At 65.3% G+C, this 110772-nt stretch carries 115 protein-coding genes, 1 tRNA gene and 1 riboswitch (1 of these 117 running past the window's edge); of the genes, 34 read left to right on the top strand and 82 right to left on the bottom strand.

Annotated features, from left to right (window positions below; translation table 11 throughout):
- Positions 1–12: 12 nt before the first annotated feature.
- From DRB17_RS01075 to DRB17_RS01045, 7 genes are all read right to left on the bottom strand, one after another.
- Positions 13–492, bottom strand: a complete 480-nt coding sequence (locus DRB17_RS01075) for a MerR family transcriptional regulator (protein WP_114580309.1) — start codon at positions 490–492, stop codon at positions 13–15.
- 38 nt (positions 493–530) lie between these two features.
- The gene (locus DRB17_RS01070; RefSeq protein ID WP_114580308.1) at positions 531–848 is read right to left on the bottom strand and encodes an integration host factor subunit alpha; all 318 of its coding nucleotides are present in this window, start codon (positions 846–848) and stop codon (positions 531–533) included.
- Positions 849–1001: 153 nt separating this feature from the next.
- The gene (locus tag DRB17_RS01065) at positions 1002–1976 is read right to left on the bottom strand and encodes a beta-ketoacyl-ACP synthase III (protein ID WP_114580463.1); all 975 of its coding nucleotides are present in this window, start codon (positions 1974–1976) and stop codon (positions 1002–1004) included.
- A complete protein-coding gene (plsX, locus tag DRB17_RS01060) occupies positions 1976–3022 on the bottom strand; it encodes a phosphate acyltransferase PlsX (protein ID WP_114580307.1) in 1047 nt (348 codons plus the stop codon). Before plsX ends, DRB17_RS01065 begins: the two co-directional genes overlap by 1 nt.
- A 189-nt stretch (positions 3023–3211) precedes the next feature.
- Complete coding sequence (rpmF, locus tag DRB17_RS01055) at positions 3212–3397, bottom strand: 50S ribosomal protein L32 (protein ID WP_114580306.1); 186 nt, start codon at positions 3395–3397, stop codon at positions 3212–3214.
- 136 nt (positions 3398–3533) lie between these two features.
- A complete protein-coding gene (locus tag DRB17_RS01050; RefSeq protein ID WP_114580305.1) occupies positions 3534–4100 on the bottom strand; it encodes a YceD family protein in 567 nt (188 codons plus the stop codon).
- A gap of 71 nt (positions 4101–4171) precedes the next feature.
- Complete coding sequence (locus DRB17_RS01045) at positions 4172–4660, bottom strand: ubiquinol-cytochrome C chaperone family protein (RefSeq protein WP_241503702.1); 489 nt, start codon at positions 4658–4660, stop codon at positions 4172–4174.
- Positions 4661–4857: 197 nt separating this feature from the next.
- Here DRB17_RS01045 and DRB17_RS01040 point away from each other — a divergent pair, with 197 nt between their 5' ends.
- Positions 4858–5364, top strand: a complete 507-nt coding sequence (locus tag DRB17_RS01040) for an outer membrane protein assembly factor BamE (RefSeq protein ID WP_161958658.1) — start codon at positions 4858–4860, stop codon at positions 5362–5364.
- A 112-nt stretch (positions 5365–5476) separates the two neighbouring features.
- Here DRB17_RS01040 and DRB17_RS01035 read toward each other — a convergent pair whose 3' ends face one another.
- The 12 genes from DRB17_RS01035 to rpiB all read right to left on the bottom strand — a co-directional run bounded on the left by DRB17_RS01035 (position 5477) and on the right by rpiB (position 16713).
- Positions 5477–7579, bottom strand: a complete 2103-nt coding sequence (locus tag DRB17_RS01035; RefSeq protein WP_114580302.1) for a sodium-translocating pyrophosphatase — start codon at positions 7577–7579, stop codon at positions 5477–5479.
- Positions 7580–7730: 151 nt separating this feature from the next.
- Positions 7731–8915: an MFS transporter gene (locus DRB17_RS01030; protein ID WP_241503701.1), complete on the bottom strand. Its 1185-nt coding sequence runs from the start codon at positions 8913–8915 to the stop codon at positions 7731–7733.
- Between the two features lie 86 nt (positions 8916–9001).
- A complete protein-coding gene (locus DRB17_RS01025) occupies positions 9002–9472 on the bottom strand; it encodes a flagellar basal body-associated FliL family protein (RefSeq protein WP_114580300.1) in 471 nt (156 codons plus the stop codon).
- 87 nt (positions 9473–9559) lie between these two features.
- Complete coding sequence (gene thiL / locus DRB17_RS01020) at positions 9560–10540, bottom strand: thiamine-phosphate kinase (RefSeq protein WP_114580299.1); 981 nt, start codon at positions 10538–10540, stop codon at positions 9560–9562.
- A 23-nt stretch (positions 10541–10563) separates the two neighbouring features.
- On the bottom strand, positions 10564–11070 hold the full coding sequence (gene nusB, locus DRB17_RS01015) for a transcription antitermination factor NusB (RefSeq protein WP_114580298.1): 507 nt from the start codon (positions 11068–11070) through the stop codon (positions 10564–10566).
- Positions 11071–11085: 15 nt separating this feature from the next.
- Complete coding sequence (locus tag DRB17_RS01010) at positions 11086–11559, bottom strand: 6,7-dimethyl-8-ribityllumazine synthase (protein WP_114580297.1); 474 nt, start codon at positions 11557–11559, stop codon at positions 11086–11088.
- Positions 11560–11563: 4 nt separating this feature from the next.
- Positions 11564–12718: a 3,4-dihydroxy-2-butanone-4-phosphate synthase gene (gene ribB, locus DRB17_RS01005; RefSeq protein WP_241503700.1), complete on the bottom strand. Its 1155-nt coding sequence runs from the start codon at positions 12716–12718 to the stop codon at positions 11564–11566.
- Positions 12697–13314, bottom strand: coding sequence for a riboflavin synthase (locus tag DRB17_RS01000; protein ID WP_114580295.1), 618 nt, complete (start codon positions 13312–13314; stop codon positions 12697–12699). Before DRB17_RS01000 ends, ribB begins: the two co-directional genes overlap by 22 nt.
- Positions 13315–13327: 13 nt before the next feature.
- On the bottom strand, positions 13328–14407 hold the full coding sequence (gene ribD / locus DRB17_RS00995; protein ID WP_114580462.1) for a bifunctional diaminohydroxyphosphoribosylaminopyrimidine deaminase/5-amino-6-(5-phosphoribosylamino)uracil reductase RibD: 1080 nt from the start codon (positions 14405–14407) through the stop codon (positions 13328–13330).
- 19 nt (positions 14408–14426) lie between these two features.
- Positions 14427–14885 (bottom strand): transcriptional regulator NrdR, encoded by a 459-nt coding sequence (gene nrdR, locus DRB17_RS00990; RefSeq protein WP_114580294.1) that lies wholly within the window; start codon positions 14883–14885, stop codon positions 14427–14429.
- A gap of 42 nt (positions 14886–14927) precedes the next feature.
- Positions 14928–16238, bottom strand: coding sequence for a serine hydroxymethyltransferase (gene glyA, locus DRB17_RS00985; protein WP_114580293.1), 1311 nt, complete (start codon positions 16236–16238; stop codon positions 14928–14930).
- Positions 16239–16278: 40 nt separating this feature from the next.
- On the bottom strand, positions 16279–16713 hold the full coding sequence (rpiB, locus tag DRB17_RS00980; protein ID WP_114580292.1) for a ribose 5-phosphate isomerase B: 435 nt from the start codon (positions 16711–16713) through the stop codon (positions 16279–16281).
- A gap of 293 nt (positions 16714–17006) precedes the next feature.
- Between rpiB and DRB17_RS00975 the strand changes: the two genes are divergently transcribed.
- Together DRB17_RS00975 and DRB17_RS00970 are read left to right on the top strand one after the other, a co-directional pair.
- The gene (locus DRB17_RS00975; protein ID WP_114580291.1) at positions 17007–17429 is read left to right on the top strand and encodes a Ros/MucR family transcriptional regulator; all 423 of its coding nucleotides are present in this window, start codon (positions 17007–17009) and stop codon (positions 17427–17429) included.
- A 201-nt stretch (positions 17430–17630) separates the two neighbouring features.
- Positions 17631–18851: an ABC transporter substrate-binding protein gene (locus tag DRB17_RS00970; protein ID WP_114580290.1), complete on the top strand. Its 1221-nt coding sequence runs from the start codon at positions 17631–17633 to the stop codon at positions 18849–18851.
- Positions 18852–19150: 299 nt separating this feature from the next.
- Here the strand turns inward: DRB17_RS00970 and DRB17_RS00965 are convergent, their stop codons facing one another.
- From DRB17_RS00965 to DRB17_RS00945, 5 genes are all read right to left on the bottom strand, one after another.
- Positions 19151–20158: a branched-chain amino acid ABC transporter permease gene (locus DRB17_RS00965; RefSeq protein WP_193725713.1), complete on the bottom strand. Its 1008-nt coding sequence runs from the start codon at positions 20156–20158 to the stop codon at positions 19151–19153.
- Between the two features lies 1 nt (position 20159).
- Positions 20160–21023, bottom strand: a complete 864-nt coding sequence (locus DRB17_RS00960) for a branched-chain amino acid ABC transporter permease (RefSeq protein ID WP_114580289.1) — start codon at positions 21021–21023, stop codon at positions 20160–20162.
- Between the two features lie 22 nt (positions 21024–21045).
- Entirely contained in the window at positions 21046–21750 is a 705-nt protein-coding gene (locus tag DRB17_RS00955) for an ABC transporter ATP-binding protein (RefSeq protein ID WP_114580288.1), read from the bottom strand.
- A 117-nt stretch (positions 21751–21867) separates the two neighbouring features.
- The gene (locus tag DRB17_RS00950; RefSeq protein WP_114580287.1) at positions 21868–22650 is read right to left on the bottom strand and encodes an ABC transporter ATP-binding protein; all 783 of its coding nucleotides are present in this window, start codon (positions 22648–22650) and stop codon (positions 21868–21870) included.
- A gap of 124 nt (positions 22651–22774) precedes the next feature.
- Positions 22775–23098, bottom strand: coding sequence for a DUF6898 family protein (locus DRB17_RS00945; protein ID WP_241503699.1), 324 nt, complete (start codon positions 23096–23098; stop codon positions 22775–22777).
- Between the two features lie 34 nt (positions 23099–23132).
- Here DRB17_RS00945 and DRB17_RS00940 point away from each other — a divergent pair, with 34 nt between their 5' ends.
- Both DRB17_RS00940 and DRB17_RS00935 read left to right on the top strand, forming a co-directional pair.
- Positions 23133–24365 carry an acyl-CoA dehydrogenase gene (locus DRB17_RS00940; RefSeq protein ID WP_114580286.1) on the top strand — a complete coding sequence of 411 codons (1233 nt, stop codon included), beginning with the start codon at positions 23133–23135 and terminating at the stop codon, positions 24363–24365.
- Positions 24295–24864: a thermonuclease family protein gene (locus DRB17_RS00935; RefSeq protein ID WP_147274770.1), complete on the top strand. Its 570-nt coding sequence runs from the start codon at positions 24295–24297 to the stop codon at positions 24862–24864. The genes DRB17_RS00940 and DRB17_RS00935 overlap by 71 nt, the downstream gene beginning before the upstream one ends.
- 3 nt (positions 24865–24867) lie before the next feature.
- Here the strand turns inward: DRB17_RS00935 and DRB17_RS00930 are convergent, their stop codons facing one another.
- Entirely contained in the window at positions 24868–26079 is a 1212-nt protein-coding gene (locus DRB17_RS00930) for an iron-containing alcohol dehydrogenase (protein WP_114580284.1), read from the bottom strand.
- A 131-nt stretch (positions 26080–26210) separates the two neighbouring features.
- On the opposite strand from DRB17_RS00930, the gene DRB17_RS00925 reads away from it, so the two are divergent.
- From DRB17_RS00925 to DRB17_RS00915, 3 genes are read left to right on the top strand one after another with little or no spacing between them, the layout of a single operon-like run.
- A complete protein-coding gene (locus tag DRB17_RS00925; RefSeq protein WP_114580283.1) occupies positions 26211–27323 on the top strand; it encodes a mandelate racemase/muconate lactonizing enzyme family protein in 1113 nt (370 codons plus the stop codon).
- Entirely contained in the window at positions 27320–27697 is a 378-nt protein-coding gene (locus tag DRB17_RS00920) for a CidA/LrgA family protein (protein ID WP_114580282.1), read from the top strand. Before DRB17_RS00925 ends, DRB17_RS00920 begins: the two co-directional genes overlap by 4 nt.
- Positions 27698–27711: 14 nt before the next feature.
- Complete coding sequence (locus DRB17_RS00915) at positions 27712–28431, top strand: LrgB family protein (RefSeq protein ID WP_114580281.1); 720 nt, start codon at positions 27712–27714, stop codon at positions 28429–28431.
- On the opposite strand, the gene DRB17_RS00910 is transcribed toward DRB17_RS00915, so the two are convergent.
- The 8 genes from DRB17_RS00910 to DRB17_RS00875 form a co-directional block, all read right to left on the bottom strand.
- Positions 28415–28888: a MarR family winged helix-turn-helix transcriptional regulator gene (locus DRB17_RS00910; protein ID WP_114580280.1), complete on the bottom strand. Its 474-nt coding sequence runs from the start codon at positions 28886–28888 to the stop codon at positions 28415–28417. The genes DRB17_RS00915 and DRB17_RS00910 overlap by 17 nt on opposite strands.
- 146 nt (positions 28889–29034) lie before the next feature.
- Entirely contained in the window at positions 29035–29928 is an 894-nt protein-coding gene (gene mmsB / locus DRB17_RS00905) for a 3-hydroxyisobutyrate dehydrogenase (protein ID WP_114580279.1), read from the bottom strand.
- Between the two features lie 39 nt (positions 29929–29967).
- Positions 29968–31068 (bottom strand): enoyl-CoA hydratase/isomerase family protein, encoded by a 1101-nt coding sequence (locus tag DRB17_RS00900; RefSeq protein ID WP_241503698.1) that lies wholly within the window; start codon positions 31066–31068, stop codon positions 29968–29970.
- 147 nt (positions 31069–31215) lie between these two features.
- Entirely contained in the window at positions 31216–31686 is a 471-nt protein-coding gene (gene msrA / locus DRB17_RS00895; protein ID WP_114580278.1) for a peptide-methionine (S)-S-oxide reductase MsrA, read from the bottom strand.
- Between the two features lie 108 nt (positions 31687–31794).
- On the bottom strand, positions 31795–32070 hold the full coding sequence (locus DRB17_RS00890; RefSeq protein WP_114580277.1) for an acylphosphatase: 276 nt from the start codon (positions 32068–32070) through the stop codon (positions 31795–31797).
- Positions 32067–32501, bottom strand: a complete 435-nt coding sequence (locus DRB17_RS00885) for a hypothetical protein (RefSeq protein WP_114580276.1) — start codon at positions 32499–32501, stop codon at positions 32067–32069. The genes DRB17_RS00890 and DRB17_RS00885 overlap by 4 nt, the downstream gene beginning before the upstream one ends.
- A gap of 52 nt (positions 32502–32553) precedes the next feature.
- On the bottom strand, positions 32554–33321 hold the full coding sequence (locus DRB17_RS00880; protein WP_161958657.1) for a metal-dependent hydrolase: 768 nt from the start codon (positions 33319–33321) through the stop codon (positions 32554–32556).
- A 28-nt stretch (positions 33322–33349) separates the two neighbouring features.
- Positions 33350–33673 (bottom strand): hypothetical protein, encoded by a 324-nt coding sequence (locus DRB17_RS00875; RefSeq protein WP_147274769.1) that lies wholly within the window; start codon positions 33671–33673, stop codon positions 33350–33352.
- Positions 33674–33902: 229 nt separating this feature from the next.
- Between DRB17_RS00875 and moaA the strand changes: the two genes are divergently transcribed.
- The 3 genes from moaA (at position 33903) to DRB17_RS00860 (ending at position 37079) form a co-directional block, all read left to right on the top strand.
- Positions 33903–34901 (top strand): GTP 3',8-cyclase MoaA, encoded by a 999-nt coding sequence (moaA, locus tag DRB17_RS00870; protein WP_114580458.1) that lies wholly within the window; start codon positions 33903–33905, stop codon positions 34899–34901.
- Between the two features lie 178 nt (positions 34902–35079).
- On the top strand, positions 35080–35520 hold the full coding sequence (locus tag DRB17_RS00865) for a hemerythrin domain-containing protein (protein ID WP_114580273.1): 441 nt from the start codon (positions 35080–35082) through the stop codon (positions 35518–35520).
- A 128-nt stretch (positions 35521–35648) separates the two neighbouring features.
- On the top strand, positions 35649–37079 hold the full coding sequence (locus DRB17_RS00860; protein WP_114580272.1) for an amidase: 1431 nt from the start codon (positions 35649–35651) through the stop codon (positions 37077–37079).
- A 98-nt stretch (positions 37080–37177) separates the two neighbouring features.
- Here DRB17_RS00860 and DRB17_RS00855 read toward each other — a convergent pair whose 3' ends face one another.
- The gene (locus tag DRB17_RS00855; RefSeq protein ID WP_161958656.1) at positions 37178–37975 is read right to left on the bottom strand and encodes an SDR family NAD(P)-dependent oxidoreductase; all 798 of its coding nucleotides are present in this window, start codon (positions 37973–37975) and stop codon (positions 37178–37180) included.
- Positions 37976–38130: 155 nt separating this feature from the next.
- On the opposite strand from DRB17_RS00855, the gene DRB17_RS00850 reads away from it, so the two are divergent.
- Positions 38131–38904: an NAD kinase gene (locus DRB17_RS00850; protein ID WP_114580270.1), complete on the top strand. Its 774-nt coding sequence runs from the start codon at positions 38131–38133 to the stop codon at positions 38902–38904.
- A 115-nt stretch (positions 38905–39019) separates the two neighbouring features.
- Here DRB17_RS00850 and DRB17_RS00845 read toward each other — a convergent pair whose 3' ends face one another.
- Complete coding sequence (locus tag DRB17_RS00845) at positions 39020–39250, bottom strand: DUF1127 domain-containing protein (protein ID WP_114580269.1); 231 nt, start codon at positions 39248–39250, stop codon at positions 39020–39022.
- A 144-nt stretch (positions 39251–39394) separates the two neighbouring features.
- On the opposite strand from DRB17_RS00845, the gene DRB17_RS00840 reads away from it, so the two are divergent.
- From DRB17_RS00840 to DRB17_RS00830, 3 genes are all read left to right on the top strand, one after another.
- Entirely contained in the window at positions 39395–40345 is a 951-nt protein-coding gene (locus DRB17_RS00840) for a transcriptional regulator GcvA (RefSeq protein WP_114580268.1), read from the top strand.
- Positions 40346–40439: 94 nt separating this feature from the next.
- Positions 40440–41609 carry an acetylornithine deacetylase gene (gene argE, locus DRB17_RS00835; protein ID WP_241503697.1) on the top strand — a complete coding sequence of 390 codons (1170 nt, stop codon included), beginning with the start codon at positions 40440–40442 and terminating at the stop codon, positions 41607–41609.
- A gap of 11 nt (positions 41610–41620) precedes the next feature.
- On the top strand, positions 41621–42691 hold the full coding sequence (locus DRB17_RS00830; RefSeq protein WP_241503696.1) for an AbrB family transcriptional regulator: 1071 nt from the start codon (positions 41621–41623) through the stop codon (positions 42689–42691).
- Between the two features lie 382 nt (positions 42692–43073).
- Here DRB17_RS00830 and DRB17_RS00825 read toward each other — a convergent pair whose 3' ends face one another.
- Complete coding sequence (locus tag DRB17_RS00825; protein WP_114580266.1) at positions 43074–43874, bottom strand: SDR family NAD(P)-dependent oxidoreductase; 801 nt, start codon at positions 43872–43874, stop codon at positions 43074–43076.
- A gap of 504 nt (positions 43875–44378) precedes the next feature.
- Here DRB17_RS00825 and DRB17_RS20795 point away from each other — a divergent pair.
- Positions 44379–44504, top strand: a complete 126-nt coding sequence (locus tag DRB17_RS20795; RefSeq protein WP_277738556.1) for a hypothetical protein — start codon at positions 44379–44381, stop codon at positions 44502–44504.
- 37 nt (positions 44505–44541) lie between these two features.
- Here DRB17_RS20795 and DRB17_RS00820 read toward each other — a convergent pair whose 3' ends face one another.
- Positions 44542–45507, bottom strand: a complete 966-nt coding sequence (locus tag DRB17_RS00820) for a calcium/sodium antiporter (protein ID WP_114580265.1) — start codon at positions 45505–45507, stop codon at positions 44542–44544.
- 39 nt (positions 45508–45546) lie between these two features.
- Positions 45547–45990 carry a DUF2267 domain-containing protein gene (locus DRB17_RS00815; RefSeq protein WP_114580264.1) on the bottom strand — a complete coding sequence of 148 codons (444 nt, stop codon included), beginning with the start codon at positions 45988–45990 and terminating at the stop codon, positions 45547–45549.
- Between the two features lie 200 nt (positions 45991–46190).
- On the opposite strand from DRB17_RS00815, the gene ftsH reads away from it, so the two are divergent.
- The 3 genes from ftsH to DRB17_RS00800 all read left to right on the top strand — a co-directional run bounded on the left by ftsH (position 46191) and on the right by DRB17_RS00800 (position 49273).
- Positions 46191–48131 (top strand): ATP-dependent zinc metalloprotease FtsH, encoded by a 1941-nt coding sequence (ftsH, locus tag DRB17_RS00810; protein ID WP_114580263.1) that lies wholly within the window; start codon positions 46191–46193, stop codon positions 48129–48131.
- A gap of 107 nt (positions 48132–48238) precedes the next feature.
- Positions 48239–48323 (top strand) — tRNA-Leu (locus DRB17_RS00805).
- Between the two features lie 155 nt (positions 48324–48478).
- The gene (locus DRB17_RS00800; protein WP_114580262.1) at positions 48479–49273 is read left to right on the top strand and encodes a DUF2189 domain-containing protein; all 795 of its coding nucleotides are present in this window, start codon (positions 48479–48481) and stop codon (positions 49271–49273) included.
- Here DRB17_RS00800 and DRB17_RS00795 read toward each other — a convergent pair.
- The 11 genes from DRB17_RS00795 to folK all read right to left on the bottom strand — a co-directional run bounded on the left by DRB17_RS00795 (position 49270) and on the right by folK (position 58955).
- Positions 49270–50580: an NAD(P)/FAD-dependent oxidoreductase gene (locus tag DRB17_RS00795; protein WP_114580261.1), complete on the bottom strand. Its 1311-nt coding sequence runs from the start codon at positions 50578–50580 to the stop codon at positions 49270–49272. The two genes, DRB17_RS00800 and DRB17_RS00795, sit on opposite strands and share 4 nt — an antisense overlap.
- Positions 50581–50590: 10 nt before the next feature.
- Positions 50591–51382, bottom strand: coding sequence for a DNA repair protein RecO (gene recO, locus DRB17_RS00790; protein WP_206607741.1), 792 nt, complete (start codon positions 51380–51382; stop codon positions 50591–50593).
- 49 nt (positions 51383–51431) lie between these two features.
- Positions 51432–52376: a GTPase Era gene (gene era, locus DRB17_RS00785; protein ID WP_206607740.1), complete on the bottom strand. Its 945-nt coding sequence runs from the start codon at positions 52374–52376 to the stop codon at positions 51432–51434.
- Positions 52373–53080, bottom strand: a complete 708-nt coding sequence (gene rnc / locus DRB17_RS00780) for a ribonuclease III (RefSeq protein WP_114580260.1) — start codon at positions 53078–53080, stop codon at positions 52373–52375. The genes era and rnc overlap by 4 nt, the downstream gene beginning before the upstream one ends.
- Positions 53070–53801, bottom strand: a complete 732-nt coding sequence (lepB, locus tag DRB17_RS00775; protein ID WP_114580259.1) for a signal peptidase I — start codon at positions 53799–53801, stop codon at positions 53070–53072. The genes rnc and lepB overlap by 11 nt, the downstream gene beginning before the upstream one ends.
- Before the next feature lie 27 nt (positions 53802–53828).
- The gene (acpS, locus tag DRB17_RS00770; RefSeq protein ID WP_114580258.1) at positions 53829–54236 is read right to left on the bottom strand and encodes a holo-ACP synthase; all 408 of its coding nucleotides are present in this window, start codon (positions 54234–54236) and stop codon (positions 53829–53831) included.
- A gap of 4 nt (positions 54237–54240) precedes the next feature.
- Positions 54241–54999, bottom strand: coding sequence for a pyridoxine 5'-phosphate synthase (locus DRB17_RS00765; protein WP_114580257.1), 759 nt, complete (start codon positions 54997–54999; stop codon positions 54241–54243).
- Positions 54999–55589, bottom strand: a complete 591-nt coding sequence (locus tag DRB17_RS00760; RefSeq protein WP_114580256.1) for a DUF2062 domain-containing protein — start codon at positions 55587–55589, stop codon at positions 54999–55001. Before DRB17_RS00760 ends, DRB17_RS00765 begins: the two co-directional genes overlap by 1 nt.
- Positions 55590–55625: 36 nt before the next feature.
- On the bottom strand, positions 55626–57770 hold the full coding sequence (locus tag DRB17_RS00755; RefSeq protein ID WP_114580255.1) for a RelA/SpoT family protein: 2145 nt from the start codon (positions 57768–57770) through the stop codon (positions 55626–55628).
- A gap of 136 nt (positions 57771–57906) precedes the next feature.
- A complete protein-coding gene (gene rpoZ / locus DRB17_RS00750; protein WP_114580254.1) occupies positions 57907–58368 on the bottom strand; it encodes a DNA-directed RNA polymerase subunit omega in 462 nt (153 codons plus the stop codon).
- 62 nt (positions 58369–58430) lie between these two features.
- Entirely contained in the window at positions 58431–58955 is a 525-nt protein-coding gene (gene folK, locus DRB17_RS00745) for a 2-amino-4-hydroxy-6-hydroxymethyldihydropteridine diphosphokinase (RefSeq protein ID WP_114580253.1), read from the bottom strand.
- Between the two features lie 161 nt (positions 58956–59116).
- Here folK and DRB17_RS00740 point away from each other — a divergent pair, with 161 nt between their 5' ends.
- Both DRB17_RS00740 and DRB17_RS00735 read left to right on the top strand, forming a co-directional pair.
- A complete protein-coding gene (locus DRB17_RS00740; RefSeq protein ID WP_114580252.1) occupies positions 59117–59758 on the top strand; it encodes a LabA-like NYN domain-containing protein in 642 nt (213 codons plus the stop codon).
- A gap of 14 nt (positions 59759–59772) precedes the next feature.
- Positions 59773–60438: a uracil-DNA glycosylase gene (locus DRB17_RS00735; protein WP_421778216.1), complete on the top strand. Its 666-nt coding sequence runs from the start codon at positions 59773–59775 to the stop codon at positions 60436–60438.
- Positions 60439–60457: 19 nt separating this feature from the next.
- Here the strand turns inward: DRB17_RS00735 and smpB are convergent, their stop codons facing one another.
- Entirely contained in the window at positions 60458–60937 is a 480-nt protein-coding gene (smpB, locus tag DRB17_RS00730; RefSeq protein ID WP_114580251.1) for an SsrA-binding protein SmpB, read from the bottom strand.
- 55 nt (positions 60938–60992) lie between these two features.
- On the bottom strand, positions 60993–61880 hold the full coding sequence (gene dapA / locus DRB17_RS00725; protein ID WP_114580250.1) for a 4-hydroxy-tetrahydrodipicolinate synthase: 888 nt from the start codon (positions 61878–61880) through the stop codon (positions 60993–60995).
- 201 nt (positions 61881–62081) lie between these two features.
- On the opposite strand from dapA, the gene DRB17_RS00720 reads away from it, so the two are divergent.
- Positions 62082–64127 carry a lytic transglycosylase domain-containing protein gene (locus tag DRB17_RS00720; protein ID WP_147274768.1) on the top strand — a complete coding sequence of 682 codons (2046 nt, stop codon included), beginning with the start codon at positions 62082–62084 and terminating at the stop codon, positions 64125–64127.
- A gap of 64 nt (positions 64128–64191) precedes the next feature.
- A complete protein-coding gene (locus tag DRB17_RS00715; protein ID WP_114580248.1) occupies positions 64192–64878 on the top strand; it encodes a haloacid dehalogenase type II in 687 nt (228 codons plus the stop codon).
- Here the strand turns inward: DRB17_RS00715 and DRB17_RS00710 are convergent.
- Positions 64875–65387 carry an RT0821/Lpp0805 family surface protein gene (locus DRB17_RS00710; protein ID WP_114580247.1) on the bottom strand — a complete coding sequence of 171 codons (513 nt, stop codon included), beginning with the start codon at positions 65385–65387 and terminating at the stop codon, positions 64875–64877. The two genes, DRB17_RS00715 and DRB17_RS00710, sit on opposite strands and share 4 nt — an antisense overlap.
- 77 nt (positions 65388–65464) lie before the next feature.
- On the opposite strand from DRB17_RS00710, the gene DRB17_RS00705 reads away from it, so the two are divergent.
- Positions 65465–66340: an alpha/beta fold hydrolase gene (locus DRB17_RS00705; protein WP_114580246.1), complete on the top strand. Its 876-nt coding sequence runs from the start codon at positions 65465–65467 to the stop codon at positions 66338–66340.
- On the top strand, positions 66288–67301 hold the full coding sequence (locus DRB17_RS00700; RefSeq protein WP_114580245.1) for a threonine ammonia-lyase: 1014 nt from the start codon (positions 66288–66290) through the stop codon (positions 67299–67301). Before DRB17_RS00705 ends, DRB17_RS00700 begins: the two co-directional genes overlap by 53 nt.
- Before the next feature lie 36 nt (positions 67302–67337).
- On the opposite strand, the gene DRB17_RS00695 is transcribed toward DRB17_RS00700, so the two are convergent.
- The 11 genes from DRB17_RS00695 to DRB17_RS00645 all read right to left on the bottom strand — a co-directional run bounded on the left by DRB17_RS00695 (position 67338) and on the right by DRB17_RS00645 (position 80466).
- Complete coding sequence (locus DRB17_RS00695) at positions 67338–67877, bottom strand: bactofilin family protein (protein ID WP_114580244.1); 540 nt, start codon at positions 67875–67877, stop codon at positions 67338–67340.
- Positions 67861–69603 (bottom strand): peptidoglycan DD-metalloendopeptidase family protein, encoded by a 1743-nt coding sequence (locus DRB17_RS20620; protein WP_114580243.1) that lies wholly within the window; start codon positions 69601–69603, stop codon positions 67861–67863. Before DRB17_RS20620 ends, DRB17_RS00695 begins: the two co-directional genes overlap by 17 nt.
- 349 nt (positions 69604–69952) lie before the next feature.
- Positions 69953–70570, bottom strand: a complete 618-nt coding sequence (gene thiE / locus DRB17_RS00685; protein WP_114580242.1) for a thiamine phosphate synthase — start codon at positions 70568–70570, stop codon at positions 69953–69955.
- Positions 70567–71364, bottom strand: coding sequence for a thiazole synthase (thiG, locus tag DRB17_RS00680; protein WP_114580241.1), 798 nt, complete (start codon positions 71362–71364; stop codon positions 70567–70569). The genes thiE and thiG overlap by 4 nt, the downstream gene beginning before the upstream one ends.
- Before the next feature lie 8 nt (positions 71365–71372).
- Positions 71373–71579 carry a sulfur carrier protein ThiS gene (thiS, locus tag DRB17_RS00675; protein ID WP_114580240.1) on the bottom strand — a complete coding sequence of 69 codons (207 nt, stop codon included), beginning with the start codon at positions 71577–71579 and terminating at the stop codon, positions 71373–71375.
- Entirely contained in the window at positions 71576–72766 is a 1191-nt protein-coding gene (gene thiO, locus DRB17_RS00670) for a glycine oxidase ThiO (RefSeq protein WP_241503695.1), read from the bottom strand. The genes thiS and thiO overlap by 4 nt, the downstream gene beginning before the upstream one ends.
- A riboswitch (TPP riboswitch) is annotated at positions 72760–72861 on the bottom strand. It overlaps the preceding gene by 7 nt.
- 168 nt (positions 72862–73029) lie before the next feature.
- Entirely contained in the window at positions 73030–73446 is a 417-nt protein-coding gene (locus DRB17_RS00665; protein WP_114580239.1) for a hypothetical protein, read from the bottom strand.
- 330 nt (positions 73447–73776) lie between these two features.
- On the bottom strand, positions 73777–74436 hold the full coding sequence (locus DRB17_RS00660) for a phosphorylase family protein (protein WP_161958655.1): 660 nt from the start codon (positions 74434–74436) through the stop codon (positions 73777–73779).
- On the bottom strand, positions 74433–76418 hold the full coding sequence (gene shc / locus DRB17_RS00655) for a squalene--hopene cyclase (protein ID WP_114580238.1): 1986 nt from the start codon (positions 76416–76418) through the stop codon (positions 74433–74435). The genes DRB17_RS00660 and shc overlap by 4 nt, the downstream gene beginning before the upstream one ends.
- 160 nt (positions 76419–76578) lie before the next feature.
- Complete coding sequence (locus DRB17_RS00650; protein WP_114580237.1) at positions 76579–77778, bottom strand: glycosyltransferase; 1200 nt, start codon at positions 77776–77778, stop codon at positions 76579–76581.
- A 138-nt stretch (positions 77779–77916) separates the two neighbouring features.
- Entirely contained in the window at positions 77917–80466 is a 2550-nt protein-coding gene (locus DRB17_RS00645; RefSeq protein WP_161958654.1) for an MMPL family transporter, read from the bottom strand.
- A 156-nt stretch (positions 80467–80622) separates the two neighbouring features.
- Between DRB17_RS00645 and DRB17_RS00640 the strand changes: the two genes are divergently transcribed.
- The gene (locus DRB17_RS00640) at positions 80623–81267 is read left to right on the top strand and encodes an ABC transporter substrate-binding protein (protein WP_114580235.1); all 645 of its coding nucleotides are present in this window, start codon (positions 80623–80625) and stop codon (positions 81265–81267) included.
- Between the two features lie 19 nt (positions 81268–81286).
- Here DRB17_RS00640 and dxs read toward each other — a convergent pair whose 3' ends face one another.
- From dxs to ispH, 3 genes are read right to left on the bottom strand one after another with little or no spacing between them, the layout of a single operon-like run.
- Positions 81287–83212, bottom strand: coding sequence for a 1-deoxy-D-xylulose-5-phosphate synthase (gene dxs / locus DRB17_RS00635; protein ID WP_114580234.1), 1926 nt, complete (start codon positions 83210–83212; stop codon positions 81287–81289).
- A gap of 28 nt (positions 83213–83240) precedes the next feature.
- Complete coding sequence (hpnH, locus tag DRB17_RS00630) at positions 83241–84422, bottom strand: adenosyl-hopene transferase HpnH (protein ID WP_114580233.1); 1182 nt, start codon at positions 84420–84422, stop codon at positions 83241–83243.
- A gap of 52 nt (positions 84423–84474) precedes the next feature.
- Complete coding sequence (gene ispH, locus DRB17_RS00625; RefSeq protein ID WP_114580232.1) at positions 84475–85449, bottom strand: 4-hydroxy-3-methylbut-2-enyl diphosphate reductase; 975 nt, start codon at positions 85447–85449, stop codon at positions 84475–84477.
- A gap of 188 nt (positions 85450–85637) precedes the next feature.
- Here ispH and DRB17_RS00620 point away from each other — a divergent pair, with 188 nt between their 5' ends.
- From DRB17_RS00620 to DRB17_RS00610, 3 genes are all read left to right on the top strand, one after another.
- Complete coding sequence (locus DRB17_RS00620; RefSeq protein ID WP_114580231.1) at positions 85638–86759, top strand: sulfotransferase family protein; 1122 nt, start codon at positions 85638–85640, stop codon at positions 86757–86759.
- Positions 86756–87751 (top strand): NAD-dependent epimerase/dehydratase family protein, encoded by a 996-nt coding sequence (locus DRB17_RS00615; RefSeq protein ID WP_161958653.1) that lies wholly within the window; start codon positions 86756–86758, stop codon positions 87749–87751. The genes DRB17_RS00620 and DRB17_RS00615 overlap by 4 nt, the downstream gene beginning before the upstream one ends.
- A 207-nt stretch (positions 87752–87958) precedes the next feature.
- Complete coding sequence (locus DRB17_RS00610) at positions 87959–89182, top strand: alpha/beta hydrolase family protein (RefSeq protein WP_114580230.1); 1224 nt, start codon at positions 87959–87961, stop codon at positions 89180–89182.
- Positions 89183–89209: 27 nt separating this feature from the next.
- On the opposite strand, the gene otnI is transcribed toward DRB17_RS00610, so the two are convergent.
- A complete protein-coding gene (gene otnI, locus DRB17_RS00605) occupies positions 89210–89992 on the bottom strand; it encodes a 2-oxo-tetronate isomerase (protein ID WP_114580450.1) in 783 nt (260 codons plus the stop codon).
- 263 nt (positions 89993–90255) lie between these two features.
- Here otnI and DRB17_RS00600 point away from each other — a divergent pair, with 263 nt between their 5' ends.
- Positions 90256–90708 (top strand): YaiI/YqxD family protein, encoded by a 453-nt coding sequence (locus DRB17_RS00600; protein ID WP_114580229.1) that lies wholly within the window; start codon positions 90256–90258, stop codon positions 90706–90708.
- Positions 90709–90820: 112 nt separating this feature from the next.
- Here the strand turns inward: DRB17_RS00600 and DRB17_RS00595 are convergent, their stop codons facing one another.
- From DRB17_RS00595 to DRB17_RS20105, 5 genes are all read right to left on the bottom strand, one after another.
- Entirely contained in the window at positions 90821–92359 is a 1539-nt protein-coding gene (locus tag DRB17_RS00595) for a SpoVR family protein (protein ID WP_114580228.1), read from the bottom strand.
- 2 nt (positions 92360–92361) lie between these two features.
- On the bottom strand, positions 92362–93672 hold the full coding sequence (locus DRB17_RS00590) for a YeaH/YhbH family protein (protein ID WP_114580227.1): 1311 nt from the start codon (positions 93670–93672) through the stop codon (positions 92362–92364).
- Between the two features lie 36 nt (positions 93673–93708).
- Positions 93709–95652: a PrkA family serine protein kinase gene (locus DRB17_RS00585; protein ID WP_114580226.1), complete on the bottom strand. Its 1944-nt coding sequence runs from the start codon at positions 95650–95652 to the stop codon at positions 93709–93711.
- A gap of 371 nt (positions 95653–96023) precedes the next feature.
- A complete protein-coding gene (locus tag DRB17_RS00580; protein ID WP_114580225.1) occupies positions 96024–98345 on the bottom strand; it encodes a choice-of-anchor F family protein in 2322 nt (773 codons plus the stop codon).
- Positions 98346–98729: 384 nt separating this feature from the next.
- The gene (locus DRB17_RS20105; protein ID WP_153242350.1) at positions 98730–98891 is read right to left on the bottom strand and encodes a hypothetical protein; all 162 of its coding nucleotides are present in this window, start codon (positions 98889–98891) and stop codon (positions 98730–98732) included.
- A gap of 387 nt (positions 98892–99278) precedes the next feature.
- On the opposite strand from DRB17_RS20105, the gene DRB17_RS00575 reads away from it, so the two are divergent.
- Entirely contained in the window at positions 99279–99488 is a 210-nt protein-coding gene (locus DRB17_RS00575; RefSeq protein ID WP_114580224.1) for a cold-shock protein, read from the top strand.
- A gap of 102 nt (positions 99489–99590) precedes the next feature.
- Here DRB17_RS00575 and DRB17_RS00570 read toward each other — a convergent pair whose 3' ends face one another.
- The 3 genes from DRB17_RS00570 to DRB17_RS00560 form a co-directional block, all read right to left on the bottom strand.
- Positions 99591–99941, bottom strand: coding sequence for a hypothetical protein (locus DRB17_RS00570; RefSeq protein ID WP_206607739.1), 351 nt, complete (start codon positions 99939–99941; stop codon positions 99591–99593).
- Positions 99942–100043: 102 nt separating this feature from the next.
- Entirely contained in the window at positions 100044–100871 is an 828-nt protein-coding gene (locus DRB17_RS00565) for a phosphate/phosphite/phosphonate ABC transporter substrate-binding protein (RefSeq protein WP_114580222.1), read from the bottom strand.
- A gap of 1 nt (position 100872) precedes the next feature.
- Positions 100873–101727, bottom strand: coding sequence for a helix-turn-helix domain-containing protein (locus DRB17_RS00560; protein WP_114580221.1), 855 nt, complete (start codon positions 101725–101727; stop codon positions 100873–100875).
- A gap of 193 nt (positions 101728–101920) precedes the next feature.
- Here DRB17_RS00560 and DRB17_RS00555 point away from each other — a divergent pair, with 193 nt between their 5' ends.
- Entirely contained in the window at positions 101921–102910 is a 990-nt protein-coding gene (locus DRB17_RS00555; RefSeq protein ID WP_114580220.1) for a fatty acid desaturase, read from the top strand.
- Positions 102911–102993: 83 nt separating this feature from the next.
- On the opposite strand, the gene DRB17_RS00550 is transcribed toward DRB17_RS00555, so the two are convergent.
- The 3 genes from DRB17_RS00550 to ectA all read right to left on the bottom strand — a co-directional run bounded on the left by DRB17_RS00550 (position 102994) and on the right by ectA (position 105580).
- Positions 102994–103413, bottom strand: a complete 420-nt coding sequence (locus DRB17_RS00550; RefSeq protein ID WP_114580219.1) for an ectoine synthase — start codon at positions 103411–103413, stop codon at positions 102994–102996.
- A gap of 163 nt (positions 103414–103576) precedes the next feature.
- The gene (gene ectB, locus DRB17_RS00545) at positions 103577–104857 is read right to left on the bottom strand and encodes a diaminobutyrate--2-oxoglutarate transaminase (protein ID WP_114580218.1); all 1281 of its coding nucleotides are present in this window, start codon (positions 104855–104857) and stop codon (positions 103577–103579) included.
- 111 nt (positions 104858–104968) lie between these two features.
- Positions 104969–105580 (bottom strand): diaminobutyrate acetyltransferase, encoded by a 612-nt coding sequence (gene ectA / locus DRB17_RS00540; protein WP_114580217.1) that lies wholly within the window; start codon positions 105578–105580, stop codon positions 104969–104971.
- Positions 105581–106109: 529 nt separating this feature from the next.
- Here ectA and DRB17_RS00535 point away from each other — a divergent pair.
- Complete coding sequence (locus DRB17_RS00535; RefSeq protein WP_114580216.1) at positions 106110–106373, top strand: type II toxin-antitoxin system HicB family antitoxin; 264 nt, start codon at positions 106110–106112, stop codon at positions 106371–106373.
- Between the two features lie 92 nt (positions 106374–106465).
- Here the strand turns inward: DRB17_RS00535 and DRB17_RS00530 are convergent, their stop codons facing one another.
- Positions 106466–107902 carry a trimethylamine methyltransferase family protein gene (locus DRB17_RS00530; RefSeq protein WP_161958652.1) on the bottom strand — a complete coding sequence of 479 codons (1437 nt, stop codon included), beginning with the start codon at positions 107900–107902 and terminating at the stop codon, positions 106466–106468.
- A 197-nt stretch (positions 107903–108099) separates the two neighbouring features.
- Here DRB17_RS00530 and DRB17_RS00525 point away from each other — a divergent pair, with 197 nt between their 5' ends.
- The gene (locus DRB17_RS00525) at positions 108100–108651 is read left to right on the top strand and encodes a flavodoxin domain-containing protein (RefSeq protein WP_114580214.1); all 552 of its coding nucleotides are present in this window, start codon (positions 108100–108102) and stop codon (positions 108649–108651) included.
- Here the strand turns inward: DRB17_RS00525 and DRB17_RS00520 are convergent.
- The 3 genes from DRB17_RS00520 to DRB17_RS00510 all read right to left on the bottom strand — a co-directional run.
- Complete coding sequence (locus DRB17_RS00520; RefSeq protein WP_114580213.1) at positions 108573–109571, bottom strand: DMT family transporter; 999 nt, start codon at positions 109569–109571, stop codon at positions 108573–108575. The genes DRB17_RS00525 and DRB17_RS00520 overlap by 79 nt on opposite strands.
- A gap of 11 nt (positions 109572–109582) precedes the next feature.
- Positions 109583–109792 (bottom strand): hypothetical protein, encoded by a 210-nt coding sequence (locus DRB17_RS00515; RefSeq protein ID WP_114580212.1) that lies wholly within the window; start codon positions 109790–109792, stop codon positions 109583–109585.
- Between the two features lie 123 nt (positions 109793–109915).
- Positions 109916–110772 carry the 3' portion of a LysR family transcriptional regulator gene (locus DRB17_RS00510; protein ID WP_114580211.1) on the bottom strand. It continues 16 nt past the right edge of the window, so only the last 857 of its 873 coding nucleotides appear in the window; its start codon lies off the right edge, out of view; its stop codon occupies positions 109916–109918.

The raw sequence follows: 110772 nt of genomic DNA, 5'->3' as shown, positions 1-110772 counted from the left end.
CGAATGATTTTCTCAACCTTGCCCGCCGCGCAGGGTGTCGCGAAGCGCCGACAGCTCGTTCAGCACCTCTTCGAGCGCGCGGCGGTCGCCGTTGGATAGCCCCTGCCCCGCTGCCGCCGCCTGGGATGACTGTGCCGTCCCCGCCTGCGCCGACGCCGGCTGCGCCTCGCCCGACACCGAGCCGGCAGGGGCGGATTTAGCCGTCGGGCCGCCGTTTGTCGCCGTCGTTTGCACCTGCCCCTCACGCAGGAGCTTCTGCACGCCCTTAATCGTGTAGCCGTCCGTATAGAGAAGGTCGCGAATCCGCCGCAGCAGCTCGATATCTTCCGGCCGGTAATAGCGGCGGCCGCCGCCGCGCTTCATCGGGCGGACTTGGCTGAACTTGGTTTCCCAGAATCGCAGAACGTGCTGCGGCACTTGAAGGTCGTCCGATACCTCGCTGATCGTGCGAAATGCTGCGGCTGACTTTTCGCCGGATCGGTTGCTTGCCATGGCAGCCCGGAGGTGGTGAACGCGTCTGGCGGCCGTGCCTAGCTAGCCTGACGTGCCGCCTTGAAAGCCTTGTTGATCCGATTCTTCAACACGTGCGATGCACGGAAAACCAGTACCTTGCGCGGCAAAATGGGCACTTCCTCGCCGGTCTTCGGGTTGCGCCCGACTCGCTGTCCCTTCTGGCGAACGGCGAAACTTCCGAACGAAGAGATCTTCACCGGCTCTCCCCGGACCAAGGCGTCGGAGATTTCGTCAAGAACCGATTCCACCAGGGTTGCCGATTCGTTACGGCTCAATCCCACTTCCTGATAGACGGCTTCCGACAGGTCGGCCCGGGTCACCGTGTCGTTCGACATAAGCCTCGCTCCTTCCCGCGCACAGGGTCAGCGAACGTTACCCCCTGCACGGGATGGCGTCAAACGTCCCGGGCCCGAGAGCCGCCAAGAATTTTCCTGCAAACAGAAGTATATGGCCGAAAACATTGACGCGCAGCATAAGGCGCATCGCCGCTACCAGCGGACGACGGCGGAGCCCCAGGTGAATCCGCCGCCCATCCCCTCCAGCACGACCAGATCGCCTTCCGTGATGCGTCCGTCCTCCACCGCCTCATAGAGGGCCAGCGGGATCGAGGCCGCCGAGGTATTGGCGTGCCGGTCCAGAGTAACGACCACGCGTTCCTGCGGCATGTTGAGGCGCCGGCCGATGGCGTCGATGATGCGCATGTTGGCCTGATGCGGGACCAGCCAGTCGATATCGCCCGGTGTCAGGTCGTTCGCGTCAAGCGCATCGTCGATGGCCTCGGACATACGCGTCACGGCATGGCGGAATACTTCCCGCCCCTGCATGCGAAGGTGGCCGACCGTCTGTGTGCTGGAAGGACCGCCGTCGACATAAAGGGCATCGTGGTGGCGACCATCGGAATAGAGGTGCGTGGACAACACACCGCGCGCGTCGGCCGCGCCGTTGACGTCCTTGGCCTCCAGCGCGACAGCGCCGGCGCCGTCGCCGAATAGCACACAGGTGGAGCGATCGTTCCAATCCAGGATACGCGAGAACGTCTCGGCACCGATCACGAGAACCCGGTTCGCCTGCCCGGCCTTGATGAAGTTGTCGGCAACCGCCAGCGCATAGACGAAGCCGCTGCAAACGGCCTGCACGTCGAAAGCCGCGCCCCGCGTCATTCCCAGGCGCGCCTGGATCATAGTGGCAGTGGCGGGAAAGGTCTCGTCAGGCGTGGCTGTCGCGCAGATCAACAGGTCAAGGTCATTCGCCGACAAACCCGCTTTCGCCAGCGCAACCTCCGCCGCATGCTGCCCCAAATCGGCCGTGGTTTCGCCCTCCGCGGCGATCCGCCGCTCGCGGATGCCCGTGCGCTGGACGATCCACTCGTCAGACGTATCGACCGTCCGGGCCAGTTCGGCATTCGTCATAACGCGTGCCGGCAAGTAACCGCCGCAGCCCGCGACTTGCGATCGCTTCATAATCACACCGCCGCTGCCCGCGCTTTTGGAGGATGGCGATTGATGCGTTCGAGATCGGTGCGGATCCGATCCAGGAAACCGTGGCGCGCCATGTCGACGGCCACGCCGATGGCATTGGCGAAACCGACCGCATCCGTTCCGCCGTGACTCTTCACGGTAATTCCGTTGAGACCCAGGAAAATGGCCCCGTTGTAGCGCCGCGGATCGGTCCGCTTGCGCATCTTCTCGATCGCCCGGCGAGCCAGCAGATAGCCGAGTTGCGCAAAGATGGAACTCTTGAATGTGCGCCGAAGATAAGTGCTGACCAGCTTCGCTGTGCCTTCCGCTGTCTTCAACGCCACGTTGCCGGTGAATCCGTCGGTGACGATGACGTCGACCGTGCCGTTGGCGATGTCGTCGCCCTCGATGAAGCCGTGGAAACGTCCAGGCATCTCAACCTCGTTGAGCTGCGCCCGTGCATTCCATAGCGCCTCGTGCCCCTTGCGCTCCTCCGAACCGACATTCAGCAGGCCCGTCGTCGGCTCCAGCGTCCCCAGCACGGTGCGCGAGAAGGCGTTGCCCATGACCGCGAAGTCCACCAGGTTCTGCGCATCGCAATGCACGTTGGCGCCAAGGTCCAGCATCACGGATTCGCCGCGCAGCGTCGGAAAGAAAGATGCGATCGCCGGTCGGTCGATGCCCGGCAGCGTTTTCAGCAGCATCTTGGCCATCGCCATCAGGGCGCCGGTGTTCCCGGCCGAGACGCAGCCGTTCGCGCGCCCGTCGCGCACCGCCTCGATCGCGCGGCGCATCGAGGAGTCGCGCGCGCTGCGCAGGGCGACGGACGGCTTTTCGGCGTCGCTGACCACGTCCTCGCAATGCACCAGCGTGGTCACCTGCTTCAGGCGCTTCATCCGGTCGAGCATCGGCCCGACCTCGCTCTCGCGGCCGAACAGCACGAAGTCGACGTTCGGGAACCGCTTACGCGCCATGTTGGCGCCGCGCAGGACCATGCGTGGAGCCTGATCCCCGCCCATCGCATCCAGAGCAATTGTCAGACGACCGCTCACGAAGGTCCTGCTCCGCTTCTCAAATCCGCATTACCTTCGGTCTGGCACCACGAGTCACTGCCGGCACGACCTTCCCTGGTCAAGCCGGTCATGGACTTGGATGCGACCGAAACGGCCATGCTCGTGCTGCAACGGTATGCGCGCCGGAAGCCACAAGCAATCCAACGCACCACCGCCACGATGCCCGCGTTAGCCCTCGTCCTTGGGCTCAATGACCTCGCGCCCCCGGTACATGCCGGTCTTGAGGTCGATGTGATGCGGCCGGCGGTATTCGCCGCTGTCCTGGTCGACGACATAGGCCGGCGCGTTGAGCGCGTCGTGCGCCCGCCGCTGGTCGCGCCGCGACTTCGATACTTTTTTCTTCGGAACGGCCATGACTGGCTCCTCTTTCGTCCATCCACGCTCTACGCTGGGGCCGCTTCATAAAGGAAATAACCGCCAGCGACAAGGCCGCCCGCACGCGGAACTGCCCTGCGATTTGCAGCCCCGTGCACCATTGGCCGTAAACCCATTATCCATTCTTGAGATGCTTCAGCGCCGCAAAGGGCGTATCCCCCTCCTCGTCGCCGCCGACACCTTCCCCGGCGTCCTTCGTGCCCGGACCGAACGATGCCCCTTCGAAGCTAACACCCGGTTTACGCGGATAGGGATCCAGCGCCAGGGCCAGCTGCTCCGCTACGATCTCGCCAAGGTCGAGGAAATCGGCATCCAGCGGTTCGGGCGTGTCCTCATCCTCGGGCGAGACGAAGACCTCGCCCTCCTCGCGATCCGGCTCCAGCGTATAGAGCTGGACGAAATCGTCCTCCACATGCGCCGCGAAGGGCTCCAGGGAAACCACGCAGGTCTGCCGCACATCGGCAGTAACGTGCCCCTCCACGCGGATCAACGGCCCACCCGCCGGTCGGCGCACACGCAGATGACCGCTCAGCGCCTCGATTCCCAGCAACCCGAAACGCTCCGCCAGCGCCGCGTTCTCGGCTTGCGTGGCGGTCAGATCCGCTTCGACATCGCCGGCGGCCAGCCTGTCCAGGCGAAGCTTCCGGGAAAACTCGACGGTGCCGCCCGGTATTGCGGTCATGACGAGCCCTCATTCCGTGCGCGTGGAAAGTCGCGGAATATAAGTAAACGGCTATATCCGGTCAACGTCTCTCACGACTCGGATGCACTTTGCGTCGCCGGCTCCGCAAAACGCACCTGGCCAGCGGCAATATGCCGAAGGTCCTGTCCGCGAAGGATATCGGCCTGGCGGCGCATATAGCCGCTCATCGCGGCAACGGCGGCCGAGCCCGGATCGTCCACCGTTCCGTAGAGATTGCGCCGGACCGCCTCCTCCAGACGGCCGTTTTCCGCCGCGAGACCGGCGTCGTAGGCGGCAATCCGGCCGTAAAACGCCTGCGCCATCTTCTTGACGCGAGGGCCGACACCAAGGTCTCCCGCCCCCATCTCGCGAAGCGAACGATCCATGTCTGCGAACATGGTATCGAAAAGCGCCTGCGCAAGCTCATCCGTCTGCTCGCGCTGATCCTTGAGGCGGTGAAGGATCAGAAAAACATGCAGCGAGATCAGCTCAAACCGGCCGTCCAATGTATCGGGAATGTGGAATCCGCGGTAGAAAACAGGCTCTCGCGCCTGCCGCACCGCCGCCTCGTAGAGTCGGCTTGCGGCTTCTGGATGCGGGTTTCGGCGACCAAACAAACGTTGCAGCATTCAGGTGACAGGCCGGATTTCGTTGGAACGGAAGGCGGCCGTTTCGGCCAACGCTCTTGAAATGGGCAGCTTTTGAAGGTTAATCAAGACGACATCCTAGGCAAGTCGGTGCGGGAATGGACGCAGCCATGAATATACGGTGCTCGCGGTTTCGCAAAAGCGCTCGTGCGCTCCTCTTCGCCGGGGCCGCCAGCGTCGCCCTGGCCGGCTGCGACACGCCGGTCCAAGTGCGCGGTCATATGCCGGACGAAGACACGGTATCCCAGGTGAAGACGGGCCAGCACAGCCGTAGCGACGTCGCCGGCATGCTGGGCTCTCCCTCGGCCGTCTCCACGTTCGAGGACGATACCTGGTACTACGTCGGAAGCAAGACCAAGAAGTTCGCTTTCTTCGAGCCCGAGGTGCTTGAACGCAAGGTACTGGTCGTATCCTTCGGCGACGGCGACGTGGTTCAGGAAACCCGGCGCTATACGCTGAAGGACGGACGCGCCATCGATCCGGTAAACCGCGTTACGCCAACCGAGGGTAAGGACCTTACCTTTCTGCAGCAACTTCTCGGTAACCTCGGCCGATTCAACGCTGACTCGGCGGGCCCGGGAACCGTTGGGGGCAGCGCACCGGTCCCAGGCGGATAACTGGGCCGCCCTTCAAGGTTTGGCGGCTTTGGCCGCGCGCAGGCAAAGAAAAGCGCCCCGGAGACAATCTCCGGGGCGCAGTGGTTTGCAGCTATTGCTGTTCCAAAAGGCGCTAGGCAGCCAGCGTCGCCAGAAGCAGCAGGGCCACGATGTTGGTGATCTTGATCATCGGGTTGACGGCCGGACCCGCGGTATCCTTGTAGGGATCGCCCACGGTATCGCCGGTCACCGCGGCCTTGTGCGCCTCGGAGCCCTTGCCGCCAAAATTGCCGTCCTCGATGTACTTCTTGGCGTTGTCCCAGGCACCGCCGCCCGCGGTCATCGAGATCGCCACGAACAGGCCGGTGACGATCACGCCCAGAAGCATCGCGCCGACCGCCGAAAGGGCGGACCCCATGCCGGCGATCGCCCAGATCACCAGAAACAGTGCGATCGGCGAGAGCACCGGCAGCATTGACGGGATCACCATCTCCTTGATGGCCGCCTTGGTGAGTAGGTCGACACAACGGCTGTAGTCGGGCCGGCCGGTGCCGTCCATGATGCCCTTGATCTCCTTGAATTGGCGGCGCACTTCGCGCACCACCGCCCCGGAGGCCCGGCCAACGGCCGTCATGCCCATGGAACCGAAGAGATACGGCAGCAGTCCGCCAATCAGCAGGCCTACAACCACGTAGGGGTTCGACAGGGAGAAGTTAACCGAACCCTCGGCCACGCTGATCGTCCCCTGCGCCATGAAGTGCTCGAGGTCGGCCGTATAGGCCGTGAAAAGCACGAGCGCGCCCAAGCCGGCGGAGCCGATGGCATAGCCCTTGGTCACCGCCTTCGTGGTATTGCCGACGGCGTCGAGGGCATCGGTCGTCTTGCGGACGTTCTCGTCCAGTTCCGCCATCTCCGCGATGCCGCCGGCGTTATCGGTGACCGGGCCATAAGCATCGAGCGCCACGACCAGGCCCGCCAGCGCCAGCATGGTGGTGACGGCGATAGCGATACCGAACAGACCCGCCAGCAGATAGGTGATTATGATCCCCGCCGAGATGATCAGCGCCGGTACGGCCGTCGACTCGAGCGAGATCGCGAGGCCCTGAATGATATTGGTGGCGTGCCCGGTTTCCGAGGCCTTTGCAATGGAGCGCACGGGGCGATACTCGGTGCCGGTGTAGTACTCCGTCACCCAGATGATGGCGCCGGTGATGGCAAGGCCGACCACGCCGCAGAGATAGAGGTCGAAGCCAGTGAAGCTGTCACCCGCCACCGTCCAGGTCGAGTCGAGGCCGATGATCCATTCCGTCACCGGAACCAGCAGGATGAGCGAGAGCACCGCGCAGGCGATGAAGCCCTTGTAGAGCGCACCCATGATGTTCTGGCTCTTGCCCAGACGCACGAAGAAGGTGCCGATTACCGAGGTGATAATGCAGGTGCCGCCGATAGCCAGCGGATACAGCAGCATCGCGCCCGCGTTGCCCATGGCGCCGAAGTAGATCGAAGCCAGAACCATGGTCGCGACAACGGTGACGGCATAGGTCTCGAACAGGTCGGCGGCCATGCCGGCACAGTCGCCCACATTGTCGCCTACGTTGTCGGCGATGGTTGCCGGGTTGCGCGGATCGTCCTCGGGAATGCCGGCCTCGATCTTGCCGACGAGGTCGGCGCCGACATCCGCGCCCTTGGTGAAGATGCCACCGCCAAGACGGGCGAAGATCGAGATCAACGATGCGCCGAAGCCCAGCGCGACCAGCGGATCGACGATGCCGCGGCCGCTGGCGCCGATGCCCAGCAGCACCGCGTAGTAACCGGCCACCGCCAGCAGCGCCAGGCCCGCGACCAGCAGGCCGGTGACCGCGCCCGCTTTGAAGGCCACGCGCAGACCGGCATCAAGGCTGGTACTGGCCGCCTGGGCAGTACGGACGTTGGCGCGCACAGAGACGTTCATGCCGATGTAGCCCGCCGCGGCGGACAGGACTGCGCCGATGACGAAACCGATCGCCACCTTGATTCCAAGCACCAGGCCGATGATGACGGCTATGACGATACCGACGATACCGATGGTGCTGTACTGACGGTTCAGATAGGCACTCGCGCCCTCCTGCACCGCACCCGCGATCTCCTGCATCCGCTGGGTGCCCGCGTCGGCCGACAGGACCGAACGCGATGCCCAGACGCCGTAGAGGACCGCCAGAACGCCACAGGCGAGGACGAACAGCAGTTCGATCGACATTGGTTCCCCTCGTAAATCTTAGATCGTCCGGGCGGGCCCCGCTGGCCGCCCGTGATAAAGTGACTAACCGTTAGGTCGATTGCCGCGATTTCCGCGCTGCGGAAGTGCGCGCGGAACATGGCACAAGGGTCTTGTCAAGGCAACCTGGCAGTTACTCGGCCGCCGCTCTCTCTTCCTCGGCGTCAGTTGAGCGGGCAAGCATCACCACTGCGAGCAGCACCAGCACCACCGGCACCACGATGGCCACGTTCACCGCCGCCCACCCCAGCCGGTCGAAGATCCAGCCCGAGCCCAGCGACGTCACGGCCACCGTTGCGAAGACCAGGACGTCGTTGAGCGCCTGCACCTTCGCCTTTTCGCCTTCCGCGTGAAGCTGCGTCACCCAGGTCGTCCCGCCCACGAACATGAAGTTCCACCCCACGCCCAGAAGCACGAGCGCGCCGGCGAACTGCACAATCTCCTGCCCTGACAGGTTCGCCGCGACGCAGGCCAGCATGAAGAGCGCGCCGGTCGCCACGATTGCGCGCACGCCGAAACGCTGGATCAGGTGGCCGGTGAAGAAGGCGGGCGCGTACATGGCGAAGACGTGCCATTGGATCACGAATGCCGCGCTGCCGAAGGAATGGCCACAGTCCAGCATCGCCGGCGGAGTGACGCTCATGATCAGGTTCATGGCGCCATAGGCGACCATGCCGCAAGCGATTGCCAGCACCAGCGACGGGTGCCGCAGGAGCGCGCCGAGCCGCCGACCGCCGAGGGCACGCTCGGCCGGGCGCGGCTTCGGCAAGCGGGCGAACTGCACCAGCACGACCTGGACGCCGCACAGCACGGCCACGACGAGATAGCCGCCGGCAAAATCAATCGGCGCGAACAGGTCCTTCGACCAATTGGCGAGCTGCGGCCCCATGATCGCGGCCAGCACACCGCCCGCCATGACGAGGGATATCGCACGGCTGCGGTGCTCATCGGCGGCGTTGTCCGCGGCGGCGAAGCGGTAATACATCGCGTGCGCCAGGAAGGCGCCGGTTAGAACGGTGGCAAGACAATACAGATTGAAGCTGTCAACGAGGATCGCCTGCATGCCAAGCAGGCCGGCGACAACCCCGATTGCCGCCCCCAGGGTGAAGCCGGCACGGCGGCCGAATCGCTTCATGAAATACGACGCCGGTGTCGTTGTCGCCATCAGGCCCAAAAACTGTAGGGCCAGCGGTAAAGTCGCCAGACCACGATCCGGCGCCAGCGTCTGGCCGACAAGTGCGGTGACGGCGATCACCAGCGCACTGCAGGTCATCGCCAGCGCCTGGCAGGCGGCAAGGACGCCGACGGTCCGAATCATCGCGCGCGGAAGCATGGCCGCACACTAGGCCAGATCACGGCGCGCGCAAACCTTCCACGCCTGCGGCATACTGTGCACTGGCGTTATCAACTCCCGGCCGCTGTCCGCCGATGCCCGACGGACTGGACGTAAAGCGCATTGACCCTGCGGCCCAGGACCTTCCGGGCGGCGCCCAGCAGACGCTTCTTCACGAAGGCAAGGTTGTCTTCCCGCTCCCGCACGAACTCCAGGGCGTAGAGCGCGTGCAGCTCGCTTAGCAGGGCATCGCGAAGCCGGGGACGAACGGCGGCGACGCTCGCCTGCGGTGTCTTGCCCTGAACTTCCAACGATACCACCACTGTCATCAGCCGGCCGACCTGACCCTCGTGCATCACGGGAAAGGAGATTGGTTTCAGCTCCACGAACGCCGACTGCGCAGGCTCGGAAGCCTCCTTGCCCTCGGCCGCCTCGGCGCCCCCCAGGAAGGGAACCGGCTCGCCGCGCACTCCGAACCACCAGGTCCCAGCACCGCCGCCACCCAGCAAAAGTAGTCCAAGGATCAGCAGCAGGACGCGCAAAACCGGCTCCGGACTTCTGCCTCGCGAAACTCGCGCTCAATCTGCGCTGTGATCGTAAAGCCCCCGTTAACCCGCGACTGGTGCGGTTTAGAAGTGCGTCCAGCCACCGGGCCCTAACTCCATCGCCTCGCCGTCCGCGCCGCGCACGATGACCCCGCCGGCACCAGCCAGGACGCCAATCCGGGTCAACGGCAGGTCCAGTTCCACGGCCAGCTTGCCGACCTCGCCCGCCAGCCTTTCGGGAACCGTGAACATGAGTTCATAGTCGTCGCCCCCCGTCAACGCGGTCACCAGGCAACCGGCATCCGACTCGACAAGCCGCTGCACGGCTGCGGACAGCGGAACATCGACCGCGTCGATCTCCGCGCCGACGCCGGAGGATGCGCAGATGTGACCGAGATCGGCGGCCAGCCCGTCCGAGACATCGATGGCGGCACTGGCGAGGCCGCGTTCAAGCAGCTCGCGACCCAGCGCCATACGTGGCCGCGGCAGACGATAACGATCGACCAGGCGTTCTCGGTCCGACTCCATCTCCACGGTCCGTCGCCCCTGCAGGATTTCAAGGCCCAGCGCTGAATCGCCAATCGTGCCGGAAACGAAAACGATATCGCCCAGCTTCGCGCCGCCGCGGCGAAGCGCGCGGCCCGCCGGTACGCGACCGACTGCCGTCAGGGACAAAGTCGTCGGCCCGGGCGTCGAAGTGGTATCGCCGCCCAGCAAGCCGACTGCATAGGTATCCTGATCGCTCGCCAGCCCCTGCGCAAACCCCTCGATCCAGGCCTCGTCCACGGTTGCCGGCAGGGTGAACGACAGCAGATAGCCCAGTGGCCGCGCCCCCATCGCCGCCAAATCGGAAAGATTCACTCGCAGCAGCTTGCGTGCCACCTGATCCGGCGGATCGTCGGAAAGAAAATGCACGCCCGACACGATGGTATCGGTCGTGAAGACCAGATCTTCGCCCGCTGGCGGGGACAGAACGGCGGCATCGTCACCAAGCCCGAGCGCACCCGGGGTGCCCTCGGCCAGCGGTGCGAAATAGCGGGCAATGATCTCGAACTCGCCAAGCATAGCCGGCCCACCGTCCTCGCCGGTTAAAGGCCCTCGCCCTGGCCCGAGTCGAACTCTTCCTCGCGCAGGCTGTGGCCCAGCCGGTCCAGCACGCCGTTCACCATTGCCGGCTCCTTGCCGTCGAAGAAGGCCCGTGCCAGCTCGACGTACTCATTGATCACCGCGCGCGCGGGCACGCTCGGGCGTTCCGCCAGCTCGTAGACACCGCAAGCCAGGATCAAGCGCAGCAACCGCTCCAGCCGGTCCAGCGGCCAGTCCTCGTCAAGCACCGCGGCGACCATGTCCTCCAACTCCTCGCGGCGCGCGGAAACGCCATTCACCAGCTCGCCGAACAGCGAGCGGTCGATCTTGCCAAGGCGTACGCCGTCGATCTCCTCATCCAGCCGATGCTGCAGGAACTCCAGGATCACGGATTGCGGCGAAACCTTCCCGAGATCGACTTGATACAGCGCCTGCACGGCGGCCAGCCGCGCCTGACGGCGGCGGTCAAGCTTCGGGGCGTCCGGCGATGGCGAAGCGGCGGCGGTCATGCCTTCTCCTAGCTCCTAGCGCGGGAACATGTAGAATTGGCGCTTGATATCGAGCATGCGCAGGCAGGCGCCCGCGGCCTCGCCGCCCTTGTTCTTCCGATCGACGGCCGCCCGCGCCCACGCCTGATCGTAGTCCTCGCAGGTCAGGATGCCGTAGCCGATCGCCAGTGAATACTGCAGCGCGAGATCCTGCAGGCCGCGCGCGGATTCCTGGCAGACGTAGTCATAGTGCGTGGTCTCGCCGCGAATCACGCAGCCCAGCGCCACATATCCGTCCGGGCGCTGGCGACCGGCGAAGAAGTCCAGCGAACGCACGGATATCTTGATCGCCGCCGGAATCTCGAAGGCGCCGGGCACCTGGATCGTCTCGTAGGACGCACCGGCACGGTCCAGCGCATCCGTCGCGCCCTTGTGAAGCTGCTCGCCGATATCCTCGTAATAACGAGCCTCGACAATAAGGATATGTGGCCGATGTTGCGGCGTCTGCATCTTGTTAATTGTCCTTGATCGGCAAGACGTCGTGGTGCGGGATCGGGCGCTCCTCCACGATGGAGAGGCCATAGCCCTCTTCCAGTCCGACCACGGTGCGATGGCTGTTCGACAGCAAGATCATATCCTTGACGCCGAGGTCCAGAAGAATCTGAGCGCCGACACCATAGTCCCGCAACTCGCCGCCGCCGTTGGCATGGCCAAGCTTCGCCTTCAGGCGATCCGACAGCGAGGTTGGCGACGGCTCGCGAATCAGAACGACCACGCCGCGTCCCGCCTCGCCGATCATCCGCATCGCCGATTGCAGCTCGCCAACCTTGCCGCTGGCCGAATCGCCCAGGACATCGTCGAGGACGTTCAGCGCGTGCATGCGCACCAGAACAGGGCCGTCGGCCGTCGGATCGCCCTTCCAAAGCGCGATATGCTCGGCATATGCCACGGTATTCACGTAAACAGCCATGTTGAAGCGGCCGCCGAAGACGCTGTCGATCTCGGCCTCGAGCTGCCGCTCGATGATTCGGTCGCACCGTCGGCGATAGGCGATCAGGTCAGCGATCGTCGCCATCTTCAGGCCGTGGCGCTGAGCGAAGGCGACCAGATCGTCGCGCCGAGCCATCGTACCGTCGTCGTTCATCACCTCGCAGATGACACCGGCAGGGGTCAGCCCGGCAAGCCGGGCAATATCGACGGCGGCCTCGGTGTGGCCCGCGCGGACGAGTACGCCGCCGTCGCGGGCCGCCAGCGGGAAGACATGGCCGGGCGAAACGATGTCGCTCGCACCCTTTGCCTGATCGATGGCGGTCGCGATGGTGTGCGCGCGATCGGGGGCGGAAATTCCGGTGCTGATGCCTTCGCGCGCCTCGATCGACACGGTGAAGGCGGTCGAGTGCCGTGCCTCGTTCTTCCTAGCCATCATCGGAAGGCCCAACTCGCGCACCCGCTCCCCGGTCAGCGCAAGGCAGATAAGGCCGCGCCCGTACTTCGCCATGAAGTTGATGGCCTCGGGCGTCGCCATCTGCGCGGGAATGACGAGGTCGCCCTCGTTCTCCCGGTCCTCGTCATCGACAAGGATGAACATACGACCATTGCGGGCGTCTTGTATGACGTCCTCGATGGGCGACTTCATCTCGTTGAAGGTCATCCTGACGAGCGGGTCCATAGCGCCTCCGAGAGGCGCGCAACGTAGCGCGCCAGCATGTCGATTTCCAGGTTGACGCAATCGCCGGGCCGCCGCTCGCCGAACGTGGTCACCTGCGCGGTATGGGGAATGATGTTGACGCCGAAGCGGGCTCCCTCGACCTCGTTCACAGTCAGCGAGACACCATCCAGGGCAACCGAACCCTTCGGCGCGATCATGGGCGCAAGCGCCTCGGGCGCCTCGAAGACGAAACGCCAGGAATCGCCGTCGGCTGTCCGCTCGACGATACGGGCGACACCGTCGACATGGCCATAAACCAGGTGGCCGCCCAGTTCGTCGCCCAGATGCAGCGAACGCTCCAGATTGACGGGCATGCCGACGTCCCACGTTCCCAGAGTTGTCTTGGACAGTGATTCCGCGGAGACGTCGACGGCGAACCAGCCTGCCCCCTTCTCAACCACGGTCAGGCAGCAGCCCGAGCACGCGATCGACGCCCCCATGTCGACGGTCTGCGTGTCGTAGGCGGTGTCGAAAACGAAGCGCGCGTCGCCGCCGCCGGCGGGCGGGCGGGTGACCTCGCGCACACGTCCAAGGTCGGTGATGATTCCCGTAAACATCCTGATGCTCGGTTCAGACCGCGCGGCGGTAGCTTTCCATGACGTCGGGCCCCAGGCGCATCGCGCCGTCAGGGGCAAACGTAGGGGCGCGGGCCAGCTCCTCCAAGCCGAAACCGGCCAAGGCCGGTATACCGTCGCCCCCGATGACCTTCCCGGCGCGGAACCACGCCAGCCGATCCACAAGGTCGGCCCGCAGCAGCCCCGCCGCCAACATGCCTCCGCCCTCGGCCAACACGCGGGTCAGGCCGCGCGCGGCCAGCTCATGCAGGATCGCACTAAGCGACAGGCCACCCTCGGCATCGGTCTCGACCGCGGCAACCTCTACGCCGGCCTCCTTGAAGGCGTGGCGTCGCTGCTTCGGTGCGTCCGCCCGGGTTATAAGGAGCGTCGGATGTGCCCGCGCCGCCGTCACCAGGTTATGCGTTAGCGGCAGACGAAGGCGACCGTCCAGGACCACGCGCAACGGCTTGCGGTTCTCCAACCCCGGCAAACGGACATCCAGCCGCGGATCGTCCGCCACGGCGGTGCCGCCGCCGACCATGACGGCATCGTGCTCCGCGCGCATCAGATGCACGCGCGAGCGCGACAGCGCGCCGGTGATCCAACGGCTCTCCCCACTTCGCGTGGCGATTCGACCGTCCAGCGTCGTCGCCAGCTTCAGCGTGACCATCGGCCGGTTAAGGCGGCGGTGGAGTAGATAGCCTGCATTCACCTCCGCCGCCTGCTCTGCCATGACGCCCCGTGTGACCTCTATCCCCGCGGCGCAAAGCCGGTCCAGCCCATGGCCGGCCACACGAGGGTCAGGATCCTCCAGCGCGACGACACAACGAGCGATCCCGGCCTCGACCAGCGCATCGGCGCAGGGCGGCGTCCGCCCGTGATGGCTGCACGGCTCCAGCGTGACATAGGCCGTCGCCCCTTTTGCCGCCTCGCCCGCACGGGCCAGTGCCTCGGTCTCGGCATGCGGACGGCCGCCCGGCTGCGTCCAGCCACGCCCGACCGCCCGCCCGTCCTTCACCAGGACGCAGCCAACGGCCGGGTTAGGCGCGACGCGACCGAGCCCGCGCCGGGCAAGGCCCAGCGCGGCCCGCATCCAGCCGCTGTCTTCCGGGTCAGGCGTGCTCGTCGCCAAGGGTGCCAATGAAGGTTTCGAAATCGCGCGCTTCGTGGAAGTTCTTGTAGACGGAGGCAAAGCGCACATAGGCGACCTGATCCAGTGTGGCCAGGGCGTCCATCACCATCTCGCCAATCAGTTGCGAGGGAATGTCGCTTTCCCCCGAGCTTTCCAGCCGACGAACAATCCCGTTGACCACACGCTCCAGGCGTTCCGGGTCGACCGGCCGCTTACGCAGCGCGATCGTCATGGAGCGCAGCAGCTTGTCGCGGTCAAAGGGCTCGCGCTTATCGTTGCCCTTGACCACGGTCAGCTCGCGCAACTGAACCCGCTCGAAGGTGGTGAACCGAGCACCGCAGTTCGGACAGTGCCGCCGCCGACGGATCGCCTGATTGTCGTCCGTCGGCCGCGAATCCTTTACCTGCGTGTCTTCATTACTGCAGAACGGACAGCGCATACCCTCTCGATCCCGGAACGGCGGGCATGACGCCCGCCTCTCCTACTCGTTGTAGATCGGGAAGCGCTGGCACAGCGCCAGCACCTCCGCCTTGATCTCCCGCTCCACGGCGGAATTGTCGTCCGGATTGTCGCGCAGCCCGTCCAGGGTCTTCGCGATCAGGTCCGCCACATAGCGGAACTCCTCGACCCCGAAACCGCGGGTCGTGGCCGCCGGCGTTCCCAGGCGAATGCCCGACGTCACGGTCGGCTTTTCGGGATCGAACGGCACGCCGTTCTTGTTGCAGGTGATGCCCGCGCGATCCAGCGTTTCCTCGGCCGCCTTGCCGGTCAGGCCCTTGGGCCGCAGGTCGACCAGCATCAGATGCGTGTCGGTGCCGCCGGTGACGATGTCCAGGTCGTGCTCCTTCAGGCGTTCGGCCAGGGCTTTCGCGTTGTCGACGACGTCCTGCGCGTAGGTCCGGAACTCCGGCTTCAGGGCCTCGCCGAAGCCGGCGGCCTTGCCAGCGATCATGTGCATCAGCGGGCCGCCCTGCAGCCCCGGGAACAGGGCCGAGTTGACCTTCTTCGCAATGTCCGGATCGTTGGTCAGCACCATGCCGCCACGTGCGCAACGAAGGGTCTTGTGCGTCGTCGTCGTCACGACATGCGCGTGATCGAGCGGATTCGGATGCACACCACCAGCCACCAGGCCGGCGAAGTGCGCCATGTCGACCTGGAAGATCGCGCCGACTTCATCGGCGATCTGCCGGAAGCGCGCGAAGTCGAGGAAGCGCGGATAGGCCGAGCCGCCGGCGATGATAACGCGGGGGCGATGCTCCTTCGCCAGGCGCTCCAGCTCGTCGAAGTCGACCTGGCCGTCCTCGCGCCGGACGCCGTACTGGACAGCATTGAACCACTTCCCCGAAAGGTTGGGCGCGGCGCCGTGGGTCAGATGGCCGCCGGCTGACAGCGACATGCCCAGCAGCGTGTCGCCGGGCTTTGCCAGGGCCAGCAGCACCGTCTGGTTCGCCTGCGCGCCGGAATGCGGCTGCACGTTGGCGAACTGGCATCCGAACAGCTCCTTCGCCCGTTCGATCGCCAGGTTCTCGGCGATGTCGACGAACTCGCAGCCGCCGTAGTAGCGCCGGCCCGGATAGCCCTCCGCATACTTGTTCGTCAGCACCGAGCCCATCGCCTCAAGCACCGCCTTGGAGACGATATTCTCCGATGCGATCAGCTCGATCTGGTTCTGCTGGCGTCCCAGTTCCTTCGAGATCGCCTCCGCCAGGGCGGGATCGCTCTCGCTCAACTTGGCGGAAAAGAAATCGTTCGCACGCTTTTCGTAGTTCGGGGCAGCCTGTCCAGCGGTCATTCTTCCAGATCCGTTCTACTGTATTGGGGGGTGTCCCGCGTCACCCAAGCTTGGCGACGCGCTTTTCGTGGCGTCCGCCCTCGAAGGCGGTTTCGAGAAACGCCTTCAGGCAGTCCTTCGCGACCTCTCTGCCGATCAGGCGGGCACCGAGCGCCAGGACGTTGGCGTCGTTGTGCAGCCTTGCAAGCCGGGTCGAGGTCACGTCGTGACACAAGGCCGCCCGCACCTTCGGCACGCGGTTAGCCGCCATCGAAATGCCGATCCCGGTGCCGCAGACGACAACGCCGCGATCCGAGCGTCCCTCGGAGACGGCCTCGGCCAGCTTGTAGCCGTAATCGGGATAGTCCACCGATCCGGCCCCATCGGTTCCGAGATCCAGCACCTGATAGCCGAGGCGTTCCAACTCCTCGCCAAGCAGTTGCTTGAGCTCGTAACCCGCGTGATCGCTTGCGATTGCAATGGGTTTGTCTGGCATTTCCGGCGTTTGTCGACCTTAACAGCGTAAACGGTGCGCGGACGCTACCACATGTCGATTACCCGTAAAAGGCCGGCACTAGGTTTCGCTTGCCCGTTGACGGCGGATTCTCGGCACGCAGCGACAACACTGTCGAAACCAACTGAAACTTTCGCCTCGCCAAATGAGTGATGGCTTCGATGCTTTCACAATTTATATAAATCGAATAAAGAACGGCGTTAATAGAATTGACACTATGGAACAAGATTGTATTCTAAGACAACGAATGACCAGGGAGGCGCTGGAGTACAAACATGAACCAAATAAATTCTGACACTGAAATGCCGGACCTGCTACGCCTGACTGCCGAGGTCGTGGCTGCTTATGTACGCAACAATCCCGTTCCGGCCACCGAACTTTCGGGCGTCATCAATATGGTTCACGGCTCGTTGCGTCAGTTGCAGAACGGTGCGCCCAGCGAACCGCCGCGGCCGGCGGTTCCGATCAAGAAGTCGGTGCAGCCGGACTATTTGGTTTGTCTGGAGGACGGCAAGAAGCTCAAGATGCTGAAGCGTCACCTGCGCACCGCCTATGGCATGACGCCAGAGGACTACCGGGCGAAGTGGGGCCTCTCCCCCGACTATCCGATGGTGGCGCCGAATTACGCCAAGCAACGCTCTCAGTTCGCGAAGAAGATCGGTCTCGGCCGCAAGACCCGCAAGCGCGGCTCGCGCTGAATCCCGCCGCCGCTCAACGGCGGCGGCGACCCGCGCGACGTCGCAACATATCCCGACACATTTTTCCCACCCAAACTGTCGCGTAAGATGTTTGGGACGCTTATGTTAGCATTGTTCCGCCCGGCGGGGGCCGGGTGCGAGATGTCCTTCGTCGCGTCATGCGGCGGAGAGGGAGGCAAACGAACCGCAAGGGGTTTCGCAATGATCAATGGACTGACGCGTATTGCGTTCGCCGGCGCTCTGGCGGGCGCGATGGCGGCCAGCGGCAGCGCTGCCGCGCAGGATGTGAAGATCGGGGCGTTGTTCCCGATGACTGGTGATCTGCAGGCATATGGCGGCAGCTCCGCCAACGGCATCCGTCTGGCTGTCGAGGAGATCAACGCGGCCAGCGGCGTGCTTGGCGAAGAGCTGGCTTTCGCCATCGGCGATACGCAGACGACGCCGCAGGCCGGCGTGGACGCAGCCAATAAGCTGGTTTCCATCGAGAACGTCGCCGGCATCGTCGGCGCCATGTCGTCGGGCGTCAGCATCCCCGTCGCGCGGTCGGTGTCCAGCCAGAAGGGCGTGCCGCAGATCTCGAACGCGTCCACCTCGCCGGTCATCACCGACCTGGACGACAACGGCTACATGTTCCGTACCGTGCCCTCCGACGCGCTGCAGGGCATCGTGCTGGGCAACCTCGCTTACGACGAGGGTTATCGCACTGTTTCCGTCGTCTACGTCAACAATGCTTATGGCGAGGGTCTGGCCAACGAGTTCACGAAGCAGTTCGAGAAGCGCGGCGGCAAGGTCGCGGCATCCCTGCCCTACGAGAAGGGCAAGGCATCCTATCGCGGCGAGCTTGGCCAGGCGGCCAAGGGTGGCGCCGAGGCGCTGGCCCTGATTGGCTATCCGGAGAATGGCACGACCATCCTGCGGCAGGCGCTGGAGGAAGGCCACTTCAATAAGTTCATCTTCACCGACGGCATGAAGGCGCCTGAGGTGGCGAAGAACATCGGCGGCGGCTATCTCGACGATGCCATCGGCACTGCCCCCTCGGCGCCGGAAGGCACGATGGCCAAGGAGCACTTCGGCAACGCCTATGAGGCAAAGTTCGGCGAACTGCCGCCGAAGCCGTTCATCGACACCGCCTACGACGCCGTCTACCTGCTGGCGCTGGCGATGGAGAAGGCCGGCTCCACCGATGGCGAAGCGATCCGAGACGCCCTCAACGAGGTCGCCAACCCGCCGGGCATGAAAGTCGGCCCGGGCGAGTTCGCCAAGGCGAAGGACGCCATCGCTAACGGTGAGGACGTGAACTACGAGGGCGTGGCCGGCTCGCTCGACTTCGACGGGAACGGCGACGTGCCGGGTACTTTCGAAGTCTGGTCCTTCGACGGCGCCGACATCGAGACCATCAAGATGGTCGAGTCGGAGCTTTAAGCCGCTCGTAGACCGGCGAACGACAACACCATTAACCTGAATACGCGCGCCCGCGGCCAAGACCGCGGGCGCTTTCTTTTGCCCGGCTGCTCTTTGATGCCCGGTTGCTCTTTGAGAACCGACAGATACGACATGCGGGCCGGTCGCGTCGGAAGTTCCCCTCAGTCCACTTAGCTAGCGGACAGCTCGCGACTCTTCCTTGCGTCTCCGCGGCGGGGGAGGCAGGCCGCTGTCAGGCAGCCAGAGGGGATGATCGGCCGCCGCGCCCTACGGACGGCGAAAACGGCAACCCGCCGGCGCTACTCTCCAGCGCTGCTACGTGCGCCCGAGGCGCCGCGGTCCTCCGCCAGCTTATCGCGGCGGGCTTCCCTGCGGATCATGCGCATGCGCTCGCCCGCCTCGCTCAGCAGCCCCTCGGGACGGGTCACCAGGATCACCTCCAGCAGCACACCGATCAGCAGAACGCGCAGGGCGCCAGCCCGCGTTGTGAGGTCGGCCGGCAGCATGCCCGTTATGATCTCGGTGCCGGACCAGATCGCCCAGATCGCCACGGCCCCCAGCAGCGCACCCTTGTTGTTGCCGCTGCCCCCGGCGATCAGCATCACCCACACCAGGAAGGTCGCCAGCATCGGCTTAAAGGCGTCGGGGCTGATGAACGAGATGAAGTGCGCATAGAGCGCGCCCGCGAAGCCCATCACGCAACAGCCGAGAACGAACGCCTGCAGGCGGAAGTTGACCACGTCCTTGCCGGCGGCCAGCGTCGTGTCCTCGTTCTCGCGGATGCCGCGCAGAACGCGCCCCCAGGCCGACGTCCGCGCCTTTTCCAGGCCGATGAAAAGCACGCCCAGAAGGATCAGCAGCATGATCAGGAAGGCCAGCTCGTACTGGCCGCCCAACATCTCGTCGAACGGTCGGGGAATGCCCGGCATGCCGCGCACGCCACCGGTAATCTCGGTCTCGTTCTTCAACGCGAGACGAACGATCTCGGCAATGCCGATCGTGGCAATGGCCAGATAGTCGGCGCGTAGCTTGAGCGTGATGATGCCCACGAAGAACGCCATGATGCCCGAAACGACAATGGCGCCCACCATGCCGACCGGTATCGGCAGCGCAAAGCCGCCAAGATGCGCGTCGGTGGGCGGCGTCGTCAGGATACCGCTTGTGTAGGCCCCGATCGCGAAGAAGGCCGCAACGCCGATGTTGAACAGGCCGGTCATCCCCCACTGGACGTTCAGGCCCAGGGTCAGGATGCCGTAGATGCCGACCAGCGACAGCGAGAAGACCGCATATTCCAGGATGCCGCCCATCTTACACCTTCCTACCGGCAAACAGGCCCGTCGGCCGGACGATAAGCATCAGGACCATCAGTGCGAAGGCCACGGCCGGCTTGTAGGACGGCGATATTACGGTCGTCGAATACTCCTGCGCCAGCCCGATTGCGAGCCCGCCGATGATAGCGCCATAGGGCCGCCCGATACCGCCCAGGATCGCGGCGGCGAATACCGGCAGCAGGATGCGCCAGCCCATCACCGGGTGCAGGCGCGTATCCATGCCAAGGAAGATGCCCGCGGCCGCCGCCAGCCCGCCACCAATGATCCAGGTCCAGATGATTATGGAGTTCACCCGGATCCCCGTCACCTGCGCCAGATCGGCGTTGTCGCTCATCGCCCGCATGGCCTTGCCCACCTTGGTCTTCTGCAGGAACAGGTGCAGCGCCACGACAAGCAGGATCGTCCCGCCGACGATGATCAGGTGATCCGGCTTGATGTTCACGCCGGCAAAGCGATAGGGGAACTGGATACCGGTCGCGTAGACCTGATTGCTGGGCCCCCAGATCAACTGGATGGCACTGCGCAGGATCAGGGCGACACCGACCGAAGAAATCAGCAGGATGACCGGCGCCACCCTACGCAAACGCCGGTATAGCACCTGATCGATGGCCACGGCCGCCAGGGCCGTGCCGGCCACGCCGACGGGCAATGCCACCAGGACGGGCGCACCCATCGTCGTGACCAGCACGAACGCCAGATAGGCGCCAAGCGTGATCAAGTCCCCGTGCGCGAAGTGCGGAAACCGCAGGATTCCATACACCAGGGACAAGCCGATCGCCCCGAGGGAGATGATGCTCCCCAGAACGATGCCGTAGACCGTGAGCTGTAGAAACTCCGCCATTGCCGTGTCCCACCCAAGCTCTTCAGCCGCCGAGGAACATCTCGGCCACCTCGCGGTTGGCCAGAAGATTGCGCCCGGTGTCCTCGAAGCGATTGCGGCCGGTGGCCAGCACGTAGCCACGGTGCGACATCGCCAAGGCCTGCTTGGCGTTTTGTTCCACCATTAGAATGCTGACCCCCAGGCCGTTGATTTTCTGGATATTATCGAACATCAGGTCGACGATCGCGGGAGCGAGGCCCGCCGTCGGCTCATCCAGCAGGATCAGCCGCGGGTCCAGCATCAGCGCGCGGCCCATCGCCACCATCTGGCGCTGCCCGCCCGACAAGGCGCCTGCCGGCTGGCGGCGCTTCTCGTACATCGCGGGGAACAGCTCATAGACCTTCTGCAGCTCCTTCGAGAAGTCGTCGTTGCGGATGAACGCGCCCATCTCGAGGTTTTCCTCGACGGTAAGCGTCGGGAACACATTCTTTTCCTGCGGAACGTAGCAAAGGCCGGCGCGCACCACCTGATCGGGCCGCAGATTCGTGATCTCCTTGTCCTCGAAGACGATGCGGCCCTCGCGGACCTTCACGAGACCGAAGATGGTTTTCATCACCGTCGACTTGCCGGCGCCGTTCGGACCGATGATGACGACGATCTCGCCTCGATCGACTCTCATCTGGACACCGTTGAGGATATCCACGTCGCCGTAGCCGGCGCGGATGTTCTCGACCGTCAGCAGGCTCATTCCGCTCCCCTGCACCCCATCGTAGCCCCGATGTCTGCACGCCGCCGGGCCACCGACTTTTCATTCTTGTCGGTCGCACGCCCCCGTGACCTGAAGCTAGCAACCCCCATCGGACCGCTAGGCCGTCGCATCGGCCGCCGTCGCCGCGCCGCCGCCGAAGTAAGCCTCCAGAACCGCCTCGTTCCGGCGGATCTCGTCCATGCTTCCCTGCGCCAGTACCTTGCCCTGCGCCATGCAGATTACTGGGTCGCAGAGCTGTGCGATCAGGTCCATGTCGTGCTCGATGATGCAGAAGGTATAGCCACGCTCGCGGTTCAGCGTCTGGATGACTTCGGACAGCTTGCCGAGCAGCGTGCGGTTCACCCCGGCGCCCGGCTCGTCCAGAAGGACAACCCGTGGCTCCGTCATCATCGTGCGGCCGATCTCCAGCAGTTTCTTCTGTCCGCCGGAGAGGTTCCCAGCCAGCTCGTGCCGGAGGTGCGTGAGCTGCAGCATCTCCAGCACCTCATTCGCCCGCCGGCGCACCGCGAGTTCGTCGGCCTTCGCCTTGCCGGGGCGCAGCCAGGCGTTGAACAGGTTCTCGCCCGACTGATTGGCGGGAACGATCATAAGGTTTTCCAGCACCGTCATCCGCGTCAGTTCATGCGGAATCTGAAAGGTGCGGACCAGCCCCTTCTCGAACAGCTTGTGCGGCGAAAGGCCGGTCACATCCTCCCCGTCAAGCAGGATCTGCCCGCCATCCGGCTTGATGAAGCCGGCGATGGTGTTGAACAGCGTCGACTTACCGGCCCCGTTCGGACCGATCAGGCCCGTGATGGTGCCGTTGCCGACCTCCAGCGAGCAGTGGTCGACCGCGACCAGCCCACCGAACCGCTTGACGATGTCGCGAACCTCAATCATCGCGCCCCTGTTCCCCGCGCTGCCCGACCTTGTGCCCGGTCCTGTCGCGCTGTCATTGCATGGCCGTTTTGCAATGCGTGCGGACCTATAGACGACCACGACAATGGGAGCAAGAGGCGAAACTTTATTTCCCGCCTCCCGAACCCCGTGCCGGACCGCGACCGCCGCCGTCGCGCTCCAGCACATAGCGCAGCTTGTTGAGGGCTGCACGTTTTAATTGTTCCTCCCCACGCGCCGCATCCCCAACGATGGTGACTTCCGTCAATGTCTGCGGATCCATCGCCGAAACCTTGACGAACCTGCCTTGGGGCAGAAATTCGATGATAACCCTGTCTTCGCGCATGCCCTCACCCGATCGAACGGCGTCATCATAACGCAGCGCGCACGCGGCCACCATGCGCCTGCCCCTTTCATTGCCGCGCTGCAACGTTAAGATAGCGGCAACCATCAGCCAATGTCCCAGCAATCAACCGAGGATCGCCATGACCCCAGCCGAGCCGGCCCGCAAGACCGAAGGCGGCGCGCCCGCCCAGTCCAAGCCGCAGTTCCAGTGGGACGACCCGCTGCTGCTGGACGAGCAGCTCGACGAGGATGAGCGTATGATCCGCGACACGGCACGCGCCTATTGCCAGGAGAAGCTGCTGCCGCGCGTGCTGGAGGGCAACCGGCACGAGACGCATGACCGCGCGATGATGAACGAGATGGGCGAGCTTGGCCTGCTCGGCGCTACCGTGCCCACCGAGTATGGCGGCGCGGGCGCCAACTATGTGTCTTATGGCCTGATCGCCCGCGAGGTGGAACGCGTCGATTCCGCGTACCGCTCGGCGATGAGCGTGCAGTCCTCACTTGTGATGTACCCGATCCTGACCTACGGCACCGAAGAGCAGCGGCGGAAATACCTTCCCAAGCTGGCTGCCGGCGAATGGGTCGGCAGCTTCGGCCTGACCGAACCCGACGCGGGCTCCGATCCCGGCAGCATGAAGACGCGGGCGAAGAAGGTCGACGGCGGTTACAGTCTCTCAGGCGCGAAGATGTGGATCACCTCCTCGCCGCTGGCCGACGTCATCGTCGTCTGGGCCAAGAGCGACGCGCACGACGGCAAGATCCGTGGTTTCATCCTGGAAAAGGGCATGAAAGGGCTGTCAACGCCCGCGATCGAGGGCAAGTTCAGCCTGCGTGCCTGGCCAACCGGCGAGGTCGTGATGGACGAGGTCTTCGTTCCGGAAGAGAACCTGCTGCCCAACGTGGAGGGCCTGAAGGGGCCGTTCGGCTGCCTGAACCGGGCACGCTTCGGCATATCGTGGGGTGCCCTGGGCGCGGCCGAATTCTGCTGGCACGCGGCGCGCGGCTACACTCTGGAACGCAAGCAGTTCGGCAAGCCGCTGGCCCAGACCCAGCTTATCCAGAAGAAGCTGGCCGACATGCAGACCGAGATCACCATTGGCTTGCAGGCTGTGCTGCGCCTCGGCCGGCTGATGGACGAAGGCCGGGCCGCGCCGGAGATGATCTCCCTGTGCAAGCGCAATTCCTGCGGCAAGGCGCTGGACATCGCCCGGACCGCGCGCGACATGCACGGCGGGAACGGGATCGCAGACGAGTACCACGTCATCCGCCACGTCATGAACCTGGAGGCGGTGAACACCTATGAGGGCACGCACGACGTCCACGCCCTCATCCTCGGGCGCGCACAAACGGGGCTTCAGGCTTTCTCCTGAGCTTCGGCGGTCGAGGCATGGCCTGCCGCTCCGGCGCTTTGCGGCCGTCCTGGGCACGTTCGCCCTGATACTGGGATCGGCCGCGCCCGCCGCGTCGGAGTTCCGCAGCTACGCCTTGGTGCAGCCGGATGCCACGCTGAAGGTCGCCGGGCGGCACGTGCGGCTCTGGGGTATATTCATTCCCGACAGCGGGCAGGAGTGCCTCACGCTTTTCAACCCGCCCCGGTGCGGAACGCGCGCGGCCATCGCGCTGGAGCAGCGCATCCAGCGCTTCGTCACCTGCGAGATCCAGGGGCGCGACCGCGACGGCATGCCGCTGGCGATCTGCCGCGAGGGGATGACGAAATTCGATCCGGGCGAGGATCTGGCGGCCTATCTGCTGCGCGAGGGCTGGGCCGTGGCCGCACCCTATGCCCCGTTCGAGTACCACACGCTGGAGCGGATCGCGCGGACGCGCGGCTTCGGCATCTGGGGATTCCAGGTGGAAAGCGTTCGCTGACGGTTAGTCCGCGGTCAGCAGTGCGCGCGACAGCGACAGCGCCTCCGCCTCGCCGACATGCCGGCAGTTGGCCTGTAGCATCGGCGCATTCTCCGGCCGCAAGGTCGCTTCGGCGACACGCTCGGCGTCCTTCTCGGCCAGTCCGTCGCCCGCCAGCGAGACCGGCAGCTCCAGTTCACGCAGGAAGCGGTTGAAGACCGCCGCAAGCTCGTCCGCTAGCGCCTCGTCGCTTGCCGTGGGATCCACCTGAAGCCCAAAGGCGTCCGCCACAGCCGCGTGGCGATCCGGTGCCGCCTCGGCATTCCAGCTCAACGCCGCGTCGAGGCCCAGTGCGACCGCCCGTCCGTGCGGCACGCCCGCCAGCGAGCCCAGGGCGTGGCCCAGGGCGTGCGCGACGCCCGTTCCGGCCCGGTCGATCGCCCTGCCCGCTAAGCAAGCCGCGCGCAGCATGGCGCCGCGCGCCTCCAGGTCGTCCGGCTGCGCCACCGCGCGCGGCAGATAACGGCGCACCAGGCCGATTGCCTGCATCGCCGGCAGGTCGATTCCCGGCAGGAAGGTCCGGTTGGTCGTCGCCTCAACCGCATGTACGAGGGCGTCGACGCCGGTCGCCACCGTCAGACCGCGGGGCAGCGTCACCGTCAGTTCAGGGTCGAGAACCGCGACCTCCGGGTGCAGCCCCTCGCCCCAGGCCCACAGCTTGGTCCCGTCGGGCGCGGCAAAGATGGAGGTGCGTGTCACCTCGGCGCCGGTGCCCGCCGTCGTCGGGACGGCGATGACCGGCAAGCGGCGGTCGGGGAACGCCTTCGCCCCCAGGCCGTAAGCGCCGACCCCCTGCCCGTCGACCGCCAGCGCGCCGACCAGCTTGGCCACGTCGATCACCGATCCGCCGCCGACGGCGACGACGATATCGGCGCGATGATCGCGCGCCTGCTCTATCGCCGTGTCGACATCCTTTGCCTTGGGCTCACCGGCAATGGAGGTATTCAGCCAGACCTCGCAGCCGCTGGCCGCAAGGTTAATGGAGACCCCCTGCAACAAGTCCGCCTGCGCGATCTCCGGATCGGCAATCAGTATGACTCGCGAGCCTTCCCCGCTCAGGCCGGCGACGTCCGTCGCCAGCCGTGTCGCGCGCCCTCTGCCATAAGCGACAAGGGTGCCTTCGTTGCCGCCGCTGGTTTCTATATTTGAATTTGTATATGTGTCCCTGTTCGTCATCTGCGCCGCCCCGCCTGACTTCTGTTAAGATTTATAACAAAAGTGAGACGGGTTGTCTCCCGTCTCGTCGTTGACGATCGCTCGAACCGCGCACAAAGTCCGCGACGCCATTCCTCTGGGAGATTTAGCCGATGAAGATAACCGGCATACGGCACAGCCGGCATCGCCTGCGCCTCGATCCGCCCTTCCCGCCGGCCTGGGACAGCCGGCCGCGTCATGCCTTCGAAACCGATATCGTGCGGATCGAGACGGACGAGGGTCTGACAGGTGTCGGCAGCGGCGATACCATGCCGGGTTTTGCCGGGCACGAGGAGCTTTTCATCGGCCGCGATCCGCGCGACCTGGAGCGCCATGCCCGCGTCATCGACAACCTGTCGTTCCACTACGGCCGGTGCTGGCCGTTCGAGGTCGCGTTGTGGGACCTCTTCGGCAAGGTCTCCGAACAGCCGGTTTGGCGCCTTCTCGGCGGCGCGACGGGCGGCCGGCTGCGCTGCTATGCCTCCACCGGCGTCTTGCGCGGGAAGATGGACACTGTCGCCACCGCCGCCGCGATCAAGGGGGCGGGGTACCCGGCCCTGAAGCTGCGCTTCCATCGACCGCACTGGCGCGAGGACCTGAAGATGGTCGAGGCGGTACGCGACGCGCTGGGCGACGCCATCGATATCATGGTGGACTGCAATCAGGCTTGGCGGATGCCCTGGGATACGGCCGAACCCTGGACGCTGAAGGAGGCACTGGCCTGCGCGCGCGAGCTTGAAGACCTCGACGTCTTCTGGCTGGAGGAGCCATTGCACCGTGGGGACTTCGATGGCATGGCGCGGCTACGCGACTCCGTGGACCTGCGCATCGCGGGCGGAGAGATGGCGCGGGAGATTCACGACGTCCATCAGTTGACCGACCGTGGCTGTCTCGACGTGCTGCAGCCGGACGCCGTCGTCTGCAGCGGCATCGGCGGCCTGTCGCGCGCCTTCAAGGCCGCGCGCGACCGGGGCCTGGAAATATCACCGCACACCTGGGGCAACGGCATCGGCCTGCTGGCGAACGCCCATCTGGCAGCGGGGGTCGGCGGCTGTCCCTACCTTGAGTTTCCGTTCGACCCGCCGGAGTGGACACCCGAGCGCCGGGACTTCCCGCTGACCGCACCGGTCGAAGTAGATAGCGACGGCTGGCTGCAACTGCCGGAAACGCCGGGGCTCGGCATCGAACTGGATGGGGACCGCCTGGCGGCGACGGAGGTGACATGAACCTCGGCTTTGTAACGCTTCTTCTGGTCTGTCAGCTTGTGGGGGAGATTGTGGCGCGGGTGCTGGAGCTTGGGTTGCCGGGGCCGGTGATCGGGATGCTGATCCTGTTCACCGGGCTGGCCCTCCGTGGCGGGGTGCCCGATGAGCTGCAGCGAACGGCGCAGGGCCTGCTGCAGCACCTGTCGCTTCTGTTCGTTCCTGCTGGCGTGGGGGTCATGAGCTATCTCGGCCTGGTGGCCGAGGAGTGGGTGCCCATCACCGCGTCGCTCGTCATTAGTACGGTCCTCACCATCGCGGTCACGGCGCTGGTCATGGTGGGACTCTCGCACCTGACCGGGGACCGTCCACTCGGGGCCGCCCGGAAGGACGGCTAGGCGGACACCCGGATATGGAAGGCGAGCTTCGTCAGATCTGGGTCTACCTGGCCGAGCAGCCGCTCCTGGGGCTGACCGTCACGCTGGTCGCCTATCAGGCCGGGCAATGGGTCTACCGCAAGGCCGGCATGTCGCCCATCGCCAACCCGGTCCTGCTCGCGGTCGTGGCGCTGGTCGCTCTGCTGTGGCTGACCGGCACGAGCTATGAAACCTATTTCGAGGGCGCGCAGTTCGTGCATTTCCTGCTGGGACCGGCGACGGTGGCGCTGGCCGTGCCGCTTTACAACAACCTGAAGCACATGCGCCGGGCGGCGCTGCCGCTGACGGTCGCGCTGGTCGCGGGCACGGTGACGGCCGCGTCCACGGCGGTCGGCATCGCATGGCTTCTGGGTGCCACCGAGCGCACCCTGGCCTCGCTGGCGCCGAAATCGGTGACCACGCCCATCGCCATGGGCATTTCCGAGCAGATCGGCGGCCTGCCGTCGCTCACGGCCGTATTCGTCATCCTGACCGGAATCCTGGGCGCGGTGCTGACGACCTGGACCCTCGACGCGCTGCGCATCCGCGACTGGCGCGCGCGGGGATTTGCGATCGGCGTGGCCGCCCACGGCATCGGCACCGCCCGGGCATTGCAGCTCAGCGAAGTTGCCGGTGCCTTTGCCAGTCTGGCGATGGGCCTCAACGCCGTGGCAACGGCCGTGCTACTGCCTCTGCTGATCAGGCTGCTGTGGTGAACGGAGAGCGCGTTCCCATGCGCGCCGCCGCCCAGTAGCCTTCCAGCCGATGCAGGGAGTCGTTGGCCGTGGACAAGGCCTGCCGGTCAATCCCGTTGCCGGACAGATCCTCGGCATGGACACCGAACAGCTTGTCGAGCTGCTTGCAGATCTCCATGCCCTTGTCCGAGCAACTGAGATGCGTGGCACGCTTGTCGTGCGGCGAACGCTCCTGCTTGAGGTAGCCGGCCTCGACCATCTTCTTGACGTTGTAGGAGACGTTCGAGCCCAGATAGTAGCCGCGCTGCGTCAGCTCGCCGACGGTCAGCTCGGAATCCCCCAGGTTGAACAGAATCATCGCCTGCACGGCGTTAAGGTCGCGAACACCGAGACGGTCGAGTTCGGCCTTGACCACCTCCATGCACTGCCGATGCAGACGCTCGATCAGCGCGATCGTTTCGAGGTAGGAACCTTTCACGGGGCATCCCCCCTTCTTCTTCGTCCACAAGGTCAATAAGCCGTCGCGCCGCCCGCCAACGGCGCCGCCCTCGCGGTTATAAAAGATGCATCCTTAACGCCGCGTTACTTGCCGGGAATTCGTCGCAAACTATGCGCGCGATCGGCTCAAAACCACTCGCCGCGCAGCATCTTGTAGACGCCGCTGTAATCCTTGTCCGCGTAGCCGCTGTTGCAGAAGATGGTGTAAAGCGCAGCCGCCTCGGCTCCCATCGGCGTGGCGCAGCCCGCGTTCAGCGCGGCGTCCTGCGCAAGGCGCAGATCCTTCAGCATCATTCCGGCGGCGAAACCGGGCTTGTAGTCCCGGTTCGAGGCCGCCGTTTCCACAATTCCCGGCACCGGATTGTGGTTCAGCATCGCCCAGCACATGCCCGATGCCTGCGAGGAGATATCGAACAGCTTTTGCGGGTCGAGCCCCTGCTTCTCTGCGAGCGTGAACGCCTCGGATATGGCCAGCATGGAGATGCCGAGAATCATGTTGTTACAGGCCTTGGCCACTTGGCCGTTCCCGGCCGGGCCGGCATGCACCGCCGCCTTGCCCATGATGTCGAACAGCGGCTTGGCGGCGTTGAAGGCCGCCTCCGAGCCGCCCACCATGAAGGTAAGCTGCCCCGCCTCGGCGCCCGCGACGCCGCCGGAGACAGGTGCGTCCAGCATCTCCAGGCCCTCATCCTCCGCGGCCTCGTGCACGGCGCGGGCACTGGCGACATCGATGGTGGAGCAGTCGATCAGGTGCGCGCCCTCGCGCGTGACGGAGAGCACCCCGCCCTCGCCGGTATAGACCTCGTGGACATGCTCGCCCGCGGGCAGCATGGTGATGACGGTCTCCACGCCCTGGGCCGCCTCCTCGACCGAGCCGACGACCTTGATGCCGTTCTTCTCCGCCGTTTTCAGCGCGTCGGCGCCGATGTCGTAGCCCTTCACACCATGGCCGGCCTTCACCAGGTTCGCGGCCATCGGGCCGCCCATGTTGCCAAGGCCGATAAAGCCGATTTCCGCCATGACGTCTGCCTCCCCGTTGCTTCGTGCCTTGCGTGATCGTCAGTCGTCGACGAATGCCAGGTCGCGCTCGCCCAGCGGCGCGAAGGCGCGCTCGATCTCGGCGTCGTCGACCTCGGCAAGCGTCGCCGGCCGCCACTTCGGGGCATGATCCTTCTCCACCAGGACGGCACGGATGCCCTCGTAGAACTCGTGCCCCGCCATGCAGGCCTGACTGAGACGGTATTCCATCCGCATGCAGTCGTCGAAGTCCATCTCCGCCCCGCGACGCAGCGCCGCGAAGGTCAGCTTCAACGAGGTGGGCGAGCGTTGGCCCAGCGTCTCCAGCGTCTTCGCCGCCCAGTCGCCGCCCTCGGCCTCCAGCGCACGGAGGATATCCTCGACGCTGTTCCGCCCGAAGCAGCGGTCGATCGCGGCGCGCTGCTCGGCGAGCGGCGCCGGGCCGGGATCGGCCGCGAAATCGGCCAGCACGCCGTCGACGACAGCCTTCGGATCGCCCGACCAGCTTGCCGCCGCCAGCGCGTCGTTCAGTTCGTCGCCACGCTCGCTCGGCACATAGTGCGTGGCGAAGCCGGCGTGGACAGCGTCCGCCGTCTTCAGCCGCGCTCCGGTGAGGGCCATGTACATGCCGGTCTGCCCTTCCAGGCGCGGCAGGACCCAGGTCGCCCCGACATCCGGAAAGAAGCCGATCGCCGTTTCCGGCATGGCCACCATCGTGCGGTCGCCCGCGATACGGTGACTGCCATGCACCGACAGCCCGACGCCGCCGCCCATGGTGATACCGTCGATCAGCGCAATGTAAGGCTTCGGATAGGCGTGGATGCGGCGGTTCAGCGTGTACTCCTCGCGGAAGAACACCGCCGTGAGATCGTCGCCCGCCTTGCCGGCATCCCACACCGCGCGCACGTCACCGCCGGCGCAGAATGCCTTCTCGCCGGCGCCGCGGATCACCACGGCCTGTACCGCCGGATCGCGCGCCCAATCGCGCAACAGCGGGTCGAAGTGGCGGATCATGTCCAGCGTCAACGCGTTCAGCGCCTTCGGCCGGGTCATCTCGACCTCGCCCAGCCCGCCGCGCCGCTGAAACCGAATCTCCTCAGTGCCGCCCAAGTCCCGCACAGCCTCGGTCGTCGCCTCGCTCACGCCTGTCCTCCGCTAAAAGTCCCGTTGGATACTTCGGACATGCATGCCCGGTTCCCGCAACCGGCGCAAGGGCGTCGCGGTATGACCACCAAGGCGTACCGGCACAATGAAGCCTTGAGCAGCTACAACCCTAGAAGTCGAACGACCTCAGATCCCGCACGTCGCCAGGCCGCGCTTCTCCAGGTACTGCTGGTGATAGTCCTCGGCCAGCCAGAAGGTCTGGGCGGGGGCGATCTCGGTGGCGACGGGGCGGCTGTCCTTGCCGGACTGCGAAAGCCGCGCTTTCGAGGCCTCCGCCGCCTCGCGCTGGGCGTCGTCGTGGTGAAATATGGCCGAGCGGTACTGCGTGCCCACATCGGGGCCCTGCCGGTTTTTCTGGGTGGGATCGTGGGCCTCCCAGAACACGTCGAGAAGCTGCTCGTAACTCACCCTCGCGGGATCGAAGTCCACCTGCACGACCTCGGCATGCCCGGTGCGGTCGGTGCAGACGTCCTCGTAGCTGGGATTGGCCAGCGTGCCGCCCATGTAGCCGACGCGCGTCGCGAGAACGCCCTGCACCTGACGGAAAGCGGCTTCGACACCCCAGAAGCAGCCGGCGGCGAATGTGGCGGTGGCCATCGCGTGTCTCCTCTACGTGCGTTTCCCGCTCATGATGTAGGCATCGGGTGGGCTGCGTCCAGATGGCGCCGTCGTCGGAGGCTGGCACGAAGCGCGGAAACCGAAGCCTTAAACGCTTGACACCTGATGGAAACCGGGCTCCACCGGCTCGTGGAAGGGCTCCACCTCGACGTTGCGGACATAGGCGGCCGACGGCCCGTTCCAGCATTCGGACACCATGTCGTCGACCAGTGATTCATCACCCGCGAAGATCGCCTCGACGGTCCCGTCGTGGCGATTGCGCACCCACCCGTGAAGACCGCGCCGCGCCGCCTCGTCGACCGTCCAGCCGCGATACCAGACGCCCTGGACCCGGCCATGAATGATCGCACGCACCCGTTTCATGCCCGTTTCGCTCTCCTGTCCTTATCCGCCTCGCCGGGATAGAGCGCGGCCATCGCCACCGCCACCGCACGCTTGGCGCAGCGTGCCCACTCGCGGCGGTTCTGCCACTGGTCCTCCACCGTAATGACCGGCAGTTTCGGGTTCTCGTGCATCAGCGCATTGCGCGTGCGGCGAAGCCACGCAAGCTCCTCCGCCAGGGCCGGGTCCGTGCTGGTGAAGCGACCCTGCGAATCCACGATGGTCGCGGCCAGGATCACGGCCGCCGCCCAGGCGCCGGCGCAATACACCGCCTGGAGATCGAGCATCAGCGCGCAGGCCTGCTCGCTCAAGGCCGGGGCGGCGCCGCCCCGCCCCCGTTCGTCCTCCAGCGACTCGAACCAGTGGCGGCGCTCTTCCCAGGTGTCGAGGTCCGGGTATTCGATGTGTTCCATGACACGGATATGGGAAGCGCCGCCGCCCGATTCGAGCAACGGCGAAGCCGGATCAGAACTCGGCCGAGTCACCCGGCTGCATGATTCGCACCGCGGGATGATCGGCCAGCGCGGCCTCCACGTCCGCATCACTCGCCAGAACGCCGAAGGTGCCATAGTGCATCGGCACGACAACCTCCGGATCGAAATACTTGTCGATCGCCATCCGCGCGATCTCCGGATCCTGGTTGTAAGGTCCGCCGCCGGCCTGCAGCAGCACGATGTCCGGGCTGTGGATCTCCTCGATCAAGGCCATGTCGCCGAAAATCCAGGTGTCGCCGGTGTCGTAGAGCGTGCGCCCGTCGTTGAACTCCAGCACGAAGCCGACCGGCCGGCCGCCGGGGTCGCTGGAATGCATGGCGGGAACGTAGTGCACCGTGACATCGCCCACTTGGTACTTGCCGCCGACGTTGCCGCCCTTCTGCTGGTCCTTCGGTACGTCCATCGCGCCGGCGTGTTCGTACGCCCCGATGATGGGCGCGCCGGAGGCCTTGGCGATGGCCTCGGCATCGGCCACGTGATCGAAATGGCTGTGCGTTACCAGGATGGCATCCGGCTGGTACTGGCCAATGTCCTTGTATTCTTCCGGGGTCTTCGGATTCTTGCTCAGGAACGGGTCAAGCAGGATCGTGGTGCCGCCGGGCGACGTTACCTCGAAGGTGGCATGGCCCAGGAACTTCAGGCCGATCTTGCCGTCGGCGGCCACGGCACCCACCGTCCCGGCCAGCAGCATCGCCCCGCCCAGAAGCGCCGTCGAAAAGGCGCGCAGTAGTGATTTCATCATGTCCTCCCTGCTTGGCTCGATAAATCTAGTTGCCGGGCAGCACCGGGCCCGTCGGAACGCTGCCGCCCCCTTCCCGGGCGCGGCAATAGGCCTCCGCGCGCTGGCGGAACAGTTCCGCGCGCTCGGCCGCGATCACGTCCTGCTCCCGCATCGCCGCGATATCGGCCAGCCGCTTGTCCAGGCAGGCGCGGTAGGCGTCCGTTCCCTGCTCCGCAGCCTGCTGAGGCGGCGGAAACAAGTCGTCCCAGTGAATCCGCAGCAGCACGCCAGCCACCGCCAGCACGACAAGCGCGGCCACCACACGGGCGAACGGACGGTCAAGAGCGGACTGCGGTGACGACCCCTTCATATCGCCGGGAAGGCTAGGCCGTAGGATGGCTCACGGCAAGCGTGACGAGCCGGTCCCGGCGAAGACCCGCGCGGGATCGGTGTTTGCCATACGTCGCGAAAAGTCCCACGTTCTTTAGGGGAGAAAAACGGTTCGGAATCCGTTATAGTCTGGCGAATACAACGTTGCGCCGGTGGCTGGAACCTGCTTCCATCGGCGCACACGGATGCAACATGGCGCGGAGTACACGATGAGTGAACTGGTCGATCCGTTCGGACGCGATATCAGCTACTTGCGCGTATCGGTGACGGATCGCTGCGACTTCCGCTGCGTTTACTGCATGGCCGAGGACATGACCTTCCTGCCGAAGAAGGAGGTCCTGAGCCTTGAGGAACTGGACCGGCTGTGCAGCGTCTTCGTCGGTGTCGGCGTGAAGAAGCTGCGGCTGACGGGCGGCGAGCCGCTGGTCCGACGCAACATCATGTGGCTGATCGAACGCCTGAGCCGTCACCTGGCCAGCGGCGCGCTGGAGGAACTGACGATCACGACGAACGCCAGTCAGCTTGCCCGCTATGCGCAGCAGCTTGTCGATCTGGGCGTGAAGCGCGTCAACGTGTCCTTCGATACGCTGGACCCGGACAAGTTCAAGGCGATCACCCGCTGGGGCCGCTACGACCGCGTCATGGCCGGGCTGGAAGCGGCAAAGCAGGCCGGTTTGCACGTCAAGATCAACACCGTGGCCCTGAAGGGCGTCAACGACGACGAGTTCGAGAAGCTGATCGACTGGGCGCACGGCGAAGGTTGGGACATCACCTTCATCGAGGTGATGCCGATGGGCGACGTCGGCGAGAACCGGCTGGAGCAATACCTGCCGCTGTCAATGCTTCGCGGACAGTTGCAGCAGCGCTATACGCTGGAGGATATCGACTACAAGACCGGCGGACCGGCCCGCTATGCGCATTGCGAGGAGACAGGCGGGCGCATCGGCTTCATCACGCCAATGACCCACAATTTCTGCGAAAGCTGCAACCGCGTGCGCCTCACCTGCACCGGCATGCTGTACATGTGCCTGGGTCAAGAGGATTCGGCGGACCTGCGCGCGCCGCTGCGGGCCAGCGACGACGACCGCGTGGTGGTGGATGCCATTCACGAGGCGATCTCGCGCAAGCCGAAGGGGCACGATTTCGTGATCGACCGGCGCCATCGCCGCGCCTCCGTGGGCCGGCACATGAGCGTGACGGGCGGCTGAGCCCACCACGCGCTTGACCGGCAACGGGCGCACCCGTACCGGTGTCTGAGCACCCTGCCTGCCTGAACACCGGCTAAGTAATAAATTTTTAGTTAGAACGTTATTTTATTTCCTGAATGAAAGCATTTGGGCACTCTCTCTGCGTGCATCATGCTCCAATCATGGATGGACATGCGGAATGGCGGAAATCGACTCCCGGCTTGAGCAGATTCCCTGGGTTGACGCCTTCAATGTTGGCCAGGCTGAGATCGACCTTGAGCATCGACATCTGTTCGATGAGATAAATCGATTTGTGGACCACGTTTTGTCGAAGGAAGCGAACAAAACGACGCTCGACACGCTCATTACACGGATGATTTCAAATCATAAATTCCACTTCATCCATGAAGAACAGATTATGCTGCGATACAATTACTCGCAGCTTCCAGCCCACGCGATCGAGCACCGCAACCTCGAAGCGAGAATTAACGAGATATATGGCGAATTCACCTTTACGTCTCCAAATAACCTGGACGGGCTTCTGGATCAATCCCTGACCATCAAGGAGCTTATCCTCGATCATTTCCTGCACTACGATCTAAAATACAAGTCGCATCTGATGAATGCACAGGGGCGGTAGGCTACTGGACATTCCTGTCGGACGCGGGTTCCCCTTGGCACGGAAGTTCGGCTTCTTCAGGTAAGGTGTCGCTGGCTCGCTACGTTGGCGGCTTGAATGAGCATTCCCCGAGCATCGGGTGCAGCACCATGAAATTCGACCGGTACGAGGACTTCGACGCCGTCGCCCTGGCCGGACTTGTCAACCGGGGCGAGATGCAGCCCATTGAGATCCTGGACGCGGCAATCGAACGGATCGAAGCACGGGATGGCCGCGTCGGCGCAATCCGCCTGGAGATGTTCGATCGGGCCCGAGAGCGTGCGGCACGGCTGATGCCCGAGGATGGGCCGCTTGCCGGCGTGCCGTATCTGATCAAGGATCTCGGCATCATCATCGACGGGACGCCCACGACGAACGGCATGGCCTGCCTGAAAGACGTCTCGGCCAAGGGTACGAGCACGGCGGTGACGCGCCTTGAGGCTGCCGGCGCGGTGGTCTGCGCCAAGACCGCATCCAGCGAGATGGGACTATCCTATTCGACCGAGCCGAAAAGCTTTCCGCCCACGCGCAATCCCTGGAACCTGGAGCGTACCGCCGGCGGCTCCAGCGGCGGCGCGGCGGCGGCCGTGGCCAGCGGCATGGTCCCGGCCGCGCATGCCAGCGACGGCGGCGGCTCGATCCGCGTTCCCGCGGCCTGCTGCGGGCTGTTCGGCCTGAAGCCAACGCGGGGTCGGGTGCCGATGGGCCCCGTGATCGGCGAGGGCTGGAGCGGCCTGGCCACGCAGCACGCCATCACGCGCAGCGTTCGGGATTCCGCCGCGCTGCTGGACGCCACCGCCGGACCAGAGACCGGAGACCCATATTGGGCCCCACCGCCACCGGACTCCTATCTATCGGAGGTGGGGCGAGATCCCGGCCGTCTGCGTATCGCCTTACAGCTCGACGCCGGCCCCAGCTACCCCACGGTCCCCGCCTGCCGCGCGGCGGCGGAGGAAGCGGCCCGGCTTTGCCAGTCGCTCGGCCATGTCGTCGAGGAAGCCGCGCCAATGCTGGACGAAACAGCCTTCGCCGAGGCGTTCCTCACCATCGTCGCCGCGCACACGGCGGACGATATAGCGTCCTTCTCGATGTTCCTGGGCCGGCAGATCGACGAGGGCGAACTGGAAACCCAGACGGCTCTCCTGGCACGTCGCGGCCGCGAGTTGACCGCCGCCGATTATGCCAGGGCACGCAACTCGATCCAGATGGTGGGCCGGCAACTTGGCCAATTCTTCCAAACCTTTGACGTGGTCCTGACGCCCACACTGGCGCAGCCGCCGGTCCCGCTCGGCCACCTGGACACCGATTTGCCCGACCCGCAGGAGGCGCTGCGCCGCGCCGGCGCCTTCTCCCCTTTCACGCAGCTTGCCAACGCCACCGGCTGTCCGGCCGCGAACATCCCGCTGGTCTGGTCCGAGGACGGCTTGCCCTTGGGCAACATGTTCATGGCCGCCATGGGCGGCGAGACCCTGCTGCTACGCCTCGCCGCGCAGCTTGAGCAGGCACGGCCCTGGTGGAACCGGCGACCCCCGGGATTCTAGAGCATTTTCGCGTTCAGTGGAATCGCTCAAACGCTCTAGCTCTTTGATTTGACGCATTTTCGGACGGCGAACCGGTTCCCACTTCGCCTGAAAATGCTCTAGGTACGACGCGTGCCCACCCGGCTGAAGAACCCCATGACCGCGCCAAGGCCGCCGGCCGCGATCCGGCGCGGCAGGAAATAGGGCGTCAGCGCCGCCCGCGATGCCGCACCGCTGACGTGCACAGTGCAGCGGCCCAGTGCGCCGAGTGCCTCCCGCGCCACATCTTCCGGGTCGCCGGCGAAGGGGATCGAGCCGCGCAGCCCTGCCCGCTCGGCCATGCCGGTGCGCGTGGCGCCAGGGCATAGCGCCAGCACATCGACGGGCTGGTGACGCAGTTCCTCCGCCAACGCCTCGGTCCAGCTCTGTACAAAGGCCTTGCTGGCGGCATAGGTGGCGACATACGGAATGGGCTGCACGGCGAACGTGCTGGACACATTGATTAGCCCGGCCCGCCGTCCCGCCAGCCGTTCCCGGTCGATCATCCCGGGCAGCAGGTTCACGGCGAGGTCCACAACGGCGGTGCAGTTGACCTGGACGGTGTCGACCTCACCTTGCGGATCGTTTTCCAGCACGGCGCCGAACTGTCCCATGCCGGCGTTGTTGATCAGCAGATCGATCTCCAGCGCCTGCGCCTTGTCGATCAAGGCGCGGCGGTCGCCCTCGCGCGTCAGGTCGGCCGGTATCGATTCGACCGTTCGTTCGCCGACCGACAACTCCTCCCTCAAGGCAACCAGACGCTCGCTGTCCCGGCCGGTGAGCAGCAGGTCCGTGGTTTCCGGTATCGTCCGTGCGAAGGCGGCGCCGATGCCGCTGGACGCGCCGGTGACGAGGGCAAATCGGTAATCCGTGGCCATCTGAAGCGCCATCCTGTCTACGGTTTTCCTGTCTGGCTGACTGTCAGGAGATTGCTCTTTCGAGACACGTGTCAATTCATGGAAATGCGCGACCCTGGCAGTCACGAACAGCTTCGTTATACTTCAACCACCTTGCAGGGACATCCGGTATAGACATGCACCGCCGCCACGTCGCCTTCGTCGCCTCGGACGCCACAGAGGCCCAGGAGGCCATGAAGCGCCTGAAAGCCCGGTATGACCATGTCGAGCCGGAGGAGGCCGACGTTATCGTGGCCCTGGGCGGCGACGGCCTGATGCTGGAAAGCCTGCACCGCTGCATGGACAGGTCCGTGCCGATCTATGGCATGAACCGCGGCACCGTCGGCTTCCTGATGAACGAGTACAGCGAGGACGACCTTCGCGAACGGTTGGACCGCGCGGAGGAGGTGCAACTCCACCCGCTGCGCATGCTGGCCGAGCAGACGGAGAACGGCGGCGAGACGCAGACCGCGCTTGCCATCAACGAGGTCTCGCTGCTGCGCGAAAGCCGTCAGGCGGCCAAGATCCGCGTGAAGATCGACGGAGTCACACGGCTGGAAGAGCTGGTCTGCGACGGCATCCTTATCGCCACGCCGGCCGGCAGCACGGCATATAACCTGTCGGCGCACGGCCCGATCATTCCGATCGGCGCCCCGCTGCTGGCGTTGACACCGATCAGCGCGTTCCGACCGCGGCGCTGGCGTGGCGCCCTTCTGCCTCACAAGGCGGAAGTGGTTTTCGAGATTGTCGAGGCGACGAAGCGGCCGATATCGGCCACGGCGGACTATACCGAGGTTCGCGACGTGCGGCGCGTCACCGTCTACGAGGACCGCTCGCTTGCCTCGCACCTGCTGTTCGACCCCGAGCACAACCTCGAGGAACGTATCCTGAAAGAGCAGTTCCTTCCCTGAAGCATTTTCAGGCGACGTGGGAACCGGTTCGTCGCCCGAAAATGCGTCAAACAAGTGAGTTCGAGCCCACAAGGACACGGGCGGACAATGTCCGCCCGTGCCATCCCTGCGAAACTTACGGCAGCCAGAAGGGCTTGCGCACTTCCTGCGCGACCTCGGCATCGGCGAGACCAATGTCGCGGCGCATATGCGGCTCCATCGCGGCCAAATGGGCGCGTTGGGCCGCACGCGACTGCCAGCAAAGCAGGGTCTGCCAGGCAGCGGCCAGGATTCCCCGGCGCGCGGGGCGGCAAACGTAGCCATTGCCGACAAGGCTGCGACCTGCGGTGCTTTGTGACGTGGTCATCGAAAGTCTCCTAATTCATCCGACATACCATGATGCGTTATCTCATCGAGATATCGCTTCCGTTACTTGACAAATGCGCCAAAATCCGCGCATTCACAAACGATGATATTTCAGGAACCCATGAACTGAACTAATGCGATCCCGATGTCGCGCCGCTTGCCGCCACTAAACGCCCTACGCGCATTCGAGGCCGCCGCGCGCCACCTGTCGTTTACAAAGGCGGCCGAAGAGCTGTTCGTCACGCAGGCCGCCGTCAGTCATCAGGTGAAGGCGCTGGAAGCGCAGCTTGGCCTGGCGCTGTTCCGCCGGAAGAATCGCGCCATCCTGTTGACCGACGCGGGTCAGGCCTATTTGCCCGTCGTGCGCGACGCCTTCGACAACATCGCCGAGGCCACCGAGCGCCTACAGGCCGGCGAGGACGACGGTCCGCTGCGCATCACCACCCTGCAGTCGTTCGCCGCGAAGTGGCTGCTGCCCCGCCTCAGCCGATTCCGTGCCGTGCATCCGGACATCGATGTTCTCCTTGCCACTAGCGAAGAGGCCGTCGATCTGCACAAGGGCGACATGGACGCGGCGATCCGCTTCACCGAACTGCGCGAGACGGATCTGGAAATGGTCCACCTGATGAACGAGACCATGTTCCCGGTTTGCAGCCCCGCCCTGCGGGACGGCACGCCACCGCTTGAGACGCCCGTCGATTTGCGCCACCACACGCTGCTGCAGGACCGCTGCCACGACAGCCCCGCCGATCCGGGCTGGCGTGTCTGGATGGAGGCCGCCGGGCTGAGGGGAATCGACCCGCATCGCGGACCCGGATACAGCGATTCCAGCCTCGTCCTGCAAGCCGCCGTGGCCGGACAGGGCGTGGCGCTGGGGCGGCGGTCCCTGGCTATCGACGACCTGGGCGCCGGCCATCTGGTGAGCCCCTTCGGCCCCGTGCTGCGGACCGGCTACAGCTACTGGTTCGTCTGCACACCGGCGAAGGCCCGCGACCCCCGCGTGCGTGCCTTCCGGGAGTGGCTGGGCAAGCAGATCCGGGAAGAACGGCTGGATCCACTGTCGGACGACGAGGCGGCGGCCACGCACTCGCCGTGATGCGCAACACTTATGCCGACGCGGGGCGTCCGGCTGGCCAAGCGGCCCGTAAGCGGTTAGACAGTCCGGGCCAAACATGGGGAGGAAGGCAGACGTGCCCGACACGCCAAGCGCCAAAACGGTGCGCATGCTTGAACGGTTGATCGCGTTCGATACCACCAGCCGCAACTCCAACCTGGAACTTATCAGGGATGTCGAACGATATCTCACCGGCCTCGGCGTCGATTGCGAGTTGACATACGACGACGCCGGCGGCAAGGCGAATCTCTTTGCCACGCTGGGACCGGTGGACAGGCCTGGCATCGCCCTTTCCGGCCATACGGACGTCGTCCCGGTCAACGGTCAGGACTGGTCGAGCGATCCCTTCGATGCCGTGCAGCGCGACGGCAAGTTTTACGGCCGCGGAACCTGCGACATGAAGGGCTTCCTCGCGGCATGTCTGGCTTACGCGCCCAAGTTCCTGGAGGCGCGGCCGGAAACGCCGGTGCATCTCTGCCTGTCGTATGACGAGGAGGTCGGCTGCCTTGGCGTGCGCAAGCTGCTGGCCGACCTTGCGCGCCGCCCCGTCAAGCCGCGTATGGTGATCGTGGGCGAACCGACGGAGATGCGGGTCGTCAACGCCCATAAGGGCAAGCTGTCGATGCGCGCCACGGTGCGTGGCCTCTCGTGCCATTCGTCGCTGGCGCCACAGGGCGTCAACGCCGTGGAGGCGGCAGCACGGCTGACGGTGTTCCTCTCGGACATGGCGCGGCGGAAGGCGCAGGAAGGCCCCTTCGACGAAGCTTTCGACGTGCCCCACACGACCGTCCAAGCGGGCGTCATCGACGGCGGGACGGCCGTGAATATCGTGCCCTCGGAATGCCGCCTGGCCTTCGAGTTCCGCAACTTGCCCCAGGACGACCCGCGGGACCTGCTGGCCGAGGCGGTCGACTTCGTCCGGCGGGAGGTGGAACCGGCCATGCAGGCCATCGATCCCGCGACCGGCTTTACCTTCGAGGAACTGGCCAGCTTCCCGGCCCTGGACACCGAGCCGGACGCGGCAGTGGTGACGCTGACAAAGGCCCTGGCGCGGGCCAACAGCACCAGCAAGGTAGCGTTCGGAACCGAGGCCGGGTTGTTCGCCGCCGACGGCATTCCCGCGGTGGTCTGCGGACCGGGCTCCATCGAGCAGGCTCACAAGCCCGACGAGTTCATCACGCTCGATCAGCTTGCGCAGTGCGAGTGGTTCCTCGACCGCCTGCTCGACCACGTGCGGGGCGGCTGACGTAAATCGCAGTGCCCGAATCTCCTGAGATACCACTTCGTGTCCTTTTGACGCTGGCCATCGGGGCGCTCGGTGGCGCGCTGGCAAAGTGGGCCGGGCTGCCGCTGCCGTGGATGCTGGGCGCCATGATAGCGACGACCACCGCAGCCATCGTCGAGGTGCCGCTTGGCATGTCGATGCCGTTGCGCGCGCTGTTCGTCGCCGTGCTGGGCGTCATGCTGGGCAGTGCCTTCACGCCCGCGATCCTGGCGCGGCTGAACGACTGGGCGCTGAGCCTGCTGGCCCTGACGGCGTACACGGCGGTGGCCGGCGCGCTGGGCGTCCTGTTCTTCCGCCGGGTGGCGAACTACGACGGCGTCACCAGCTATTTCGCCGCAATGCCCGGCGGCCTGACCGAGATGATCCTGGTCGGCGAGGCGATGGGCGGCGATCCACGGGCCATCTCGCTGACGCACGGCTCGCGCATCATGCTGGTGGTGATGGCGCTGCCTTTCGCGTTCCAGCTTTTCCTCGGCTACGACGCGGGCGCGCGGCCCAGTGCGGGCCGGCCGCTCCTGTCCGTGGCGCCGCTCGATCTCATGATCCTGGCCGCCTGCGGTGCCGCGGGGTTTTTCGCCGCCCGCGCCCTGCGCGTGCCGGCCGCGCCGGTGATCGGACCGATGGTCTTGTCGGCCGCGGTACATCTTGGCGGCGTAACGGAGGCCGGGCCGCCGACCGAGCTTGTCGCCGCCGCCCAGGTCGTGGTGGGTAGCGCCATCGGCTGCCGCTTCGCCGGCACGGCGCCGGCCACGGTCCTGCGCGCGGTGCTCTGGGCGGCGGGCGGAACGGCGGTCCTGCTGGGAACGGCGGTCGCATTCGCCTGGGGCGTGCACCACGCCACAGGACTGGAGGTCGCCGTCCTGACGCTCGCCTATTCACCTGGCGGACTGGCGGAGATGAGCCTGGTCGCCCTCGCCCTGGGGCTCGATCCCGCCTTCGTCGCCACGCACCACATCGTGCGAATTTTTGTCATCGTCGTCGCCGCCCCCCTGGTGTTCCGGCTGCTGCGCCCCCGCCCCGATTCGCACGGACGAAGCACCTAGATTCGCCTCTCGCGTAACAGCCTGCCGTCACAGCAAGGGGTGGATCAGGCAAAAGCAAGCGGCGCAGCCGTTGGGGTGTCTCTTCTCCAAGTGCCGGTTTTCCGCGCTTTATGGCGTGTTCCCGACAGCAGCCGAAAAATGCCCTGCGTGTGTCACAGTGCAGTCCCGGCACCTGAGGGTAGGTTCTGGACATGCGGCTCCCGCCCCGCCAGGGGAGCCCGCTGACGGGAAGCGAGCAAGAAGCTTTGTCTTTACCGTCCCGCCGCGGCGGCTGCGCCCGCCGGCCCCTCGCGCCCGCGCCAAAGTGCGCGGAACCCCCGCCGATAAGGCGTGGCCGCCGCGGCTTCTATTCCCTTCCCTGGCACGTCCCGGAAACCGCGGATCAGGCGAACTTTCCCGTGATACCGCCGTCGACTACGAGTTCGGTGGCGGTAACGTACTTCGCCTCGTCGGACGCCAGGAACAGGGCCGCGTATGCCACATCCCAGGCATCCCCCATGCGGCCCATCGGGCACTGCTGGTCGCGGATCTCGATCATTTTCTCGATGTCGCCGGCGGCGTAGACCTCTTTCAACGGCTCCACGATCATCGGGGTATTCATCAGGCCCGGCAGGATGGAGTTCGCCCGGACGCCATCGCTCGCGTACTGCAGCGCGACCGAGCGGGTGAATTGCAACGCGCCCGACTTGCTGGCCGAATAGGAGATGTAGGGCACGCCGGTCCAGCGGATGCCGGCGATCGAGGAGACGTTCACGATCGCCCCGCCCTTCTGCTTCTGCATGATCGGCAGGACGTATTTACAGGTCAGGAACATCGATTTCAGGTTGACGTTCATCACCCGGTCCCAGGACTCCTCGCTGGCTTCGACGGGCCCGCCGACCTCGACGATGCCGACGTTGTTGTGCAGCACGTCGACGCGGCCGAAGTGCCCCACCGTGCGGTCGACGACGGACTTCACGTCGTCGTGATTGGCAACGTCGGCGCGGATTGCCAGGGCATCATGTCCCTCTTCCCGGATGATGCCCGCCGTCTCCTCCGCCGCACTCTCGTTCAAATCGACGCAGACCACCCTTGCGCCTTCGCGGGCGAAGAGGACCGACGCCGCCTTGCCGTTGCCCCAACCCGGCCCGGACGAGCCCGCACCCGTCACGATGGCGACCTTATCCTGTAAGCGTCCGGCCATGTCTTCCTCCTGGACGTTGTTGTTTCGACCTGCTTGACCTTGCCGCGCGATGTGATGCCAGAGGGCGAGAAGAAGCGCCAGCCGGCGGGCGCAAGGCCATTCGGGAATTCGCAGGAAAGCAGGAAAATATCGAATAAGGAAAGGCCGGGCCGCCGTACTGTGTGGGGTGGGGTGGCGGCCCGGCCGTCGACTGGTGCATTCGCCGAGACGGGGGATTGGGGTGCGGACGTCAGCTTTAGAGCACCAGCCGCTCCGTCTCTCCTTCAAGCGGGCCGCCCACAAGTGTGTGGGGTGAAGGGGCGCCCCGCCCAGGCGTGGTAAATGCCTTCGAACCAACGCCTTAACAGTTTCTAGTAAATGTCAGCAGAGGTGATTCGCTGCAAGTCACATTGCTGTAACGGAACCGTGAGCCAGGTCTTGATTTCGAAGTTCATTTAAACCAAATCCGGCACATTGTTTCGAAAAGTGCGACAATCCGACGTAAACCGCGACGGGAGGCTCGCCATGAAACGCCTCAAACGCGCCAACCGCGACAAGGCCCACAGGCAGGCGGCGCGGGGCCATCGCAAATCCTCGCCACCCAAGTATCGCCACCAGTCGTTCTTCACCGGCGGCAAGTGCCGGTTCTGAGGAGAACCCGTGGATCGGCGCGCGCGTTGACTGCTTCTCAAACTGGCACTCCGGCGAAAGCCTGCCAGGCGATATAGGCGCCGAACCCGGCCACGAGGAGAATTCCCTCGCCCCGGGTCAGGCGCCAGCCCGTCATGGCCAGTGCGATCAGTCCGGCGGTCACGAGCGACATCAGCCAGATGTCGAACGCGGCAATGTCGGCCGGCACGTCGATGGGATGGACAAGCGCTGTCACCCCAAGGATACCCAGGATGTTGAAGATGTTGCTGCCGACGATATTGCCGACGGCGACGTCCGCATGACGCCTGAGCGCGGCCATGACCGACGTGACGAGTTCCGGCAAAGATGTGCCCACCGCCACGATGGTCAGTCCGATCACGCTCTCGCGCACCGACAGCAGCCTTGCCAGGGCGATCGCTCCATCGACCAGGAAGCCGGCGCCAAGCACCGTGACGGCAAGGCCGCCGCCGAACCATAGCGCGCTGAGCGGCAGCGCAAGGCGCCCGCTATCCGCCGCAGCCGCCTCTCGCGCATGCAACTCGGCCGAGGGGATGTCCCGTCCGCGCTCCAACCGATAGGTAAGCAGGACAAACCCGGCCAAGGCGGCCAGGAAAACCAGGCCCGCAACGGTGCCGACACGGCCGGATACGATTACGGCATGGCCGGCGACGGTGGCCAGGGCCAGCATCGTCGCATCGCGCTTGAACGCCACCGGGTCGCAGCGCAAAGGGCTTATGATCGCCGCAAGCCCCAGGATCAACAGGATGTTCGCAATGTTGCTACCGACAACGTTGCCCACCGCGATCCCTGGCGAGCCAAGGCGCGCGGCTTCCAGGCTGGTCACCAGTTCTGGCGTCGAGGTGCCGAACCCGACAAGGGTCAGTCCTATCAGAAGCGGCGAAACGCCGAGACGCCGGGCCATGCCCACCGCCCCACGCACCAAGCCCTCGCCTCCCGCGACGAGAAGGGCCAGCCCGACGAGCAGATCGACCGCTGTCACCATCCCGGTTGCTCACGCCCCCTTGATTCGGCGGGTATCAGTCTAACCCGCCGCCGTGGCGCCCGGCCACATCTGCCGGACCTCCTTGGGCATGCTGTGGATGATGGAGTCCACCTCGCCGCCGGTGATGTGCCGGGCGATCACGGCGAAGGCGGCGCGGGTCGCCTGCTCCACGTCCATATCCGGCGCGTCGCGCAGCCGCTCGCGGACATGGCCGAGAAACTCGTCCCGGTGGCGCATCTTCACCGGCGTGCCGGCCGGGTGCCAGCCCTCGTAGTAGAAGCCGCGCACCAGCATCGGGAGCTGCGCGCCCAGCTTCGCCGCCTCGTCGACCGTCAGACGGTCGCGCAGGGCGTGCAGAACCGCGCGCAGCACGCGGTAGGCCCGCTGCCGGTCGTCGCTGTCCATCACTTCCATCAGATCCTTTAACCAGATATTCGTCTTGTGATGCGTTTCGTCGAAGACGCGCAGGCTGTTGGTCGACATCGCCGTGACCCCCTCAAAGTGGCGGCTCGCCTATCGAGTCCAACGCCTGCGCGGGCGAGGCGTTCCGCCCGCCGGGCCCTGTGAGCGACCCGTGCCACGCACTTGACGCCTTTGGTTTGATAACCACTTGGCCGGTAAGCGATATTCAAACATTGACCGCGGGCATTGCCCGCGTGGACCACCCAAGCCAAGCTGTCGATATGCCCGATCATTTCCGCAAGTTCCTTCCCTGGATCATCCTTGGCCTCGTCGTCGCCATGTTCCTGTCGCTGGGCCAGGGCTTCGGCGAGCAGAAAAAGGGGAACGAGGTCAGCTACTCCCAGTTCCTGCAGCGCGTCGAATCCGACCGGGTCGACAGCGTGACCATGAAAGGCAACGCCATCGAGGGTCGCCTGAACGACGGCACGCGGTTCAGCACCTTCGCCCCCGACAGCGCCAAGCCGGTCGAGAAGCTGCGCCAGCACGATGTCCGCATCCAGGTGCAGCCGAGCGAGTCGGGCGAAACCACGGTGTGGAGCATCCTCATCTCGTGGTTCCCGATGCTGCTGCTGATCGGCGTAGTGATCTATTTCATGAGTCGGGCGCGCAGCGGCGCCGGCGGGGCAATGCAGTTCGGCAAGTCCAAGGCCAAGATGCTGACCGAGGACAGTCGCAAGGCGAAGTTCGAGGACGTCGCCGGCATCGACGAGGCCAAGCAAGAACTTGAGGAAATCGTCGACTACCTGCGCGACCCCGGCAAATTCCAGCGCCTGGGCGGCGAGATTCCGCGCGGCATGCTGCTCGTGGGGCCGCCGGGCACGGGCAAGACGTTGCTGGCCCGCGCCATCGCCGGCGAGGCGGAAGTGCCGTTCTTCACCATTTCCGGCTCGGATTTCATCGAGATGTTCGTCGGCGTCGGTGCCAGCCGCGTGCGCGACATGTTCGAGCAGGCGAAGAAGAATTCGCCCTGCATCGTCTTCATCGACGAGCTGGACGCCCTGGGCCGCAAGCGTGGCGCGGGCCTCGGCGGCGGCAACGACGAGCGCGAGCAGACGCTGAACCAGCTCCTGGCCGAAATGGACGGCTTCGAGAAGAACGAGGGCGTGATTATCGTCGCCGCCACCAACCGTCCCGACGTGCTGGACCCTGCCCTGATGCGCCCCGGCCGTTTCGACCGGCAGGTGGTTGTGCCGAACCCGGACGTGCTGGGCCGCGAGCAGATCCTGCGGGTGCACGTGCGCAAGGTGCCGCTGTCCCCGGACGTGGACCTGAAGGTGATCGCGCGCGGGACGCCCGGATTCTCTGGTGCGGACCTCGCCAATCTGGTGAACGAGGCCTCGCTGATCGCCGCGCGCGCGACCAAGCGCGTAGTCACCCAGCGCGACTTCGAGATGGCGAAGGACAAGCTGCTGATGGGCGCGGAGAAGCGCTCGATGGTGATGGACGAAGAGGAGAAGGAGCGCACTGCCTATCACGAAGCCGGCCACGCGCTGGTGAGCCTCTTTGTGCCGGGTAACGACCCGCTGCACAAGATCACCATCATCCCGCGCGGCCAGGCGATGGGCGTCACCATGGCGCTGCCGGAGAAGGACCGCTACGGCTATCAGAAGAATGAGATCACCGCCCGTCTCGCGATGATGTTCGGCGGCCGTGTCGCCGAGGAGATCATCTACGGCCACGAGGACGTCACCACCGGCGCGGGCGACGACATCAAGAAGGCGACCGAGCTGGCCCAGCGCATGGTCACCGAATGGGGCATGAGCGAGCGGCTCGGCCCGCTGCGCTATGCCGGCAACGATCAGGAGGTGTTCCTGGGCGACCAGCTCACCCGCGAAAGCCACGTGAGCGAGCATACCGCCCGCCTGATCGACGAGGAGGTCCGCCGCCTCATCGACGAGGCCGAGAGCCGCGCCAAGGAAGTGCTGGGCAAGCACCTGGACGACCTGCACCGCCTGACCAAGGCGCTGCTGGAGTATGAGACGCTGGGCTCGGAGGACGTGCAGAAGGTGCTAAAGGGGGAGGATCCCGGCCACGGCGACTCCGGCACACAGAAGCCAGACACGGCCAAGTCCTCCGCTTCCGTCCCCTCTGCCGGCAAGGGCAAGCCCCGCGACGAAGGCGGCACCGGCGGCGACTGGGAACCGGAACCGCAGCCGACGTAACGCCAGTCGTCACCGGGAGGGCGCGCCCTCCAAGTTTTCCCCTTCGCCTCCGCCCGCCTGAGTTGCTATACGGACTCCGCGCGGAGTTATTTGGCAGACACATCGTCGCGGGCGTGGCGGAACTGGTAGACGCACGGGACTTAAAATCCCGGGGCCTATGCCGTGGGGGTTCGAGTCCCCCCGCCCGCACCAACACTCACCTCTCCCACTCCCGCAATCGTGTTCGGCGGTGAGACGACAATGCGGTCTCATAAGCGTACCATTCTTGAGAGTGACGGGTTGCGTTTTCCATCGAATCCGTCAGAGGCGCGAAGCCGTGTTCGAGCGACGTCTTCAGGAGGTGCGCCATGGCGAACCAGACGACTGTCGAGGGTGCGCGCGCGGGGCTCGACCATCCGGAGGTGCGGCACATCGGGGTCGCCGATCTCAGGGATGCGCTGGCGAAGGGCATCGACGACTTCCGGTCGAAGCCCAGCCATATCGTCTTCCTCTGCATCATCTATCCGCTGGTAGCGCTGTTCGCGAGCCGGCTGACGTTCGGCTATCAGGTTCTCCCGCTGCTGTTCCCCCTGGTCGCCGGCTTCGCCCTGGTCGGCCCGCTGGCAGCCATCGGGCTTTATGAGTTGAGCCGGCGGCGCGAGGCCGGGCTGGAGATTTCCTGGCAACACGCGCTGGGCGTCGTACGCTCGCACTCGATCCGCGCCATCGTTGCGCTGGGTCTTGTGCTCGTGGCGATCTTCCTGGCCTGGCTCGTCGTGGCCTGGGGCATCTACGCGATAACGCTGGGCGGGACGCCGCCGACCTCGGTGGGTCACTTCGCGGCGCAGCTCTTCACCACCGGCGCCGGCTGGACGCTTATCGTCCTCGGCAACGGCGCCGGCCTGTTGTTCGCGATCCTGGTGCTGACCATCAGCGTTGTATCGTTCCCGATGCTGATCGACCGCGACGTCAGCGCCATGACGGCTGTGCAAACCTCCATCCGCGTGGTGCAGGCGAACCCGAGGACGATGGCGGGCTGGGGATTGATCGTTGCCGGCAGCCTGGCCGTCGGCTGCATACCGTTCTTCGTCGGCCTTGCCATCGTGATGCCGATATTGGGGCACGCCACCTGGCATCTCTACCGCAAGGTGGTGGAGAGTTAGGCGCGGTCAGGACGCCGCGCCTGAAATCGGTCCGCGCGAAATGGTGTCGGATCGACCGCGGGATCGCGATCGAGGACGAGATCCCGCACCATCTCTCCGGTGCGCGCGGACAGCATGAGCCCGCAGTGCCCGTGGCCGAAGGCGAAGACGGTATTGTGGAAGTGGGGCGCGCGAGAGATCACCGGCATGCTGTCCGGCATCGACGGCCGGTGGCCCATCCAGCGGCTCGAATCCCGGTCCGTGAGATCGGGAAACCAACGCTGGGCGTTACGGAGCAGAACGTCGGCCCGGCGCCAGTCCGGCGGCGCCTCCAGCCCACCAAGCTCGACTGTGCCGCCGATACGAAGGCCGGCGTCGATCGGCGTGCACACCATGCCGTGCTCCGTCGAGAACACGGGCGTGCGCGGCCGCGTCTCGGGGTCGTTCAGCGTCAGGTGATAGCCGCGCTCGGTCTCTAGCGGGACATCGCATCCCAGCTTGCGGGTGAGCGGTCGCGACCACGCGCCGGCGGCAATCACGAGGCGGTCGAAGGCGTGCCGGCCCTTCTGCGTGACCACGGCGCTCGGCCCCTCGGGCCCGATCTCGAAATCGCCCACCTCCTCTCGCAGGATACGGCCGCCGCGCTGGCGAAAGGACCGGGCCAGCACGCGGACCAGCTTGTAGTTGTCGCTGGCATAGCAGACGTCCGGGTAATACACGCCCTTGTGAAAGCGGTCGGTGTCGCCCAGCGCCGGCTCAAGCTGCCGAAGTTCGCCGCCATCCAGCACGTCGACCCGCACGCCGCGGCGGCGCTGCAGTTCCAGGCTGCGGCGATAGGCGCGGAAGCCCCGCTCCGTCTCGTAGACACAGAGCCAGCCGGTGCGGCGCAGCATGTCGGGCTCGCCGGCCTCCTCCAGAAGCGGTTTGAAAGCGTCGATAGCGCCGTCCAGCAGATCGGCCAGCGCCTTCGAGATACGCTCGACCTCGGCCGGACGGGCGGCCTTCAGAAAGCGCCAGAGCCAGGGGAAAAGCTGCGGCACGTAAGACCAGCGGATGGCCAGCGGGCTCAATGGGTCCATCAGCATGCGCGGCAACTGCTTCAACACCCCCGGCGTGGCGATGGGCACCACCGAGTCCTCGCCGATGATCGACATGTTGCCGTAGGACGCGCCCTCGCCCGGCGCCTGCCGGTCCAGCACGGTGACCCGCGCACCCTCGCGCTGGAGCTGCAAGGCGGCGCAGATGCCGACCACACCGGCGCCCACGACGACAACCCTGGGCCCGTCGCCGGTATCGTTATCCTGGGAGGTTCTGCCCTGCCGCGCCATGTCAGCGGTGTTAGTCCATCCCCGCCGGGCGATCAACCGAATCGGTTTCCCCGTCGCTACCTGCCTTGCTACCGCTGCCCTCGCCCAGTGCCCGCTCGAAGCGCTCGGCCAGCCGGTGGCGCGCAGCCGGCAGGTCGCGATCGGCGGGATGGAAGATGTGCCGGCCCAGGAAGAAGCCGGTCAGCCGCAGACCCTGCGCCACTTCCCCCGTGCCGCCGCCGCCATAGCCGACCAGGAAGCCCGGCAGCGCCAGCAGCTTGTTGCGATACGGCTCGCCCGCCGACAGCGACACCGCCCGCCCGGTACGCGGGCTGACATAGGCCAGGCGGTCGTTGCCGCCGCCGGCGCAGCACGAGAGGTCGAGCGCGAAGCCAAGCTCGCCCAACAGGAACATCTCCCAGTGCACATAGGCCTCGGCCCAGTGCTCACCCTCCAGCGCGGCCAGCAGCGCCTGCGTGCCCTCGAAGGCTGCAGGATGCGCCTCGCGCTCCGGCAGGGCATGCTGCGCCACTGCAGCCATGGCGGAGAGCGCCACGAGCCGGTCGGGCCGGTCCATCAGGCGCGCGATGGGTGTTTCCACCACCTCGCAGCTGTACTGGCCCAGATGGTCCGCCAGCCGCGCCCGCCAGCTTGCCTGGACAAGGTTCCCCGGCTGGTATGTCCCCTGCGCCCGCCGCGACTGGCCGCCGCGCACGAGGCCCGCGTGGTGCCCGTGCTCGCGCGTCAGCAGGTGCACGACGGTGGCATCCTCGCCGTGCGGGGTGCTGGAAAGGACGATGCCGTCGTCCTGCCACTCGATCATGTGTTAGAGATGGCGCGAAAAAAGGGCGCTGTCGAGCGGGAGCGACCGCTCACACATCAAACTCCAGTCCCCAGTCGCGATAGCGCTCGGGGTCGTCGGTCCAGCGTTCGCGCACCTTGACGAAGAGGAACAGGTGGACCGGGCGCTCCATCTCCTCGCTAAGTTCGCGCTGCGCGGCCTCGCGGACCTTGCGGATCATCTGGCCCTGGCGGCCCAGGACGATACGCTTCTGCGCATCGCGCTCGACGTAGATGGTTTGCTCGATGCGCGCGCTGCCGTCGTCGAACTCTTGCCAGTCGTCGGTCTCCACCGTCAGAGAATACGGCAGCTCTTCATGCAGGTTCAGGAACAGCTTCTCGCGCGTGACCTCGGCGGCCAGCAAGCGCATGGTCAGGTCGGAAAGCTGGTCCTCGGGATAGAGCCACGGCCCTTCCGGCATCCGCTCGGCCAGCCAGTGCTTCAGGTCCGCCACGCCATCGCCCGTTTCGGCGGAGATCATGAAGATGCGCTCGAACACGCCCTCGGCGTCAAAGCGGGCCGCCAGTTCCAGCAGCTTGTCGCGGCGGATGCGGTCGATCTTGTTGAGCGCGAGCGCGCATGGCCGGTTGATGCGCTTCAGCTTCTCGACGATGGCCAGCGTATCCTCGTCGACCTTCTTACGCGCGGCGTCGTAGAGCAGCACGACGACGTCCGCGTCCTCGGCGCTGGTCCAGGCCGCGTGCACCATCGCCCGCTCCAGCCGCCGCTTGGCCTGCGAGAAGATTCCCGGCGTATCGACGAAAATGACCTGCGCGGGCCCATCCAGGGCGACGCCGCGCACGCGGGCGCGCGTCGTCTGCACCTTGTGCGTCACGATGGAAACCTTGGCGCCCACTAGGTGGTTCAGCAGGGTCGATTTGCCGGCATTCGGCGCGCCGATCAGCGCGACAACGCCGCAGCGCGAGCCCTCGGCACCGGCAGGCATGGATTGTGACGTGTTGGCGTTTTCGGTCATTTTACCTCGTTCGCGCGCAGCATATCCAGGAGACGCCGCGCCGCCTCCTGCTCGGCCAGGCGCTTGGAGCGCCCCTCGCCCGTCGCCGGTTCGGCGCCCTGGACCTCGGCCGCGACGGTGAAACGCGGGTCGTGTGGCGGCCCCTCGCGCGACACCTCGCGGTAGCTTGGCAACGGCAGGCCACGGCCCTGCGCCCATTCCTGCAGCGCGGTCTTCGCGTCCTGCGGCGGCTTGCGGTCCTGGGCCAGCAGCGGTTTCCAGCGCGGCCGCACGAAGGCGTCCGCCGCTGCCAGGCCGCCATCGCGGTACAGTGCGCCGATCACCGCCTCGCAGACATCCGCCAGCATCGCCGGGTTCTCCCGCCCGCCGCCCTCGGCCTCGCCCTTGGAAACCAACACAAATTCGCCAAGCCCAAGGCCGCGTGCCACCTCGGCCAACGTCTCGCGGCTGACCAGCACGGCATGACGCCGCGCCAGAGCGCCTTCCGGCTCGTCCGGGAATGCATCGATCAGCATGTCCGCCACAATGAGCCCAAGTACACGGTCGCCGAGAAACTCCAGCCGTTCGTAGCTGGCGGCTTCGGACTTGCGGACGCCGGCGGCGCTGGAATGCGTGAGCGCCCGGCGCAGCCGGGCCGGATCGCTGAAGACATATCCGATACGCTCGGCCAGACGCGTTTCCGGCGCCGCGTTCCTACCCGACATCGTCCAGAAGCCGGCCGAAGCGGACCGATGCCGGCCAAGCCCAGATCTCCCACAGGGAGGCGGAGCCGTCGTGCGAGAAGAAGATGAACTCGGCGCGGCCGACGAAGTTCTCGTACGGCACATAGCCGACGCGCGACAGCGCCCGGCTGTCCTGGCTGGAGTCCCGGTTGTCGCCCATCATGAAGTAATGCCCTTCCGGGACAGTGTAGACGGGCGTGTTGTCATAGAACTGATGGTCGCTGCGCTCACGGATCAGATGGGTGACGCCGTTTGGCAAGGTCTCCCGGTACAGCGTCGCCGTGGCACCGTCGGGCTGGTCGGCCACTTCCTCGCGCTTCACCGGTTCGCCGTTGATGTGAAGAATGCCATCGACCACCTGGATGCGATCGCCCGGCAGCCCGACCACCCGCTTGATATAATCCGTACTGTTGTCCGTCGGCAGCTTGAACACGGCCACGTCGCCCCGCTCCGGCCCGTCGCCCATCACGCGGCCGTCGAACAGCGGCGGGCTGAACGGTAGCGAGAAGCGGCTGTAGCCGTAGGAATACTTGGAGACGAAGAGGTAGTCCCCGACCAGGAGCGTCGGTATCATCGAACCGGACGGGATACTGAATGGCTCGTAGGCGAACGTCCGGATGACCAGTGCGATCAGCACGGCATAGACGACGGTGCGCACGGTTTCTCCGATGCCACCCTTCTTCTTGGCTGTCGCTTTTGTCATTGAATCCATTGTTTTTCCAGCATTGTGTCACTCGGCCGAGGGAACGGCGGAGATGATGACCACCACCTGGGCGAGTGGCGGTTCGTCGGTGATCGTTACGTCGATCTGCGGTGCCATGCCCACGGGCGTCATAGCGCGCAGGCGCTCGGCCGCGCCAGCCGTGAGTTCCATCGTCGGCCGGCCGCTGGGCAGGTTGACGACGCCCATGCTGCGCCACGACACCCCCTGGCGCGGCACGCCCGTGCCCAGCGCCTTGGCACAGGCCTCCTTGGCGGCGAAGCGCTTCGCATAGCTGGCGGCGCGGTTCAGCCTTCGCTCGGACTTCGCCTGCTCGACCTCGGTGAAGACGCGCCGGATGAAGCGGTCGCCGTAACGCTCCAGCGAACGCTCGATCCGCCGGATGTCGATAATATCGTTGCCGATTCCGAGGATCATCGCGTCACGCGGTCCGCGCCGCGCGGGCGTCGTCCATCAGAGCGCGCATGCGCTTCACCGCGCTGTCCAGGCCGGAGAAGATGGCCTCCCCGATCAGGAAGTGGCCGATATTCAACTCCACGATGGTTTCGATCTCCGCAACCGGGGTGACGGTATCGAAGGTGAGGCCGTGCCCGGCGTGGCATTCCAGGCCAAGGCGCTCGGCCTCCGCCGCCGCGGTGACGATACGCCGGAGCTCACGCTGCGTCTCGCTGCCGCCGTAATCGCCGAAATACGCTTCGCAGTAGGCGCCCGTGTGCAGCTCGACGACCGGCGCGCCGACGGCGACGGCGGCCTCAAGCTGGCGCGCTTCCGGCTCGATGAACAGCGAGACGCGGATCCCGGCCTCGCCCAGCCGGGCCACGAGATCGCGCAGCGCCTTGCGATTGCCGACGACATCCAGGCCGCCCTCGGTCGTCCGCTCCTCTCGCTTTTCGGGGACGATGCAGGCCGCATGTGGGCGATGACGCAGGGCGATGGCTGCCATCTCGTCCGTCGCCGCCATTTCCAGGTTCAGCGGCAGCGAGATCTCGTCCGCCAGACGCTCGATGTCGGCGTCGGAGATATGGCGGCGGTCCTCGCGCAGATGGGCGGTAATCCCGTCGGCCCCGGCCTGCGCGGCCAGCCTTGCCGCGCGCACCGGGTCGGGATGCGGCCCACCGCGCGCGTTGCGGATGGTCGCAACGTGATCGATGTTGACGCCAAGGCGCAGCGTGCGCGCCATTATCCCTCTCCCTCGGTCTTGTATGCGGCCGTCTTGCGCTGGCGCCGCAACTGCCGCAGCCGTGCCCCACGCTCGCGGCGGGCGCGCCGGGCCGACTGATACCGCTGTACGGCCTTATAGCACGGCCAGAAGAAGATGAACCAAGCAACAATTGACGTTGGCAGGCCGCCGATGACCATAGGATAGAGGACTTCCCAGGGATGGTCGAATATCCACGTCAGCGACAGGTCCACGGGCAGCGCCGCACCGTTGCCCTGCCCCAGGATCCAGCGGCCGAGAGTGAAGATCCACGACCAGATGAAGGGAAACGTCCAGGGATTCCCCACCGTCGTCCCGATAGCCGAGGCGATCACGTTGCCGCCCATCAGCACGGCAAGACCCGCCCCCATGACGAAATGCAAGCCGATGAACGGGGTGAAGGACACCGCCGCGCCGCAGGCAAAGCCGGCGGCGATGCTACTTGGCGTTCCCGGCAGGCGCCGCACGCGGTGCGCCACGTATTTCGCGGCACGCCTGATCCCCGCCCGCGGCCAGATCAACTCCCGCACGCGCTTCCATGTCGGTAGCCGGTACCGCCGCCCGAAAAGCATTGCGCCCGCCCGTTCAATTCACGCCTTCAACCGGCACTACCCCCGTGCCCGTTCCACCGAGGTAATCACTGGCGTCGCCCGCAGCGCTGCCATCACGTTCGTCAGGTGTTTGACGTCGGCAACCTCCAGGTCCACCAGCAGCTCGAAAAAATCGCCCGATCTGTGGGTTATGCGCAAGTTGCTGATGTTGGCCTTGTTGCGGCCGATTACCGTGGATAGCGAGCCCAGGCTGCCCGGCTCGTTCGCGACCACGAGATGCAGGCGGCCGGTATACTGATCGCCGGTCTCGTCGACGTCCCAGGCCAGGTCGATCCACCGTTCCGGGGTGTCCTGGAAATTGTCGAGAGTATCGCAGTCGATCGTGTGCACCGTCACGCCCTTGCCGGTCGTGACGATGCCGACGATGCGCTCGCCCGGCAGCGGATGGCAGCAATGCGCGAAGTGGACCGCCATGCCGGGGATCAGGCCCTTGATCGGCACCGCGTTCTCGCGCTTGCCCGACTTGCCCCGGGCACGGCCGATCGGCACGACCTTGCGTTCCTTGCCGTCCTCCCGGCTGCCGGGGAAAACGGCGTGGACGACCTCGCGCGCGGTGGCGTTGCCCCGGCCGACCAGGACATAGAGGTCGTCGACGGCTTCGCACTTGAACTTCTTCAGGACGTTGGCAAGCGCCTTTTCCGTGAACTCGTAGCCTTCCTGCCGGAACGCCTTCTGCAGCATCTGGCGGCCCAGCTCCGAGTACTGCTCACGTTCGCGCATGCGCACGAAACGCCGGATCCGGGCCTTCGCCTTGCCGGTAATGACGAACTTTTCCCAGTCCGGCGACGGCGTCTGGGCCTTCGAGGTGACGATCTCCACCTGATCGCCGTTCCGAAGCCGGGTCTTCAGCGGTACCATGCGCCCGTTGACGCGTGAACCGACGCAGGTATCGCCCACCTCGGAATGGACCGCATAGGCGAAGTCGACCGGCGTCGAGCCGCGCGGCAGGGCGATCAGGTCGCCCTTCGGGGTGAAGACGAACACCTGGTCCTGGAACATCTCCATCTTGGTGTGTTCCAGGAACTCCTCCGGGTTGGAAGCATGTTCCAGGATATCCAGCAGTTCTCGGACCCAGCGGTACTGCCGGCCATCCATCATGGGTGTCGCGGGCTGCTTGTAGATCCAGTGCGCGGCGACGCCGTACTCCGCCACCTCGTGCATCTCGCGGGTACGGATCTGCACCTCGATGCGCTGACGTTCCGGGCCGATCAGGCCAGTGTGCAGCGAACGGTAGCCATTTGGCTTGGGTGTCGAGAGGTAGTCCTTGAAGCGCCCGGGTACCACCGGATAGCGCGAATGCAGGACGCCCAGGGCGTGGTAGCACTCCGAGAGACTGTCCACGACGATGCGGAAGGCCATGATGTCGGAAAGCTGCTCGAAACCGACATCCTTGCGCTGCATTTTCCGCCAGATGGAATAGGGCGTCTTCATGCGCCCGGTCACCTCGGCGTCGACGCCCTCGGCACGCAGCCCCTCCTGCAATTCATCGATCACGCGCTGCTCAAGCGCGCCGCCGCGTTCCTGCAGGAATTCCAGGCGCTTGATGATGGATTCCCGTGCCTCGGGATGCAGTTCCTTGAAGGCGAGGTCCTCAAGGTCGTCCTTGAAGTGCTGCATGCCGATGCGCTCGGCCAGCGGCGCATAGATCTCCATCGTCTCGAGCGCGATGCGGCGCCGCTTGTCGGCCGACTTCACGTAATGCAGCGTCTGCATGTTGTGCAGGCGGTCGGCCAGCTTCACCAGCAGGACTCGGATGTCCTCCGACAGTGCCAGCACCAGCTTGCGGAAATTCTCGGCGTGGCGGCTCTGCTCCGACTGTAATTCCAGGCGGGAAAGCTTGGTGACACCGTCGACAAGGCGCGCCACGTCCTTGCCGAACAGCCGCTCGATATCCTCGATCGTGGTGTCCGTGTCCTCGACCGTATCGTGCAGCAAGGCGGTGATGATCGAGGCGGTGTCGAGCTTGAGCGAGGTGAGGATGCCCGCGACCTCGATCGGGTGGGAGAAGTAGGGGTCGCCGGACGCGCGCGTCTGCGAACCGTGCGCCTTCATGGCGAAGACATACGCACGGTTCAGCGCATCCTCGTCAGCCTGTGGGTCGTAGGCCTTTACCCTCTCGAGTAATTCGAACTGACGGATCATCTCGCCTCACCGCCGCGGCGACCGGCGGGCGCCTGCAGGAACCATTCCCTACATAATGTACGAACGCCTCCGGCCAACGCCAAGCGGTGCGGCGCCGGCAATCCCGCAAAGCATCCAAGATTGCCGCGAAAGTCCCCTATTCTTCCGTCTCGCTCTCCGACTCCCGGGCGGCCGCCTCGGCGTCGGCCTCCGCCTCGCGCTCGGCGATCTCTTCAAGCGATTCGGAGCCCTCTCCCTCACCCGCGGCCTCGGCACTCTCGCCGGCGGGCTGGGCGCCGCCCTGCAGGCCCTCGGCGGCCATCCGGGCGCTGGCCTCCAGTTCGCCCTCCAGGGCGTCGAACTCGGGCAGGTCTTCCTCGGAGTCGTCACGGGCGACGAGCTTCTGCTGCCGCTGGATCAGGGAGTCCTCCAGTTGCTGGAAGTCGACCCGTCGCTCGGCGATCTCGCGCAGTGCGACAACGGGGTTCTTGTCATTGTCCCGGTCCAGCGTCAGCGGCGCGCCCGACGACACGTCGCGGGCGCGGCGAGCGGCGAAAAGGACCAGCTCAAAGCGGTTGGGGACCTGTAGGATGCAGTCCTCGACAGTAACGCGCGCCATGGTTTCTCCTGCGGGAAAGCGTCACGAAGCTGACGCACTTATAGGCATCGCCCGGCTGCCTTTCAAGGGCAGCCGCCCTTTCGCGAGCCTTCCGGCAACGGGTTGCACACCTGGTCTTGCGAAAGCCGGCGAAGCAGCTCCTGAATTGTGGCACCGGATACGGGATGGCGCCAATCCGGGGCCAGTTCGGCCAGCGGCTTCACCACGAACGCGCGGGATTCCATACGCGGATGGGGCAGCCGAGGCCAAGCGTCGGGCCCGCTGACCCGGCCATGGTAGTCGATGAGATCGAGGTCCGCCGCGCGCGCGGCATTCGCCGTCCCGTCACGCACCCGGCCAAGTAAGGCCTCGATATCGTGCAGCGTCCGCATGAGAGCGCCGGGGGCGAGGTCCGTTTCCAGGCTGGCGACGGCGTTCACGAACCACGGCTGGTCCGAGGCCGGCACCGGCGCGCTCTCGTACCAGCGAGATCGGCCCGTAACGGCGATTCCCCGAGCCTGTAGTCCCGCGAGCGCGCATTCCAGCGTGGCGCGCGGGGGGCCGGCATGTTCGGAGGGCAGATTGGCGCCCAACGCGATGATTATCATATGGCTTCGCCCTACAGACCTTTCCTTCGTTCGGCCACGGCTTGCATACCTGCCTTATTACCTTTAATCAGCACAAGCACGGGCTTTATGGCTCGTGGAACGGCATCGCGGCCTCCAATGGCAGCGCGATTTTCTTATTGTGAATTCGAAGAGGACTTCCAATGCATTTTTACCCGCAAGAGCGCGCAGCCCTGTTCATCGATGGCGCAAACCTGTACGCAACGGCCCGCTCCCTTGGTTTCGACATCGATTACAAGCGCCTTCTGGATCTCTTCGCGAACGAGTGCCGCCTTGTTCGCGCCTTCTACTACACCGCTCTGGTGGAAGATCAGGAGTATTCGCCGATCCGGCCCTTAATCGACTGGCTCGATTACAACGGCTACACGATGGTGACCAAGCCGACAAAGCAGTTCCACGATTCCGATACCGGCCGTCGCAAGGTCAAGGGCAACATGGACATCGAGCTTGCGATCGACATGCTCGAAATGTCCAACAACCTGGATCACGTAATCCTCTTTTCGGGCGACGGCGATTTCCGCCGCCTGATCGACGCGGTCCAGCGCAAGGCGGTGCGCACCACCGTGGTCTCCACAATCCGCACCTCGCCGCCGATGATCGCGGACGAGCTGCGCCGTGCGGCCGACTCCTTCATCGACATCGAAACCCTGCGGGAAGACATCGAACGCGTCCACAGCGGCGCACCCGACGAGCGCCGGCGGACCCGTCCGCCCCGGCCGCAAGAAGAGGGTGCGGGCGGCTACGACGTGCCGCCGCCGGGCGAATTCCCGGACGACAACATCTGATATATCGGACCGTCGTGAGTATCAAGGCGCCGCCGGAGCCGGGCCAGGATTGCCCGTTGTGTCCCCGGCTGGTGGAATTCCGGCGGCGTAACCGCGAGGCCTTTCCTGGTTATTTCAATGCCCCCGTCCCCTCGTTCGGGAGCCCGCGCGCGCAGCTTCTGGTGGTGGGACTGGCGCCTGGCCTGAAGGGGGCGAACCGGACTGGCCGCCCGTTTACGGGAGACTATGCCGGCGACCTGCTTTATCCGATGCTTTGCAAGGTGGGGTTGGCGCGCGGCGATTATCGGGCCAGCCCGGACGACGGCCTGGATCTCGTCGGTTGCCGCATTACCAACGCCGTCAAGTGCGTGCCGCCTGAAAACAAGCCGACGACGGAAGAAATCAGGACCTGTCGACAGCATTTCCTGGAAGCCGAGCTTGCCGGGCTGCCAAACCTGCGCATCATTCTTGCACTCGGCAAGGTCGCGCACGACGCCGTGCTTGCGGCACGGGGCCTTGTCCGAGCACGATATGACTTTGCGCACGGCGCGGAGCATGAGTTGCCGGATGGACTGATCCTGGCCGACAGCTACCATTGCTCCCGCTACAACACGAACACCGGGCGCCTGACACCGGAGATGTTCGAGGGCGTGCTGCGCCAGATCGAAAAACGCGTCGAAGCAGCGCCGGAATCGGACTGAAGAACCGATTGCGGTCTGCTCACCCGTATTCGCGCAGAAGCTTCGACTTCCGCCGCTGCCAGTCGCGCTCCTTCTCTGTATCGCGCTTGTCGACCTTCCGCTTGCCCTTGCCGAGGCCGATCTTCAGCTTCGCGATACCGCGCTTGTTGAAGTAGATCTGCATCGGCACGAGCGTGTAGCCCTTCTGGTTGATCTGTCCCAGAAGCTTATCCAACTCACGCTTGTGCACCAGGAGCTTACGAGGACGCTTGGGCGCATGCTGGAACATCGCCGAGGGGTACTCGCCGATGTGCGCGTTCAGCAGCCAAATCTCGCCTTCCTTCTCGTCCGCGAACGCCTCGGTGATTGAGCAACGCCCCTCGCGAAGCGATTTGACCTCGCTGCCGTAGAGCTGCAGCCCGGCCTCGATCTCCTCCTCGATCTCATAGTCGTGGCGCGCGCGGCGGTTGACCGCCACGGTGCCGAATTCCGTGAACGGCTTGCTCTTTTTCTTCGCCATAAGCGGCCCCGAAACAGCGGCAATCGTGCAGGCGGGAAGGCTTCAGGCCTTCCCGCTAGTTGATCAGCCCCGCATGCGTCATTGCCTGCCGGACTTGGGACTTCGCAGCCTCGCTGCAAGGCACGATCGGCAGGCGCACGCCCTCCTCACAGAAGCCAAGCAGGCTTGCCCCGTACTTCGCGGGGGCCGGACTCGGCTCGCAGAACATGGCGTCATGCAGCGGCATCAGGCGGTCGTTGATGCGCTGCGCCGTCGCCACGTCGCCGCGCTGCCAGGCCTCGTGCATCTGCGACAATGGTCCCGGCGCAACGTTCGCCGTCACCGAGATACAGCCGTGCCCGCCCAGCGCCAGGAAGCCCATGATGCCAGGATCCTCGCCGGAGAGTTGAGCGAACTCATCGCCTATCTCCGTGCGGGTGCGGAATGGGCGTTTCGGATCGCCGGTGCAGTCCTTGACGCCGACGATGCGCGGCAGCTCGGCCAGACGGGCCATCGTCTCGACCGACATATCCACGATGCAGCGGCCGGGGATGTTGTAGATGACGATCGGGATGTCCGTCGCGTCGTGAACGGCCTTGTAGTGCTGATACAGACCTTCCTGGCTGGGCTTGTTGTAATATGGCGTCACGATCAATGCCGCATCGGCCCCCGCCTTGGCGGCGTGGCGGGTCAGGTCGATCGCCTCGGCGGTGTTGTTCGAGCCGGTGCCCGCCAGGACGGGAATTTTCCCTTTGCACACCTCGACCGCGAGTTCGTTGATGCGTTTGTTCTCCGCGTGGTCGACGGTCGGCGATTCACCGGTGGTACCGCAGGAAACGACGCCGTGCGTGCCCTGATCGATATGCCACTGGAGGAAGTCCTGATAAGCCTTTTCATCCACCGCGCCATTTGTGAATGGCGTGATGGCCGCGCAGAGCGAGCCCTTCAAAATCGGCCCGGTCATAAGTTCTCTCCATACAGGCGTGCAATTGGGAATGACAGCAGTGCCCGAAACGTGCAAGTCCAGGCGGCGAGGAACCATAGCGGCTTCGTCATGCCCTCACAAGGGCACGAGAGGCATTCATTTTCGGAGATTGTTAATCCAACTTGCCTAGAATACTCTCGACCGAGAAGGCCGGTGCTTTCACGTTCTTGAGGGGGTGACGTGGCCAGGACTTTCATGGCCCTGGGCCGGCGGCTGCGGGCCGGCGCTGTTGCATTCATCTTGACGGCATTGACCGGCGCGAATGCTGTTGCCATCCCTCCGCAACCGCCGGAGCCGCCGCAACGCATACTGGTCGCCTCCGCGTTCGGCGCCATTGATGCGGATGAGTTCAACCGCGCCCACCGTATCGTAGCCGGGCTGCAGAATCCGCTGGCGCGTAAGCTGCTGCGCTGGTTCATCATGATAGAGCAGCGCACCGACGGGAATTTCCAAGAGTACGTGGACTTCATCGCCGCCAACCCGGACTGGCCGTGGCAATACACGCTCCAGCACCGCGCCGAGGGGGCCATGCCCTCGGAGCTTTCGGATTCCGACGTCCGCGCCTTCTTCGCCGACCGCAAGCCGGTCAGCCCCTATGGGGCCGAGCGCTACGCCGACGCGCTGATTTCGGACGGCTTGACGGATGCCGCGAGGGCCTTGCTGCGGCACACCTGGGTCGCGCGAGACTTCCCCTACACGGACGAGAAGCGGTTCTATGCCCGCTATGGGCACCTGCTGACCCCTGAATTGCATCGCCAGCGACTGGACCGACTGATCTGGGAGCGACGGCTGAGCGCGGCGCAAAGGCAGGCAAAGCGCGTCGACCAGGGTCATCGCGCACTGGCCCGCGCACGAATCCGTCTGGCGCGCATGCAGCCCGGCGTCGACGGTGCCATCGCCGGCGTGCCGAGGGAACTCCGCGATCATCCGGGGCTGGTGTTCGAGCGGGCAAGGTGGCGCCAGCGCAAGGGCCGCTTCGAAGGGGTGCTGGAACTCCTGGATCCGCCGCGCCCGGACGCGCAATACCCGGAGGTCTGGTGGCCGATCCGCCACTGGACGGCCCGCACGGCCCTGGACCGCGGAGAAATCTCCGTCGCCTATCGCATCGCCGCCAATCACGGCATGGACGAGGGGTTGGGATTCGCGCAGGGGGAATGGTTGGCCGGCTGGATCGCTCTGCAATTCCTGCGTGAGCCGGAGACCGCCTATCCGCATTTCACACGCCTCTATGAAGGTGTCAGCACGCCGGTCAGCCGGGCACGCGGCGCCTACTGGTCAGGCCGCGCGGCAGAGGCCGCGGGTCGGCCAGAGGATGCGCGCCGCTGGTACGAAACGGCCGCCACCAACCTGACGACCTTCTATGGTCAGCTTGCGGCCGCGCGCCTGGGCGAAAGCGCCTTCCTGGCGCTGCCCCGCCCGCCCCGGCCGGACGACGCGCAACAGGCCACTTTCGAGGCGCGGGAACTGGTGCGCGGCGTGCGGCTGCTGGCCGCCTATGGCCTGGAAGAACGGGCCGACCGCTTGGTCATGCACCTGGCCGACAAGGCTGGCACCAGCAAGGCCGCAAAGCTCGTAGCCGACCTCGCGAGCGACATCGGCCGCCAGGATCTGGCGGTACGGGTCGCCCGGCAGGCCCGGCGGGAGGGGAAGATCCTGCCCGACCATCTGTACCCGGTCGTGCCGTTGCCGCACGTCGTCGAAGCAGGCCATGGCGAGGGCGCGGTCCTTCTGGCCATCGTGCGACAGGAAAGCGGCTTCGACATCGCTGCCGTCAGCCGCGCCGGCGCGCGGGGCCTGATGCAGCTCATGCCGGCGACGGCCCGCAACATCGCCCGCGAACTGGACCTGAGCTACAGCCGCGGCCGCCTGACCGCGGACGCCGGCTACAACCTGCGCCTGGGCAGCCGCTATATCTCTAAGCTGCTGGAACGCTACGACGGTTCCCTGCTGCTTGCGGTCGCAGCGTACAACGCCGGGCCTTCGCGGGTCTCGCACTGGCTGCGGAAGTACGGCGACCCACGCACGGGCTTCGTCGATCCGGTCGACTGGATCGAGAGCCTGCCGTTCACCGAAACCCGGAACTATGTCCAACGGGTGTTCGAAAGCCTGATGGTCTACCGCCACCGCCTCGCCCCGACGGAGGTTGCGCTGGCGCTGGAGAGCGACCTCATGCTGCGCGGCGGCACCTTGAAGCAGATTGGTTCGGCCGGCCCCTGTTGCCTTTGAGCGTCGACTGGGTTTCCCTATCGCTTAGTGCAACCGTGACTCGAAGTAGCAAGGACGCCAAGCGATGACCCATCCGGATTTCGCCAACATCGACGCCTGCCTGTTCGATGCCTACGGCACCTTGTTCGATGTGCATTCGGCGGTCGCCAAGGAAGCGGCGGCACTCGGGGACAAGGCGCAGGGGGTGTCGGCAACATGGCGCGACAAGCAGCTTCAGTACACTTGGCTGCGCAGCCTGATGGGGGAGCATACCGACTTCTGGCAGGTAACCGGCGATGCGCTGGACTACGCGCTGGCCAGCCAGGGCGTGGACGATGCCGGACTTCGCCAGCGGCTGATGGACCTGTACCTGACCCTCGACACCTATCCCGAGGTGCCGGGCGCGCTGAAGCGGATCAAGGACAGCGGGCGTAAGACGGCGATCCTGTCGAACGGCGAGCCCCGGATGCTGGCGTCGGCGGTCGATTCAGCCGGCATCAAGGATTTGCTGGACGACGTCATCACGGTCGAGGCCGTTGGCATCTACAAGCCGGACCCGCGCGTCTACCGCCTCGGGACCGAGCGCAGTGGGGCCCCGGCGGAGCGGATCTGCTTCGTCTCGTCCAACGCCTGGGACGTGCACGGTGCCGCCAACTTCGGCTTCAACTGCGCATGGATCAACCGCTTCGGCCAGCAGCGCGAGCGCCTGCCCGGCGCACCGAAGGCGGAGGTTCGCACCCTGGACGAGGTCGCCGGCCTCCTCGGGCTCTAGAAGTCGCGGCCATAACCCATCCAGAAGAAGCTTCGTCGGCTCGGCCAGAAGGGATCGTCGTACCAGTACCTGCTGTAGGGATAGCGCCGGTAGTATGGCCAGTAGGGGTAATGATAATAGCCGTCACGGACATAGCGACGGCGCTCCGGGTCGTAGAAACCGGTGTGCTCCTGCGTGTTCCAAGTACCATCGTCCACCCGGCAGGCGGTGCCATAGGCCAGCATCGTGCGACTGCCGGCGGTGAAGGTCTGCTGGTAGTCGCGGCACGGCGTCTTGCCGTCCTTGTACGTCCGCATCGGCGTGACCGTGCCGCGCGCGCCGGTTTCAGGGTTCGCCCAGTTGTTCGCGGCGCCGGTGGCGTTCGCCTCCAGTGCGTCCTGCGTGACGCGGGCCAGCACAGCGAGGTCGGAGTCATTCGGGGTCGGCGTCGTGCGAGCGGTGCTGCAAGCCGCCAATGCGAGACCGGTCAACGCTGCCAACAGCATTGCCAGCATCCGATTGCCGCGCATGGGTATCTCCCTCGGTATGCGCGCCGCGCCCACCTTCCATTAGATAAGTGTCTTTGCTTCGATGCAAAGCGGTGGCCATGAGCGGCTATAGACCCTGGCGTATCACGGGGCGCGACAGCGTGCGGCTGGCTGTCCGGGATTACGGCGATCCGCTTGCCGAGGGCGCGCCGATGCTTTGCCTCAGCGGCCTTACCCGGACGGCCGCCGATTTCGATGCCTTCGCCCACCACCATGCCGCTCACCGCCGTGTGGTCGCCTTCGACTATCGCGGCCACGGAAATTCCGAGCGCGCCGGACGGGCCAGCGGTTACGCCCCGGAGAACCTGCTCGACGACGTCCTGCAAGTGACGGCGGCGCTGAACCTGGACAGGCCGGTCGTTCTCGGCACTTCGCTGGGCGGCTCGCTGGCGATGGCTCTCGCCGTGGCCGCCCCGACGCGCATCCGCGCCACCATCCTGAACGACATCGGCCCCGAGATTCCCAACGCCACCATGGGCCGCATCCTCGACATCGTGGGCCGGGACCATCCACAGGATACCTGGGCGCAGGCGGCCGAGGCGATCCCACGCATCTATCCCAATCTCGGTGTCACGGATGCCGACACTCTGATGGCCATCGCGAAAACGACCTTCGTCGCCGGTGGCGATGGACGCTTGCATGTGAACTGGGACCCGCGCATCGTGCAGCCGCTGCGTCGCGCGGCCTCACGTGACATGTGGCCGCTGTTCGGTGCATTGCGGCCGTTCCAGGTTCTGGCGTTGCGTGGACGGCAATCGGATGTGCTGACACCGCCGATCCTGGCCCGGATGCAGGCGGATAAGCCTGACCTCGCCGTCGCCGAGGTGGCCGGGCGCGGCCATGCGCCCTTGCTGGATGAACCCGAATCGAAGGCAGCGATCGATGACTTCCTCACCAGACTCGACGGCCCAGTCCACCACTCATCCCGGCTTTGACGAGGTGGTTGCGGCGGCAGAGCGGCTTCGCGGTGTCGCCATCGAGACGCCGCTACTGAACGTCCCCGCGCTGGATGAAAGGGTTGGCGGACGCATCCTGATCAAGCCGGAAACCCTGCAACGCACCGGCTCCTTCAAGTTCCGGGGTGCCTACAACAAGCTCTCGCAATTGCCCGAAACCGCGAAAGAGGGTGGCGTGGTCGCCTATTCCTCCGGCAACCACGCGCAGGGCGTCGCCCACGCGGCGCAGTTGCTCGGCATTCCGGCGGTCATTGTGATGCCTTCCGACGCCCCGAAGATGAAGATCGAGAATACCCGGGGCTACGGCGCGGAAGTCCAGCTGTATGACCGCTACCAGGAACAGCGCGAACAGGTCGGCGCGCAGATCGCGGCCGAGCGCGGGGCGACACTGGTCAAACCCTACGACGACCCGGATGTGATCGCGGGTCAGGGTACCTGCGGCCTGGAAATCGCGCGACAGGCAGCCGCGCGGGGTTGGCGGGTCGACGCGCTCTTGACCTGCTGCGGTGGCGGCGGGCTGACGGCGGGTTCGGCGCTGGCGATGCGGGAACTGAGCCCGGCTACGGAGGTCTACACGGTGGAGCCGGAAGGCTTTGACGACCATGCCCGCTCACTTGCCGAGGGGCGCCGTGTCTCGAACGACCCAAGCGGAAAATCGTTTTGCGATGCCCTGCTGGCGCCGACACCCGGTGAATTGACCTTTGAGATCAACCGGAAGCTGCTGGCGGGTGGCCTTGCGGTGTCCGACGCGGAGGTGAGGCAGGCAATGGACTTCGCATTCCGCGCCCTGAAGCTCGTCGTCGAGCCGGGCGGCGCCGTGTGCCTGGCCGCCGTATTGGCGGGCAAACTCGACCTCCACGGCCGCACGGTCGCCATCACGATGTCCGGCGGAAACGTCGACCCCGAAACCTTCTGCGAGGCGATTCGGGGCGCCACCTGAGTTCGTAACTGTCCCTTGCGCGGCGCAGCGCGAATGCTATTCGGCCGGCTTGCTTTCCGGCTGCCCCTGCGCCGCCTCGGCACTGCCGTTGGCAAGCTTGGCGGGCGCCTGTGTTTCGGTTTGGCCCGCGACGGCGGCCGCGCTGGATTTGCCGCGGTTTCTACCGGCCGCCTGTTTCGCGTCGCCGGCCCCATTGGCCGCATTGTCACGGCGGCGGCAATGTCCCTCGATGTCGGCGCCCGCCTCGATCGCCAAGCTGTCGTGGACAATGTCGCCGTAGACATGCGCGCTGGCGGCTAGCATCACCTCACCGCCATGCACCTCGCCGGCCACCCGGCCGCAAATCCGGACAATTCGCGCGCTGACCTTGCCGTGGACGGCTCCGTTTTCGCCAATGGTGAGGTTCGCCGCCTCGACATCGCCCTCGACCGTGCCATCGACCTGGATGTCGCCGCTGCTGGCCAGGTTCCCCTTGATGGTCAGTTCCGGACTGACGATCGAGGGCACGCCGCTTGGCTTCGTCGTGGGTGGCGTGGAAGGCGACGGACCCTGCTTCGGTTTAGCCTTTGAAAACATGCTTGCCTGCCTCGAGAAAGTTCATGGGATCGAACGGCTCGCCGTCCACCAGAATCTCGTAGTGGAGATGCGTGCCCGTGCTGCGCCCGGAATTGCCGACCCCGCCCACCTTGTCGCGATGCTCCAGGCGCGTGCCGCGTTCCACCGCGATGGACTTCAGGTGCGCGTAGCGGGTCGTGATGCCATAGCCGTGGTCGACCTCCACGACGCGGCCATAGCCGTGTTTGCGGCCGGCGTAGACCACCTTGCCCGGCGCGGCCGCGTGGACTGGCGAGCCGGCCTGGGCGGCCAAGTCGAGACCTTCGTGCATCGCCCAGCGGCCGTTATAGGGATCGCGCCGCTTGCCGAAATGGCTGCTGATCCAGAACGCGTCGAGCGGCGCGGTGAGCGGCAGAGAGCGGAGCCCCGCCTGGAGCGCGACCAGCCGCTCGATCTGCGCTTCCAGCCGGCGGACTTCCTCGCCCAAGGCACCGTCGATCTCGTCTGAAGCGGGAATGAACGGGCCGCCGCGCGCCCCACCCTCCGCCTGGACACGGGCGATCAGCATGTCGACGTCGATGCCGGTCATGGCGACCGTCTTCTCGATGGGATCAAGGCCGTCGCGGGCTCGCGCGCGGAAATGCTCAAGCACGCCGGACTGCCGGTCGCGCCAAGACGCCAGGCGATCCTGCAACTCACCCACCTTGCCCTGCAGGCGGTCACGTTCGGCGGCCAACAGCGTGCCCTTGGATTCCGCTGCCAGCAAGGCTTTCTCAAGCCGCGCGATCCGTCCCGCGAGGTCGGCCTCACCGCCGCCTTCACCTCCAAGATCCTTGCCCAGAGTCCGCTCCAACCGACCGACGCGCTGGGCCAGTTCCTTTCGTTCCTGCATCAGCCCGCTACGCGCCTTTTTGCTTTCGGCGACCTGCGCCTGCAGGCTGTCGAGCCGGCCCCGCAGGCCGACCTCGTCACGGCGCGTCGCCTCCAGGCTTTCGGCCAGCCGCTGCGCCCTCTCCTCCGCCTCCAGGCGGGCGTTCGCCTCGGCCTGTCGGGAAGCCCGCAGCGCTTCCTGGTCGGCGCGGGCATCGGCCAAGCGGTTGGCCAGTTCCTCGCGCCGACTCACGATGCCGGCCAGCTCGCTTCGGGTCGCCGAAAGCTCGTTCTCCAGTCGCGCCCGGGAAGCGGCAAGCTGCTCCGCATGGGCATCGGCGCGGCGAAGGTCCGCCCGTGCCCGCGCGACGCGGGCGGCAAGCGCCGAGTTCCGGGCCGCAAGCGTCGTCAGCCCGGCGCGTATACGCTCCAGGCCCTGCGAGAGGGCGGCGCCGCTGTCGTTCAAGTGCTCGGTTCCGTCAAGCTGCCCGCCAATTTGCGCAAGCAGGTCGCCAACCTGCCGCCGGGCCGAGCGCATGCGCTCATCCAGCGCCTCGCGCGCGGCGCGGGATTCCGCCAGTTCGACGGCACGCTGGGACAGCCGCTCCTGCTGCCAGACCAATCCGCCCGAAACCGTGGCAACGCCGAGCAGAACCACGAGCAGGCCACCGGCCATGGCCTTCTGCAAGCGCGGCGTCAGGCGCAGGTAATGCACCCGGCCATCGCTGCGCAAAAGGATATCCCTCTCGCGGAACAGCCGCCGCGCAACGCGTTGCTTGAAAGACTGGGATTGATCGTCGGCCACCTGCAGCATCCCCGATCCGATCCGCCGCCCGGCCAATACCCTTGACCGGGCGCTGACGGTTTGGCTTTCCATTGCCGAGCCTGCGCAACGGAGCGACCGTGTCCGTAAAGTTCCTGCCGGCCGTCACCCACACCCTGGCGAAGGTGCGGCACGGTACCCGCAACAAGGAACACGAACAAGATTAAGATCGGGTTTCTTATCGAGGCCTGCCAAACATAAAACAATAAGTATGAATATAAAAAATACTTTGGGTATATGTTGGATGATTTAAATATACATAAGTTATAACTTTTTCAAGATAAGTATTGTTTTAAAACAAACAATTGTTTTGTGTAACTCGAAACATGTGCTTCGTCGTTGTTGACAGAGTTGGAACATCGGCTATTTCGAGATGAAATTCGTCGACAAAACATATCCGACTTCAACCAAGCCGATTGACATAGGCCCTCATCGTTTCCCGCGGATCGTCTGCACGCATGACCTCACCCATGACGGCCACGGCGCTTGCGCCTGCCTCAATGCAGGATCGGGCCGTTTCCGGCGTGACGCCGCCAAGCGCAACCACGGGCGTGCGCAGGGCGGCACAGAACTCCGACAGGATCTCCAGGCCCAGGACCGGGCCATAGCCGGGCTTGCTGGCCGTCTCGAAGATCGGACTGACGGTGACGTAGTCCGCGCCGTCGGCCTGCGCCTGCTCGGCCTCCGCCCACGAGTGGACCGACGCGCCCACCAGGACATCGCCCGCCAGAATACTGCGGACGGCGCCGGGCGACGTCCCCTGCCCCACATGGACGCCGGCGGCGCGCGCCGCTTCCGCCGTTGCGACGTCGCCGTGCAGCGTGACGGTGGCACCGTAATTGTCGCCCAGCTTCACCAGCTCGCGGGTCAGGCGCCGACGGTCGTTCGTACTGAGGTCCTTCTCCCGCACGCTGACCCAGCGGCACCCGCCCTCGAACGCCTCGCGCACGATCTCGACAAGCGGCCGGCGCGCCTGGCGCCGGTCGGTGATGAGCATGAGCCGCGGCCGGGGCAAGATCATGAGCCGATCAATCCAAGGCGTGGGCTCGACGGCTCCGCATGCATGCGCCGTGGAATGCGCCCCGCGCGCCGGGCGCCGGCGCCCGCGGCAACGGCATCGCGCATCGCGGCAGCCATGCGCACGGGGTCGTGGGCCTTGGAGACGGCCGTGTTCAACAACACGCCGTCGCAGCCAAGCTCCATCGCAATCACCGCGTCCGAGGCCGTGCCGACACCAGCATCCAGGATCACCGGCACGGAACTCCGCGCGCAGATCATCTCGATAGCCGCCGGGTTCGCCACCCCCTGACCCGAGCCGATGGGCGAGCCAAGCGGCATCACGGCGGCGCAGCCGACATCGGCCAGCTTCTGGCAGGTGACAGGATCATCGTTGCAGTACGGCAGCACGACAAAGCCGTCCTTCACAAGTTCCTCGGCCGCGCGGACAAGCTGCTCGACGTCGGGATAAAGAGTGTCGCGGTCGCCGATGACCTCCAGCTTGACCCACTCGGTCTCCAGCGCCTCGCGCGCGAGCTGCGCCGTGAGGACGGCATCGCGGGCGGTCTCGCACCCGGCCGTGTTCGGCAGGATGTGCTTGCCCGACAACAGGTCCAGCAAACTTTCGGCATACCCCTCAAGCGAGACGCGGCGGATCGAGGCCGTCACGATCTCCGCCCCACTTGCGGAAATGGCATCCAGCATGACCTGCTGGTTCGGATAGCCGGCCGTGCCAATCAGCAGGCGCGAACCGAAGATCCGCCCGGCGATGCGCAGACCCTCCGGGGTCGCCTTGGCGTGGCTTGCGTCAGGTGCCATGACTCCTCTCAGCCTCCGGAAAACGGCTTGACGATCTCGACATCGTCGCCGGCCTGCACGGAGGTCTCGTTCCATTGCTTGCGCGGCACGACCGCGCCGTTGAGCGCGACCGCCAGGCCGCGCCGGTCGGGGTCGAACCCCTCGTTGCGCAGAAGGTCCCGGACGGTTAGCGACGCGGTTTCGCGCGGCTCACCGTTGACGGTGATCGTACTCATAACGCCCCCGCCGCCGCCGTGTCGCCGGCCCTTCGCTCACGGCTGGCAAAGCGCTCCACCCCGAAAGGACGCAGGACATCAAGGCGCGCGCGGCCGAGGATTTCGCTTGCCATCGCCTGCGCCGTCAATGGCGCCAGCAGAATGCCGTTGCGATGGTGGCCGGTCGCCAGCCACAGGCCGTCCACAGGCGCCGGCCCCAGAATGGGAGCGTCGTCGCGGCTGCCGGGACGCCAGCCAACCCAGGTTTCCGCGACCGGCAGTTCCTCGATGGCCGGCACCGCGCGCCACGCCGCTTCCAGGAGCGCGTAGAGACCGCCGGCGGTGATGGTGTCGTCGAAGCCCTTTTCCTCCACCGTGCCGCCGACGATCAGCGTGCCGTCCCGCCGTGGCACCAGATAGGCCGTCGGCGCCCACAGCACATGGCGCAGCAGCGGCTCGGACGGGTCCATGCGTAGCGACAGCACTTGCCCCTTGATCGGCCGCACCGGCGGCCGCGCATCCTCCGGCAAACCGGCAATATCACGGCTCCACGGACCGGCGGCCAGAACGACCGCATCGGCGGCGACGCGCGCACCGCCGACGCGGACGCCGGTCACGCCGCCGGCGGTGGTTTCGATCTCCTCCACCGGCGCGTTCTCATGGATCGTCACGCTGGCGCGCTCAGCGGCGACCCGAAGCGCCTGCACGAGGCAGCGGTTGTTCACCTGATGGTCGTCCGGGCTATACACGGCGGCAACCACGCCACTACGCAGATGTGGTTCACGGCGGCGCGCCTCGGCGCCGCTCAGCCATGTCATCTCGATGCCCAGACCGCGCTGGTAGTCGAAGTCGAAGCGCAGGCGCTCCGCCTCGTCGCGGTTCATCGCGGCGATCAGCAGGCCCTCGTCGCGGTACTCGGGGTCGATGCCGCTGGCCGCCCGTAGTTCCTCCGCAAAGGCGGGCCATAGCTTCTGGCTGGCCCGACCAAGCTCGGTCAGCTTCTCTTCGCCCGGCTCCGCCTCGGCACCGGCGGCAAGCATGCCGGCCGCCGCCCAGCTTGCGCCATGACCAGCCGCGCCCTTGTCGTAGACCGTTACCTCGCAGCCGGCCTGCGCCAGCTTCCAGGCGATGCCAAGACCGTTGACGCCGGCCCCGATAACGACGGTGCGCGGCTGCCAGCGGATGTCGGTGGGAAATGGGTGAGTCACGTCTCGCGGCTCCCTTCGCAGGAATGACCCTGTTCAGGTTCGTGGGTATGATCTCAGCCGCGGCCCGAAAGGCCGCGGCACCCCAGCCTGTCTGTCACACGATTATCAATGTGGGGCCCAGCCCGCCTTGTCGCAAGCCTGGCCGGGTCTAGGAACACAACAAGCGCCAGCTTGGCAAGCGCTGTCCTGGCGCCTAGTACGCAAATACATCGAGTAGGTTCGGCAGTCCAGCGTGATCGAGTGGAAAGTTGCCGGCCGGAGCGTTATCGTCGCAGCAACCCCGCGGCCAGGATCGTCATGGCACCGATCATAGCGGCCAGACAGAGGACGCAACCTAGCTGTCGAACCGTCGGCAAGTCCTCTCGCCCCTTACGTTGCCGGACGTGCTCGGTGTCTGCCCGGCGGGCGCCGAAGGTATCTCTCGATCCCTGCCCAGCCTCCTCCGCCATTCTGGCTGCCTTGGTGGCCGAGGCACGCGCAGCCCGTTCCGTTCCCTCGACTCTCCCCGCCTCTCCAGCCCGTGCCCGCTCGCGCAACAGCTCTTCCGCCCACGCCCGCCGCTCCGTGCTGCGGATGCGGTTCGTATTCAGCCGCTCGCGGATTTCCTCGCTAGTGAGCTGTTCGAGTTGCTCGCGGAACTTGTTGAAGTCGTACCGGCGACGGCGATCCATTTTCGGCATCTGTGCCTTCTCCCGCTTGCGCGGCGAGCGCGCATCCCGACATCAGACAATTCCTCGCGCTGACGGCTGCATACGGGAAGGCGCGCCACCTGTCGGCTGGACGGCGGCCAGAACATCCTTTGTCCTCGCTTCCGCCCGACCAGGATTCGAGTACTCGATCCGTTCGGATGGACTTGGACTGAGTTCCGCGTCAACCATCGGACACCGAATCCTCGTCAGGTTCTCTTGCTCATAATGAGACAGAAAACTTTCATATTCAACCAAATGAATATGTGTCTCCGACAATGCGTCCGTATAAGGATTGTCCTTTTGAAAGGCTTGCAGGTCCAACTAGACGGATAGAAGCGCGACGGCCGCCCGGGCCAAAGCGACACGACCGGCCCGGCTGTCGCGCCATAAGGTGAACGCCGGCCCCGGACGCCGCAGGACAGCAGGCAAGGCTCCCCAGCGGAGCCGCCCCTCGGAGTCCAGCATTTCGAGGAAGGCACCCGGTAGGGTGCGTCGGGCGGGGTCGCAGACGGCCCGCAGAACGACGAAGGGGATTCCGGCATCGTGAGCCGCCCTTGCCAATGCGTGACTTTCCATATCGACGGCGGAGGCGCCGGAGACGCGCGCCAGCATCTCCTTCTCCGATGCGCTCAGCACGGGGGCGTCGGCGCCAAGGATATCGCCCGCCGCCGCGCCAGCAATGCGGTCGCGCAGATGTGCCGTCCAACCGGTGTCGGTGAGCATCCGCTTGCCATCGGGCGCAATGACGGCGTCGGCAACAAGGAGAGTGCCTGGCGTAAGAGCGACATCCAGCCCGCCTGCCAGCCCGAGGCTCACCATCAAATCGGGCGCCGCGCGCGTGAGATGGCCGGCCTCCCAATGCGCGCGGGCCGCGTCCGCGCCGCTCACGGCGACGTTCAGGCGATGCCCGGCTCCTCGCGCGGCGGCATGGACGACTGCCGCCTCGCTCGCCAGTCCGACGAGGATCGCGAAGCGGGTCAAATCGCGTGCCGTACCCGGCGGTCGTTGCTGCGCATCAAGTTGCGGTAACGCGCCAGGGCCCAAAGCGGGAAGTAACTGCTGTAGCCGTGGTACTTGAGGTAGAAAACACGCGGGAAGCCGACGCCGGTCCACAGTCGCTCGCGCCAGTTGGCGCCATCAAGCGGCTGCGCCACCAAGTAGTCCACGCCGCGTTGCACCGCCTCGCTCTCCACCTGTCCCGCCGCCATCAGGCCCATCAATGCCCAGGCAGTTTGCGAGGGCGTGCCCTCAAGTGACTCGCCCCGACACGCGTCCCAGTAGGTGGCGCAGTCCTCGCCCCAGCCGCCGTCGGCGCGCTGCGAGGCCAGCAGAAACGCCGCCGCCCGATGCATCGCCGGATGATCGGGCTGGAAGCCGGCGGCGTTGAGGGCATTCAGCACCGACCAAGTGCCATAGACATAGTTGACGCCCCAGCGACCGTACCACGACCCGTCCGGCTCCTGCTCGTCAAGCAGGAAGTCGACCGCCTTCCGCACGGCGGGATGATCGGTGTCATAGCCCAGTTGCAGCATCATACCCAGGCAGCGTGCGCTGACATCGGCGGTCGGTGGGTCCAGAAGGGCACCGTGATCGGCGAAGGGAATGTGATTCAGGTAGTAATAGGTGTTGTCGACGTCGAAGGCGCCCCATCCGCCGTTGCTGCTTTGCATGCCGACGATCCATCGGCTGGCCCGCTCGATCACCTCGCGGTAGCCCTCGGGATCCAGGCGTTGCAGCGCCATCACTACGACAGCGGTATCGTCCAGGTCCGGATAATAGTCGTTCCGGTACTGAAACGCCCAGCCGGACGGCCGCAACTCCGGCCGACGGATTGCCCAGTCCCCCTTCACGTTCGTCACCTCGCGCGCGACCAGCCAGTCACAGGCCGCCTTCGCCGCCTGGCGCGAGGCCGCATCCTCCGCCTCCAGCATGGCATGAATGGCGAGCGAGGTGTCCCAGACAGGCGACAGGCAGGGCTGGCAGTACAGCTCGTCGCCCCGGTCGAGCAGAAGTTTCTCCACCGCTGCCCGGGCGGTCGCCACATCCGGGTCGTCCGGGGGATACCCAAGTGCGTCGAACGCCATCACGGCATTCGCCATCGCAGGGAAGATGCCGCCAAGGCCGTCCTCGCCGTTAAGGCGCGGCTTGATGAAGTCCATCGCGGCATCGATCGCGCGCCGACGCACGGCGCCCGGCATATGGGAGTCGATCACCTTCACCGCCTTGTCCAGGCCGACGAAGACGCTGCCGACGGTGCCGCCAGTGGGGTTGTCGATATAGTCGCGCTCCTTTTCCGGTGGTGTCACGAACAGTTCGCGGATATTCACGCCTCGCGGATTGCGTGCTTTCGGCTTCAGCGACATCAGGACCGCCAGCGGCGCGATGACGGTGCGCGACCAATATGACACCTTTTCCAGGTGGAACGGGAACCAGCGCGGCAGCAGCATGATCTCCGCCGGCATCGTCGGCACCGCGCGCCAGGGTACCTGCTCGAACAGCGCCAGTGTGATGCGGGTAAAGACATTGGCCCGCGCCGCGCCACCCCGTTTCAGGACGTGCGCGCGAGCCCGCGCCATATGCGATGCTTCGGGATCGTCACCGATGAGTTTCAGGGCGTAGTATGCCTTTACGGTGGCGGAGACGTCCGCGGCGCCGTCCTCGAATAGCGGCCAACCGCCGTCGTCCCTCTGGATGCGGCGCAGGTAACGGCCTGTCTTCGCTTCCTTCCCGGCATCGGGCTCGCCCAGGAAATGGCGGAGCAGGATGTACTCGGCCGGGATCGTCGCGTCGGCCTCGAACTCGAACACCCAGTGGCCGTCGGGCTGCTGTCGTTCCCGCAATGCGGCGCCCGCCCGGCGGATGAGCGCGTCGACAGCTCCCAGCCGGTCGCTCTCGCTCTTGGCGGATCCGGCATTGCCGCCGTCCGCACTCTCCGCGACGCTGTCAGACGCCTTAAATCGCATCCGTGCCTCTTTTTCACAGGCCGCCGCAACGCTGGTACTTATCCGATTGATCGGCCCACAAAGTTAGAGGAATCCCCAGGTTTCCAGCAAGAGGACGCAGATCAAGTTTGCGCGAATACTGTCGCACTGCGACAAATCCGCCGATTTTTGTGACGATCCGTTATCGTTCTGTGACAGCGGAATGACGGACAGCTTGGGAGCGCCCTTTCCACCACCCGCCACGGCCAGCAAGATAGGCTCGTGCCGAGCCGATGGTCATGACGGTGTACAGCAACGCCGTCAGTGGCAGTGCAAGGCTCCAAAGCGATGTCTGACGATAGACGCGCAGCACCGGGAGGATACTGATCGCCATCAGACCCCAGGCCGCCAGCCCGCCGCCGAGTGCCGGGACATTGCCATGCCAGGGAAAGCTCAAGACGATAGCCGGGCCCGCGAGATACACCAAGCCCATCGCCAGGACCGTACCCAGCAGCAGCCACGGCGAGAATCGGAGCTGCGCATAGGCGCTTCGCGTCACCATCCGCCAGATGCCGGCCAAGCCGCAATAGGGCCGGAGACTGAGCGATCCGTCGCTGAGGCCAAGCCATATCCACCCACCGTGTGGCCTCCCACGGCGTTTGATGGCGGTGGCAAGCGCGCAATCGTCGATAATGCACCCCGCGAACGCCGCGAAGCCGCCCGCCGCCATAAATGCGTCCCTTCGGACAAGCATGCAGCCGCCCGCCGCAGCGGCGGTGCCGCGCTTCGGATCGTTCACCCAGGCGAAGGGGAAAAGCTGGCGGAAAAAATACACGAACGGCGGGATCAAGAGCCGTGCCCATCCGCCTTCCGCGACAAGCCGCACCATCAACGAAACGAGGTCGCGGTCGCTCTCCTCCCCCTTCGCGACAAGGCGGCGCAAGGTATCCGGCGGATGCGCGATATCCGCGTCCGTCAACCACAGCCAGCGCTGTGCGCCGTCGGACGCGGATATCCATCGCCAGCCTTGCTCCATCGCCCAGATCTTACCGGTCCACCCTGGTGGTGGCGTGTCGCCCTCCACCACTGTGAGGCGGTTGCCAGCGCCAATGGCTTCCGCCGCGTTTCGGGCGACATGCGCCGTTCCGTCGCTGCTCTGGTCATCGACGACCGTCAGGGTAAGCCGGCCCGGATAGTCCTGCCCCAGGATACTGTGAACCGTCCGCTCTATCGTTTCCGCTTCATCGCGGGCCGGAACCAGCACCGCGACTGCCGGCCAGTGCACAAGCTGCACGGCTTGCGGCAGCCATTCGCGCGTGCGCCAGAATTGACCGTGTCCGACGAGCAGATAGACCCAGACCAGGACCGCCAGACCGCTCAGAACCGTCAGAGCAAGCTGCATTACGCGGTATTCTCCGAGGCAGGCGCTAGACCGCCATCAAAACAGCGGCGAGAGCGCGATACTGTAGGTCACGAAGATGGAATCTGCGCACGGATTGATCTCGTGAATACAGCCGTTCCACCATTACATACCAAATATTCATAATCCTCGCATACGCGGCGACTTCACCTGTGCAAGCAGGCACGGCAGCACCACCAGGACGGACAGCAGGGTAAACGCGATTGCGATGGTGAGAAGCGCGCCCATGCTGCTCATCCCGCGATGATCGGACACCATCAGAGTCCCGAAGGACGCGAGGGTTGTCAGTACGCTCAGAAGCACGGCACGCGGCGTGGAGGTGGTGAAAATCTCGTCGATGCGCGCAACATCCCTGGCTCGGAGAACGAGGTGGATACCACTGCTGACCCCCAGTCCCATCAACAGCGGCAGGACGATCACATTGGCGAAGTTCAGCGGTATACCCACAAGTGCCGCTGTCGCCACCGTCAATACGGCCGCCAGGGCCAGCGGCGCAAGCGTCAGCACGACATCCAGGACACGGCCCAGCGCCACAGCCAGCAGCAGGACGATTGCCAGCAGTGCATAGAGCGTCGCCTCCTTGAAGGCGCCGACCACCGCCTTCGAGGCTTCCTGAATAACGATCGGCGCGCCGGTTGCCGCGCTGTCGATGCTTTGCGCCCGCTCGGCAAAGCGGCGAATATCGCCGTTTCCGGTTATCGCCGCCGAAGGCCGGACCTCGACGCGCGCGCGCCCATCGACGCCGATCCAACGTTGCCGTAAGTCGTCCGGCAGGTCCGCCCGCGTCAGCGGCCCGGCCGAAAGCGCTTCCGTCAGGAAATTCAGGGTATCGGGCAGATATGCTGTCCAGCGCGTTTCGATAGCCGCAAGGTCGGGCGATTCCCCGGACGCCAGGAGGCTTGCCCGCAGCTCGCGCGCGGCCGCCGCCACCTCGCCTTCGCCCTCGCCAAGCTTGGAGGCGGCGGCGATCAGATCCCTGTAGGCGTCTGCACGTGCATCGGGCGATAGCGATGGCGCCTCCGCTGGTCGCGCAAGGATAGGGGCGAGGAAGAACGCGGCATCCTCCAACATCCGCAGCTTTGCGTCCTGCGTCTTGGGTACGAAGCTGTCGAGAGTGCGCACGGAGCCGAAGCCGCCAGCCGCGCGGAATTCCGCCGCGATCCGTTCCGCCGCCCCCGGATCGTCGGCGAGGACATTTACCGCATACGGCGAAGTCTGAACATCAGATGCCAAGTCGTTGAAAGTTATGATTGATGAGGTCTCGGGGTCGCGGAGGTTCATCGGATTGAAATCGAAGTTGAGCGTGGGCGCGATCATCAGCCCGACCAGACCCGCAACGGCCGCCACGGCCAGTACCTTCCGTCCATGACGGGCGACGAAGTCCCGTTCACGCGCCACGAGGCGCGGCGGCTCCGCTCGCCCGTGCCGTGGCTGCCAGATCGCCAGCAGCGCGGGCAGGACCGTCAGGCTGGCGACTACCGCGACAAACATGCCAAGCGCGGAAATCAGACCCAGTTCGGCCAGCCCGCGATAGGATGTCGGCAGGAACGACAAAAAGCCCAGGGCGGCGCAGAGCGCACTCAGCAGCAAGGCACAGCCGACACCGCGACCGGCGGCCTCCAGTGCCGCGGCGGTGCCCGCCCGCCGCTCCTCCCGGTAGCGCAGGGCGAAGTGAATGCAGAAGTCGATACCAAGGCCCAGGAACAATACGGCGAAGGCGACTGAGATCAGGTTCAGATCGCCCACGGTCACCGCCGCCAGTCCAGCCGTCCAGACAAGGCCGGCGATCAGCGTCACCAGACTTGCCGCCGCCAGCCGCGGTGCGCGAAAGCCTGTCAGCAGGATGATGGACACCGCGAACAACGATAGCAGTGCTGCCCGGCTGCCGCCCGCCTCCACGGTCTCAAGCTCCTGATGCTCGATCACGGCTTCGCCGGTGAGCCGGATCCGGCTGCCGGCACCCGCATCCGCCTGAAGGTCGTTCGCGGCCGTGCGCACCGCCGCGATGGCCGCTGCCGCCGGTTTCAGGCGTGTGAAGTCGAGCTTCGGATGCAGCACCACGAAACGCCGCGTCCGACTCACCCCCTCGCTCCCCTCGGGCGTCAGCAGGGATTGCCAGGACAACGCCGCAGCCGGGGCGCCGGGTCCGACGTCGGCGGTTCGCGCCATCTCGCGCAGCAGGCGGTCGAGGCCCGCCATCTCCCCATCGGCGCCTCGTTCGGCCGCCAGCGCCAGGATGTCGGCCAAGCCTTGCATGTTTGGCGAATGCGAAAGCGTGGCCAGCAGCGGCTCCGCCTCCGCCAACCGCTTCACCAGGGCCGCCAGCCTTTCCTGCGAGAGATAAAGCAGCGCGTGGCTTCGCAGCATACCGCCGCCGGGCAGATAGACCTCGCGCACGCTGGGCATTCTAACGGCGCGCTGCGCCAGCGCAGCGGCCAGATGGTCGGCGCCCTCCGGTGTGGGTGCATCCACGACGGCCACGATAGTATTGTCCAGCTGCGGAAAGGCAGCGTTATATGCCTTGGCATGCTGTCTGAACGGCACCTCCGGCGAGATCATGTCCACGGTGTTCGTGGAGATGCCCAGGCGCGCGCAGGCCACCACCGCCAGCACGGTCAGCAGCGCCGCCGCCAGCAGCACGAGCCACCGCCGCCGTTGAACGGTCCTCACCCAAGCGCCGAAGAACCTTGGGCACAGCCCTGACAGTCGACCCGTCATCGGCTTGTCCTGCCGCCCGGGCATCGCCATCTGCAAATATCGGGCAACGCGGCTGAAGGCTGTGCGCCGAACCGATTGCCGTCAGGAATTGCCGGCAGGAGTGGTACGATGCTCGATTTCAACGTCCGATTGCCGATCGCCCTCGCCCTTGCCCTCGCCCTCGCACTTGCGTCGACCACCGACCCAGTCCGCGCGCAGGATGCCCAGACGTCACCCTCCGCGCCGGTGGAACGGCTGACGGCAACTCTTTTGGAGGCGATGAAGAACGCCGACACGCTGGGCTTCGAAGGCCGCCTCGATAAGCTTTCAGAAGTGATGCCCGACGTCTTCAACTTCGAGCTTATGGCCCGGCTCTCGGCCGGCCGCCACTGGCGCGAATTGAGCGAGGCGGAGCAGCAGAGCTTCGTGGAGCAGTTCGGCCGCATGAGCACGGCCACTTTCGCCGCCCGCTTCGACGGGTATTCCGGACAAAGCTTCGAGGTTCTCGCCCCCCGTGACGGCCCGCGCGGCACCAAGCTGGTTCCCACCCGAATCGTGAAGCCGGCCGGCGACAGCGTATCCATCGATTACCTTGTGCGACAGTTCGACAACAGCTGGCGGGTGGTGGACGTCTACCTTGCCGGCAAATACTCCGAGGTGGCGGCCAAGCGCGCCGAGTACACCAGCATCATCGAGCGCGACGGTTTCCCGGCTTTGATAAAGCGACTCAAGAGCAAGATCGCCAGCCTCAAAGCGGGCGCGGCGGGCGAATAGCCCCTGGCGTCTCCCCGCCTCAGGCGCTGACCGAGGATACCACGTCATCGTTGTAGCCTAGCGCCTGCAGCGCCTGCGCCACGATGTGCCGCGCGTTCAAGCCCGCTTCCTCATATTGGTCATAGGGCTTGCCATGATCGATGAAGCGGTCGGGCAGCGTCATCGGCCGCAGTTTCAGGCCGGCGTCAAGCATCCCCGTGGTTGCCAGATGCTGTAGCACATAGGCGGCGAAACCGCCGACGGCACCTTCCTCCAGCGTAATCAGGACCTCGTGCTCCCGCGCCAGCCGGCGCACCAGCTCCTCGTCCAGCGGCTTGGCGAAGCGGGCATCGGCAACCGTCGTCGACAGGCCACGCGCGGCGAGGTCGTCCGCCGCCTTCACCGCCTCGCCCAGACGGGCGCCGTAGGACAGGATCGCCACCTTGGTGCCTTCGCGCACGATCCGCCCCTTGCCGATCTCCAGCGGCGTCCCGCGTTCCGGCATCTCGACGCCAAGCCCCTCGCCCCGCGGATAGCGGAAGGCGCTGGGTCGGTCGTCGATCCGCGCGGCGGTCGCGACCATGTGCACAAGCTCGGCCTCGTCCGCCGCCGCCATCAGGACGAAACCCGGCAGCGTGCCAAGATAAGCGATGTCGTAGGATCCCTGGTGCGTCACGCCGTCAGCGCCGACCATCCCCGCGCGGTCGATGGCGAAGCGCACCGGCAGGCTCTGGATGGCGATATCGTGGACGACCTGGTCGTAGGCGCGCTGCAGGAACGTCGAGTAGATCGTCGCGAAGGGCTTGTAGCCGTCGCAGGCCAGACCGCCGCAGAAGGTGACGGCATGCTGCTCGGCGATGCCGACGTCGAAGGCGCGGGCTGGAAAGCGGTCCTTGAATTTGTCGATGCCGGTGCCGCCGGGCATCGCCGCCGTCACCGCGACGATCCTGTCGTCTTCTTCGGCCTCTTTGATAAGACTGTCGGCGAAGACGCTGGTATAGCTGGGTGCTTTCGGCGTCGGCTTGCTTTGCTTGCCGGTGACGACGTCGAACTTGGCGACGCCATGATACTTGTCCGCCGCACCCTCGGCCGGCTTGTAGCCCTTGCCCTTCTGCGTGACGCAGTGGATCAGGATGGGCCCATCGCCCTCGGCGTCGCGGACGTTCTTCAGCACCGGCAGCAGATGCTCCAGGTTGTGGCCGTCGATCGGACCCACGTAGTAGAAGCCCAGCTCCTCGAACAGCGTGCCCCCGGTCAGCAGGCCGCGCGCGTACTCTTCCGCCCGCCGGGCGGCAAGCTGGAAAGGCTTGGGGAACTGCCGCGACAGCTCCCGCGCCACGTGGCGCACCGAGCGGTAGGGCCGCGAGGAGATCGTGCGCGAGAGGTACGCGCTCATCGCGCCGACCGCCGGGGCGATCGACATGTCGTTGTCGTTCAGGATGACGATCAGCCGCGAGTGCATGGCGCCCGCGTTGTTCATCGCCTCGTAGGCCATGCCCGCCGACATGGCGCCGTCGCCGATCACGCTGATGACGTGATTGCGTCGCCCCGCGAGATCACGGGCCACGGCATAGCCGAGCCCCGCCGAGATCGAGGTGGAGGAGTGCGCCGCGCCGAAGGGGTCGTATTCGCTTTCCTTGCGGCTGGTGAAACCGGACAGCCCGCCGCCCTGGCGCAAGGTGCGGATCCGGTCGCGCCGTCCAGTGAGGATCTTGTGCGGGTAGCACTGATGGCTAACGTCCCAGATCAGCTTATCGTCGGGCGTCTCGAAGATATAGTGCAGCGCCACCGTCAACTCGACCACGCCGAGACCGGCGCCAAGATGCCCGCCCGTGACCGAGACGGCGTCGATCATCTCCGCGCGAAGCTCGTCGGCCAGTTGCCGAAGATCTCCCTCCTTCAGTCGCCGCAGGTCGGCGGGTGTCTCGACTCGGTCCAGCAGCGGGGTTTTTGTTTGCGATGCCATATGCTCCTCGCTGGTTACACGCGGCCCGTCAGCCGGCTCGGCGCGCGTCCGGCCCGTCCTGCACGGTGGTATCCGGCCGGGTCTGGCGCGTCGATGTTCGGTCGATATCGTTCGAGGGCGTGAACTCGGTAACGATTTCCTCGAAGGGGTATTCCGCCCGCCGCTGATTGTCGAGGGGGATTTCCGGCACCATCGGTCCTGTCGTGCGCACGCCGCGCAAACGGACCCACAACGCCTTCAGCGGGTTGCGCACCGCATCCTCCACCGCCGTGCCTTCGTAGCCACAGTGGACCATGCAGTTGGCGCACTTCTCGTAGTTCCCGGTGCCATAGGCCGACCACTGGGTTTCGCCCATCAGCTCGTCGAACGAACCGGCATAGCCTTCGTTCAGCAGATAACACGGCCGCTGCCAGCCGAAGATATTGCGCGTCGGATTGCTCCAAGGCGTACAGCGGTAGTCCTGGTTTCCGGCGAGAAAATCCAGGAACAGGCTGGACTGCGCGAACTCCCATTTCCGACCTTTACCGCGTTTGAAGATGTCGCGGAAGAGTTGCTTGGTCTGCGCGCGGTTCAGGAAATGCTCCTGATCGGGCGCGCGCTCGTAGGCGTAGCCCGGCGAGATGGTGACCCCCTCGACGCCGAGCTCGTTCACGTAATCCAGGAAATCCGCGACGCGGCCGGCGGTGGCGTTGTCGAACAGCGTGGTGTTCACCGTGACGCGGAAACCTTTTTCGCGCGCCTCCTTGATCGCGGTGACGGCGGTTTCGAACACGCCCTCCTGGGCCACGGCCTGGTCGTGCTCGTCCTTCAGGCCGTCGAGATGGACCGAGAATGTCAGGTAAGGGTTCGGCTGGAATAGGTGCAGTTTCTTGCGCAGCAGCAGCGCGTTCGTGCACAGGTAGACGAAGAACCTGCGTTTCGTCAGCTCGTGGACGACCTGGTCGATCTCCTTGTGGATCAAGGGCTCGCCGCCGGGAATGGAAACCACGGGCGCGCCGCATTCCTCGGCGGCGTCGATGCATTCCCGCACCGACAGGCGCCGATTGAGAATCGGCTGCGGGTAATCGATCTTGCCGCAACCGGGGCAGGCCAGGTTGCAGCGGAACAGCGGCTCGAGCATCAGCACCAGCGGATAGCGCTTCCGCCCACGCACGCGCTGCTTCACGATGTAAGCGCCGACTCGGATCTGTTGGCGAAGCGGGACGGACACGATGCCTCCTGACTGATCTGCCTGGCGTTAATCTGGCGCGTTGTCGCGGGCGTCAAACCGGATGGGCCAGGTCTGCCGGCATGCGGAACCGCACATGCTCCTCGACGCCAGGCAGCGTTTCGAGGGATACGTGGTAACGCGCGGCAATCGCGGCGATCAACTCCTGAACCAGCTGTTCCGGGGCCGAGGCACCGGCGGTGATACCCACGGTCCCGGCGCCGCCCAGCCACTCGGGATTGAGGCCGCCGGCGTCCGGCACCAAGTAGGCGGGACGGCCGCAGACCTCGGCGATTTCCCGCAACCGGTTGGAATTGGAACTGTTCGGTGCCCCCACGACAAGCACCACATCGCTTTCGCTGGCGAGCGCGCGGACCGCGGTCTGCCGGTTTTGCGTCGCATAGCAGATGTCCCGCACGTCCGGCCCCTGGATCGCCGGAAAACGGCGCCGCAGCACGGCGATGATGTCGCGAGTGTCGTCCACGCTGAGCGTGGTCTGCGTGACATAGGCCAGCCGTCCGCCATCCGTCGGGAGCAAGGCCTCGGCCTCCGCCACCGTGCTCACCAGATGCACCGGCCCGGACACGCGACCCAGCGTGCCTTCCACCTCGGGATGACCGCGGTGGCCGATCAGCACGACCTCGCAGCCCTGACCGGCGTAGCGCTGCCCTTCCTTGTGCACCTTGGCGACAAGCGGACAGGTCGCGTCGATGACCTTCAGCCCGCCGGCGGCGGCATCCGTCTCGACCTTGCGGGCCACGCCATGGGCGGAAAAGACGGTGACAGCCCCCGCCGGCACCTCGTTCACTTCCTGCACGAAGCGCGCACCCTTGGCCCGCAGGCTCTCCACCACCCGCTGATTGTGTACGATCTCGTGACGTACATACACCGGCGGGCCGTACACCCGCAGCGCCCGCTCGACGATGTCGATGGCCCGCTCGACACCCGCGCAGAAGCCGCGCGGCTTGGCCAGCAGGACGCGAAGCGACCCGTTCTTCAAGGCGGAGCCGGCCTGGATCTCGTTGCTCATCGGCGAACAACCCTTTCTCTTGCCGTCCGTACGGGCGCCGGTTTTATATTCGACCCTAACGATATGTGCATCACGCAAGCCAATGACATCGTCGTGAAAACTCGACAGCCGTCCGCGCTCGTGCGACCAGAACGTCGGATGCCCCGCGTGCTCCCGGCAAGAGGACGCAAGGACAGGATGAGAGCCGTATGACGCGCCCCATTCATCCATTGACCGGCGCCGACCCAGCCACACTCTTCCGGGTCCTCATGCAAAACGGCTCACCGCGCGCGAAGTTCCTTCCCGCGTTGTCCGGCATGGTGGCGTCCGCCCTGCTACGCCTGCCCTCGACAGGGCTGGAACGGGCGTACGTCGAGGTGCGCGCAGAGGCGCGTGCGCAGATGCCGGCCCCGATTTTCATCCTGGGTCACTGGCGTTCCGGCACCACGCATCTTTTCAACCTGTTGAGCGGGGCGCCCGGCCTGACCTACGCGGCGCCGGTGCCAACGGGGATGCCGTGGGATTTCCTGTTGCTGGGACGGGCGCTTCGTCCGCTGCTGCACAGGGCGATCCCGGACGAGCGGGGCATCGACGCGATGACGGTCACGCCGAACGCCCCGCAGGAGGACGAGATCGCGCTGGCGTCGATGACGCGGCCTTCCTATTACCACGGCGTCTATTTCCCCCGGCGATTCAGGGAGCAGATGCGGCGCGGCCTGTTCTTCGACGGCTGCACGCCGGCGGAGGTCGCCGGCTGGCAACGTGCGCTGCGGCTGTTCACGGAGAAAGTCTCGCTGAACGCCGGTGGCCGGCAGGTGCTGATCAAGAACCCGGCGCATACGGCGAAGATCCGGCAGTTGCGGGCGGTCTGGCCGGACGCCCGTTTCGTTCATATCGTGCGCAATCCCTACCACGTATACCAGTCGACGCAGCGAATGTTCGCCGCGCTGCTGGACATGGTCGCCCTGCAGGACTGGGACCCGGCGGAGGTCGAGGCGGTGATCCTGGAAAGCTATCCGCGGATGATGGATGCGCTCGTATCCGACAGCTGCGAGCTTGCCTCCGACCGTTTCATCGAAGTCCGCTTCGAGACGCTGGAAGCCGATCCGCTTGGCACCGTCGCGGCCATCGCCGACCGCTTGGGCCTCGCCGACCCGGAGGGCCTTGTCTCCGCCGCGAAGCGCCACCTGGACAGCGTTTCGGGCTACCGCAAGCAGACCCGAAGCGTGCCGCCCGAGGTCGCGGAGATCGTGGAGCACCACTGGGGCCGGCAGCTCGAACACTGGGGTTATGCTCGGCCCGTCGCGAACCGCGAGGGAGCCGGAAGTTGATCGATCTCGTCACCGGCGGCGCCGGCTTCCTCGGGCGGCACGTGGTCCATGCTCTGCTGGCGCGGGGCCGGGGCGTGCGGGTCCTCGACATACGCCACGCGTCCGATCTGCCGGGCGAGGTCCAGTGCGTGGTCGGGCAGATCACCGACGCGGGAACGGTCGCGCGGGCAATGCAGGGTGTGGAGCGGGTCTTCCATCTGGCCGCGATTCCCGAACTCTGGGCCCGTGACAAGACCGTGTTTGACCGCGTCAACCGCGGCGGCACGGAAACGGTGCTGGCGGCGGCGCGGGCGTGCCCATCGCTGCGGGCCTTCGTTTATACATCCTCGGAGGTCGTGCTGGTGCCGCAAAAGGGGGTGCCGGTGCCGCCGCGCCTGGACGAGACGGTGGAGCTTGGCGTGCATCAGGTGATCGGCCCCTATGCCCGCAGCAAGCGCGCGGCTGAGCTGGCAGTGCTGGCCGCCGCCGGGGAGGACCTGCCCGCCTGCTCGGTCATCCCGACGATGCCGGTGGGCCCCGGCGATGTCTCGCGGACGCCGCCGACGCGGATGATCGCGGACCTGCTGGCGGGTCGCACGCCTGCCTATGCCGAGGTGATGCTGAACATCGTCGATGCCCGCGACGCTGCCGAGGGGCATGTCCTCGCCGCCGAACGCGGGCGGCTCGGCGAACGCTACCTGCTTTCAGGGCACAACCGCACCATGAGCGCGCTGTTGGCCGAACTGACACCCCTGGCGGACCGGGCGATGCCGCATCGACGGGTGCCGCGCACCCTGGCCCGCGCCTTTGCGCGGGTTGACGAGGCCGTCGCCGACCGGATCACGCATCGCCCGCCGACGGCGCCGCGCGACGGCGTCGACATTGCCTGTCGCCAACACCCGTTTGACAACAGCAAGGCACGCGACGAACTGGGTCTCGCCCCTCGCCCGCTCGCGGAAACGCTGCACGACACCGTTGCGTGGCTGCGTCAGGAGTCCCCTGATAAGCACTAGCGCTAAGTCATTGTTTTTTCAATTTAAATTACACCGTCCTTACGACAAAAGCCCCTCGGCCCCGCGCCGGTGAGGGCCTTTTCGTTTCGTTACGATCTCTTCCCATTCGACGCCATCACGCTTGCAGCCGGAAGCCAACCCCAGGCGTTATCCGGAAGTGGCGCGATTGCGATAATTCCCCGCCCCTCGACCGCCAAGGGAAGAGCGATGCGACAGCTTTACGTGGCTTGCACGGTGCTGCTTCTCCTGTTGAATGCCCTGCCCGGCGCGGCACGTGCGCAGGAGACGCTGCGGGATATTCGCGACGACCTGGGCGTTTCCGTGGATGGCGGCGCGATATCGGTGTCCGGCGTCTCCTCCGGCGGCTATATGGCCGGGCAATACCATTTGGCGCATTCGACCAAGCTGATCGGTGCCGGGATTATCGCGGGCGGCCCCTATGCCTGCGCGCGGACCACCAGTTTCTGGTGCGATTTCGCGCCCGGTTGGCCGGGGTTCTGGATGCCGCACGACAGTTGTCAGGCGATCCATATGTGTACGGCGGCGGCGCGACTGGAATACGGGTTGATGGGCGCCTATTTCGGGCCGCCCGACCATCGGGACGCGCTGGACACCGCCGTCGACGAGGCCTTGGCCGGGCGCATCGATCCGTTGAGCGGCCTGAAGGGCGACCGCGTGTGGCTGTTCTCCGGCCTGGAGGACAGCCTGATGCGGCAGGAAATCACCGACGATCTGCGCGACTTCTACCTGGAGCTTTACAGCCAGGACGAAGTCGACAACCCGCCGTCACTACTCGCCTACGAGGACGGCTGGACCGTCGAGCACGGCATGGTCGTGGATATTCCCGGCGAAGCCGACCGCTGCCTGGAATACGGGCCGCCGTTCATCAACGACTGCGGCTTCGACGCGGCCGGCCAACTGCTCGCCTTCATTCACGACCTCAAGGGGCCAGCCGGCGGGCCGCCGGGAAAGCCCGCTTATGGCGCATGGGACGGCGGCTCGCTGCGAGCGTTCGACCAGCGGCCGTTCTTCGACGCCGGGGATGACAGCGTCAGCCTGAACACGCAGGGCCACATCTACGTCCCGGACGCCTGCCGGGATGGGGTCCCCTGCCCGCTGCATATCGCTTTCCACGGCTGTCGCCAGCACGAAGCCGCGGTCCGCCAAGCCTGCGAGAATGGCGGGAATTGCCCGCTGCTGTTCTTTCATGAGGACGGCGGTTACAACGAATGGGCGGAAGCCTACGGCATCGTCGTGCTCTATCCGCAGGCGACCGCATGGGGAGACGCAAGTGCCCTGGACAAGAACCCACGCGGGTGCTGGGACTGGTGGGGCTACAGCGGCGACGGCTATTTCCGCAAGTCCGCCAAGCAGATCCAGGCCGTCGATGCCATGATCGCCTGCCTGCGCGGCACCGCGCCATGCGGGTGACGCCAGCCCGCCCGCGGCATTTCGGGGCTATCCGATCCCGTATGGCGCGGCCCAGCCCAGACTGTCGGGCGTTCGCCCGCGCGGCCGGTATTCGCAACCGATCCAGCCGTCGTAGCCAAGCTCGTCCACGAGACGGAAGAGATAAGGATAGTTCATTTCTCCCTCGTCCGGCGGCGTGCGGTCGGGCACGCCCGCGATCTGCATGTGGCCGATCCGCCCGATATGCGCCTTCAGTGTCCGGGTCAGGTTGCCTTCCATAAGCTGCGCGTTGTGGAAATCGTACTGGATGGCGACATTGGGGTGCCCGACCTTCTCGACCGCGTCCCGCCCCTCCTCCGTCCTCGTCGTCAGATAACCGGGCCGCTCGAAAGTGTTGATCGGCTCGATCAGGACCCCCACACCCGCCTTGGCACATGTCTCGGCCGCCCAGGCGAGATTATCGAGGTAGGTGCCAAGGCACCGCGACCGCGTCTCGCCCGCCGGCACGATCCCGGCCAAGACGTGGATCGCTTGCGCGCCCAGCGCCTCGGCGTATTCCAGTGCCCGCCCGACACTCTCGCGGAACTCCCCCTCATGCCCCGGCAGGCCCGAGAGGCCATACTCGCCGGCCGCCATGTCGCCCGGTGGGGCGTTGAACATCACCATCTTCAGGCCCGCCGCCCGGAGCCGCCGGGCCAACTCTTCCGGCGCATGGTCGTAGGGAAGCTGCATCTCGACGGCGGGGAATCCCGCCTCGGCCGCCGCCTGAAAGCGGTCGGGAAGCTCGTGCTCCGTGTACATCCAACTAAGGTTGGCGGCGAACTTCGGCATGCGCACCTGTCCCTTCGGCGGCCCGTCGAGGAATTCGACGGCCGCATCGGTTTTATCGGCGCAATGCAGGGAGGTGAAGTCGTCAGTTGCTTCGGCGCAGGATGGCAGCGCGCTGCTCGGCGTTATTGGCGCCTTCCTCATATGCAACGCACATCGACCGCAAGCAACGGCAAGACATACCCCGCAGGGCTGACAACGGCGGCAATCGGATTTAAAACCCACGGGCGTTACGAACGGCCAAGCCATCCAGACAGCGAGCCCGAATGGTCGAAATCTACGTCGACGCGGACGCCTGCCCGGTCAAGGACGAGACCGTTCGCGTCGCCATGCGTCATGGCCTGAAGACCTATCTCGTCAGCGACGGCGGTATCCGCCCCAACCAGAACCCCCTCGTCGAAGTGGTTTTCGTCGCCGAGGGCGCGGACGCCGCAGACGATTGGATCGCCGAGCGCATCCAGGACGTGGACATCTGTATCACCAACGACATTCCGCTGGCCGCACGGTGCCTGGAGCGCGGCGCCAGGGCCATCAAGCCGACCGGCGAGCCTTACACCCAAAGGGGGATCGGCATGGCGCTCGCCAACCGGGACCTGATGCAAACCCTGCGGGAAACCGGCGAGGTCACGGGCGGGCCCAGGCCCTTCGGCAAATCCGACCGCTCGGCCTTCCTCAACCGCCTCGAAACCATGATACAGGCTGCCAAGCGCGGGAAGTAAGCCCCTCTCCCCGGCCCCTGCGAAAATCGAGATCGACGCGGACCGTTAACGTCCTCATGCGTCCCGTAAACCGGAAGAAGATCGTAGTCCAACGGGCTTCGCGATCAGGCCGCTAGGCCATCAGTGCCTCGGAATCGAGCTTGTGCTCCGCGAAGACGCGGTCGCCGTCCGCGTCCACCTCGCAAAGGACCACCGGGTATCCCCACAGGGCCGCAATGTGCCGCAGAACGCGTCGTGTCTCCAGCGCGTCGAGAACCTGGCCGTCGCGCACGGTATGCTGAAGCACCAGCGTGCGGCCGCCTTGCATGTCGGCATCAACGATCTCGATCCTGGGCAGGTCGGTTGCCGGATCGTACGCGGTCGCCAGGGACCGGCGGATCCGCTTATAACCCGATTCGTCGTGAATCGCGGCGACCCGAAGTTCCGGCGACTCACCGTCGTCATCGATCTTGAAGAGGTGGAAGTCGCGGATAACGCGCGGCGACAGGTATTGCCGGATGAAGCTCTCATCCCGGAAATCCGTCCATGCCCGCCGCAGCGTCTCAACCGGGCAACCGTTCCCCGCGATGTCCGGGAACCAGGCGGTATCCTCCTCGGTGGGCTCGGTGCAGATGCGCTCGATGTCGCGCATCATGGCGAAACCCAGCGCATAGGGGTTGATGCTGGAAAAGCGCCGGTCGTCGAAGTCCGGCTGGAAGACAACACTGGAATGGAGGTGCAGGAACTCCAGCATCGCCGAGTCGTCGATGCGCCCCTGCCGGTGCAGGCGGTTCATGATCTGGTAGTGGCACCAGCAGGCGCACCCCTCGTTCATCACCTTGGTCTGGCGCTGCGGCTCGAAGTAGCTTGCCATGTTGCGCACGATACGCAGAAGCTCGCGTTCCCAGTCCTTGAGTTGCGGGGCGTGCTTCTCCAGGAAGTACAGCAGGTTCTCCTCGGGCAGGCCGAGGCTGCGGCGCTCCGCTTCCTCGTCCAGGTCCACCTCCGGCCGCGCCTTGCGCGCCGGCAGTGTGCGCCAGAGGTCGTTGTAGTCCGCCTGGGCCTCTTCCAGGCGCTGGATGGCGCGCTCGCGCTCCTTGCCGATCCGCGGACGCTCCCGCCGGCCGAAGCGGTCCACGCCCTGGTCGCTCAGGGCGTGCGCCGCGTCCAGGACGCGCTCGACCGCCTTGACGCCATAGCGTTCCTCGCAGCGCGCGACATAGCGCTTGGTAAACGCGATGTAGTCGAGGATCGCGTTCGCGTCGGTGCGGGACTGAAAGGCGTGGTTCGATTTGAAGAAATGGTTGTGGCCCATGGCGGCATGGGCCAGCACCGTCGCCTGCATCGTCATGGTGTTCTCTTCCATGACGTAGCAGATGCTGGGATTGGAGTTGATGACGATCTCCAGAGCGAGACCACGCAACCCCTTGCGATAGAGCGTATCGTTCTGCGCGAAGCGCTTGCCGAACGACCAGTGGCGATACATCACCGGCATACCCACGCCGGCATAGGCGTCCAGCATCTGCTCGGCGGTGATCACCTCGATCTGGTTGCGGTAGAGGTCGAGGCCCAGTTCCCCGGTACCGATCTCCTCGATTGCATCGTATGTCCGCTGCAGCGTGTCGAAGTTCCAGTCGGCACCCTCGTACAGCAGGCCGGAAGTCGTACGCATCCTCATGCCTCCACCCCCTCCCGGCTGAACAGGCCGCGGAAAACCGGGTAGATGTCGCGCGGCTCGCCGATGGCCCGCATGGCGAAGTTGTCGTGTGTTTCCGCCACCGGTGAATAGCCGGTCCAGAGATCGCTGTCGCGCTGCATGTTGAAGCCGGGCGGCCCGCCGTCGCGGCCGATCTCGACATAAGCCATATACTGACAGATCGGCAGCACGCGCTCTTCCAGCAGGCTGGCGCAGCGCGGCACGTCGCTCAGGACGTCGTCGCCGTCGCTGGCCTGGGCGGCATATATGTTCCAATCCGCCGTCGGGTAACGCGCGGCGACGACGCGCAGCATTTCGTGGAGCGCGGAGGAAACCACTGTGCCGCCGGTCTCGCGGCCGTAGAAAAAGGTCTCCTCGTCCACCTCCTGGGCGTGGTTGGTATGGCGGATGAACACGACCTCGACATGCTCGTAGCGGCGGTCGAGGAACATGTGCAGCAGCATGAAGAAACGCTTGGCCAGGTCCTTCATGGTCTCGTCCATCGAGGCCGAGACATCCATCAGGCAGAACATGACAGCCTGCGAAATCGGTTTGGGCACCTGCTCGTAACGCCGATAGCGCAGGTCGACCGGATCGATGAAGGGAATGCGCGCCCGCTTCCCCCGGGCGCGCTCCAGTGCCGTCTCCACCTCGGCAATGCGCTCCTCCGCCGAGCGGCCATCGCTCGGCGCGATAGAGCCGTCGCGTAATCCAGCCAGTTCACGCTCCAACTGTGCGAGGACATCCTCGCCGGGCCGGCCCAGCGCCACGCGACGGACCAGCGAGCGCCGCATGGTGCGCACCAGGCTGAGACGGTTGGGGGCGCCGGTAATGGAAAAGCCGGCGCGCTGGGGCTGCGGGCTCTTCTCCGCCTTGATCTTTTGCTTCACCAGGTCCGGCAGTTCCAGGTCCTCGAAAAACAGGTCCAGGAACTCGTCCCTCGTCAACGCGAAGGCGAAGTCGTCCTCGCCCTCGCCGTCCTCGCTGGCCCGGTTGCCCCGGCCATCGCCGCCCCTTGGCTTCGGTATGCGATCACCTTCCAGGTACTCCTTGTTGCCGGGGAAGATCCGCTCGTGCTGTCCCGCCGTCCGGTCACGGCCGAAACGCGGCTCGTGGATGCCGTCCGAGGAGATGACCACATCCTCGCCCGAGCTGGAGTCCTTGACGCTGCGGTCGCGCAGGTTGTTCTTGATCGCCTCCCGGATCTGCTCGCGCGCGCGCCGGATGAAGCGTTGGCGGTTACCGAGGCTCTTGCCCCGAGGGTTCCGCCGTCTGTCGATAATATGCATGCGCCCCGCCCGTTCGATTTGATCGCCGGGAGCCAATCAGCCCGCCTTCTGGACGCGCATGTACCACTCGACCAGGCGCCGCACCTGACGCTCGGTGTAGCCATGCGCGACCATGCGCTCGAGGAAGGCCTGATGCTTCTGCGCGCTTTCGCTGTCCTTCTTGGTGCCGAAGGAGATGACCGGCAGCAGTTCCTCGACCTGCGAGAACATGCGCTCCTCGATCACCTCGCGGATCTTCTCGTATGAGGTCCAGCGCGGATTGCGTCCGCCATGCTCGGCACGCTGACGCAACGCGTACTTCACGACCTCGTTGCGGAAGTCCTTCGGGTTGGCGATGCCGGCCGGCTTTTCCGTCTTCGACAGCTCCTGGTCCAGCATGTGCCGGTCCATGAGCTGGCCCGTGTCGGGATCCTTGAAGTCCTGGTTCTCGACCCACGCATCGGCATAGGCGATGTAGCGGTCGAAGAGGTTCTGGCCGTAGTCCTCGTAGGATTCCAGGTATGCCTTCTGGATCTCCTTGCCGATGTATTCGGCATAGCGCGGCGCCAGGTCGTCCTTGATGAACTCGATGTACTGCTTTTCCGTATCCTCGGGGAACTGCTCCCGCCGGATCGCGCTTTCCAGTACGTACATCAGGTGGACCGGATCGGCCGCGACCTCCTTGCTGTCGAAGTTGAAGGTCTCGGACAGCACCTTGTAGGCGAAGCGCGTCGATAGCCCGGTCATGCCCTCGTCGACGCCGGCCGTGTCGCGATATTCCTGCACGGTCTTCGCCTGCGGGTCCGTGTCCTTCAGGCTTTCGCCGTTGTAGACGCGCATCTTCGCGTAGATGGACGAATTCTCGTGCGGCTTCAGACGCGTCAGTACCGAAAAGCGCGCCATCATGTCGAGCGTCCCCGGCGCGCAGGTCGCCTCCGCCAGCTCGGACTGGCCGATCAGCTTCTCGTAGATCTTCACTTCCTCGCTGGCGCGCAGGCAGTACGGCACCTTGATGACACAGATGCGGTCCAGAAAGGCCTCGTTATTGCGGTTGGCCTTGAAGCTCTTCCACTCCGACTCATTGGAATGCGCCAGGATCATGCCGTGGTACGGCAGCGCCCCGATGTTCTCGGAGCCCATGTAGTTGTTCTCCTGCGTCGCCGTCAGCAGCGGGTGCAGCATCTTCAGCGGCGCCTTGAACATCTCGACGAACTCCAGCAGTCCCTGGGTCGTGATGTTCAGGCCGCCGGAGTAGGAGTAGGCGTCCGGGTCTTCCTGGCCGTAGAATTCAAGCTTGCGGATATCCACCTTGCCGACCAGCGAGGAGATGTCCTGGTTGTTCTCGTCGCCAGGCTCTGTCTTGGCAACGCCGATCTGGCGCAACTTCGAGGGGTGGATCTGTACGACCTCGAACTTGCTGATGTCGCCGCCGAACTCGTCGAGCCGCTTGACCGCCCAGGCCGAACAGAGGCCGTTGAGGCGCCGCTGGGGAATGCCATAGCGCTCTTCAAGGGCGGGACCGTGCTTGGCCGGGTTGAACAGACCCAGGGGACTTTCGAACACCGGGCTTAGTTGATCGCCGGCTTTGAGTACGTAGATCGGCCGCTCCTCCATCAGCTCCTTCAGCCGCTCGGCAAGAGAGGACTTGCCGCCGCCGACCGGACCGAGGAGGTAGAGGATCTGCTTGCGCTCTTCCAAACCCTGCGCGGCATGGCGGAGGAAGCCGACGATCCGTTCGATCGTCTCCTCCATCCCATAAAAGTCCCTAAAGTATGGATAGACTTTGATTGTGCGATTCTGGAAAATACGTCCGAGGCGTGCATCGCGCGAGGTGTCAAGCACCGTCGGCTCACCGATCGCCGACAGCATACGCTCCGCGGTGGTGGCGTACATGGTCGGATCGTTGCGACACCCTTCCAGGTAGTCGCTCAAGCTCATTTGAGTATTTTTACGATCAACATAACTTTGGTTAAATACATCGAAGACATTTTCCTCAGCCATACCTTGGCCTCCGTCACACGATTGCCAAAATCCAGTTACGTCGACTTCGAGGTTATATAATAATATATGAAAAAATCACGAATGGGAATGTGTTATGAAGGATAGAAGGGTGTTCGATGCGCAAATTGGCCCTTCGCGGACAAGCGGAGCGGACCTGACTGCGTCCGCCGCTAAGCCGCATGAATCAAGCGACTCCGGGCAATCGTCGGGCAGAAGCTTGCGCGACGGCAAGGCCGCTCAAAAAAATTCGGGGCGGGCTGATTGACTGAAGATGCAATCGCCCGCCCCGTCGTATTCCGTCGCTCTATAGAGGTGGCCGTCCGCCCCGCCATCCGGGTGTTTGACGCCGGATGCCGGAGGTAGGCGCTCGCTCAGAAGTGTGCGGCTACGTTGAGCGTGCCGCGATGCTCGCTGAGGTCGTCGTTGCCGAATGTACCGTCGTAGGCCAGCGACACCGACATCGCCGTGCCGCCCGCGTCGAACTCGCCCGTCAGGGTCAGGCCGCCGCGGATGTAGTTCTCGTCGCGCCCATCGACAGGGGTATCGAAGCCCAGCGAGCCGCCCGTAAAGTTCGTCGTCACGGCACGCTCGCCGTTCTCGAACTCGCTCACCCAGTGCAGCCGCGCGTCGGGGCGCAGTATGCCCCAGCCCATATCGATGGGCGTGCTGGCATGGCCGCCAATCCACAGCGTCTGCGAGGATTCCTGGTTCTCGTCGACCTCCATCGACAGGACGCCGGCACCGGTTTCCGTGTAGTCGTCCACCTCGACGTCGAGATACTGGAACTTGGCGCTGGGGCCGAGAACGACGTCATTGAAAACGAAGTCATAGCCAGCGCGCACGGCACCGCCGATCTGACGGCCGTCCGGATCGCTGTCGGCCTGACGGTCGATGCTGCCGAAGCGGATGGTGCGGCTGTTGTCGTAGCTGAGCCAGGAATAGGCCAGCATGCCGTCCAGGTAGGCGCCGCTTCCAGCACCCAGCGAGCCGTAGATCGAGGCCGTGAAGCCGTCGACGTCCAACTCGCCGCGGCCGTCGTCGATATCGGAGTAAGTGGCGCCGTAGCTGACGGCCGCACCGACGAGGACAGGCTCGCTCAGCCGGTAATCGGCGCCCGCACTCAGCGCGAAGCCGTTGAAGTCGGCGCCCGCGCCGTTGGTGGTGCCGTCAAGCTCGCCCGTCGTGCCCGAGCCGGTGACATAGGCGGTCAGCTTCTCGTTGAGCCGGACATAGCCATCGACCGCGTCGGCGCGGGCCAGCATGCCGGCCAACTCGTCCGGCGAGCCGGCGGATGCGAGCTGCCGGTTGCGGGAGGGATCGACCTCGGCAACGCCCAGCCTGTCGGATGCGCCGTAGCCGCCGCTATACGCCGCCATCTGGTCCGAGGCCGCGCCCTGCCCCGCGAACTGGCGCAGGCGGTTCTGTTGCAGGCGCTGCAGCACGTGCTCGCTCTGCGCCCGGGTCACGACGAAGCCAAGCTCGGTGAAATTGCGCAGATAGCTGGTGCCCGCCCGCTCAAGAGCCTGCTGCTGCGCAGCGCGCGAGGGCAGGCTTTCGATCTCGGAGATGATTGTGGCGAACTCCGGGTCGGCGTCCAGGAACGGGATGTTCGTGGAGTCGAGGCTGGCGGCCACGCCGAACTGGTAGTCACTTCCCGAGGCCTCCACAATCGGCGCGAAGATCGGAACGAAACGCAGTGTCACTTGATCCACACCGAGATCCCCGACATCGAACGAGAAGTTCACGTTCGCGTTCGACAGATCCTCGATTGGGCCAATCTCGTAGTCCTCCTGGGCGGCCAGGCTCTGGATCTGGGACTCGCTGACGGGATCGCCGTTGCTGTCCAGCCACTGGTCGCCGCTCTTCCAGAACTGCAGCACCGCCTCGGTGGTCGGATCGCCGTCATCGTCGAAGAACAGGCCGTCGGGCACTTGGTTGCGGCTAAGTTGCGCGTTGCCGAACAGCGTCGCATAGGCGCCGAAAATGTCTTCGGCCTTCAGGGTGTCTGAACTGAGCTGCTCGAAGATGAAGCCCGCCCGCTGTGGATCGGTGAAGAAGCCCGAGGGCGCATCCGCGCCGCCCGTGCCGAAGAGGCCGCCCGGGAAGAATGCCCGCTGCAAGGGATCCTGACCAGTCGCGGATGTCGTGCCGGGCCAGCTTGTCGCCTGCGCACTGGTGAGCATGACAAGGTCGTCGAACGACAGCTTGCCGGCAAGCGCACCGTCTTCGGCCGGCGTGAAGTTGCCGCCCGTGCCGGTGCCAAGTTGTACCTGGAAGCCGACAAGGCGCGCACCCGTCTGGTTCGTCAGCTTCTGGAAATTGAAGTATTCGGTGGTGCCGCCGCTGTCGCCGACATTGAAGACGAGATCGAGGGGCGCTTTGCCCGTCAGGTTTGTCTTCACGCGCTTGCCCGACCCGCGGGGCGCGTCACAAACAAGGTCGTCTGCGACACTCGACATCACGCAGTTCTGGACGCCCTGCGGCGAGAACTGGTTGGCCGTGGTGAAGTCGTCGTTGTTCGGATCCTCGGTAACAATCTTCAGCCCCGGCTCGCTGACGCCTTCATCGAGATCGACCAACAGGAAGCCGTCGCCCTCGACCGCTGACAGGTCGAGCAGTTCGCCGGCTGAGGCCGGCGCGGCCAGCGCAATGGCAAGAGAAGACGCCGCCGCAATCAACGACAGCCTACGCATATTTTACCCCCAAGAAAAGAAACCTGCACATCGGCCCAGGGTTTGCCTCGGCCGCCAAAGCCATCACCGGACACGGAGTCCAGCTTCACCAGCACACCCTTATATACAATCTATATAATACTACCTACAAATTGGTATTATCATGATCCCAACATCTTATCCTATTGAGATTTCAATATGTTTTTCGATGGGCCATCCATTTATTTGATTTAAGTCAATTGTATTTAGGGCATTTTCAAAGAAATCCCGCGCTGTTGCGCCAATGCAACAGGGAAATTCCGCTTCCGTACAGATAAAATTGGGCGCGCACGAGAAGCCGCCCTGCCATCGACGACTGGCGGTCGCGAGAGTGAAGTGCGAAAGGACAGGAAAGACCGCGGGCGCCTAGAAGCCGACGGCCTTCAGCGTGCCGACGGCGGCCGCGGTCAGCAGCAGCCAGAACAGCGTCGCGGGCGGGTTGTCCCACCAGTCGAGCATCAGCTTCTTTGCAGCATACCAGGCACGTTGAGGTGACGGCGGCAATAGCGGCGATGGCGTCCGCTGCATGATCATCTCCCTCCCGCCGGAGCTTTGATGCTCCTGGTATCTGACCTTGTTCCGGCCTTGATTTAGCCAGCTAGCCTTGAGCGGGCATTCTATCCCGCGTCGTTGCGCGCGCCATGACGCATTCCTGTGACAAATTCGCACGTGCCTTGCGCTACGGATAACTCCCGTTAGGCGCGTGTTCGTCACATGGCCCCCCCCGGATTCAAGGCTACTTTGGTCTTGCGCGGCGCCCCATCCGGTCCCATTATTTATCCACTTTCGGCTTTGGCCGGTCTCTCGTGAACTGCCGACGTGTCGATGCGTAGCATGCCCGCGCCGGACCAGGACTAACGAGCGGCGCGGGCGGGCCGATCGTGCCAACGACACGACTTCGGAGACAGAGACGACATGGCTACCGGCACGGTCAAGTGGTTCAATACCACCAAAGGTTACGGCTTCATCGCCCCGGATGACGGCGGGAAGGATGCTTTCGTTCATATCACCGCCGTTCAGCGGGCGGGCCTGCAGAGCCTCGAAGAAGGTCAGCGGATCGAATTCGAGCTGGTTGCCGGCCGCGACAATCGGCAGTCGGCCGACAACCTTCGCATTGTGGGCTGAACTGTAACCCGGTTCGACCCGTACGTGAGTTCAAGCGGCGGCCGTACGGCCGCCGCTTTCATTTTGTCCTTGGCAGAGCCGCATTTTCAGAACTGAGAAGGGCTACTGACGACCGCCGCCCTTGCGCCGTTCGTCGCCCATACCTGAGCCGCCACCGCTGCCCATGCCTTGTCCCATGCCCTGCCCGTGCATGCCTTTCCCGCCCATGCCGTAACCGGGCTTTTCGGGAAGCTGCACGCCTCGTTCACGCGCCCGCCCTTGCATCTCGGCATGGTGTTCGGCGCGGATGCGGCGACGCTCTTCCTCGCTCTCAGCGCTGCGCATACGCTCTCGATAATGTTCCATCTCCTGCTGGGTCATCAACTGGCGGCCATAGATCGGACGGTCGTCGGACATGCCGCCGCCCGTCTGCTGGGCCAGCACAGGGGCCGACGTAATGAGAACACCGGCCAACAGCACAATCCTCAACGGTGATAACCGCATATCTCACCTTCCTTGCCAGATATTCGACGCTCGGAAGTTGGACCCTTGCAAGGATGCGGTCTTTGAGGCGCATCAAGGCGCTGGACAAGGCTCGACAGCAAGTGCCGGGCAGCGCGCCAGGGCATGCCGCTCCATATCCAGGATACGTCCGTAGTCTGAAGCTTCCCGCTCTTCGGCGCCTGAAATAAGAAGGGCCTCCCGCACCTCCGCCAGATCCGGATCTTTCAACGCCGCGGAAAGACCCTCGCGCAGACGCGCCACAATGTCGTCGCCGACCTCCGCGCGCGTGACGTAGGGAAGTCCGGGCACGCGCTCCGTGTAGGTCAGGACCCTTGTCCCGGCCAATGCCTCTGCGCGGTGCCGCGCCAAGAGGGCGTGGGTCACGGCGTCGACGGCGCAGACGTCCGCCCGCCCCTGCGCGACAGCTCGGATGCTGGCGAGATGGGTGCCCGTGGCCACCTGTTCACGAAATGCCGGCCCCGTCCCGCAGTGTGGCGCAACGGCGGCACGCAGTGCGTTACAGCCGGATTGGGACCCCGGTTCGTTGATGGCGCAGCGTCCGCCGATCACCTCCGCGATCGTCCGTGCGGGCGAATCGCTTCGCACGACGATGGCACTGGCATAGTCGCTTCCCGCGCAGCCGGGCGCGTTGTAGCAGGGCGTGGCGACAACACGCAATTTGCCGGCAAAACCATGTGTCAGGGGATAACCGCAAGTCTGCGCGAATAAAAGACGCGGATGCCCCCAGATATCCGCGGCGCATGACGCGCGTGTCAGCGAACGGGGCACGTCCGCCAGCCCGGCCGCCCGGAAGTGGCGAGCCAGACCGTACCACCAAGCCGTCTGCCAGACGGACACGCCCGGCAGATCGTACATCGGAAGGCCCGCGATGGCAGCCATTTCAGCCCTCCGCCACCTCGGTGTACAGCCGGTCGAGGAAGCTCGTGACGTCGGTGGGCTGTACTACCGCGGCGCGGATCAGGTCGTCGAAGTGACGCGTCATGATCCGGATGTGCTCGGTACTGTTGAAGACGAAGTACATATTGCCGATGTAGACTGCGACCCGGCGTGGCCCGAAAATGGTCACCGGCACGGAGAACCGCTGCCGCCCGTCGAACAGGAACCAGCGGAAAGTCGGGTAAAGCTCGCCGACCAGCTCTCGCGCGTGGTGGAGCTGCTCCAGGCGCTTGGGCTTCGGATAATCGCGCCAGATTCCCTCCCCGCGCGCCATCTCCTCGACAAGCTGGAACGAAGAGCACGCTTCCATGTCGGTTTCCGGAAGGCGTGAATAGGCCAGGCTCGACTCGGCTTGGCGCAGCCGCACCTCCGGCATCTCCGAGGAATACGAGCGGTACTCGTAGTCGATCGTGTCTTCGGTCTTCAGCAGGTCCGGCAGTGTCGTCGGCACATAGCGGATCTTGGAGCCGATGGCCTCGGCGTGCCAGCGCCGCAGCCGCTCGTCCACCGGACTGGCGCCACCGGGCTCGACCTCCATCTGCCCCGGCACCAGTTCCGCGCCCGGCTTTCCCTCCTGTGTCAGGCCGAGAAGCCAATCGGCGCTGACCTGCGTTTCGCGAGCAATCGCGGCGATGGTTTCCGCGCGCGGCAGTCGCGCGTTCTCGGGTGCCAGAAGCTGCGACAACGTCGAACGGTCAAGCCCGATGCGTGCCGCGAACGCCGCCCGGCTGCTGCCCTCGCGCTCGATCAGCTCGTTCAGGCGGTCGCGGAACCGCTCAACCCACTCGGTGCGTTCCATCTTTTACTCCGCGCTTACCATCTGTTGTCATATATCAACATAGTTGCTTATTATCATCAATATGTGGTTTAGCCATCAAAATATGCTTGCCGCCACATTCATAGTCTGATAACTACGAGCTAACTCGCCTTTATGGCGAAATTTAGCTCGCCACAATTCCCGTCTTAGGGGTGCTAGGAAAGGAGGATATTCGATGTCGATGCTGCGCAGGCGTTCGGGGCGCCGGCGTGTCGGGTGGCCGACGCTCCTGGTCGCCCTCATCGTCTATAGTGGCTTTGGGCTTGTTACCTGGTACCACGACACCTTGCCCTGGCCTGTGGTGCTTGCGGCCGCTGCGTGGCTCGCCGCCTGGCAGGGCTCATTGCAGCACGAAGTGACGCACGGCCATCCAACGCCCTGGCGCGCGGTGAACCGCGCGCTTGCAATGCCCGGCTTCCTGCTTTGGGTGCCCTTCGGCATCTACCGTAAGACGCACCTGCGCCATCACGTCGACAGCCGCCTGACCGACCCGCTGGAGGACCCGGAAAGCTTCTACGTCACGCCGCAGGAATGGGCTCGGCTGGGCCCCGTGCGGCGGCGCATCCTGTGGTTGCACAATACGCTGGCCGGACGGATGCTGCTTGGCCCCGCGCGCGCCGTGGGGCGGCTCTACGGCGACGAGGCGCGCCGCTTGGCAAGCGGTGATTCCAGCCACCTGCGCGACTGGGCCTGGCATGTTCCGGCAGTCGCCCTGGTTCTCGGCTGGGCGATAGGCGTTTGCGGACTGCCGACGTGGCAGTACCTGCTGGGCTTCGTCTACGGCGGCACGGCGCTGACCCTGCTGCGGTCGTTCCTGGAGCACCGCGCGGTGGAGGCGGTCGGCGAGCGTACCGCCATCGTCGAGGCCGGCCCGCTGCTAAGCCTGCTCTTCCTGAACAATAACCTGCACGCGGTGCATCACGCCTATCCGCGCCGACCCTGGTTCGAACTTCCCGCGCTCTACCGTACCGAGCGGGAGAAGACGCTAGCCGGTAATGGTCGGTATCGCTACGGCGGCTATCGCGAGATCTTCGTCAGCTACTTCCTGAAGGCGAAGGAGCCGCCTGTGCATCCGCTTTCCGGCGGCCCGCGCCTTGAAGCAGACGGTCATGGGAGTTTTGCCTGGAATGACGGACACGCCAAGCAGCCCGGCACCGTCGTTTAGGGCTTTCTCTTACTTCAGGACGCGAAAAGGCCGCCAACAAACCGCTGGCGGCCTCTCCGTTACAGCAGGTCTGCGCCCGTGATTCAGGCGGCGCTCGTCGCTTCGTCGTCGTCTTCGATGAGCGGGTAGACGCCATTCTCATCGTGCACCTCGCGCCCCGTCAGCGGCGGATTGAAGACGCAAATCATCCGCATGTCCTCGCTGCCGCCGCGCAACAGGTGGCGCTCATGGCCGTTCAGGGCGTACATCGTGCCGTCGGAGATCTTGTGGATCTTGCCCGTTTCCAGATCCTCGATCTCACCGTTGCCGGCAACGCAGTACACCGCCTCCAGGTGGTTGGCGTAGTGGATGTAGGTTTCGGTTCCGGCCTTGATGGTGGTGTCGTGGAATGAAAAGCCCATGCCGTCCTTGCGCAAAAGGAAGCGGCGGCTGACCCAGTTGCCGTTTTCCGCCGGCACGTCGGCGTCGGTTCCGATAAGGTCCTGAAGGCGTTTCACGATCATGCGCAACTCCCGCTCGTTCGAATGTCTGATCTTCAAAAGGATTGGCCGCGTTAACCTTGCACATCAGCGGCCCGAATGCACACCAACCTATGCGACGTAGAACGGTCCCGGTCCACATGGGACCGGGACCGGCTATCCGTCATTGTCTTCGGCAGCCTGGCAGTCAGGCGACCCGTTTCTCGCCACCTTCCCGCTTTCGCGCCACGGCGGCAACGGCATCCGCCATGATGTCCAGGCCGCGCCTCAGCTCATCCTCGGAAAGGATCAGCGGCGGCAGCAGCTTGGCGACCTCGTCATTGGCACCCGAGGTCTCCATGATGAGGCCGCGCTCGAACGCCGCGGCGCTGACGTCCTCGGCGGCACCGTCGACATGCAGCGCCAGGCCCTGCATGAAGCCGCGTCCGCGTACCTCCGGCTTCAGTTCCGGATGCGCGGCGGCCATCTCTTCAAGGCGTGCGCGAATGGTCTCGCCCTTCTCGCGGACAGAGCACGCGAACTTGTCGTCGCGCCAATAGGTTTCCAGCGCCGCCGTCGCCGTGACGAAAGCCGGATTGTTGCCCCGGAACGTGCCGTTGTGCTCGCCCGGCGCGAACTTATCGAACTCCGGCTTGATGAGCGTGATCGCCATCGGCAGGCCATAGCCGCCGATCGACTTCGACAGGCAGATGAAGTCCGGGTCCAGGCCCGCAGGCTCGAAGCTGAAGAACGTCCCCGTTCGCCCACAACCAGCCTGCACGTCGTCGACGATCAGCTTGATGTCGTGCGCCCGGCAGATCGACTGAAGGCGTTTCAGCCAGTCCATGCCGGCGGCGTTGATACCGCCCTCGCCCTGAACCGTCTCGACGATCACGGCCGCCGGGTGATCCAGGCCGCTGCTGGAGCACGTCAACATGTTCTCGAAGTGGTCGAGCGTGTCGACGCCCTCGCCCATGAAGCGGTCGAAGGGCATGAACACGGTGTCGTCCAGCGCCTTGCCCGCACCCTTGCGCTTGAAGGCATTACCCGTCACCGCCAGCGAGCCCAGCGTCATCCCGTGGAAGGCGTTGGTAAAGCTGACGATGGTGCGCCGCCCGGTGACCTTGCGCGCCAGCTTCAGCGCGGCCTCGACACAATTCGTTCCGGTCGGCCCCGGGAACATCACCTTGTAGTCCATCCCGCGCGGTTCCAGGATGATGTCGTGGAAGGCTTCCAGGAAGCGCTCGCGCGCCTCGGTTGCCATGTCCAGGCTGTGGGTGATGTTGTCGCCGGCGATGTAGTCGATCAGCTTCTGCTTCAGCGCCTCGTCATTATGCCCATAGTTGAGCGCGCCGGCGCCGGCGAAGAAGTCGATGTACTCCCGGCCGTCGCGGTCCGTCAGGATCGCGCCCTTTGCCTTGGTGAAAACGACGGGGAAGCCGCGGCTATAGCTGCGGACTTCGGATTCATAGCGTTCGATAATATTCATAAAGGGTCCCTCCTGCGCTCTCTCGGCGCGCTTGCGGGATGAGTGGCGTGGCCGATCGGCCGTGAAAAGCAAGCCGGATGATCCGGCGGGAAAGCCAGTGCGAACCGGAACTCAGAACGGTCCGATGCGGAAAAGCCGCTCGGATTCGTGATCGCCCTTGTCCGGGAACAGGCTTTCGTGGAAACCGCTGTCGATGACGCAGGACGTGTGCAGTTCCCGCGCGATCGAGCGGAAAAGGCGGGTCGATGGAACGTTTGACGGCGTTACCGTCGATTCCAGGTAGTGCACGTCGGCGCAAACCTCGCTCTGGAGCAGCTGGCGGATCAGCCGCTTGGCCAGACCGCGCCCCTTTTCGCTGTTCGCGACGCCGACCTGCCAGACGAAGACGGTGTCCGGCCTCTCCGGCGGGATAAAGCCGGAAACGAAGCCGACGATCCGTCCGCCGCGCTCGGCAACAACGCAGGTGTCGGAGAAGTACTCGCCTAGCATCAGATAGCTATAGGCGGAATTCACGTCGAGCACGCCGGTCTTCTCGACCAGCTCGTGCATGGCAGCCCCGTCCTCTTTCTCCGGCTTGCGGAAAGTATAGAGGCTACGGCGCTCGCGTTTACCCGCCTTTGCGGCGTCGCCCGCGGCGCTGCCCTCCGCATCCGGGTCCAGAAGGCCGGTATTGCGGATGTCGACGGTATGGATATCCGGGGATGACGTCTGTGGGACCTTCATGGTCGGATCGAATTTGCTCCAAGTGATCCTTGGGGTTAATTGCTTGCGCCCGATTGCGACAACGGAATGTCGCATTTACACGATTTAATGACGCGCCAACGCCAATTATGTATCGGGGCAAGTTATCGCACCGGACTATTGAAGTCCTTCATTCCATCAGGCGATGTTCCGTACAAATTCATCGTGCGATTGGCCGATAACATCGGGGGATTCTCCCGAAATGTCAAGGGTAGAACGCCGAAGCTTCCGGATCGAACCCGAAATTTTATCTCTATGATGCGCTGCAAACTGCGGATTTTGTACTGTTTTACCGCGCATCAAGTGCAATCAATTTTTCATCCTTAGCGCGCATTATTCCAGACACCCGGTTGATTTTCTCTGAGACGGTGATATATATCCGTTCGCGATCGCGGTGCGACGTCTTGTGGTTGTCGCCCGCTAAGCTCACGACCGGCGCTGTCACCGCAGCCTGTTTTCCGCGCGGCGCGCGCCGGCGAAATCGCACCAGAAAGGAGATCTCTCCAGACCCATGAAGGGATATTTTGCGATCGTCCGACGCACTTCGGACGACGAGTACACTGTCGAATTCCCCGATCTACCCGGCTGTCACTGCGACGCGCCAACGGTGGACGAGGCGTTCAGCAATGCCGAGTCGGCCCTGCGCGAGCACGCGGAAACCCTTGAATCGAAGGGCAAACGCCTGCCGAAACCGCGCCCCTCGCACGAGATGATTGCCGAGGCGGCGCGCCGGTCCGGCGTTGCGGCAGCCTGCCTGCGCGCACCGGCCGCTTAAAAACGGTCCGCGCGCCCGGCGCCGACAAAAAGATCAGCGCTGAATTCAACTGAAGGGGCCTGAACGGCCCCTTTTTTTGTTTTTGTTCTTTTTCAGGCCGCCTCGGCGCCGCCCTCGTGCTTGCGGCGGGCGACGAAGCCGTCGAGGGCGGCCAGCCGCGCCGGGTCGAGCGGCGGCGGCCGATGGTCGGCCACCAGACGCTGAACCTCGCGCGCCGCCCGCTGCACGGCCGGCTCTGGCCGCCACGAGGCATAGGCCTCCTGCAAGGGCTGCAGGCTGTCCTCGGTCAGGGCCTCTTCCGGGCGCGGCATCGCCGCAAGATCGGCGGGGTCGAAGTTCCACGCCTCTTCCGGTAGCGGCGTAAGCGTCGCCTCGATCCGGTCATACATCTCCGCGTCCAGCACCACCTTTTCGTAGGAGCTGGTCAAGCCGCCCTCAAGCCACCCGGCACCGTGCATGATCAGGTTGGCGTGCCCCATTATGGCCGCCCACAGCGCGGTCATCGACTCATAGGCAGCCTGGGCATCGACGGTGTTGGAGGCATTCACGTTCGACGAGCGATAGGGCAGCCCCTCGTACCGGGCGAGCTGACCCCCCGCCAGCGCCGCGCGGGCGTACTCCGGCGTGCCGAACGCCGGCGAACCGGAACGCATGTCGACGTTGGAGGTGAAGCCGCCATAAAGAACCGGGGCCCCCGGCGCGACAATCTGCATCAAGGCCACCGCGGCCAGGGCCTCTGCATTCTGCTGCACCAGGGCGCCGGCCAGCGTTACCGGGCTCATCGCTCCGGACAGCGTGAAGGGCGTTATGCCCACCGGCTGCCCTGCTTGCGCCATCACCATCATGCCATCGGCCATCGGATGGTCCAGGCGCAGGGGCGATGAGGTATTGATGATCGAGATCAGACTTGGGCGCGCGGCCAATGCCGCCTCGTCGACACCGCGAACGATCTTGATCATCTCCAGCGCGTCGCGAATGCGCGCGCCGCCAAGGGAATAGGCGTGGCACGGCTTGGTCGACAGCGTCAGGAAAGCATGGACGGCGTCAAGATGCCGGGTCGGCGCCGGGAGGTCCTGCGGCTCCACCGGATAGCCGCAAATCATCCGCACAGCGGGCAAGTTATCCGCCAGGCGCGTCAGCTTTGCCAGATCCGCGATGGTTCCGGGCCGCCGTCCGCCCGCAAGGTCGCTGCAATAAGGGGCGCTCGCGATCAGGCCCAGATTGATGGCGTTGCCGCCAAACTCCAGATAAGCGCTTTCGTCGTGATGCCACAGGCGAAAGCGCGACGGCGCGCGGGCGACGGCTTCCTCCACCAACTCCCGGGGGAAGCGCACGCGCTCATCGTCGACCCAGGCGCCGGCCTTCGCCAGGATGTCCCGCGCCTCGGGATGTAGGATGTCCATGCCGACGTCCTGAAGCACGTCCAGGGAAGCCGCGTGAATCCGGGCAAGCTCATCCTGCGACAAGGGCTCCAGTGGCGCATGGGGCGACAGAAGCGACCGGCAAACCGGTTCGATGCTGGGTGCCATAGTGCCCTCCCCAGGGTTTCTTGGTCTTTCAGCGCAGAAAACCACAAGCAGAGGCCGCAAATCCAGTTCGTCATAGCCTTCGCAATACATTTTTTGCAGCCACGTTGCCGCGCCCCGGATTGATGCCCGTCAAGGCGCCTGGACCCGACCCGGAATAAGGTTCGCGAACGCCCCATAAACGCGAGGAGACGCCTTCCATGGCCCGTGTTCTCATCGTCTATGGAACGACGGAGGGTCAGACCAGAAAGATCGCGCAATTCCTCGGGGATTTCATCGCCGAGAAGGGCCAGGAGGCCAGGGTGCTCGACAGCACGGACTTGCCCGCAGACCTGGACATCGGCGCCTACGACGCGGTTATCGCCGCCGCTTCCCTGCACATCGGACGGCACCAAACCTCGATCGTTCACTTCGTGCACGACCACGCGGCGGAGCTGAACGCCAAGCCGACGGCTTTTCTGTCTGTTAGCCTGTGTGCCGCCAGCGACGACCCCGACGACCTGCACGATGCCCGGAAATGCGTCGACCGCTTCCTGGCCGACACCGGCTGGCGCCCGACGCGGATCGAGCTTGTGGCGGGCGCCTTCCGCTACACGCAGTACGACTTCTTCAAGCGCTGGGCCATGAAGCTGATCGCCCGCCGGAAGGGGGCGCCAAGCGACACCAGCCAGGACTACGAGCTGACCGACTGGGCGGCGCTGCGCGCCTTCGCCGGCACCTTCCTGGACGAACTGCCGGCCAGCGCGGCCTGAGCCGCCGCCGTGCGCCGGGTCACGTGCTCGCGGTGGACGATGTAAAGCCCGCTGCCGGCGATCACAGATATTCCAGCAACGCTCCAGAGCGTCGGCACCTCGCCCCAGATCGCGAAGCCGAAGATCGTGGCCCACACCATCGCGGTATAGTCGAACGGGGCCAGCTTGGTCGCCTCGGCCATCCTGTAGGCCTGGACGAAGCAGAACATGCCGACGCCGCCGACCAGGCCAAGAGCCAGGAAGAAGGCCAGATCCGTCCAGGTCGGCGTCACCCAAACGAACGGCAGGGCGAGCGCACAGATGATCACGTAAAGGCTGGTCGAATGCGCCATCGTGGTGATCGCCGCATCGAGCGTGCCCAGCCGGCGCGTCGCGATGATGCTGAGCGCGTACAGCAACGTGCCGAAAATCGCCAGCAGTGCCGCGGGCTCAAACACACCGACGCCCGGCCGCGCGACAAGGAGCACGCCCAGGAAGCCAACCAGAACGGCGCTCCAGCGGTGGACACCGACCCGCTCGCTCAACATCGGGACCGACAGCGCCGTGACGAAGATCGGCGCGGCGTAGCCGATTGCCACCGCATCGGCGAGCGGCATCGCCCGGTAGGACAGGATGAAGCAGATGTTCGCCGCCAGCGCCAGCACCGCGCGCAGCACCTGCACGCCGGGCCGCCGGCTTCGCAGGACAGCCGTGCCGCCGCCATGCCACAGCAGAATCAGCGCGACCGGCAGAAGGCCGAAAAGACCACGGAAAAAAACGATCTGTAGCGGATCGTAGTCCGCCGCCAGCCATTTCGTCAGCGCGTTGTAAACGGAGAAAAGAACGACCGCGAACGCAACGAGGGCCACGCCGCCGTCTGGCAGGGCGTACGGCCGGGTGCCGTCGGCCGTACGCGCGTGCAGGGTCTGGGCCCTGGACATGACATGCCGTCCTACGAGCGGTCGCGGTCCAACCCCAGGTCGAGCAGCATCTCACGGTCGAGACGCGAGAGGTCCTGACGGATGACGTAATCGCGGTGGCGCAGCGAGCGGTTCTCGTTGTCGGCGCTCCCCTGCAACGCGTCCGCGGCGCGGCGCGCCAGATCGCGGACGCTCAGCCCGGGGAACGTGGGGTCGGCGAATGCCGGGTCGGGGGCGCTCATTCGAATATCCTTTCCTTGGCAACTTGGTCTGCATCGGGGTTACATGCGCTTACCCCAATGAAATGGCCATATGCATCAATTTGAAAAGAAAAATATATTGGCTATAATGATCGAATATACCGATCACACGGCCGTTCGATCCTCCGCCTGCCCCGCCGCCGCGACCTCGCGCAGGCCCAAAAGGGCACGATCCAGCACGTCACGATTCGGTGTGGAGGGGTCGTAGACGACATAGGCCGTGCGCTGCATTGTCGGCGTGCCGGAAACGCGGTGCAGGCGTCCGTCGGTCAGATAAGGGCGGGCGATTCGGATCGGAAAATAGGCGCTGCCGCCATTCTCCAGGATATAGCGCAGACCCAGCGCGCCCAGCCCGGCGGACACGGCGGGCGTGCCCAGGTCGGGAAAGTTCTCGGTATGGGCAATCTCGAAGTCGCGGCCCCAGTGCACGAAGACGTAATCGTCCCGCCAGTTCTGACCTGCATCCGGTCGGGTCGAAACCATCACCAGCGTCTCCACCAGAAGCTGCTCGACCGCGAGGCCGGCGCGGCGGCGCGGCTGGTACATCACGGCGATGTCGAGAACGCCGTCGGCCACATGGCGCTGAAGCGTGGGCGAGTTGTCGGCATCCACCCGAAGGGCTACGTCCGGCGCCGCCTGCCGCATCCAGGGGATCCAGCGCAGGACGAGGCGATCCCAAAGACTGACCTGCGAGCCCAGGCCGAAGCTGCTGCGAAAGCCGTGTGACAGGCCGACGTCGTGCTGCGCGCGCTGCCAAAGGCGCATCATGTTGGCGGCGTAGCGGGCAAACTGCCGCCCCGGCTCGGTCATATCGACGCCGGCCTTGCTGCGCGTAAACAGCGTGCGACCGAGCCCCTCTTCCAGGGCGCGGATGCGGGCGCTGACGGTGGATTGCGTGACGTTCAGGCGCTTCGCCGCCTCGTGGAAGTTGCCGGTCTCGGTGACGGCAATGAACGTGCGGA

This window comes from Ferruginivarius sediminum (genome assembly GCF_003344765.1).
GTDB classification, from domain to species: Bacteria; Pseudomonadota; Alphaproteobacteria; order Kiloniellales; family Rhodovibrionaceae; genus Ferruginivarius; species Ferruginivarius sediminum.
This window is presented reverse-complemented; position numbering and strand designations above follow the sequence as displayed.

What these genes read in the sequence shown, in the direction of transcription:
- DRB17_RS01075 (WP_114580309.1), bottom strand. Translation starts at nt 492, where the DNA reads ATGGCAAGCAACCGATCCGGCGAAAAGTCAGCCGCAGCATTTCGCACG.
- DRB17_RS01070 (WP_114580308.1), bottom strand. Translation starts at nt 848, where the DNA reads ATGTCGAACGACACGGTGACCCGGGCCGACCTGTCGGAAGCCGTCTAT.
- rpmF (WP_114580306.1), bottom strand. Translation starts at nt 3,397, where the DNA reads ATGGCCGTTCCGAAGAAAAAAGTATCGAAGTCGCGGCGCGACCAGCGG.
- DRB17_RS01050 (WP_114580305.1), bottom strand. Translation starts at nt 4,100, where the DNA reads ATGACCGCAATACCGGGCGGCACCGTCGAGTTTTCCCGGAAGCTTCGC.
- DRB17_RS01040 (WP_161958658.1), top strand. Translation starts at nt 4,858, where the DNA reads ATGAATATACGGTGCTCGCGGTTTCGCAAAAGCGCTCGTGCGCTCCTC.
- DRB17_RS01035 (WP_114580302.1), bottom strand. Translation starts at nt 7,579, where the DNA reads ATGTCGATCGAACTGCTGTTCGTCCTCGCCTGTGGCGTTCTGGCGGTC.
- DRB17_RS01030 (WP_241503701.1), bottom strand. Translation starts at nt 8,915, where the DNA reads ATGATTCGGACCGTCGGCGTCCTTGCCGCCTGCCAGGCGCTGGCGATG.
- thiL (WP_114580299.1), bottom strand. Translation starts at nt 10,540, where the DNA reads ATGCTTGGCGAGTTCGAGATCATTGCCCGCTATTTCGCACCGCTGGCC.
- nusB (WP_114580298.1), bottom strand. Translation starts at nt 11,070, where the DNA reads ATGACCGCCGCCGCTTCGCCATCGCCGGACGCCCCGAAGCTTGACCGC.
- DRB17_RS01010 (WP_114580297.1), bottom strand. Translation starts at nt 11,559, where the DNA reads ATGCAGACGCCGCAACATCGGCCACATATCCTTATTGTCGAGGCTCGT.
- ribB (WP_241503700.1), bottom strand. Translation starts at nt 12,718, where the DNA reads ATGGACCCGCTCGTCAGGATGACCTTCAACGAGATGAAGTCGCCCATC.
- DRB17_RS01000 (WP_114580295.1), bottom strand. Translation starts at nt 13,314, where the DNA reads ATGTTTACGGGAATCATCACCGACCTTGGACGTGTGCGCGAGGTCACC.
- ribD (WP_114580462.1), bottom strand. Translation starts at nt 14,407, where the DNA reads ATGCGGGCCGCGCTGGGCCTTGCCCGGCGCGGGCTCGGTCGCGTCGCG.
- nrdR (WP_114580294.1), bottom strand. Translation starts at nt 14,885, where the DNA reads ATGCGCTGTCCGTTCTGCAGTAATGAAGACACGCAGGTAAAGGATTCG.
- glyA (WP_114580293.1), bottom strand. Translation starts at nt 16,238, where the DNA reads ATGACCGCTGGACAGGCTGCCCCGAACTACGAAAAGCGTGCGAACGAT.
- rpiB (WP_114580292.1), bottom strand. Translation starts at nt 16,713, where the DNA reads ATGCCAGACAAACCCATTGCAATCGCAAGCGATCACGCGGGTTACGAG.
- DRB17_RS00975 (WP_114580291.1), top strand. Translation starts at nt 17,007, where the DNA reads ATGAACCAAATAAATTCTGACACTGAAATGCCGGACCTGCTACGCCTG.
- DRB17_RS00970 (WP_114580290.1), top strand. Translation starts at nt 17,631, where the DNA reads ATGATCAATGGACTGACGCGTATTGCGTTCGCCGGCGCTCTGGCGGGC.
- DRB17_RS00965 (WP_193725713.1), bottom strand. Translation starts at nt 20,158, where the DNA reads ATGGGCGGCATCCTGGAATATGCGGTCTTCTCGCTGTCGCTGGTCGGC.
- DRB17_RS00960 (WP_114580289.1), bottom strand. Translation starts at nt 21,023, where the DNA reads ATGGCGGAGTTTCTACAGCTCACGGTCTACGGCATCGTTCTGGGGAGC.
- DRB17_RS00955 (WP_114580288.1), bottom strand. Translation starts at nt 21,750, where the DNA reads ATGAGCCTGCTGACGGTCGAGAACATCCGCGCCGGCTACGGCGACGTG.
- DRB17_RS00950 (WP_114580287.1), bottom strand. Translation starts at nt 22,650, where the DNA reads ATGATTGAGGTTCGCGACATCGTCAAGCGGTTCGGTGGGCTGGTCGCG.
- DRB17_RS00945 (WP_241503699.1), bottom strand. Translation starts at nt 23,098, where the DNA reads ATGGTTGCCGCTATCTTAACGTTGCAGCGCGGCAATGAAAGGGGCAGG.
- DRB17_RS00940 (WP_114580286.1), top strand. Translation starts at nt 23,133, where the DNA reads ATGACCCCAGCCGAGCCGGCCCGCAAGACCGAAGGCGGCGCGCCCGCC.
- DRB17_RS00935 (WP_147274770.1), top strand. Translation starts at nt 24,295, where the DNA reads ATGAGGGCACGCACGACGTCCACGCCCTCATCCTCGGGCGCGCACAAA.
- DRB17_RS00930 (WP_114580284.1), bottom strand. Translation starts at nt 26,079, where the DNA reads ATGACGAACAGGGACACATATACAAATTCAAATATAGAAACCAGCGGC.
- DRB17_RS00925 (WP_114580283.1), top strand. Translation starts at nt 26,211, where the DNA reads ATGAAGATAACCGGCATACGGCACAGCCGGCATCGCCTGCGCCTCGAT.
- DRB17_RS00920 (WP_114580282.1), top strand. Translation starts at nt 27,320, where the DNA reads ATGAACCTCGGCTTTGTAACGCTTCTTCTGGTCTGTCAGCTTGTGGGG.
- DRB17_RS00915 (WP_114580281.1), top strand. Translation starts at nt 27,712, where the DNA reads ATGGAAGGCGAGCTTCGTCAGATCTGGGTCTACCTGGCCGAGCAGCCG.
- mmsB (WP_114580279.1), bottom strand. Translation starts at nt 29,928, where the DNA reads ATGGCGGAAATCGGCTTTATCGGCCTTGGCAACATGGGCGGCCCGATG.
- msrA (WP_114580278.1), bottom strand. Translation starts at nt 31,686, where the DNA reads ATGGCCACCGCCACATTCGCCGCCGGCTGCTTCTGGGGTGTCGAAGCC.
- DRB17_RS00890 (WP_114580277.1), bottom strand. Translation starts at nt 32,070, where the DNA reads ATGAAACGGGTGCGTGCGATCATTCATGGCCGGGTCCAGGGCGTCTGG.
- DRB17_RS00885 (WP_114580276.1), bottom strand. Translation starts at nt 32,501, where the DNA reads ATGGAACACATCGAATACCCGGACCTCGACACCTGGGAAGAGCGCCGC.
- DRB17_RS00880 (WP_161958657.1), bottom strand. Translation starts at nt 33,321, where the DNA reads ATGAAATCACTACTGCGCGCCTTTTCGACGGCGCTTCTGGGCGGGGCG.
- DRB17_RS00875 (WP_147274769.1), bottom strand. Translation starts at nt 33,673, where the DNA reads ATGAAGGGGTCGTCACCGCAGTCCGCTCTTGACCGTCCGTTCGCCCGT.
- moaA (WP_114580458.1), top strand. Translation starts at nt 33,903, where the DNA reads ATGAGTGAACTGGTCGATCCGTTCGGACGCGATATCAGCTACTTGCGC.
- DRB17_RS00865 (WP_114580273.1), top strand. Translation starts at nt 35,080, where the DNA reads ATGGCGGAAATCGACTCCCGGCTTGAGCAGATTCCCTGGGTTGACGCC.
- DRB17_RS00860 (WP_114580272.1), top strand. Translation starts at nt 35,649, where the DNA reads ATGAAATTCGACCGGTACGAGGACTTCGACGCCGTCGCCCTGGCCGGA.
- DRB17_RS00855 (WP_161958656.1), bottom strand. Translation starts at nt 37,975, where the DNA reads ATGGCCACGGATTACCGATTTGCCCTCGTCACCGGCGCGTCCAGCGGC.
- DRB17_RS00850 (WP_114580270.1), top strand. Translation starts at nt 38,131, where the DNA reads ATGCACCGCCGCCACGTCGCCTTCGTCGCCTCGGACGCCACAGAGGCC.
- DRB17_RS00845 (WP_114580269.1), bottom strand. Translation starts at nt 39,250, where the DNA reads ATGACCACGTCACAAAGCACCGCAGGTCGCAGCCTTGTCGGCAATGGC.
- DRB17_RS00840 (WP_114580268.1), top strand. Translation starts at nt 39,395, where the DNA reads ATGTCGCGCCGCTTGCCGCCACTAAACGCCCTACGCGCATTCGAGGCC.
- DRB17_RS00825 (WP_114580266.1), bottom strand. Translation starts at nt 43,874, where the DNA reads ATGGCCGGACGCTTACAGGATAAGGTCGCCATCGTGACGGGTGCGGGC.
- DRB17_RS20795 (WP_277738556.1), top strand. Translation starts at nt 44,379, where the DNA reads ATGAAACGCCTCAAACGCGCCAACCGCGACAAGGCCCACAGGCAGGCG.
- DRB17_RS00820 (WP_114580265.1), bottom strand. Translation starts at nt 45,507, where the DNA reads ATGGTGACAGCGGTCGATCTGCTCGTCGGGCTGGCCCTTCTCGTCGCG.
- DRB17_RS00815 (WP_114580264.1), bottom strand. Translation starts at nt 45,990, where the DNA reads ATGTCGACCAACAGCCTGCGCGTCTTCGACGAAACGCATCACAAGACG.
- ftsH (WP_114580263.1), top strand. Translation starts at nt 46,191, where the DNA reads ATGCCCGATCATTTCCGCAAGTTCCTTCCCTGGATCATCCTTGGCCTC.
- DRB17_RS00800 (WP_114580262.1), top strand. Translation starts at nt 48,479, where the DNA reads ATGGCGAACCAGACGACTGTCGAGGGTGCGCGCGCGGGGCTCGACCAT.
- DRB17_RS00795 (WP_114580261.1), bottom strand. Translation starts at nt 50,580, where the DNA reads ATGGCGCGGCAGGGCAGAACCTCCCAGGATAACGATACCGGCGACGGG.
- recO (WP_206607741.1), bottom strand. Translation starts at nt 51,382, where the DNA reads ATGATCGAGTGGCAGGACGACGGCATCGTCCTTTCCAGCACCCCGCAC.
- era (WP_206607740.1), bottom strand. Translation starts at nt 52,376, where the DNA reads ATGACCGAAAACGCCAACACGTCACAATCCATGCCTGCCGGTGCCGAG.
- rnc (WP_114580260.1), bottom strand. Translation starts at nt 53,080, where the DNA reads ATGTCGGGTAGGAACGCGGCGCCGGAAACGCGTCTGGCCGAGCGTATC.
- lepB (WP_114580259.1), bottom strand. Translation starts at nt 53,801, where the DNA reads ATGACAAAAGCGACAGCCAAGAAGAAGGGTGGCATCGGAGAAACCGTG.
- acpS (WP_114580258.1), bottom strand. Translation starts at nt 54,236, where the DNA reads ATGATCCTCGGAATCGGCAACGATATTATCGACATCCGGCGGATCGAG.
- DRB17_RS00765 (WP_114580257.1), bottom strand. Translation starts at nt 54,999, where the DNA reads ATGGCGCGCACGCTGCGCCTTGGCGTCAACATCGATCACGTTGCGACC.
- DRB17_RS00760 (WP_114580256.1), bottom strand. Translation starts at nt 55,589, where the DNA reads ATGCTTTTCGGGCGGCGGTACCGGCTACCGACATGGAAGCGCGTGCGG.
- DRB17_RS00755 (WP_114580255.1), bottom strand. Translation starts at nt 57,770, where the DNA reads ATGATCCGTCAGTTCGAATTACTCGAGAGGGTAAAGGCCTACGACCCA.
- rpoZ (WP_114580254.1), bottom strand. Translation starts at nt 58,368, where the DNA reads ATGGCGCGCGTTACTGTCGAGGACTGCATCCTACAGGTCCCCAACCGC.
- folK (WP_114580253.1), bottom strand. Translation starts at nt 58,955, where the DNA reads ATGATAATCATCGCGTTGGGCGCCAATCTGCCCTCCGAACATGCCGGC.
- DRB17_RS00740 (WP_114580252.1), top strand. Translation starts at nt 59,117, where the DNA reads ATGCATTTTTACCCGCAAGAGCGCGCAGCCCTGTTCATCGATGGCGCA.
- smpB (WP_114580251.1), bottom strand. Translation starts at nt 60,937, where the DNA reads ATGGCGAAGAAAAAGAGCAAGCCGTTCACGGAATTCGGCACCGTGGCG.
- dapA (WP_114580250.1), bottom strand. Translation starts at nt 61,880, where the DNA reads ATGACCGGGCCGATTTTGAAGGGCTCGCTCTGCGCGGCCATCACGCCA.
- DRB17_RS00715 (WP_114580248.1), top strand. Translation starts at nt 64,192, where the DNA reads ATGACCCATCCGGATTTCGCCAACATCGACGCCTGCCTGTTCGATGCC.
- DRB17_RS00710 (WP_114580247.1), bottom strand. Translation starts at nt 65,387, where the DNA reads ATGCGCGGCAATCGGATGCTGGCAATGCTGTTGGCAGCGTTGACCGGT.
- DRB17_RS00705 (WP_114580246.1), top strand. Translation starts at nt 65,465, where the DNA reads ATGAGCGGCTATAGACCCTGGCGTATCACGGGGCGCGACAGCGTGCGG.
- DRB17_RS00700 (WP_114580245.1), top strand. Translation starts at nt 66,288, where the DNA reads ATGACTTCCTCACCAGACTCGACGGCCCAGTCCACCACTCATCCCGGC.
- DRB17_RS00695 (WP_114580244.1), bottom strand. Translation starts at nt 67,877, where the DNA reads ATGTTTTCAAAGGCTAAACCGAAGCAGGGTCCGTCGCCTTCCACGCCA.
- DRB17_RS20620 (WP_114580243.1), bottom strand. Translation starts at nt 69,603, where the DNA reads ATGGAAAGCCAAACCGTCAGCGCCCGGTCAAGGGTATTGGCCGGGCGG.
- thiE (WP_114580242.1), bottom strand. Translation starts at nt 70,570, where the DNA reads ATGATCTTGCCCCGGCCGCGGCTCATGCTCATCACCGACCGGCGCCAG.
- thiG (WP_114580241.1), bottom strand. Translation starts at nt 71,364, where the DNA reads ATGGCACCTGACGCAAGCCACGCCAAGGCGACCCCGGAGGGTCTGCGC.
- thiS (WP_114580240.1), bottom strand. Translation starts at nt 71,579, where the DNA reads ATGAGTACGATCACCGTCAACGGTGAGCCGCGCGAAACCGCGTCGCTA.
- DRB17_RS00665 (WP_114580239.1), bottom strand. Translation starts at nt 73,446, where the DNA reads ATGCCGAAAATGGATCGCCGTCGCCGGTACGACTTCAACAAGTTCCGC.
- shc (WP_114580238.1), bottom strand. Translation starts at nt 76,418, where the DNA reads ATGCGATTTAAGGCGTCTGACAGCGTCGCGGAGAGTGCGGACGGCGGC.
- DRB17_RS00650 (WP_114580237.1), bottom strand. Translation starts at nt 77,778, where the DNA reads ATGCAGCTTGCTCTGACGGTTCTGAGCGGTCTGGCGGTCCTGGTCTGG.
- DRB17_RS00640 (WP_114580235.1), top strand. Translation starts at nt 80,623, where the DNA reads ATGCTCGATTTCAACGTCCGATTGCCGATCGCCCTCGCCCTTGCCCTC.
- dxs (WP_114580234.1), bottom strand. Translation starts at nt 83,212, where the DNA reads ATGGCATCGCAAACAAAAACCCCGCTGCTGGACCGAGTCGAGACACCC.
- ispH (WP_114580232.1), bottom strand. Translation starts at nt 85,449, where the DNA reads ATGAGCAACGAGATCCAGGCCGGCTCCGCCTTGAAGAACGGGTCGCTT.
- DRB17_RS00620 (WP_114580231.1), top strand. Translation starts at nt 85,638, where the DNA reads ATGACGCGCCCCATTCATCCATTGACCGGCGCCGACCCAGCCACACTC.
- DRB17_RS00610 (WP_114580230.1), top strand. Translation starts at nt 87,959, where the DNA reads ATGCGACAGCTTTACGTGGCTTGCACGGTGCTGCTTCTCCTGTTGAAT.
- otnI (WP_114580450.1), bottom strand. Translation starts at nt 89,992, where the DNA reads ATGCCGAAGTTCGCCGCCAACCTTAGTTGGATGTACACGGAGCACGAG.
- DRB17_RS00600 (WP_114580229.1), top strand. Translation starts at nt 90,256, where the DNA reads ATGGTCGAAATCTACGTCGACGCGGACGCCTGCCCGGTCAAGGACGAG.
- DRB17_RS00595 (WP_114580228.1), bottom strand. Translation starts at nt 92,359, where the DNA reads ATGCGTACGACTTCCGGCCTGCTGTACGAGGGTGCCGACTGGAACTTC.
- DRB17_RS00590 (WP_114580227.1), bottom strand. Translation starts at nt 93,672, where the DNA reads ATGCATATTATCGACAGACGGCGGAACCCTCGGGGCAAGAGCCTCGGT.
- DRB17_RS00585 (WP_114580226.1), bottom strand. Translation starts at nt 95,652, where the DNA reads ATGGCTGAGGAAAATGTCTTCGATGTATTTAACCAAAGTTATGTTGAT.
- DRB17_RS00580 (WP_114580225.1), bottom strand. Translation starts at nt 98,345, where the DNA reads ATGCGTAGGCTGTCGTTGATTGCGGCGGCGTCTTCTCTTGCCATTGCG.
- DRB17_RS20105 (WP_153242350.1), bottom strand. Translation starts at nt 98,891, where the DNA reads ATGCAGCGGACGCCATCGCCGCTATTGCCGCCGTCACCTCAACGTGCC.
- DRB17_RS00575 (WP_114580224.1), top strand. Translation starts at nt 99,279, where the DNA reads ATGGCTACCGGCACGGTCAAGTGGTTCAATACCACCAAAGGTTACGGC.
- DRB17_RS00565 (WP_114580222.1), bottom strand. Translation starts at nt 100,871, where the DNA reads ATGGCTGCCATCGCGGGCCTTCCGATGTACGATCTGCCGGGCGTGTCC.
- DRB17_RS00560 (WP_114580221.1), bottom strand. Translation starts at nt 101,727, where the DNA reads ATGGAACGCACCGAGTGGGTTGAGCGGTTCCGCGACCGCCTGAACGAG.
- DRB17_RS00555 (WP_114580220.1), top strand. Translation starts at nt 101,921, where the DNA reads ATGTCGATGCTGCGCAGGCGTTCGGGGCGCCGGCGTGTCGGGTGGCCG.
- DRB17_RS00550 (WP_114580219.1), bottom strand. Translation starts at nt 103,413, where the DNA reads ATGATCGTGAAACGCCTTCAGGACCTTATCGGAACCGACGCCGACGTG.
- ectB (WP_114580218.1), bottom strand. Translation starts at nt 104,857, where the DNA reads ATGAATATTATCGAACGCTATGAATCCGAAGTCCGCAGCTATAGCCGC.
- ectA (WP_114580217.1), bottom strand. Translation starts at nt 105,580, where the DNA reads ATGAAGGTCCCACAGACGTCATCCCCGGATATCCATACCGTCGACATC.
- DRB17_RS00535 (WP_114580216.1), top strand. Translation starts at nt 106,110, where the DNA reads ATGAAGGGATATTTTGCGATCGTCCGACGCACTTCGGACGACGAGTAC.
- DRB17_RS00530 (WP_161958652.1), bottom strand. Translation starts at nt 107,902, where the DNA reads ATGGCACCCAGCATCGAACCGGTTTGCCGGTCGCTTCTGTCGCCCCAT.
- DRB17_RS00525 (WP_114580214.1), top strand. Translation starts at nt 108,100, where the DNA reads ATGGCCCGTGTTCTCATCGTCTATGGAACGACGGAGGGTCAGACCAGA.
- DRB17_RS00520 (WP_114580213.1), bottom strand. Translation starts at nt 109,571, where the DNA reads ATGTCCAGGGCCCAGACCCTGCACGCGCGTACGGCCGACGGCACCCGG.
- DRB17_RS00515 (WP_114580212.1), bottom strand. Translation starts at nt 109,792, where the DNA reads ATGAGCGCCCCCGACCCGGCATTCGCCGACCCCACGTTCCCCGGGCTG.